The organism is Bibersteinia trehalosi (genome assembly GCF_004346205.1).
Taxonomy (GTDB): domain Bacteria; phylum Pseudomonadota; class Gammaproteobacteria; order Enterobacterales; family Pasteurellaceae; genus Bibersteinia; species Bibersteinia trehalosi.
This window is the reverse complement of record NZ_SMAM01000007.1, coordinates 1-115,343: the sequence shown is the minus strand read 5'-3', so window position 1 is coordinate 115,343 and position 115,343 is coordinate 1. Positions and strand designations below refer to the sequence as shown.

The 115,343-nt window shown below is 40.8% G+C and carries 105 protein-coding genes, 1 pseudogene and 1 other annotated feature (1 of these 107 running past the window's edge); of the genes and pseudogenes, 41 read left to right on the top strand and 65 right to left on the bottom strand.

All coding sequences use genetic code 11. From position 1 onward, the window contains the following. The 9 genes from EDC51_RS08525 to mdh form a co-directional block, all read right to left on the bottom strand. A protein-coding gene (locus tag EDC51_RS08525; protein ID WP_025289098.1) for an MBL fold metallo-hydrolase crosses the window boundary here: on the bottom strand, positions 1–370 show its 5' portion. Its footprint begins 260 nt before the window's first position; the window shows 370 of its 630 coding nt (coding positions 1–370); the start codon lies at positions 368–370; its stop codon lies off the left edge, out of view. Positions 371–387: 17 nt separating this feature from the next. Continuing rightward, on the bottom strand, positions 388–927 hold the full coding sequence (locus EDC51_RS08520; RefSeq protein ID WP_025289097.1) for a YcbK family protein: 540 nt from the start codon (positions 925–927) through the stop codon (positions 388–390). 186 nt (positions 928–1,113) lie between these two features. Beyond that, positions 1,114–2,712 (bottom strand): L,D-transpeptidase family protein, encoded by a 1,599-nt coding sequence (locus EDC51_RS08515; RefSeq protein ID WP_131928689.1) that lies wholly within the window; start codon positions 2,710–2,712, stop codon positions 1,114–1,116. 107 nt (positions 2,713–2,819) lie between these two features. Continuing rightward, positions 2,820–4,823: a carboxy terminal-processing peptidase gene (gene prc / locus EDC51_RS08510; protein WP_015432095.1), complete on the bottom strand. Its 2,004-nt coding sequence runs from the start codon at positions 4,821–4,823 to the stop codon at positions 2,820–2,822. A gap of 24 nt (positions 4,824–4,847) precedes the next feature. Next, positions 4,848–5,399: an RNA chaperone ProQ gene (gene proQ, locus EDC51_RS08505; RefSeq protein WP_064318166.1), complete on the bottom strand. Its 552-nt coding sequence runs from the start codon at positions 5,397–5,399 to the stop codon at positions 4,848–4,850. A 115-nt stretch (positions 5,400–5,514) separates the two neighbouring features. Then, positions 5,515–6,465 carry a thioredoxin-disulfide reductase gene (gene trxB / locus EDC51_RS08500; protein WP_015432093.1) on the bottom strand — a complete coding sequence of 317 codons (951 nt, stop codon included), beginning with the start codon at positions 6,463–6,465 and terminating at the stop codon, positions 5,515–5,517. Positions 6,466–6,500: 35 nt separating this feature from the next. Further along, a complete protein-coding gene (locus tag EDC51_RS08495) occupies positions 6,501–7,349 on the bottom strand; it encodes a co-chaperone YbbN (RefSeq protein ID WP_131928688.1) in 849 nt (282 codons plus the stop codon). Between the two features lie 61 nt (positions 7,350–7,410). After that, positions 7,411–7,680, bottom strand: coding sequence for a DUF3761 domain-containing protein (locus tag EDC51_RS08490; protein ID WP_025289093.1), 270 nt, complete (start codon positions 7,678–7,680; stop codon positions 7,411–7,413). Between the two features lie 85 nt (positions 7,681–7,765). Beyond that, entirely contained in the window at positions 7,766–8,710 is a 945-nt protein-coding gene (gene mdh, locus EDC51_RS08485) for a malate dehydrogenase (protein ID WP_015432090.1), read from the bottom strand. A gap of 193 nt (positions 8,711–8,903) precedes the next feature. On the opposite strand from mdh, the gene argR reads away from it, so the two are divergent. Together argR and EDC51_RS08475 are read left to right on the top strand one after the other, a co-directional pair. Next, the gene (gene argR, locus EDC51_RS08480) at positions 8,904–9,365 is read left to right on the top strand and encodes a transcriptional regulator ArgR (protein ID WP_015432089.1); all 462 of its coding nucleotides are present in this window, start codon (positions 8,904–8,906) and stop codon (positions 9,363–9,365) included. Beyond that, complete coding sequence (locus tag EDC51_RS08475) at positions 9,365–10,255, top strand: TIGR01777 family oxidoreductase (RefSeq protein WP_131928687.1); 891 nt, start codon at positions 9,365–9,367, stop codon at positions 10,253–10,255. The genes argR and EDC51_RS08475 overlap by 1 nt, the downstream gene beginning before the upstream one ends. 27 nt (positions 10,256–10,282) lie before the next feature. On the opposite strand, the gene rluD is transcribed toward EDC51_RS08475, so the two are convergent. Next, a complete protein-coding gene (gene rluD, locus EDC51_RS08470) occupies positions 10,283–11,260 on the bottom strand; it encodes a 23S rRNA pseudouridine(1911/1915/1917) synthase RluD (RefSeq protein ID WP_125134953.1) in 978 nt (325 codons plus the stop codon). Positions 11,261–11,390: 130 nt separating this feature from the next. On the opposite strand from rluD, the gene EDC51_RS08465 reads away from it, so the two are divergent. Next, entirely contained in the window at positions 11,391–12,170 is a 780-nt protein-coding gene (locus tag EDC51_RS08465; protein ID WP_025267235.1) for an outer membrane protein assembly factor BamD, read from the top strand. A gap of 78 nt (positions 12,171–12,248) precedes the next feature. Next, entirely contained in the window at positions 12,249–13,277 is a 1,029-nt protein-coding gene (gene tsaD / locus EDC51_RS08460) for a tRNA (adenosine(37)-N6)-threonylcarbamoyltransferase complex transferase subunit TsaD (protein WP_131928686.1), read from the top strand. Positions 13,278–13,685: 408 nt separating this feature from the next. Here tsaD and lpxM read toward each other — a convergent pair whose 3' ends face one another. The 9 genes from lpxM to rsxA all read right to left on the bottom strand — a co-directional run bounded on the left by lpxM (position 13,686) and on the right by rsxA (position 22,411). After that, complete coding sequence (lpxM, locus tag EDC51_RS08455; RefSeq protein ID WP_131928685.1) at positions 13,686–14,639, bottom strand: lauroyl-Kdo(2)-lipid IV(A) myristoyltransferase; 954 nt, start codon at positions 14,637–14,639, stop codon at positions 13,686–13,688. A 16-nt stretch (positions 14,640–14,655) separates the two neighbouring features. Next, positions 14,656–15,342, bottom strand: a complete 687-nt coding sequence (locus EDC51_RS08450; RefSeq protein WP_131928684.1) for an electron transport complex subunit E — start codon at positions 15,340–15,342, stop codon at positions 14,656–14,658. A 49-nt stretch (positions 15,343–15,391) separates the two neighbouring features. Beyond that, a complete protein-coding gene (gene rsxG, locus EDC51_RS08445; protein ID WP_131928683.1) occupies positions 15,392–16,024 on the bottom strand; it encodes an electron transport complex subunit RsxG in 633 nt (210 codons plus the stop codon). Next, on the bottom strand, positions 16,021–17,067 hold the full coding sequence (gene rsxD / locus EDC51_RS08440) for an electron transport complex subunit RsxD (protein WP_131928682.1): 1,047 nt from the start codon (positions 17,065–17,067) through the stop codon (positions 16,021–16,023). The genes rsxG and rsxD overlap by 4 nt, the downstream gene beginning before the upstream one ends. A gap of 46 nt (positions 17,068–17,113) precedes the next feature. Then, positions 17,114–17,749 carry a trimeric intracellular cation channel family protein gene (locus tag EDC51_RS08435; protein WP_015432080.1) on the bottom strand — a complete coding sequence of 212 codons (636 nt, stop codon included), beginning with the start codon at positions 17,747–17,749 and terminating at the stop codon, positions 17,114–17,116. Positions 17,750–17,758: 9 nt separating this feature from the next. Then, positions 17,759–18,250 (bottom strand): YbaK/prolyl-tRNA synthetase associated domain-containing protein, encoded by a 492-nt coding sequence (locus tag EDC51_RS08430; RefSeq protein ID WP_131928681.1) that lies wholly within the window; start codon positions 18,248–18,250, stop codon positions 17,759–17,761. Positions 18,251–18,865: 615 nt separating this feature from the next. After that, complete coding sequence (gene rsxC / locus EDC51_RS08420) at positions 18,866–20,905, bottom strand: electron transport complex subunit RsxC (RefSeq protein ID WP_131928679.1); 2,040 nt, start codon at positions 20,903–20,905, stop codon at positions 18,866–18,868. After that, a complete protein-coding gene (rsxB, locus tag EDC51_RS08415; RefSeq protein ID WP_064318181.1) occupies positions 20,895–21,482 on the bottom strand; it encodes an electron transport complex subunit RsxB in 588 nt (195 codons plus the stop codon). The genes rsxC and rsxB overlap by 11 nt, the downstream gene beginning before the upstream one ends. 347 nt (positions 21,483–21,829) lie before the next feature. Then, entirely contained in the window at positions 21,830–22,411 is a 582-nt protein-coding gene (gene rsxA / locus EDC51_RS08410; protein ID WP_015432075.1) for an electron transport complex subunit RsxA, read from the bottom strand. A 135-nt stretch (positions 22,412–22,546) separates the two neighbouring features. On the opposite strand from rsxA, the gene EDC51_RS08405 reads away from it, so the two are divergent. The 3 genes from EDC51_RS08405 to EDC51_RS08395 are packed head-to-tail and all read left to right on the top strand — an operon-like array spanning position 22,547 to position 24,534. Continuing rightward, complete coding sequence (locus EDC51_RS08405) at positions 22,547–22,819, top strand: acylphosphatase (RefSeq protein WP_131928678.1); 273 nt, start codon at positions 22,547–22,549, stop codon at positions 22,817–22,819. Further along, positions 22,819–23,787 carry a FecCD family ABC transporter permease gene (locus EDC51_RS08400; RefSeq protein ID WP_131928677.1) on the top strand — a complete coding sequence of 323 codons (969 nt, stop codon included), beginning with the start codon at positions 22,819–22,821 and terminating at the stop codon, positions 23,785–23,787. The genes EDC51_RS08405 and EDC51_RS08400 overlap by 1 nt, the downstream gene beginning before the upstream one ends. A gap of 15 nt (positions 23,788–23,802) precedes the next feature. Further along, the gene (locus EDC51_RS08395) at positions 23,803–24,534 is read left to right on the top strand and encodes an ABC transporter ATP-binding protein (RefSeq protein ID WP_131928699.1); all 732 of its coding nucleotides are present in this window, start codon (positions 23,803–23,805) and stop codon (positions 24,532–24,534) included. 49 nt (positions 24,535–24,583) lie between these two features. Here the strand turns inward: EDC51_RS08395 and mnmA are convergent, their stop codons facing one another. The 14 genes from mnmA to EDC51_RS08325 all read right to left on the bottom strand — a co-directional run bounded on the left by mnmA (position 24,584) and on the right by EDC51_RS08325 (position 34,814). Beyond that, positions 24,584–25,750: a tRNA 2-thiouridine(34) synthase MnmA gene (mnmA, locus tag EDC51_RS08390; protein ID WP_131928676.1), complete on the bottom strand. Its 1,167-nt coding sequence runs from the start codon at positions 25,748–25,750 to the stop codon at positions 24,584–24,586. Positions 25,751–25,854: 104 nt separating this feature from the next. Further along, complete coding sequence (locus EDC51_RS08385; RefSeq protein WP_125134965.1) at positions 25,855–26,166, bottom strand: nucleotidyltransferase domain-containing protein; 312 nt, start codon at positions 26,164–26,166, stop codon at positions 25,855–25,857. Next, positions 26,148–26,561 carry a nucleotidyltransferase substrate binding protein gene (locus EDC51_RS08380; protein ID WP_131928675.1) on the bottom strand — a complete coding sequence of 138 codons (414 nt, stop codon included), beginning with the start codon at positions 26,559–26,561 and terminating at the stop codon, positions 26,148–26,150. The genes EDC51_RS08385 and EDC51_RS08380 overlap by 19 nt, the downstream gene beginning before the upstream one ends. 13 nt (positions 26,562–26,574) lie before the next feature. Beyond that, on the bottom strand, positions 26,575–26,775 hold the full coding sequence (locus tag EDC51_RS08375) for a tautomerase family protein (protein WP_131928674.1): 201 nt from the start codon (positions 26,773–26,775) through the stop codon (positions 26,575–26,577). A 3-nt stretch (positions 26,776–26,778) separates the two neighbouring features. Next, positions 26,779–27,036 (bottom strand): (Na+)-NQR maturation NqrM, encoded by a 258-nt coding sequence (nqrM, locus tag EDC51_RS08370; protein ID WP_015432067.1) that lies wholly within the window; start codon positions 27,034–27,036, stop codon positions 26,779–26,781. Between the two features lie 14 nt (positions 27,037–27,050). Then, positions 27,051–28,079 (bottom strand): FAD:protein FMN transferase, encoded by a 1,029-nt coding sequence (locus tag EDC51_RS08365; protein ID WP_131928673.1) that lies wholly within the window; start codon positions 28,077–28,079, stop codon positions 27,051–27,053. Positions 28,080–28,112: 33 nt separating this feature from the next. Then, positions 28,113–28,409 (bottom strand): nucleotidyltransferase family protein, encoded by a 297-nt coding sequence (locus tag EDC51_RS08360; protein ID WP_015432065.1) that lies wholly within the window; start codon positions 28,407–28,409, stop codon positions 28,113–28,115. Then, a complete protein-coding gene (locus tag EDC51_RS08355) occupies positions 28,402–28,836 on the bottom strand; it encodes an HI0074 family nucleotidyltransferase substrate-binding subunit (protein ID WP_015432064.1) in 435 nt (144 codons plus the stop codon). The genes EDC51_RS08360 and EDC51_RS08355 overlap by 8 nt, the downstream gene beginning before the upstream one ends. A 162-nt stretch (positions 28,837–28,998) precedes the next feature. Beyond that, entirely contained in the window at positions 28,999–30,225 is a 1,227-nt protein-coding gene (gene nqrF / locus EDC51_RS08350) for an NADH:ubiquinone reductase (Na(+)-transporting) subunit F (protein ID WP_131928672.1), read from the bottom strand. 12 nt (positions 30,226–30,237) lie between these two features. Further along, positions 30,238–30,834, bottom strand: coding sequence for an NADH:ubiquinone reductase (Na(+)-transporting) subunit E (nqrE, locus tag EDC51_RS08345; RefSeq protein WP_025267242.1), 597 nt, complete (start codon positions 30,832–30,834; stop codon positions 30,238–30,240). 3 nt (positions 30,835–30,837) lie between these two features. Continuing rightward, positions 30,838–31,461 (bottom strand): NADH:ubiquinone reductase (Na(+)-transporting) subunit D, encoded by a 624-nt coding sequence (locus EDC51_RS08340; RefSeq protein ID WP_015432061.1) that lies wholly within the window; start codon positions 31,459–31,461, stop codon positions 30,838–30,840. After that, the gene (locus tag EDC51_RS08335) at positions 31,461–32,234 is read right to left on the bottom strand and encodes a Na(+)-translocating NADH-quinone reductase subunit C (RefSeq protein WP_015432060.1); all 774 of its coding nucleotides are present in this window, start codon (positions 32,232–32,234) and stop codon (positions 31,461–31,463) included. The genes EDC51_RS08340 and EDC51_RS08335 overlap by 1 nt, the downstream gene beginning before the upstream one ends. Continuing rightward, a complete protein-coding gene (locus tag EDC51_RS08330) occupies positions 32,227–33,453 on the bottom strand; it encodes an NADH:ubiquinone reductase (Na(+)-transporting) subunit B (protein ID WP_125134969.1) in 1,227 nt (408 codons plus the stop codon). Before EDC51_RS08330 ends, EDC51_RS08335 begins: the two co-directional genes overlap by 8 nt. A 2-nt stretch (positions 33,454–33,455) precedes the next feature. Beyond that, positions 33,456–34,814: a Na(+)-translocating NADH-quinone reductase subunit A gene (locus tag EDC51_RS08325; protein ID WP_131928671.1), complete on the bottom strand. Its 1,359-nt coding sequence runs from the start codon at positions 34,812–34,814 to the stop codon at positions 33,456–33,458. 317 nt (positions 34,815–35,131) lie between these two features. Here EDC51_RS08325 and nfuA point away from each other — a divergent pair, with 317 nt between their 5' ends. From nfuA to EDC51_RS08280, 9 genes are all read left to right on the top strand, one after another. Then, complete coding sequence (gene nfuA / locus EDC51_RS08320; protein ID WP_015432057.1) at positions 35,132–35,716, top strand: Fe-S biogenesis protein NfuA; 585 nt, start codon at positions 35,132–35,134, stop codon at positions 35,714–35,716. A 179-nt stretch (positions 35,717–35,895) separates the two neighbouring features. Next, positions 35,896–36,876, top strand: coding sequence for a tRNA dihydrouridine(20/20a) synthase DusA (gene dusA / locus EDC51_RS08315; RefSeq protein WP_131928670.1), 981 nt, complete (start codon positions 35,896–35,898; stop codon positions 36,874–36,876). 103 nt (positions 36,877–36,979) lie between these two features. Further along, positions 36,980–37,118, top strand: a sequence feature (His leader region). Between the two features lie 33 nt (positions 37,119–37,151). Next, positions 37,152–38,741: an ABC transporter substrate-binding protein gene (locus EDC51_RS08310; protein WP_015432055.1), complete on the top strand. Its 1,590-nt coding sequence runs from the start codon at positions 37,152–37,154 to the stop codon at positions 38,739–38,741. Positions 38,742–39,007: 266 nt separating this feature from the next. Then, positions 39,008–40,615 (top strand): ABC transporter substrate-binding protein, encoded by a 1,608-nt coding sequence (locus tag EDC51_RS08305; protein ID WP_131928669.1) that lies wholly within the window; start codon positions 39,008–39,010, stop codon positions 40,613–40,615. A 172-nt stretch (positions 40,616–40,787) separates the two neighbouring features. Beyond that, positions 40,788–41,792 carry an ABC transporter permease subunit gene (locus EDC51_RS08300; protein WP_015432052.1) on the top strand — a complete coding sequence of 335 codons (1,005 nt, stop codon included), beginning with the start codon at positions 40,788–40,790 and terminating at the stop codon, positions 41,790–41,792. 139 nt (positions 41,793–41,931) lie between these two features. Continuing rightward, entirely contained in the window at positions 41,932–42,825 is an 894-nt protein-coding gene (locus EDC51_RS08295; protein ID WP_131928668.1) for an ABC transporter permease subunit, read from the top strand. Between the two features lie 9 nt (positions 42,826–42,834). After that, a complete protein-coding gene (gene dppD / locus EDC51_RS08290) occupies positions 42,835–43,839 on the top strand; it encodes a dipeptide ABC transporter ATP-binding protein (protein ID WP_131928667.1) in 1,005 nt (334 codons plus the stop codon). A gap of 47 nt (positions 43,840–43,886) precedes the next feature. Beyond that, entirely contained in the window at positions 43,887–44,414 is a 528-nt protein-coding gene (locus EDC51_RS08285; protein ID WP_131928666.1) for a transposase, read from the top strand. A 92-nt stretch (positions 44,415–44,506) separates the two neighbouring features. Further along, a complete protein-coding gene (locus tag EDC51_RS08280) occupies positions 44,507–45,490 on the top strand; it encodes a peptide ABC transporter ATP-binding protein (protein ID WP_131928665.1) in 984 nt (327 codons plus the stop codon). Between the two features lie 67 nt (positions 45,491–45,557). Here EDC51_RS08280 and EDC51_RS08275 read toward each other — a convergent pair whose 3' ends face one another. Continuing rightward, on the bottom strand, positions 45,558–46,922 hold the full coding sequence (locus tag EDC51_RS08275) for a DASS family sodium-coupled anion symporter (RefSeq protein ID WP_015432047.1): 1,365 nt from the start codon (positions 46,920–46,922) through the stop codon (positions 45,558–45,560). Positions 46,923–47,121: 199 nt separating this feature from the next. Further along, positions 47,122–48,390: an isochorismate synthase gene (locus EDC51_RS08270; RefSeq protein WP_025267247.1), complete on the bottom strand. Its 1,269-nt coding sequence runs from the start codon at positions 48,388–48,390 to the stop codon at positions 47,122–47,124. Positions 48,391–48,523: 133 nt separating this feature from the next. Here EDC51_RS08270 and EDC51_RS08265 point away from each other — a divergent pair, with 133 nt between their 5' ends. The 7 genes from EDC51_RS08265 to EDC51_RS08235 all read left to right on the top strand — a co-directional run bounded on the left by EDC51_RS08265 (position 48,524) and on the right by EDC51_RS08235 (position 57,723). Next, a complete protein-coding gene (locus EDC51_RS08265) occupies positions 48,524–49,741 on the top strand; it encodes a pyridoxal phosphate-dependent aminotransferase (protein ID WP_015432045.1) in 1,218 nt (405 codons plus the stop codon). A gap of 57 nt (positions 49,742–49,798) precedes the next feature. Further along, a complete protein-coding gene (gene rarD / locus EDC51_RS08260; protein ID WP_015432044.1) occupies positions 49,799–50,692 on the top strand; it encodes an EamA family transporter RarD in 894 nt (297 codons plus the stop codon). Beyond that, entirely contained in the window at positions 50,685–51,551 is an 867-nt protein-coding gene (rarD, locus tag EDC51_RS08255; RefSeq protein ID WP_015432043.1) for an EamA family transporter RarD, read from the top strand. The genes rarD (EDC51_RS08260) and rarD (EDC51_RS08255) overlap by 8 nt, the downstream gene beginning before the upstream one ends. An 18-nt stretch (positions 51,552–51,569) precedes the next feature. Continuing rightward, positions 51,570–53,780: a primosomal protein N' gene (gene priA / locus EDC51_RS08250; protein WP_131928664.1), complete on the top strand. Its 2,211-nt coding sequence runs from the start codon at positions 51,570–51,572 to the stop codon at positions 53,778–53,780. 91 nt (positions 53,781–53,871) lie between these two features. After that, entirely contained in the window at positions 53,872–54,897 is a 1,026-nt protein-coding gene (locus EDC51_RS08245; protein WP_015432041.1) for a Fe(3+) ABC transporter substrate-binding protein, read from the top strand. Positions 54,898–54,992: 95 nt separating this feature from the next. After that, a complete protein-coding gene (locus EDC51_RS08240; protein WP_131928663.1) occupies positions 54,993–56,642 on the top strand; it encodes an ABC transporter permease in 1,650 nt (549 codons plus the stop codon). Positions 56,643–56,712: 70 nt separating this feature from the next. Further along, positions 56,713–57,723, top strand: a complete 1,011-nt coding sequence (locus EDC51_RS08235) for an ABC transporter ATP-binding protein (protein ID WP_015432039.1) — start codon at positions 56,713–56,715, stop codon at positions 57,721–57,723. 33 nt (positions 57,724–57,756) lie between these two features. On the opposite strand, the gene adk is transcribed toward EDC51_RS08235, so the two are convergent. Beyond that, positions 57,757–58,401, bottom strand: coding sequence for an adenylate kinase (gene adk, locus EDC51_RS08230; protein ID WP_131928662.1), 645 nt, complete (start codon positions 58,399–58,401; stop codon positions 57,757–57,759). Positions 58,402–58,513: 112 nt separating this feature from the next. Next, complete coding sequence (locus tag EDC51_RS08225) at positions 58,514–60,634, bottom strand: TonB-dependent receptor domain-containing protein (RefSeq protein WP_064318201.1); 2,121 nt, start codon at positions 60,632–60,634, stop codon at positions 58,514–58,516. A 169-nt stretch (positions 60,635–60,803) separates the two neighbouring features. Here EDC51_RS08225 and EDC51_RS08220 point away from each other — a divergent pair, with 169 nt between their 5' ends. The 4 genes from EDC51_RS08220 to EDC51_RS08205 all read left to right on the top strand — a co-directional run bounded on the left by EDC51_RS08220 (position 60,804) and on the right by EDC51_RS08205 (position 64,513). Then, the gene (locus EDC51_RS08220) at positions 60,804–61,700 is read left to right on the top strand and encodes a siderophore ABC transporter substrate-binding protein (RefSeq protein WP_131928661.1); all 897 of its coding nucleotides are present in this window, start codon (positions 60,804–60,806) and stop codon (positions 61,698–61,700) included. Positions 61,701–61,855: 155 nt separating this feature from the next. Beyond that, on the top strand, positions 61,856–62,812 hold the full coding sequence (locus EDC51_RS08215) for an ABC transporter permease (protein ID WP_131928660.1): 957 nt from the start codon (positions 61,856–61,858) through the stop codon (positions 62,810–62,812). Next, positions 62,802–63,758 (top strand): iron chelate uptake ABC transporter family permease subunit, encoded by a 957-nt coding sequence (locus EDC51_RS08210; RefSeq protein ID WP_015432034.1) that lies wholly within the window; start codon positions 62,802–62,804, stop codon positions 63,756–63,758. The genes EDC51_RS08215 and EDC51_RS08210 overlap by 11 nt, the downstream gene beginning before the upstream one ends. Continuing rightward, positions 63,755–64,513, top strand: a complete 759-nt coding sequence (locus EDC51_RS08205; protein ID WP_015432033.1) for an iron ABC transporter ATP-binding protein — start codon at positions 63,755–63,757, stop codon at positions 64,511–64,513. The genes EDC51_RS08210 and EDC51_RS08205 overlap by 4 nt, the downstream gene beginning before the upstream one ends. A gap of 96 nt (positions 64,514–64,609) precedes the next feature. Here the strand turns inward: EDC51_RS08205 and EDC51_RS08200 are convergent, their stop codons facing one another. From EDC51_RS08200 to prlC, 8 genes are all read right to left on the bottom strand, one after another. Next, positions 64,610–65,884: an AmpG family muropeptide MFS transporter gene (locus tag EDC51_RS08200; RefSeq protein ID WP_015432032.1), complete on the bottom strand. Its 1,275-nt coding sequence runs from the start codon at positions 65,882–65,884 to the stop codon at positions 64,610–64,612. A gap of 3 nt (positions 65,885–65,887) precedes the next feature. Next, complete coding sequence (gene galE, locus EDC51_RS08195) at positions 65,888–66,904, bottom strand: UDP-glucose 4-epimerase GalE (RefSeq protein WP_125134987.1); 1,017 nt, start codon at positions 66,902–66,904, stop codon at positions 65,888–65,890. 78 nt (positions 66,905–66,982) lie between these two features. Next, entirely contained in the window at positions 66,983–67,627 is a 645-nt protein-coding gene (locus tag EDC51_RS08190; protein ID WP_015432030.1) for a pseudouridine synthase, read from the bottom strand. A gap of 85 nt (positions 67,628–67,712) precedes the next feature. Beyond that, the gene (gene pheA, locus EDC51_RS08185; RefSeq protein ID WP_015432029.1) at positions 67,713–68,870 is read right to left on the bottom strand and encodes a prephenate dehydratase; all 1,158 of its coding nucleotides are present in this window, start codon (positions 68,868–68,870) and stop codon (positions 67,713–67,715) included. A gap of 155 nt (positions 68,871–69,025) precedes the next feature. Next, positions 69,026–69,979, bottom strand: a complete 954-nt coding sequence (locus tag EDC51_RS08180) for a glycosyltransferase (protein WP_131928659.1) — start codon at positions 69,977–69,979, stop codon at positions 69,026–69,028. Positions 69,980–70,041: 62 nt separating this feature from the next. Then, a complete protein-coding gene (gene sucD / locus EDC51_RS08175; RefSeq protein ID WP_131928658.1) occupies positions 70,042–70,911 on the bottom strand; it encodes a succinate--CoA ligase subunit alpha in 870 nt (289 codons plus the stop codon). Position 70,912: 1 nt separating this feature from the next. Further along, positions 70,913–72,079 carry an ADP-forming succinate--CoA ligase subunit beta gene (gene sucC, locus EDC51_RS08170; protein WP_064318209.1) on the bottom strand — a complete coding sequence of 389 codons (1,167 nt, stop codon included), beginning with the start codon at positions 72,077–72,079 and terminating at the stop codon, positions 70,913–70,915. Between the two features lie 147 nt (positions 72,080–72,226). Further along, complete coding sequence (prlC, locus tag EDC51_RS08165) at positions 72,227–74,257, bottom strand: oligopeptidase A (RefSeq protein WP_131928657.1); 2,031 nt, start codon at positions 74,255–74,257, stop codon at positions 72,227–72,229. A 299-nt stretch (positions 74,258–74,556) separates the two neighbouring features. Between prlC and adhE the strand changes: the two genes are divergently transcribed. Next, the gene (adhE, locus tag EDC51_RS08160) at positions 74,557–77,175 is read left to right on the top strand and encodes a bifunctional acetaldehyde-CoA/alcohol dehydrogenase (protein ID WP_131928656.1); all 2,619 of its coding nucleotides are present in this window, start codon (positions 74,557–74,559) and stop codon (positions 77,173–77,175) included. A gap of 125 nt (positions 77,176–77,300) precedes the next feature. Here the strand turns inward: adhE and pflA are convergent, their stop codons facing one another. The 4 genes and pseudogenes from pflA to focA all read right to left on the bottom strand — a co-directional run bounded on the left by pflA (position 77,301) and on the right by focA (position 82,894). After that, positions 77,301–78,038, bottom strand: coding sequence for a pyruvate formate lyase 1-activating protein (pflA, locus tag EDC51_RS08155; protein WP_015432023.1), 738 nt, complete (start codon positions 78,036–78,038; stop codon positions 77,301–77,303). 116 nt (positions 78,039–78,154) lie between these two features. After that, positions 78,155–79,426: pseudogene (gene hutW / locus EDC51_RS08150) on the bottom strand (heme anaerobic degradation radical SAM methyltransferase ChuW/HutW); the annotation flags it as partial. Between the two features lie 169 nt (positions 79,427–79,595). Continuing rightward, complete coding sequence (gene pflB / locus EDC51_RS08145; protein WP_025289050.1) at positions 79,596–81,920, bottom strand: formate C-acetyltransferase; 2,325 nt, start codon at positions 81,918–81,920, stop codon at positions 79,596–79,598. Positions 81,921–82,069: 149 nt separating this feature from the next. Further along, positions 82,070–82,894 carry a formate transporter FocA gene (gene focA / locus EDC51_RS08140; protein WP_131928654.1) on the bottom strand — a complete coding sequence of 275 codons (825 nt, stop codon included), beginning with the start codon at positions 82,892–82,894 and terminating at the stop codon, positions 82,070–82,072. Between the two features lie 309 nt (positions 82,895–83,203). Here focA and nudE point away from each other — a divergent pair, with 309 nt between their 5' ends. The 8 genes from nudE (at position 83,204) to EDC51_RS08100 (ending at position 89,643) form a co-directional block, all read left to right on the top strand. After that, positions 83,204–83,749, top strand: a complete 546-nt coding sequence (gene nudE, locus EDC51_RS08135; RefSeq protein ID WP_015432019.1) for an ADP compounds hydrolase NudE — start codon at positions 83,204–83,206, stop codon at positions 83,747–83,749. Beyond that, a complete protein-coding gene (locus tag EDC51_RS08130) occupies positions 83,739–84,128 on the top strand; it encodes a hypothetical protein (protein WP_025267252.1) in 390 nt (129 codons plus the stop codon). Before nudE ends, EDC51_RS08130 begins: the two co-directional genes overlap by 11 nt. Positions 84,129–84,180: 52 nt before the next feature. Then, positions 84,181–84,999, top strand: coding sequence for a 3'(2'),5'-bisphosphate nucleotidase CysQ (gene cysQ / locus EDC51_RS08125; RefSeq protein WP_015432017.1), 819 nt, complete (start codon positions 84,181–84,183; stop codon positions 84,997–84,999). A 22-nt stretch (positions 85,000–85,021) separates the two neighbouring features. Further along, positions 85,022–86,509, top strand: a complete 1,488-nt coding sequence (gene zwf, locus EDC51_RS08120) for a glucose-6-phosphate dehydrogenase (protein ID WP_015432016.1) — start codon at positions 85,022–85,024, stop codon at positions 86,507–86,509. Positions 86,510–86,587: 78 nt separating this feature from the next. Continuing rightward, the gene (pgl, locus tag EDC51_RS08115; RefSeq protein WP_131928653.1) at positions 86,588–87,286 is read left to right on the top strand and encodes a 6-phosphogluconolactonase; all 699 of its coding nucleotides are present in this window, start codon (positions 86,588–86,590) and stop codon (positions 87,284–87,286) included. Between the two features lie 15 nt (positions 87,287–87,301). Then, complete coding sequence (locus EDC51_RS08110) at positions 87,302–87,667, top strand: n-acetylglutamate synthase (protein WP_131928652.1); 366 nt, start codon at positions 87,302–87,304, stop codon at positions 87,665–87,667. A gap of 98 nt (positions 87,668–87,765) precedes the next feature. After that, entirely contained in the window at positions 87,766–89,220 is a 1,455-nt protein-coding gene (gnd, locus tag EDC51_RS08105) for a decarboxylating NADP(+)-dependent phosphogluconate dehydrogenase (RefSeq protein WP_131928651.1), read from the top strand. Positions 89,221–89,304: 84 nt separating this feature from the next. Continuing rightward, entirely contained in the window at positions 89,305–89,643 is a 339-nt protein-coding gene (locus EDC51_RS08100) for a hypothetical protein (protein WP_064318217.1), read from the top strand. Positions 89,644–89,674: 31 nt separating this feature from the next. On the opposite strand, the gene cysZ is transcribed toward EDC51_RS08100, so the two are convergent. Next, positions 89,675–90,505, bottom strand: a complete 831-nt coding sequence (gene cysZ / locus EDC51_RS08095) for a sulfate transporter CysZ (protein ID WP_131928650.1) — start codon at positions 90,503–90,505, stop codon at positions 89,675–89,677. Positions 90,506–90,614: 109 nt separating this feature from the next. Here cysZ and zipA point away from each other — a divergent pair, with 109 nt between their 5' ends. The 3 genes from zipA (at position 90,615) to EDC51_RS08080 (ending at position 94,089) form a co-directional block, all read left to right on the top strand. After that, positions 90,615–91,487: a cell division protein ZipA gene (zipA, locus tag EDC51_RS08090; protein WP_015432010.1), complete on the top strand. Its 873-nt coding sequence runs from the start codon at positions 90,615–90,617 to the stop codon at positions 91,485–91,487. A 65-nt stretch (positions 91,488–91,552) separates the two neighbouring features. Next, positions 91,553–93,565, top strand: coding sequence for an NAD-dependent DNA ligase LigA (gene ligA / locus EDC51_RS08085; protein WP_131928649.1), 2,013 nt, complete (start codon positions 91,553–91,555; stop codon positions 93,563–93,565). 17 nt (positions 93,566–93,582) lie between these two features. Beyond that, on the top strand, positions 93,583–94,089 hold the full coding sequence (locus EDC51_RS08080; protein WP_131928648.1) for a DUF2301 domain-containing membrane protein: 507 nt from the start codon (positions 93,583–93,585) through the stop codon (positions 94,087–94,089). Between the two features lie 83 nt (positions 94,090–94,172). Here the strand turns inward: EDC51_RS08080 and pyrG are convergent, their stop codons facing one another. The 6 genes from pyrG to pepQ all read right to left on the bottom strand — a co-directional run bounded on the left by pyrG (position 94,173) and on the right by pepQ (position 102,575). Beyond that, the gene (pyrG, locus tag EDC51_RS08075) at positions 94,173–95,807 is read right to left on the bottom strand and encodes a glutamine hydrolyzing CTP synthase (RefSeq protein WP_131928647.1); all 1,635 of its coding nucleotides are present in this window, start codon (positions 95,805–95,807) and stop codon (positions 94,173–94,175) included. A 102-nt stretch (positions 95,808–95,909) separates the two neighbouring features. Beyond that, entirely contained in the window at positions 95,910–96,689 is a 780-nt protein-coding gene (locus EDC51_RS08070) for a TroA family protein (RefSeq protein ID WP_131928646.1), read from the bottom strand. A gap of 80 nt (positions 96,690–96,769) precedes the next feature. After that, positions 96,770–97,225 carry an IS200/IS605 family transposase gene (gene tnpA, locus EDC51_RS08065; protein WP_131928645.1) on the bottom strand — a complete coding sequence of 152 codons (456 nt, stop codon included), beginning with the start codon at positions 97,223–97,225 and terminating at the stop codon, positions 96,770–96,772. Between the two features lie 453 nt (positions 97,226–97,678). After that, a complete protein-coding gene (locus EDC51_RS08060) occupies positions 97,679–99,643 on the bottom strand; it encodes a TonB-dependent receptor plug domain-containing protein (protein WP_131928644.1) in 1,965 nt (654 codons plus the stop codon). 159 nt (positions 99,644–99,802) lie between these two features. Beyond that, the gene (argH, locus tag EDC51_RS08055) at positions 99,803–101,179 is read right to left on the bottom strand and encodes an argininosuccinate lyase (RefSeq protein ID WP_131928643.1); all 1,377 of its coding nucleotides are present in this window, start codon (positions 101,177–101,179) and stop codon (positions 99,803–99,805) included. Between the two features lie 94 nt (positions 101,180–101,273). Beyond that, complete coding sequence (gene pepQ / locus EDC51_RS08050; protein ID WP_131928642.1) at positions 101,274–102,575, bottom strand: Xaa-Pro dipeptidase; 1,302 nt, start codon at positions 102,573–102,575, stop codon at positions 101,274–101,276. A 9-nt stretch (positions 102,576–102,584) separates the two neighbouring features. On the opposite strand from pepQ, the gene tusA reads away from it, so the two are divergent. After that, positions 102,585–102,824 (top strand): sulfurtransferase TusA, encoded by a 240-nt coding sequence (tusA, locus tag EDC51_RS08045; RefSeq protein WP_131928641.1) that lies wholly within the window; start codon positions 102,585–102,587, stop codon positions 102,822–102,824. Positions 102,825–102,857: 33 nt separating this feature from the next. Here the strand turns inward: tusA and rraB are convergent, their stop codons facing one another. The 6 genes from rraB to EDC51_RS08015 all read right to left on the bottom strand — a co-directional run bounded on the left by rraB (position 102,858) and on the right by EDC51_RS08015 (position 109,013). Beyond that, on the bottom strand, positions 102,858–103,277 hold the full coding sequence (gene rraB, locus EDC51_RS08040) for a ribonuclease E inhibitor RraB (RefSeq protein ID WP_025289035.1): 420 nt from the start codon (positions 103,275–103,277) through the stop codon (positions 102,858–102,860). A gap of 4 nt (positions 103,278–103,281) precedes the next feature. Beyond that, a complete protein-coding gene (locus tag EDC51_RS08035; protein WP_025267256.1) occupies positions 103,282–104,499 on the bottom strand; it encodes a polysialyltransferase family glycosyltransferase in 1,218 nt (405 codons plus the stop codon). Between the two features lie 14 nt (positions 104,500–104,513). After that, positions 104,514–105,149 carry a ribosome biogenesis GTP-binding protein YihA/YsxC gene (gene yihA, locus EDC51_RS08030; protein ID WP_131928640.1) on the bottom strand — a complete coding sequence of 212 codons (636 nt, stop codon included), beginning with the start codon at positions 105,147–105,149 and terminating at the stop codon, positions 104,514–104,516. A gap of 1 nt (position 105,150) precedes the next feature. Continuing rightward, on the bottom strand, positions 105,151–105,567 hold the full coding sequence (locus tag EDC51_RS08025; RefSeq protein ID WP_131928639.1) for a DUF805 domain-containing protein: 417 nt from the start codon (positions 105,565–105,567) through the stop codon (positions 105,151–105,153). Between the two features lie 61 nt (positions 105,568–105,628). After that, entirely contained in the window at positions 105,629–108,238 is a 2,610-nt protein-coding gene (gene pepN / locus EDC51_RS08020; protein ID WP_131928638.1) for an aminopeptidase N, read from the bottom strand. A 94-nt stretch (positions 108,239–108,332) separates the two neighbouring features. Continuing rightward, a complete protein-coding gene (locus EDC51_RS08015; protein WP_064318228.1) occupies positions 108,333–109,013 on the bottom strand; it encodes a YggS family pyridoxal phosphate-dependent enzyme in 681 nt (226 codons plus the stop codon). A 69-nt stretch (positions 109,014–109,082) separates the two neighbouring features. Here EDC51_RS08015 and EDC51_RS08010 point away from each other — a divergent pair, with 69 nt between their 5' ends. After that, a complete protein-coding gene (locus EDC51_RS08010) occupies positions 109,083–109,622 on the top strand; it encodes a KdsC family phosphatase (RefSeq protein WP_015431995.1) in 540 nt (179 codons plus the stop codon). A gap of 65 nt (positions 109,623–109,687) precedes the next feature. Here EDC51_RS08010 and pssA read toward each other — a convergent pair whose 3' ends face one another. From pssA to ribF, 3 genes are all read right to left on the bottom strand, one after another. Further along, on the bottom strand, positions 109,688–111,055 hold the full coding sequence (gene pssA, locus EDC51_RS08005) for a CDP-diacylglycerol--serine O-phosphatidyltransferase (RefSeq protein WP_131928637.1): 1,368 nt from the start codon (positions 111,053–111,055) through the stop codon (positions 109,688–109,690). Positions 111,056–111,270: 215 nt separating this feature from the next. Beyond that, positions 111,271–114,072, bottom strand: coding sequence for an isoleucine--tRNA ligase (gene ileS, locus EDC51_RS08000; RefSeq protein ID WP_131928636.1), 2,802 nt, complete (start codon positions 114,070–114,072; stop codon positions 111,271–111,273). Positions 114,073–114,122: 50 nt separating this feature from the next. Continuing rightward, on the bottom strand, positions 114,123–115,067 hold the full coding sequence (gene ribF / locus EDC51_RS07995) for a bifunctional riboflavin kinase/FAD synthetase (RefSeq protein ID WP_015431992.1): 945 nt from the start codon (positions 115,065–115,067) through the stop codon (positions 114,123–114,125). Positions 115,068–115,343 lie beyond the last annotated feature (276 nt).

Below are 115,343 nucleotides of genomic sequence, written 5' to 3'. Positions count from 1 at the left end.
AAGAAAGCGTACCGACTTCAATTTCATCCCCTTCATTTAACCAGTGATCAGGCAAAAAAGCAGGAACTCTAGGAAAACCATAGCTAGCACAGATTTCAGGTAGATTGTCGAATAAAGGCTTATCAGCTAATTGGGAACCATAAACCTCAACACCAAAGTGTTTCGATACCTTTTCAACCGCCATAATATGGTCAAGATGAGCATGCGTAATCAGTAATTTAGTTACGTTAAGCTGCTGCTCTTCAATAAATTTAATAATAATGTCGGCATTGTCACCAGCATCAATAATAGCTGCATTTTTGTTTTCATCCCACACAATGCTGCAATTTTGCTGAAATGCACTAACAGGAATAATTTGTAAATTAAGCATAAAAAACAACCGCTTACTTAACCTCGCCAGGTTCGTACAGGACCTGTATCAACATGTACAAAGTTACTCCGAGGATAGAACCCAACCCCGCCATTATTTAAACTTTGTGCCGCATTTCTAATTTTTGCTAATGGCACTCCTTGAATATAGAAATCAACCGCTTTACCTTGCATATGGAAACTGTTACCAGCACCACGCACTGCACGATTACTTCTTGGTGTACGATACCCGCTTAAAACCTGAATTTCTGAATTCCGCAATCCTAAACGAGCTTGTATTTGGATGAGCTTTAAATAAAGATTTGGGTCAATAGCACGAACCTTATTTTCACGTCTATCGCGCATTAAATAGTTCATACTTTGTAAACTTGCCGAATTAAAACGCCCACCTAGATGCTGACCTGTTGCCACATCTCCTGTATTGACATTACGCAAACGTAATACCATTGGCTTTGGCGTGGAAACAATTGCCGCTGCTTTATTAGAAAATAGTGTTGCACCAAGCATAATTCCACCAAGCGAAAGCCATCTACGGCGTTGTAAATTGGTTTGATCCATTAAATTCTCCTTCTTTGGATATTGGATATATCTCCGTTTTAAATGGGTATATCCTAACGATCTATCGTTAATCTCCGAAGCTCGGTAATTGACGATAAATCATTAGCAAGTCAGATTTAGTATTCACAATAAAAACAAAGTTCCGAGAAGATTATTATACTTCTCGGAAAATATCATTTATGCGATCTAGATCACATTTTTAACCTTCATCCAATCTATTGAGACTCGCGGAAGATTAACATCATATTTATAGATATCAGGCAAGGTATGCACTTTACCATTTTCTACCCACGCCGTGACATAATACAAATAAACAGGATTGTCTGAACGAATTGGCACCGAAGTTGTTTTACGGCTGGCTAATACACCTTGCTTCTTACTATCACTCCAACCCGCTTCTTTCAATAATAATGTCGCGAGTTCATCTGATTTTGCCACACGAACACACCCTGAGCTTAACGCACGATCATTTTTACCAAATAGACCTCGGTTAGGTGTATCATGCAAATAAATAGCATCAGAGCTTGGCATATTGAATTTATACAATCCCAATGCAGCATTGTCACCCGGTTTTTGGCGAATATGATAAGGGAAAGTATTCTCTTTACCTTTATATTGCGCCCAATTGATATTACTTGGGCTAATCTTATTACCACGCCCATCTAAAATCTCATAGCCTGAACGCTCTACCATGCCTGGATTACGGCTAAATTTAGGAATAAGATCTTTAGCTTTAATTGTCGGCGGTACATTCCAAGGCGGATTCACAACCACATTACTTAATTTGCTGTACATAACTGGTGTGCGGCGGTCATCTCGTCCAACAATTACTTTAGATTGTAAAACCTGCTTGCCATCACGCATATAGTAAAGCTGATAACTTGGAATATTAACGAAAATACCATTAGTAAAGCTTGGGATTAAACGTAAGCGTTGTGCATTCAATGCTAATTTCGCAAATGTCGTGCTTCCCCCTGCTACTGCAGACTCTTGAGCTTTCCCTTTTTGTCCTTTGGTATTTTTGCTGTTCGCAGCTTTTTTAGCGACACTCGCCGTGCTATTTGGAGACATTGTAAACAATCTATCTACCGTTTCACGGTAAATATGATTATTTGGTATAAGAGCAGAAATATATTGTACAGCAGAGCCATTTCTGACAGCCCGTAACCAAGCAGAAACATGACTTTCAGCCGGAGCTTTAGTTACGTAGCTACCTAACCGATATAGCCATTTATCTGCATTACGTCCCACATTTTTATTGTAATACAGATAATCTAAAAAACTGTCTGTTAATAAAACATCACGAGCGAAACTATCTTCTGGCGTATTTAGAATTTGTTGTAGTGCTTTCGTTGATTTTGCAGAAACCCCACTGGCTGCAAAAGCAGCATACTCTTTTAAAAATAGCTGTGTTGCCCGTTTATCAGACCATATTGAACTAAATTCGTTATCTAAATAAACCTTAGCTGTTGTAGATGCTAACAATAATTGATTTGGTGCAATTTCTTGATTAAGGCGATTTTTAGCTTGCGCAAGTTTTTCTGCTGCAATTCGCTCTTCTTCTGCACGTTGAATAAAACTTTCTGCTTGCCGAGCCATTGCTGCTGCTCTTGCTTGCTGAGCTTCAAAACTTAATTGCGGCAATACCGTATCAACAGTATTTAACGCATTTGGTGTGGCAACATTTATTTCTGCAACTTGAGTTGTCGCACTTGCTACTGCCGATGTTTCTGCAAAAACAGCAGAACTCAATATCGTAATAGGTAAAAACTTAAACGCTTTCATGTTTAATCCAAAAAATAATTTGCTCATTTGCAAAATGTTTAATAAAACAGACCGCTTACAACACAAGCGGCCTGGTAATTTTCGCACTAATTATATACGATATTTGACTATTTGTTAATTTTGAGCCAATCGATCATCATATTCTCCGTCTCTTTTAAGAAGAAATCTGGAGCCTCATAATCTTTTGGTAAAGCATCAAGATTCTTTAATGGCTTTTTGCCTTCTCGCTTAAAACGTGCATTCAGATCTTTCAAGCGTTTAGCTTCACTTGCTTCGTTCTCTTTTTTACGCTCATCTAAATTGAGTGAGGTAAATTGGCGAGCATCACGTTCTTTGCGCAAAGCAATATCTTCATTGACCACAATAAATTCAGGATCTTCTTTAATTCTAGCTTGGTGTTTTTCAATTAGCTGAGTAACAACCGCACGTGAATTTGCCGTTTCTTGATAACTTGCTGCTGGAATCTTATCCCATGCTAATGCATTATCTTCAAAACTTTCACCTGTCTTTTCAGCATTAATAATTTCTGGCAAACGAATATCAGCTTCTACCCCTTTAAGCTGTGTACTTCCACCATTAATCCGGTAAAACTTCTGAATAGTATATTGGATTGAACCTAACGGCTCACGATCTAAGTCATACACAAAATTTAATGAGCGGCTTTGCTGTACTGTACCTTTACCAAAACTTTGCTGACCAACAATGATCGCACGATTATAATCTTGCAATGCGGCAGCTAAAATTTCTGAAGCCGAAGCACTATGGCGGTTAATCATCACCATAATTTTGCCATCATACTCGACGCCTGCATTCGGATCTTCATGTACTTTGATACGATTAAACGCATCACGCACTTGAACCACCGGACCTTCATCAATAAATAAACCAGTTAATTCAACAACTTCAGTTAAAGAACCTCCGCCATTTTCACGTAAATCAATAATCAAGCCATCCACTTTTTTAGCTTTCATCTCTTTTAATAATTTACGCACATCTTTGGTTAAACCAATATAAAAGCTTGGGATCTTAATAACGGCAATATTTTTACCATCCACTTTATCTATTGTAAGCTTAGCTGCACTATCTTCTAAACGAATTTTATCGCGCACTAAAGTCACAATTTTTGATTTTCCCCCTTTTGCGGGTTCAATCTCTAGATAAACTTTCGAGCCCTTTTTCCCTTTAATTTTATCAACGACATCATCAATTCGCCAACCAACCACATCTTCAATTTTATTTTGTGATTGTCCTACCCCGATAATTTTATCCCCTACAGCTAAGCGCTTGCTACGAGCAGCAGGAGCACCAGGAACTAAAGATTTAATCGTAGTGACATCATCTTCCATCTCAAGCGTTGCACCAATTCCTTCTAATGAAAGGTTCATGCTCTCTTGAAAACGTTTTGCTGAGCGGGGAGAAAGATAACTAGTATGAGGATCAATCTCTCGTGCAAATGCATTCAAATAGGTTTGCAAAATATCATCCGCTTTGGTTTGTGTTAAACGGCGAATCGCTAAGTTATAACGCTTAGTGAGTGTTTTTTTAATTTCACCCCATTTTTTATCTTTCAAATATAAACCGATAATGTCATTTTTAACCCGTTGTAACCAAAGTTCATTAGCCTCTGCTTCGGTTTTAGGAAATGGAGCTTTATCGCGCTCATTTTCAATTTGGTCATTAGCTTTCAAATCAGGTTCTTTATCAAGCAACGACAGCGCATATTTATAACGCTCATAACGACGCTTACTCATCAGCTCATAGATTTCAAAAGCAATATCAAGCTCTCCGTCATAAAGAGCATCATCTAATTTGCTCGCATATTTGCTATGCAATTCATCAATATCTGATTGTAAAAAAGTATTATGAGCAGGATCAAGCCAATCAATATAGCGATTAAAGATCTTTTCTGAAAATGTATCATCAAGGGTAAACTTGTGATAATGCGACTGTGTTAAACGAGCAGCAACCCGCTTGGTCGAAGTTTGATGTTGCTCGCTTGGCTGTGGAATAACAATTTTATCTGCTTTTATTTCTGGCTCTGCGCTAAAAGTATTGGCTGATAACAACCCTAAACACAGCCCGATAAAGTAACTTAATTTGGTCGGTTGCATAATATTCCTAAGATAACACCAAAACTATTTACGAGAGAATTTGCTTTCTAAAGCAGCTAAACTTTCTAATGATGCTTTAGGTGCATTATGGCGTTCTGTACGTTTTTTAGCATTCTCTTCGCGTGCTTTTTGTTTAAAGAATTCTTTACGTTGAGCTTTGCGTTGCTCTTTTCTCTCTGCCGCACGGCGCTCTGCCACGACTGCTTTAGCTTGAGCTAAGGTTTGTGCTGCATGTTCTGCTTGTTGGCTATCTACCACACCAGCTTCTTCACCATTTAAGCCCACACGAACAGCACCATCACGACAAGCGTGAAGATAACGCCAACTCATGGTATAGCTACGTAATGCTTGGCGTAATAGTGTTTTACTCACTTTGTCATCGCCAGCTAGGGCTTCTGCTAATTCTTGAAATAAGCCCACTTTAAGTGGTTTGGCTTCGCCTTCAGCGATAAAACAGAGAGGAAATTTTTCACAAAGGTAGGCAATGACTTCTTTAATTGGCATTGCAGTTTTTTGATGAGTTTGAACCGCTTGTTCATCTTGTTCAGATAATTGTTCGTTTAATTGTTCAGACATAGTTTTTCCATGTTGTTAAGGGAGAAAATAAACGGGGCGTACTCTATTTTATTTGTCCGCCCTTGTCTATCAAATTTAATGCGTACTTAGACTCTAATTTCTTATGAAGTTCCAATTATGCTTGGCTTTCTAAAAAACGCTCAGCATCGAGTGCAGCCATACAGCCTGTTCCAGCAGAAGTGATCGCTTGACGATAATTATGATCCATCACATCGCCTGCTGCAAATACCCCCGCAACGCTGGTTGCAGTGGCATTACCCTCTAATCCCGATTTCACCACAATATAGCCATTGTTCAATTCAAGCTGATCTTTAAACATATCTGTATTCGGTGCGTGTCCAATTGCCACAAATACACCATCAAGCACTAGGCTTTGCTCAACACCATCTTTGACGCTCTTAATACGCACACCAGTCACACCAGCATCATCACCCAGAACTTCATCAAGTACACTATCAGTGTGCAAAATAATTTTGCCTTCTTCGACTTTTCTCATTAGACGATCAATCAAAATTTTCTCACTACGAAAAGTATCACGACGATGAATAAGATGCACTTCAGAGGCAATATTCGATAAATAGAGAGCTTCTTCAACCGCAGTATTCCCTCCACCAATCACTGCAACAGGTTTATTACGATAGAAAAAGCCATCACAAGTTGCACAAGCAGAAACACCACGACCTTTATAATTTTCTTCTGAAGGCAAGCCTAAGTATTTTGCGGAAGCCCCAGTTGCAATAATCAATGCATCACAAGTAAAGGTATTAAAATCACCTTTTAACGTGAATGGGCGTTGAGAAAAATCAACCGTATGAATATGGTCAAAAATGATTTCCGTGTTAAATTTTTCAGCATGCTTTTGCATTTTATTCATCAAATCTGTGCCGGTAATTTCACCAAATTCACCCGGCCAGTTTTCAATTTCAGAGGTAGTGGTCAATTGTCCACCTTGTTGCATACCTGTCACTAATACAGGATTTAAATTTGCACGAGCCGCATAGACTGCTGCAGTATAACCCGCAGGCCCCGAGCCTAAAATTAATAATTTTGCGTGTTTTACAGCCATTATAATTTCCTTTCTAATTTGTCTAAATTTATCAATTAATATAATAACGAATAAAGCTTACGTCTAAACTGACCGACCAGAGGATCGGTATTTCCCATTGCTGATAAAATAGCTAAAAATTGCGTTTTAACTTCGCCATCTCCTGCGCTCAAATCTTTTTGTAGCCATTCAAATAGTAATCCTAACGCCTCTTCATTCCGTTTTACTTGGTGAAGTTGGTTGGCCAATTTGATTGCAATTTCAGGCGTTTTGTTCATTCCATAGGCTTGCTGCAATTCTTGAATTTCAGGTGAATCCGCCGCTTGTTCTAGTAAATGAATTTGATCTTGCAAGCCCTGCCAACGGCTATCTCGATCTTGTAATGGAATCTGTGCCAAAATAGCTTTTGCAGGTTCAATCTCTTTCAAGGCAATATGCGTTTCAGCATACAATAAGCCAAAATCACTATTTTTCTTGTCTGTTTTCTCCCAAGCCGATTTTAACAGCGGTAACGCCATATCAAATTGTTCCGCCTCTAAAAATTCTATCGCTTGGGCATATTGTAGTTCCTCTTCTTTTGGCAAAATGTTGGCTAGCCGAATGCGTAATTCTTGCTCACTGATCACACCTTGAATCGCATCAACAGGCTGGCCATTTGCAAAAAAATAGCTAGTTGGCACCGCTTGTATACGAAACTGCTGAGCAATTACCATTTGCTCATCACAATTGACGATTGCAAGTAAAAATTGCTTTGGATATTCATCAAGCAATCGACGAAATAATGCCTCCATTTCAATAGATGCAGGTTCTCGAGATGAAATAAAATGAAAAACCACAGGCACTTCGGCTGTGGCACTGATCACTTCACTAAAATTTTGTTCATTAATATTAATTAAATAATCCATATCTTCATCACATTAAAAGCAGTGTGATAATACACACTGCCTTTTATTAAAACTTTTAGCCTTACTCAGAGTGATAACGCCCAATAATTGTTTTTACACCGCCATTACCAATACAGACAGAGTTATCAGTTGCTTTAGAGTACGAACCATCCTGACAAATCGCTGTTACACCAGCAGGTACTTGGATTTGTTCAATCACTGGAGGCTTTGCGATAGTACTTGAAACTGTATTGTCAGTTTGAGCTTTTACTACCTCCACTGGAGTACGTTGTACACAAGCGCTTAATCCACAAAGCAAGACCAATGCTGTAACAAATTTGAGTTTTTGCATAATCACCTCGCATAATCATTATAATAAAGGCTGAAAATTACTTTTCAGCCTAACTATGATGAAGAGTTTTATAGCAAATAGCAAGTTAGCCGTTAATGAATTTTTCGCCTAATTCAATATCTGCTTTTAAAGTTGGAATCATTGCTTCAATCGCCGCTTGCTCATAAGCGCTAATTTCACCAATTGGTAGCAATTCTTCTACGCCATCTTTACCTAAACGCACAGGCTGAGCAAAGAAACGGGCATATTTACCGTCTCCCTCTACATAAGCAAATTCAACAACATGCTCACCACTTAAGCCTTTTAATACTGAGCGAGCAAAACGTGCTGCAGCTTGAGCCATAGAGAGGGTTGCTGAGCCGCCTCCCGCTTTAGCTTCTACCACTTCAGTACCTGCGTTTTGAATGCGCTTAGTTAAAGCTTCAACTTCTTCTGCAGTGAAGGCAATTTTGTCGGTTTCTGTCGCTTGAGAAAGTAATGGTAAAATCGTTACCCCAGAATGCCCACCAATCACTGGTACTCGCACATTATTCACATCCTTACCTTTTAGTTCTGCCACAAATGTTTCAGAACGCAACACATCTAGCGAAGTCACGCCAAATAATTTACGTTTGTCATACACACCTGCTTTTTTCAATACCTCAGCAGCAATCGCAACGGTAGTATTAACAGGATTTGTGATAATCCCCACGCAAGCTTTCGGGCAAACCGCTGCGACTTTTTCAATTAAGTTACGTACAATTCCCGCATTAATATTAAATAAATCAGAACGATCCATACCAGGCTTACGCGCAACACCTGCTGAAATTAAAACAAGATCTGCGCCCTGCAAAGCTGAAGCAGGATCTTCCCCGGCAAAACCTTTTACCTTAACCGCGGTTGGGATATGGCTCACATCAACAGCGACCCCAGGAGTCACAGGCGCAATATCATATAAAGATAATTCCGTCCCTGCAGGGAGCTGTAATTTCAACAAGAGCGCTAACGCTTGGCCGATACCACCTGCTGCACCTAAAACTGCAACTTTCATAAACTTCTCCTATTATCAGAATAAATAAATCTTATTGAATTGTAGAAAAAAGCGAATACGCTTTCAAATAGCGATGTTAAATTTTGCGATCTAGTGCAAATTTTAGAAAAAAATTTTAGATATCAATTGATTTATTTGCATAAATAAGCAAAAATTTTGCATATTTTTAAATAAAAATGCATAACCTTGTATAATGGAAAAAAACGATTCTCTCTCTGATGCGTTCAAATCATTGTTACGCGAAGAAAAATTTGGCTCACAAAGTGAAATTGTAGCCGCTTTGCAAGAAATGGGCTTCAGCCAAATTAACCAATCTAAAGTGTCACGTATGCTTTCAAAATTTGGTGCAGTACGTACACGTAATACAAAAATGGAGATGGTTTATCAGCTTCCCGCGGAATTAAGTGTGCCAACAACCTCTAGCCCACTGAAAAACTTGGTCATGGATATTGATCATAATGATGTATTAATTGTTATCCATACCAGCCCAGGCGCGGCACAATTGATTGCTCGTCTATTAGATTCCATAGGCAAAGCGGAAGGGATTCTTGGCACAATTGCAGGAGATGATACGATTTTTGTCACCCCAACACGAGAGACACCAATTCACCAATTAATGGAAACTATTCACGAATTATTTGAAAACTCGCTGTAATGAATATTCTTATCACCGGTGGCACAGGCTTTATTGGCAGAGCTTTATCCCAAGCCCTTATTGCGCAAGGGCATCAGCTAACTATCCTTTCTCGCCAACCCAAAATAGATACACACGCGCTCAAATTTATTCAAAATTTTGCTCATATCAAAAATCTAGATGCATTTGATGCTGTTATCAATCTGGCTGGTGAGCCTATTTTTGCGAAAAAATGGACAGGAATACAAAAAAGTAAACTTCGTCAAAGTCGGCTTGAATTGACACAAAAACTCGTTGAATTATGCCAAAAAAGCTCAAATCCGCCACACACCTTTCTTTCTGCATCCGCAACGGGCTACTATGGTAATTTAGCGCAATTTGCAAAAAATTGTACAGAACAAACCGCTTGTGGTAATGGCTTTGCTGCGCAGCTTTGCCAAGAATGGGAAGCCTGTGCATTACAAGCACAAAATAAAAAAACACGGGTTTGTTTACTTAGAACAGGGATAGTATTAGATACAGCTGGCGGTGCATTAAAACAGATGTTAGCGCTCTACCGATTAGGCCTTGGGGGAAAATTAGGTCACGGTAAACAGCACTGGGCTTGGATTTCCCTTGAAGATCATATTCAAGCAATGCTATTTTTATTGGAAAATCCCGATGCTCAGGGAGCATTTAATTTCGTTGCTCCGCAATCTATCAGAAATACTGATTTTAATTATTTATTAGCTAAAGCGATTCACCGCCCAGCATTTTTTTCTGTTCCTGCATTTGTGTTAAAGCTTATTCTTGGCGAGCGTTCGCAACTTTTGCTGGATAATCAACCGCTTGTACCACACCATCTAACTCAATTAGGCTTTAAATTTAAGTTCAATAACTTAGAACAGTGGTTAGCGAGTTGTTTTAAATAAAAAATAGGGCGATTAAGCCCTATCTTTTTAATAATCTAACTCATCTTTATACAAGTTATAATCCGCCTTTAATGCTTGGATTAATGCTATAAAATCATCAGGCAGTGGTGCATGCCACTCCATCAATTCGCCGGTAATTGGATGTTCTAAACGCAACATTGCTGCATGTAAAGCTTGGCGTTTGAAATTACGTAACACTTCCAAAAATTCTTCACTGGCACCCTTGGGAGGGCGAGGTCTTCCACCGTAAAGCTGATCACCAAGTAATGGATGAGCAATATGTGCCATATGCACACGAATTTGGTGCGTACGCCCTGTTTCTAAGCGTAAACGTAAACGTGTGTAATTGCGAAAACGCTCCATAATACGGTAATGCGTAACGGCAGGCTTACCCATTGGATGAACAGCCATTGCAGTACGTTTGGTAGGATGGCGAGCCATGGGTTCATCCACTTTCCCTCCTTGAGTCATAATACCACTGGCGACCGCCTCATACTCACGGGTAATTTGACGTTTTTGTAGCGCGGAGACTAAATGCGTTTGTGCTGGTAACGTTTTTGCGACCACCATTAAGCCAGTGGTATCTTTATCTAAACGATGCACAATCCCTGCACGTGGCACCTCAACAATTTGTGGGTAGTGATGCAATAAAGCGTTTAGCAATGTGCCATCTGGATTACCCGCCCCCGGATGAACCACAAGATCTTTTGGTTTATTGATCACTAAAATATCATCGTCTTCATAAACAATATTGAGTGGAATATCCTGGGGTTCAAAGCGGATTTCTTCTTCTGTTTCCGCCTGCACTTCAATTAATTCACCACCAAAGACTTTTTCTCGCGCTTTATTGACGATTTTGCCATTCACTGTAACCAGATCATTTTCAATCCACACTTTCAAACGCGAACGTGAATAATCAGGAAAAAGTTGTGCTAATGCCTGATCAAGTCTGGCACCTAGTAAATCCGAAGTTACTTCGGCTGTTAAAGTAATTTGTTGAGCCATTAAAAATATAATTCCAAATATGCTTTTCGTATTGAATGATGTAGAATAGCGCTATTTTCCGTCTGAACTTTGCGGATAATAGCCAGTCGAACCGCATTGTACATTAAACATATTTTTATAGGTAATATTTATGCGCAAATTTACAACTCTTGCATCAGTTATGCTAGCAGGTTTGCTACTTGCAGGCTGTTCTAGCGACAAAAGCAAAGAATTCGAAGGTATCCCTGCCCAAGAACTTTATAGTAAAGGTCAGCAATATCTTGAAAATGGCGACTACAACAATGCAATCCGTTATTTAGATGCCGTGGATGTCCGAGCGATGCAAGGCGCATATGGTGAACAGATACTACTCAGCACAATTTACGCACAATATAAATTAGGTGAATACCACAAAGCATTAGTGCTTGCTGAACAGTTTGGTCGCAGCTATCCACATAGTAGTTCAATGGATTATGCACATTACCTTGCGGCATTAAGTAATGCTCGTCTAGGCGACAATTTTATCCAAGACTTCTTCCGCGTAAACCGTTCTTCTCGCGCAGTAGAAAGCATTAATAACGCTTATGGTAATTTCCAAGCTATTGTCCAACGTTACCCTCACAGCCAATATGTTCAAGATTCTTTAAATTGGATGGCATACTTAAAACATCGTCTTGCCGAACACGAGCTTAAAATCGCACAATTCTACATGGAACGAGATGCCTATGTCGCCGTAGTCAATCGGGTATCCGATATGCTCCGTGCTTATCCAGATAGCAAACCGACAGCGGATGCTCTACCGCTAATGCAAAAATCGTTTGAAGCAATGGGCATTCAAGATTCCGCTCAAAAAGTTGCCGCAATGATTGAAGAAAATAAAGGTAAAGAATATCCAAGTATTAAAAAACCTGAGTACTCGCCTCAATTCTAACAAGCGGTTAAAAATTTCAAAAATTTTACAAAAGGGGCGCAAGCCCCTTTCCCATTTCTATAATTTCTACAGATAAAAATGAAAATTCTCGGTATTGAAACTTCCTGCGATGAAACTGGTGTTGCCATCTATGATGAACACCAAGGTTTAATCGCAAACCAACTTTACAGCCAAATTGAAATGCATGCAGACTATGGTGGCGTTGTACCCGAGCTTGCTTCGCGTGATCATATCCGTAAAACACTCCCCCTTATCCAAGCTGCACTTAAAGAAGCAAATATTACAGCTCAAGATATTGATGGTATTGCCTATACTTCAGGGCCTGGGCTAGTCGGGGCGTTATTAGTAGGATCCACTATTGCTCGCTCCCTTGCCTATGCATGGAATGTGCCAGCTCTCGGTGTCCATCATATGGAGGGCCATTTGCTGGCTCCTATGCTAGAAGAAAATCCTCCTCCATTCCCCTTTGTCGCACTGCTTGTTTCAGGTGGACATACACAGCTGGTTAAAGTTGAAAATATCGGCAAATATGAGCTACTGGGAGAAAGTATTGATGATGCTGCAGGCGAGGCTTTCGATAAAACAGGAAAATTGCTGGGCTTAGATTACCCTGCTGGTGTTGCAGTTTCTCAATTAGCTGAAAAAGGCACACCAAATCGCTTTGTTTTCCCACGCCCAATGACAGATCGCCCAGGACTCGATTTTAGCTTTTCAGGCTTAAAAACCTTTGCGGCTAACACAATTCATGCGCACTTGGATGAAAATGGTCAGTTAGATCAACAAACCAAATGCGATATTGCACACGCCTTCCAACAAGCAGTGGTAGATACCATTATTATCAAATGCAAGCGGGCGTTGCAACAAACAGGCTATAAATGCCTAGTCATGGCAGGAGGCGTAAGTGCAAATAAGCAATTGCGCCAGGATTTAGCTACATTTATGCAAAGCTATGGCGGCGAGGTATTCTATCCGCGCCCACAATTCTGTACGGATAATGGTGCAATGATCGCTTATGCTGGGTTTGTTCGCTTAAAAAAAGGTGAACGTAGTGATCTTGCTGTCAGCGTTAAACCTCGCTGGCCGATGACAGAATTGACCGCAATATAAACTCAACGTTAAAGATTCACAAAGCATCCAAATTAAATGGTGGCTTCCTCCAGAGGTAAGCCACCATTTAGTCGGAAAGTTTCCATCAAGAAAAGTTGTACACAGTTTCTGCTGTCAAGAGAAAAAGAGCAAAAAATTCTAATTTTTTTTGAAAAGAATCTATAGACACAATATAACTTATTGATTTTAAAGAATAAGTTATTTTGCATTCAATTATAGGGTAAAAATTTAAAGCCTTGTTCTACAAAGGCTTACGTGACTTTTCAAAAAGTTACCCCCAAAGTTATCCACAGGCACTGTGAATAAAAAAACGAGCATTTTGATACTGTTTTTTAATCCAGAAATACTCGTTTTATTAGAGTGAGTTGATATTTCAGATGGAATATCAGCACACCTCACATTTAAGTCTTATCTACGATAAATATCTTCTCCATCTCGGCGAGTTTTTAACAAACGTAAGATCCAAACATACTGCTCTGGGTTTTTAGTCACAAAATACTCAATCACCTCATTCATTGCCCGAGCAGACTGCTCTGCCGTACCATCAAATTCAATTTGAGGTAGGATCTCAATCTGATATTTACCTTTTTCAGCGTTATAAATTGGGAACATAGGGATCACCACTGCATTTGCTACTTTCGCCATTTTATTTAAACCTGGTAAGGTGGCTTTCTCTGTAGCAAAAAACGGCACATAAACACTATTTTCTTCACCAAAATCTTCATCAGGTAAGAAATAGCCTAGTTCTCCTTTACGCACATCCGCTAAAAATGGCTTAATTCCATTCTGGCGCGCATGCATTTTGCCACCAAAACGCTCACGGGTTGCATTCCAAAGCCAATCTACTAGTGGATTATGATGAGGGTGATACATCGAAGTCATCGGCATGCCAAAAGTGTGCATTGCGATCCCTGAAGCATCTATCGACCAGGTGTGCGGTACAAGCAAAATTACATTTTTTCCGCTATTTTTAGCCGCTTGCACAATCGCTAAATCCGGAAACTCACAACGGCTTTGTAAATGCTTTGGTGAACGCAAAGCAATCTCACCAATCCCTAACATCGTTTGTCCTACCGTGACAAACATTTTCTCAATCACGTTTTCACGTTGCTGAGAACTCCATTTGGGAAAACAGTAACGTAAATTTGTCTCGGCTCGATGATACTGTTTATTACCTTTTTGTTTAATGATTTTATACGCTTGACGCCCTACCCAAGCAGCAAATTTATCTCGCAGCCGATAAGGAATAAAGGCAAGTAACACTAGCCCTAATACCCCAAGCCAAATCCCCCAATATTTGGGGTGAAGATATTCTTTACGAAATTGATGTTGATAACCATCTCGATAGGTTAAACGTTCCATTTTTTCTATTTCCTTTTTATTTTTTCTTTCTATCCACAATGTTCTTCAATGCTAAAATCACCCCTAGCCCAATAAATGCCCCTGGTGGCAAAATGGCCAGCAATAAACCATGATCAAATGCAAAAATATCTAACCGTAAGCTCTTCGCCCAATCCCCCAATAGCAAATCCAACCCATCAAATAGCGTACCATTACCAATTAACTCACGCATAGCCCCGAGTACAACCAACGCTAGCGTCATTCCAAGCCCCATAGCAAAGCCATCAAAGGCAGATTGCAACACACCATTTTTAGAGGCAAAGGCTTCTGCTCGTCCAATTACAATACAATTAGTTACGATCAAGGGAATAAAAATCCCTAGTGATTGATATACTGGATAAGCAAAGGCATTCATCAATAGCTGAATAGTCGTTACTGCGGTGGCGATAATCATCACATAAATCGGAATGCGAATATCGTGAGGGGTAATATGACGAAACACCGACACTACCGTATTCGTTGCAGTTAGCACCAACAAAGTCGCCAGCCCTAGCCCCAAAGCATTAGTCACATTATTTGATACCGCCAATAATGGGCAAAGCCCCAAAAGCTGTACCAATGCCCCGTTATTACTCCAAACCCCCTGAGTAAAAAGCTGTTTCCAGTTGGTAGGTTCGACTTTTGGTGTATCGTCAATTTGTGTGATTTCTATTTTTTCTGTCATTTTTTTCCCTTTAGCTATGTGGGCGAGTGCAACACGCCCCTACACAATCCTATTTACAATCTCCAAAACGTTCGGTTATCTGCGGATTTTTCGCTAATTCATTTATCGTCCATTTTGCCGATTGACGAACATTATTCACCACCGCTCTTGGGGTAATCGTTGCTCCCGTAAACTGATCAAAACTCCCCCCATCTTTTTTTACCGCCCATTCGCTTTCGTTTTCTAATCTGAAAATGCGGTTACTGAATGATTTGATCCAGTCGGATACACGAGTTTCAATTTTATCGCCTAATCCTGGGGTTTCTTTATGTTCAAGGGTTCGCACACCTAATACATTGCCATTAGGTTCAATTGCCATTAACAACACGATGTTGCCCGAATAGCCGTCTGGAGCCGTTGTTTGTAGAATGTAAGCGGTCGTTTCAGTACCTTTTTTTGCAAAATAGATCTTATTTATCATCGCTTGTTCAGGCTCATTAACTATTTTACAAGTAGCAGTTGGATCGTTATCAAATAGCTCCTGAGGCAAAATTTCACGAAATAAAATCCGCTGTTGCTCTGCGGTAACTTGCTCAATTCTGCCTTTAGTGAGCCCAAAAATGAGCGTAGAAATCAGCGTACAAGCCAATGCTACCGCCCCCAAAATCAGGGCATAACGCAGGGTGATTTGACGAGTCATTATTTTCTTCCCCCTAATTTTGTGCCATATAAACGTGGCTGCGTATAATGATCAATCAACGGCACGCAGATATTGGCAAGCAATACACCAAATGCGACACCATCAGGGTAATTACCGTAGTAGCGGATTAAATACACCAACAATCCAACCAATGCGCCATAAATCAATTTACCTTTGGGAGTAATACTGGCAGACACAGGATCGGTTGCAATAAAAAATGCCCCGAACATCATCGCACCACTGAAAAGTTGCATTGGCATTGCCCATGCAGATTGTCCGAATAGATCTGTGATGCCCGCAAATACCGCAAAGCTAATCAACATTGCCACTGGGATTTGCCAGTGGATAATTCGCTTATAAATCAATATCATACCGCCAAGCAGGAAGGCTAAATTGATTTGTCCCCAGCCCCGTAAGAAAACATCATTGAGCAGCAGCTCAAACTCTATACGACTCAACGTCTTAGCCGTTTTTGAAGCATCTAACACTGTTGCTGATGAAATACCATCTACGCTCTCTTTTAGTTGATGTAGGCTAAAACCATCAGTAGTAAAACCTGAAAAAATCAGTGAAAAGCTATCTGCAAAAGTCGGTGGCTCGCTTAGTAGAGCGATTGGTGGAATCCATGTTGTCATCTGTACAGGAAAAGAAACCAATAGCAAAGCGTAGCCAATCATCGCAGGGTTAAACGGATTTTGCCCCAAACCGCCATAAACATGCTTTGCCAGCAATAATGCGGTGGCAACACCAATCAAAATCACCCAATAAGGGGCATAAGGCGGAATTGCCACCGCCAAAATCAGTGCAGTGAGAATGCCCGAGAGATCAGCCAGATAGAAAGCAGTCGGTTTACGGCGTAATTTTGCAATAATCATTTCAATCGCAGTGGCAAGACTTAACGCAAGGGCAATCTGCCAAAGCACTCCATAGCCAAAAAACCACCACATGACTCCAATCGCTGGCAACATTGCCCCAATCACCCACAACATAAAATTCGCCGTGAGGTTGGTGGAATGGGTATGGGGGGAACTCACTAGTTTGAACATTTTATAATAAACCTTTTGTAAAAAATCCAAGAAATTTAACCGCTTGTTAAACCTTCGGCAAATTCAAATTATATTTTATCGCCAATAAACGGATCACAATCACAGTGCTGGCAGTGACAAAATAGATCCAATCACTTGCTAATCCTGCTGAATAGGCAAGAACGAAAATCACGCCACCAATCAGGCTTGCGGTCACATAAATCTCTTTTTGCAGAATAATCGGCACTTCGTTGCGTAAAATATCCCGGATTAAGCCACCAAAACAGCCTGTCATGCCGCCCAGTGCGATGCAAATTAATGGGTGCAAGCCAAAATCTAAACCTTTTTGCACGCCAATCACGGTAAACACCCCAAGCCCTATCGCATCAAATACCAGCAAGCCAATTTGCCAACTTTTGCGGGAAATTTGGTTGCGGAAAATCGCTGTGATGATAACGGCGATGGAAATCATCACCAGATAAATCGGTTGTTTCATCCAAAACACAGGGGTTGAGCCAATCAACATATCTCGTAATGTGCCACCGCCTACGCCTGTCACCAATGCCAAAATAAACATACCGAATATGTCCATTTTGTGCTGGCGTGCGGCAATTGCCCCAGAAATGGCGAAAACGATAGTGCCGATTAGGTCTTGGATAAATAAGAATGACCACGCCTGTGGTAGAAATAAATCAGCTAACATAACAATACATTACTCAGCTTGCTTCGCAAATTTTACCAATTCAGGTTGAATAATCCGTGCATAATCTTCCGCATTCAGTATGATTGAACGCTCTAATGTGCCAGCGTTGAACGCTAATTCTTCATAACGCCCAAATAAACTCGGTTCAACAATCAATTTGAGATCCGTGTGAAAACTGACGGGGGGAATTGCCCCAAAAACACAATCTGTTAATTCAGATACTTCCGCTGGGCTTGCAAGAGAGGCTTTCCCTGCGCCAAAATGCTGGGCAATTAAAGCTAAATCTGCCTGATAATCGGCTGGGAGTACCGCTAACACCACCTGTTTTATGCCATTGCCTTTTACTTTACAAACCAGTGCTTTCGCCCCTTGCCCAATTTCCGTGCCACGAATTTTTGCCACTTCTTCAGATTTCCCTGCACTTGAGTGAGAAACAACACGGTAGCGTGCGTTGTGTTGCTCAAAAAGTGCGGTAAGTTGGATAAAAGTATTTTCTGACATTATTTCTCCTGATTCTGTTTTCGTGCTTTGGCTCGGGCAATTGCTGCTGCAACCGCTGCTTTTCTTGGATCGTTTTCATCCGTATTTGCTGTTTTTGCAGAATTTTCTGCATTTTCTAGCGCTTGATTTACGTTAGCTGACGCAAGCGTTGCGTCCCTACTGGCGGCTTTTTTCGCTTTTGCTCGGGCAAGGGCTGCTGCAACCGCAGCCTTTCTTGGATCCGTTTCCGATGAATTTAAATTCTCCGTAGGGGCGGACCGGTGTGTCCGCCCTTGTTCTTCTGCCTCATTTTCGGGCGAACACATCGGTTCGCCCCTACTAGCGGCTTTTTTTGCTTTCGCTCGGGCAAGGGCTGCCGCAACCGCGGCTTTTCTTGGATCGGTGTCGTTCGTATTTGCTGATTTTGCAGAATTTTCTGCATTTTCTACCGCTTGATCTGCGTTGGCGGACGCAAGCGTTGCGTCCCTACTGGCGGCTTTTTTTGCTTTCGCTCGGGCAAGGGCTGCTGCAACCGCAGCCTTTCTTGGATCGGTGTCGTTCGTATTTGCTGATTTTGCAGAATTTTCTGCATTTTCTACCGCTTGATCTGCGTTGGCGGACGCAAGCGTTGCGTCCCTACTGGCGGCTTTTTTGCTGTNNNNTCGTATTTGCTGATTTTGCAGAATTTTCTGCATTTTCTACCGCTTGATCTGCGTTGGCGGACGCAAGCGTTGCGTCCCTACTGGCGGCTTTTTTCGCTCTCGCTCGGGCAAGGGCAGCGGCAACAGCGGCTTTTCTTGGATCGGTTTCGTGCGTATTTGCTGATTTTGCAGAATTTTCTGCATTTTCTACCGCTTGATCTGCGTTGGCGGACGCAAGCGTTGCGTCCCTACTGGCGGCTTTTTTCGCTTTCGCTCGGGCAAGGGCAGCGGCAACAGCGGCTTTTCTTGGATCGGTGTCGTGCGTATTTGCTGGTTTTGCAGAATTTTCTGCATTTTCTACCGCTTGATTTACGTTAGAGGACGCAAGCGTTGCGTCCCTACTTTCGGCTTGTTTTGCTAATCGTCTTGCTTTGCGTTGTGCCATCAGGTCGCTATTATCAGGTTCACCTGTCTCCGTGATTTTCTGTGCTGTTGTTTCTGCTTTTTTCGCTTTTAAACGTTCAAGAGCAGCTTTAACTGGGTCTATACCATCTGCATTTGCCACTTCTTCACGGCGTTTTTCAGCCGCTTTTTGAATGCGTGCATTGCGTGCTTCTTTTTCTTTTTGCATTCGGGCTTCACGCGCTTCAAAACGCTGTTTAGCTTCTTCCGCTTTGCGGGCTTTGTCGTCTGCTTCCGCAATTTTGGCTTTTTCTTGGCGGAAGTATTGGATCAGTGGAATGTAGCTCGGGCAGACGTAGGCACACACACCACATTCTATGCAAGCATCAATGTGGTATTGTTTCGCTTTGTCGTGATCGTCAGATCGTGCAAACCAGTAAAGCTGTTGAGGTAAAAGCCCAACTGGGCACGCATCGGAACAGCTAGAACAGCGAATGCAATTTCGCTCAGGCTGTGGTGGAGCATATTCAAAATGATCAGGCGCAATAATGCAGTTCGCTGTTTTGGTAATTGGTGATTGCAACGATGGCAAAATAAAGCCCATCATTGGGCCGCCTAAAAAGACAGGGAAACGCTCGTCTGCTTGATAATCCACTTGTTCCAACAGGTGAATAATCGGCGTGCCAAGTCTTGCCCACACATTGCCTTTATTGCGAATTTTATCCCCTGTGAGCGTTACCACTCGCTCAATTAAGGGTTCATCATTGATAATGGCCCGTTTAACCGCATAAGCCGTACCCACATTTTGCATCACAATGCCCATTTCAATGGTGCGACTGCCCTGCGGAATTTCTAAGCCTGTGAGAATTTGCACAAGCTGATCACTTGCCCCACTTGGATATTTGGTTGGAATCACACGAAGCTGAATATCGTTTGAACCGTCAAGTGCTTTTTGCACCGCTTTGATGGCTTTAGGTTTGTTATCTTCAATCGCAATCACCACTTCTTCGGGACGAAGGAGATAACGTAAAATGCGAATCCCTTCAATCATATCAAGGGTGTAATCTTGCATAAGACGATCATCACAAGTGATGTATGGCTCGCACTCTGCACCGTTGATAATCAAGAGTTTACAACGTTTGTCCGCATAGCTTAATTTGCTAGAAGTCGGGAACACTGCACCGCCTAAACCTGCGATCCCTGCTTGGTAAATTTTCTGCAAAATCTGATCGCTTGTCAGGCTAAAAAAATCATCAATCGGATTGCGTTCACACCACTCATCTTTGCCGTCTGTTTCAATCACAATGGTTAATTCAGGCAAGCCAGAGGGGTGCGAGGAAACGTAAGGCTCAATCGCTTTAACAACACCCGATGTTGGGCTATGCACAGGGAGCTGGCGATAATGATCGCCTTTGGTTAATGGTTGCCCCTTTAAAACGTGCTCACCCGCTTTCACCAACAATTCTCCCGCTGTACCACTGTGTTGTAATACGGGCACATAGAAAAATTTCGGCAAATGTAGTGTGCGAATGGGCTTTTGGTTAGACTGCTTTTTATTCTCTTGAGGATGAATACCACCAGGGAAATCCCACAATTTCCCTGAGCGAATGCGACTTAATACATCAATTTGCATTTTTGCCTCCTTCAGTCACATTCACAGTTGGGATCACTAAATTGGGATCAAATTTCCAGTTCCAGTTTTGCGTGGTGGTTTTAATCGGGATCATTTTGATACAGTCGGTTGGGCAAGGGGCAACACAGAGCTCACACCCCGTGCAAAAATCTGCAATGACCGTGTGCATGGCTTTGTTTGTGCCAATAATGGCATCAACAGGACAAGCGGCAATACATTTAGTACAGCCAATGCAATCCTGCTCAATAATATAAGCCACCATTGGTACAGGGGCTTCGCCATCTGTTTCAGGCACGTCCACGCCCATTAAATCAGCGATTTTTTCAATCGTTTCACGCCCACCTGGAATACATTTAGTAATCTCATCGCCATTGGCTACCGCTTGCGCATAAGGTTTACACCCCGGATAACCACACTGCCCACATTGGCTTTGTGGCAAAATCGCATCAATTTGCTCGACAATGGGATCGGCTTCTACTTTAAGTTTAATCGATGAATAGCCCAGCACTGCCCCGAAAATCAGCGCGATAACGGCAATTATGGCAATTGCAAGGTAAAGGATTTGGTCGGTCATCATTAGCTTGCCAACCTCACAAAAATATGGCTCATTGTTCCCACAGTTTGGATAGAAATCGGTTTACACAAAGGGGCATATTATCCGTGTTTTTGCAAGATTGAGCAAATACAAGCGGGCAGATTAGGGGAGAAAATTGCAAGAGGCAATGTAATTATCAAGCTCAACAAAAAAACTTGCTCTATATTAGATTTAGAGAGGCATTTCTTGATTGTATGAATAGAGAACTTGCAAGAAATTACAGCGAAAAATAGCTCGCCTGATGTTGCAAGCGCTTGATATTGAGCTAAAAAATGCAAATAAAAGCCTTTTAAATTCATGAGCATCACGCCTAAAAGGCTTTGCCTGATTTATATTCTCACCATGCCACTAAACCCCATAAAGGCAAGCGACATTAAACCAGCGGTAATCAACGCAATACTTGCCCCCTGAAAAGGCTGTGGTACGTCAGCACTGGCGAGACGCTCACGCAAGGCTGCAAATAACACAAGCACTAGCGAGAAACCTACAGCTGCGCCAAAACCATAAAGTACAGATTCCACTAAATTATTGGCAAGATTCACGTTCAATAACGCGACCCCTAGCACAGCGCAGTTCGTGGTGATTAAAGGCAAATAAATACCTAACAAACGATATAAAGTCGGACTAGTTTTATGCACGATCATTTCGGTTAATTGCACAATCACTGCGATCACTAAAATAAATACTAAAGTGCGAAGAAAAGTAGCATTGAATGGCACAAGAATATAGCTTTCTACCAGATAAGCAATGAGGCTTGCAACCGTGAGTACAAAAGTTGTGGCAAACCCCATGCCAATGGCTGTTTCTACCTTCTTAGAAACGCCCATAAAAGGACAAAGCCCTAAGAATTTTACCAACACAAAATTGTTAATTAGGGCTGTGCCGATAACTAATAAAATATAATCCGTCATAATACTGCAGTTACTGCTTTAAGAAATCACTCAAAAAAACAGCGGTTATTATCCGTTTTTTTAATGGGAAATGCTACCTTATTTGTGAAACAAGCGGTATCATTTCAACAAAACTCTGCAAAGGAGGAGCTAACAATGCAAACAAAGCAATTTCTCATTTTTGGGCGTGTCCAAGGCGTTGGTTTTCGCTTTTTTACTTGGCAGCAAGCCCAAAAAATTGGCTTATCTGGTACAGTAAGAAATCGAGAGGATGGCAGTGTTGAAGTCATTGCACAAGGGAGTGAGAAACAGCTTACTCAACTCAAACAATGGCTGTTACAGGGCTCAAGATTTGCTCGAGTTGAAAATATCCTTGAGCAAGAATATCTGACAGACAGCCTCTACCAGCAATTTCGTGTTATTCAATAATGACAAAAAAACTCAACTTCACCCTTTTATTCCTACTGCTTACAATTAGCTTGGTATCAAGTTTGTATCGTCTTGGTGATTTTGCACATTTAATGGCAGAAGGCGTTCCTATTGATATGCGTTGGCAAGTTTTAATCGATATCCGCCTCCCTCGCCTACTACTGGCAATGTTAGCAGGTGCTTGCTTAGCTTTAGCGGGCAATGCAATGCAAGGAATCTTTCAAAACCCATTAGCAAGCCCTGGCTTACTTGGCAGTAGTGCTGGAGCAACGACAGCAAGTGTTTTTGTGCTTTATTATTTCTCTGCACCCATCGGTTGGTTACTCTTTTCTGGTGTCGGTGGTGCTTTAAGTGCATTTCTATTAGTATGGCTAATTGCACGTTACCAAGGCACAACGATGATGATTCTTGCTGGCGTAGTAATTAACGTATTACTTGGTGCAACTATTACTCTCTTACTCTCAAATGCGGAAAGCCCTTGGGCATTAGCTGAGCTTTATCGCTGGTTACAAGGATCGTTAATTTGGGCAAGAATGGATAATTTGGCTATGGCAACACCTATTATTTTGTTAGGTGGTATATGTTTATTCAGCCAGCGCCGCTATTTAGATTTACTCACCTTTGGCGAAGAAACTGCTGCAACCATGGGCATTCATCTTAAACGCAGCTTTTTTATTGTCAGTATTGGTGTTGCGTTGTTACTTGGGGCTACGATTCCACAAACAGGTACTATCGGCTTTATTGGCTTAATCGCCCCTCATCTTGCCAGAATGTTATTGCATAAGCCTCCTTCACAACTCTATATCACTTCGGCATTATTTGGTGCATTACTCCTACTTATCGCCGATCTCTCAGTGCAATATTTAGCTCTTTTCAACCGCATTTATATTGGTACATTAACCGCTATTTTAGGCGCACCATTTTTACTTTGGATTTTACTCACAGAGCGCAAACAACTCGCGCAATAAAACGTAAAGCGAATGATGATTCACATTGATAATATTACTCTACCCTATGGCTTAAATCAGATAACCTGCCGTATTCCACAAGGTAAATTAATCGGCATTATGGGCGCAAATGGTGCGGGTAAGTCCACCTTGCTTAAGGCTCTCGCAGGTATTTTACCCCTTACAAGCGGTGAAATTTGGCTAGAAAATTGCAAAATGACGGCACTTTCCCCGCAGCAACGTAGCCAAAAAATTGCTTATCTTGCTCAAAAACTCAATCTTGCGTGGCAACTTTCGGTATTCGATGTGATTGCATTGGGCTTGCCATGTCCTCTTTCTTCCTCGCAAGAACGTTTAAGAATTCAGCAAGTTGCAGAAAAATTTCATATTACCTCACTATTAGATAAAAACTATCAGCAACTTTCTGGCGGAGAACAGATTAGAGTTCAATTGGCTCGCTGCTGCATAAAGCAAGCCCCTATTTTGCTTGCTGATGAGCCAATCGCACCACTCGATCCCTATTACCAAATCGATATAATGCAGCAATTAAAATCTCTAACACCAGTGCAAACTTGTGTTGTCGTTATCCACCATCTACCGCTCGCCTATCGTTTTTGTGATGAAATTATTCTCTTAAAAGAGGGAAACTTACTTGCTTTTGGTCAAACACAAGCGGTGTTAAATGCAGAAAATCTTGCAAAAGCATTTGGCGTGAAAGCTGAAATTGATCTTGAAAGAAAGGAAATTGGGCGAATTGAAAAATTATAAAGCAACTTTGCCGTTAAAACTCAAGGAAAAGTTGCTTTATTCATAAAGATTATGGTTTGATTTGCTCTTCGATCACTCCTCCACCTAAGCAAATTTCGCCTTGGTAGAATACCGCAGATTGTCCTGGGGTAACAGCAATTTGGGGCTCATCGAAAATCACGCGGATGGTTTCATCGTCAATCGGCTCAATTACGCAATCAATGTCCGCTTGACGATAACGGGTTTTCACTGTGCAACGCAGATTTTCTCGGATTGGCTGACGATCAACCCAATGAAGCTGGCTGGCGATTAAGCCTTTGGAGAGCAATGCAGAATTATCTTGCCCCTGCGCCACAATCAAGACATTGTTGATCAGATCTTTTTCCACCACATACCACGCATTTTCTTTCGCCCCTTTCACACCGCCAATGCCTAAGCCTTTGCGTTGCCCAAGAGTGTGATACATCAACCCATCATGGCGACCAATCACTTGCCCATCAACAGTTTTAATCTCACCAGCCTGTGCAGGCAAATAGCGCGCTAAGAAATCTTTAAATTTGCGTTCACCGATAAAGCAGATCCCAGTGGAATCTTTTTTCTTCGCGGTAGCTAAGCCAAGATCTTCGGCTATCGCACGCACAATCGGCTTTTCAATATCGCCCACTGGGAACAGGCTTTGCCCTACTTGTTGCTCGCTGAGAGTGTAAAGGAAATAGCTTTGGTCTTTATTGCTATCCAAGCCGCGCAATAATTTTGGCGTTTCAGATAAAGCAGGGCGGCGGACATAATGCCCTGTTGCGATAAAATCAGCCCCTAAATCTTCTGCGGCATATTCTAAAAACGCTTTAAATTTAATCTCTTTGTTACACAAAATATCAGGATTTGGTGTACGTCCTGCTTTATATTCTGCAAGAAAATGCTCAAACACGTTATCCCAGTATTCCGCCGCAAAGTTAATTTTGTGCAATTTGATTCCTAATTTATCGCAAACCGCTTGTGCATCGGCGAGATCGGCTGCAGCGGTACAGTAGTCGGTATCATCGTCTTCTTCCCAGTTTTTCATAAACAAGCCTTCAACGATATAGCCTTGTTGTTGCAGAATAAAAGCAGAAACTGATGAATCAACCCCACCAGACATACCGCAAATCACTTTTTTCTTAGCATTTTCGGCAAGTTGTTCAGAGGAAAGTTTAGGAAAGTGTTGTTCGTAAGTATTTGAAGTTAATTGATTTGACATAATTTCTCCCGTAACTTCGGTTAAGGCGAAGCACTTGGTTTGTTAAAAATAACAAGCGGTTGAATTTGCAAGATTTTTTGCAAAATTGACCGCTTGCAACGTTATCAGCTTATTCGCTGATAGAAAATTTTTCCGACTCTATCAATATGCTCAATAAAATTCGGATTGCTGAGTTGATGATAAATAGAAAGGTCGAATAAATAAGGCGAGTCGGAATCATCTAAATCACCCCAAATTCGTTTAACAATATCGTAAGTGAGCTTTTCACCTTTAAAGGTTAAATCAATATCCGAACCTTCACGATAATTCCCTTTTGCCCTTGAACCATAGATAATGGCTTGCTCAACTTCGGGATATTTTGCCAGAATGTCGGTAATAGTTTTCGTCGCTCGCTCGCTTAATCCAAAGTCTGACATAACGCATTTACTCGTTGTTCAAAAGCAATGAAAAGTGGCAAGTAATCGTGAATAATTTTATTAAATTCGTTGGTTAATACCGCTACATCATAAGTATGCACGATTAAGTTGCGGCTTTTTATCATTTCTTGCCAAACTTCACCGTGAGTAATAAGGCCTCGATTAAATGCCAAACGAGAAGCGGATTTAGAGCCTAAAATTTCGGTTTCGCCTTCCCATTTCAAAATATCTTGCATTAACTTCCACGCAAGTTCGTGGGTGATTTCAAAGCTCTGAATTATCCCCTTTTTGATTACATCAACATCAGTATCAGCATATTTTTCGCTTTCACTTTTTAAATAGCCTACTGCTTTTTGATAGTTATCAAATCGTTGTTTCCAGCGAATATCTGTCATTGGTTATCCTTGATTATTTACGCCTTTCCGTTACCGTTTTACCGCCAATCCCCCAACTATCCATTGGAATTTCATCAATCACAACAACGGTTGTTTCAGGATTTTTATTTAAAATACGCTGCAACAAATCCGTAACACCGGCAATAAGCTCGGCTTTTTGTTTAGCAGTTGGGGCTTCTGTTCCACCTGTAATTTTAATATTGACGTAAGGCATAACTTACTTCACTTCATAAAACTGTGGTTCTGCTTTTTTGCCAAATTTTTCGTTATATTCGGCAATTGCCGCTTCATCACCAGCGGCAACTTTGGCTTGTAAGTTATCGCATGCTTCTTCGCAATCGCACATCTTTTTCATACCTAATGCAGTAATACCACCGCAGCTCCCTTTAATCGTTTTTTTGCTGATAATAAATCCAATCGACATCATAAAAATGATTGCCACAAAAAAACCGAAAGTCAGTAAAATCGTTTCCATTTTATTCTCCTAAATTAGTGAATTAACTTCTCAAATGCTTTTGACGCTTTTGTTTCAAAATGCTGACCATTTTTGATAATCATAAAAATAGCTAGATTCTCTTTTTCCGCGATTTCTAAAGCTTTGTCTGCACCAAGCACAAATAAACCGGTTGATAATCCATCAGCAGTCATTGTCGTTGGAGCAAAAACTGTAATAGATGCAAGATTATGGTTAATCGGGCGAAGCTGTTTTGGATCAATAATATGTGAAAAACGGTTGCCCTGTTCATCTTCAAAATAGTTGCGATAATCACCCGAGGTTGCCATCGCTAAATTATCTAATGGCACGATAATTTGTGTTGCCACTCCCTGTGCTAAGGCAGGTTGCTCGATCGCAATTCGCCAAGCCTGACCTTGTAAATTTTTACCTTTACCACGCAGCTCACCACCAATTTCCACCAAATAGTTTTCTACCCCGAGTTGTTCAAGCTGTTCCGCAAGTTTATCTACACCAAAACCTTTAGCTATCGAAGAGAGATCTAAATAAAGATCAGCCTCTTTTTTAGTTAATTGATTATTTTCGAGCAGCAATTTATCAATCCCAACTGACCGAGATTTTTCCGCAATCTGCTCAGCACTTGGCACTTTATTTAAACGCTTATCAGGTCCGAATCCCCATAAATTAACTAAAGGTCCGACTGTAACATCTAAAGCTTGCTCAGTAATAGTGTTTAAGCGGATTGCTTCCTGAACTACTGTGGCAAAGTCTTGGCTAATCACAAAAGGTTTATTCGCCTCTTTCATTTGGTTAAATTGTGAAATTTGCGAATCTTTTTGATAAGTGGACATTTCATCATTCACCGTTTTTAGCAAACGATCTAATTTTGCTTGCACATCACTTGATTTAGGCAAACTTGCCACTTTGCCATCATCAATATATTTTATGCTATACGTTGTGCCCATTGTTTTACCCGTTAAGGTAATTTGTTCAGGGGCTTTATCACAAGCGGTAAGAAATAGGGAAAAAAATGCAAAAAAGAGAAATTTTTTCATAGCTTTCATTCAGTTAAAAATTTGCGGAAAATTGTAACATATTTATGGAATAAGCACTTCATAACGTTGCAAAATGATCTGTTTGAATGCTTCACTGCAACTTGCCCAATCCACTAAATCAACCGTAAAAGGTAAATCTGAGTCGGTAAAAGCAAGTTCTAATTCAGTTTGCTGACGAATGCTAAGCGGCTGTTCAGTCATTAAGGCTAAATCTAAATCAGAATAGGTTTTCGCTGTGCCTTTAACACGAGAACCGAATACCCAAACCGTTGTGTTGGGCAACTGCTTGGTTAGAATATCTCGTACTTGCTGAATTTGTAATTCGGTTAAATCAATCATTGGCATTGCGTTTTTGAAGCTGTGTGACTAAAAATCGGGTGCTTTCCAAAAAAGCAGCGATCCCATTATAAACTTGCAGGGCTTTATTTTGATCGTAAGTATGTGAGGTAATGTTTCGCATTTTACGATAATCAAACCAACTTTCAGGGGATTCAATCAAACCTGCCTGTGCCGACATTCTTAGAATATCCCGAAAATCGCTACTATCAATATCACTATCATTTGACTCTATGGTTTTAAGCTGACGCTTTAACATTTTGATCGAAAGCTCATATACAAATTCAAACTTTTGGATACTCCCTGCAATCAGCGTATCTTGCACAATCTCTTCTTGTTGATTAAACCATTCTTGATTTTCTAATTTTGAGATCGTTTTTTCTAACGAAGTAAATGCATCTTGTAATGCGGTAATATTGAGTTTTTCCATATCTGACTTTAACAATTTGTTTTAGGCGAATGACATTCGCCCCTACAATTCATATTACTAAATCCCCCAAAGAGATTTAAGAATATAAACTAAATCAAGCGGTGGGTTTTGCAAAAATTTTTACAAAACTCACCGCTTGTTTTTATTTGAAGTTAAGGTTTATCAACCACCGAAGTCATCTAATAAGATGTTCTCGTCTTCAACACCTAAGCTCTTCAGCATACCGATTACGGCAGCATTCATCACTGGTGGACCACACATATAGTATTCACAATCTTCAGGTGCTTCGTGATTTTTCAGATAGTTTTCATAAAGCACATTGTGAATAAAGCCACGGTAGTAGTCTTCATTATCACCCGGTAATGGATCTGAAAGTGCAACATACCATTTGAAATTATCATTCTCTGCTTGAAGCATATTGAAGTCTTCAACATAGAACATTTCACGTTCAGAACGAGCACCGTACCAGAAGGTCATTTTACGTTTTGATTTCAGACGTTTTAATTGGTCAAAAATATGTGAACGCATTGGTGCCATACCTGCACCACCACCGATAAAGACCATTTCTGCATCGGTATCTTTCGCAAAGAATTCACCGAACGGACCAGAAATTGTTACTTTATCACCTGGTTTTAATGACCAAATGTAAGAAGACATTTGACCCGGTGGCGCATCAGGCTGACGTGGTGGAGGCGTTGCAATACGCACGTTTAGCATAATAATGCCTTTCTCTTCTGGGTATGAAGCCATTGAGTAAGCACGCACGATATGCTCGTCCACTTTTGACACATAACGCCATAAATCAAATTTGTTCCAGTCTTCGTGATATTCTTCAGGAATATCAAAGTCTTTATAATTTACCACGTGTGGATCAGCTTCAATTTGAATATAGCCACCAGCACGGAATGGTACTTCTTCGCCTTCTGGAATTTGTAATTTAAGCTCTTTGATGAAGGTTGCTTTGTTATCATTAGAAATAACAGTACATTCCCATTTTTTTACACCAAAGATCTCTTCAGGCAATTCAATATCCATTGAAGATTTTACGTTTACCTGACACGCTAAACGATAGCCTTCTTTTGCTTCACGTTTGGTAATGTGTGAAAGCTCGGTTGGTAAAATCTCACCACCACCGCTTTTCACTTTCACAACACACTGACCACAAGAGCCACCGCCACCACAAGCACTCGATACGAAAATACCTTTGCTAGCTAATGCACCAAGTAATTTACCACCAGCTGGCAGAGTAATTGCTTTTTCTGGATCATCATTGATAGAGATCGTGATGTCGCCAGAATCCACTAATTTTGATTTAGCAAATAGGATAATTACCGCAAGTAACAATACAAGGGCGGTAAATACCACAATACCGAAAATAAAATCACTCATTCGATACGCTCCTTATAATTGAATACCTGAGAACGACATAAAGCCTAATGCCATTAAGCCTACAGTGATAAAAGTGATACCTAAACCACGTAAGCCTGCTGGAATATCAGAGTATTTCATTTTCTCTGTTAAGCCTGCAAGAGCAACAATCGCTAACATCCAACCTGTACCGGCACCGATACCATATACCACAGACTCTGCGAAGTTATATTCACGTTGTACCATAAATGATACCCCACCAAAAATCGCACAGTTTACGGTGATAAGTGGTAAGAAGATACCTAATGCACTGTAAAGCGCTGGGAAGAATTTGTCCAAAATCATTTCTAGAATTTGAACTAACGCTGCAATTACACCGATAAAAGTAATGAAGTTAAGGAATGAAAGATCCACTCCTTCAACAAGTGCATTTGGTTTTAATACATACGAGTACACAAGTTGGTTCGCAGGCACAGCAATACCAAGTACCACAATTACCGCAATCCCTAAACCGAATGAGGTTGAAACTTTCTTAGATACCGCAAGGAATGTACACATACCAAGGAAGAAAGAAAGTGCCATATTCTCAATGAAGATGGATTTTACAAAGAGACTAATATAGTGTTCCATTGATTATTTCTCCACCTGTTCTGGTTTCCAAGTTCTGATTGCCCAGATTACGAAACCGATAATAAAGAACGCACTTGGAGCAAGTAGGAACAAGCCGTTTGCTTGATACCAACCGCCATCTTGTACAGTTTGGAATACGGTCATACCGAAAAGTTTACCTGAACCGATCAGCTCACGGAAGAACGCTACAACGATTAACATTGCACCATAACCTAAACCGTTACCGATACCGTCCACAAAGCTTTCCATCGGGCCTGATTTCATCGCAAATGCTTCTGCACGACCCATTACGATACAGTTGGTAATAATTAAGCCAACGAATACCGATAACTGTTTAGATAAGCCGTAAGCATACGCACGTAAAATTTGGTCAACCAAAATTACCAATGATGCGATAATTGCCATTTGCACAATAATACGAATGCTGTTTGGCACATAATTACGAATCAAAGAAATGAACAAGTTTGATAATGACACCACGAAAGTTACTGCGATTGCCATTACAAAGGCTGTTTCTAATTTGGTCGTTACCGCAAGTGCAGAACAGATACCTAAAATCTGTAATGCGATTGGGTTGTTATCCACAATTGGTGATAACAATAATTTTTTCAAATTTGAGCCTGCCATTAGTTAGCTCCTGCTTTCAATTTGGTTAAATATGGACCAAAGGCGTTTTTGCCGAACCAGTATTTGAAAGTACCGTCCACACCGTTTGAAGTTAGTGTTGCACCAGATAAACCATCAATACCGTGATCTTTATCGGCAGAAGCACCTTTTCCAATAGTGATTGCTGATTCGCCTTGTTCGTTTTGTAATTTCTTACCAACGAAGTTAGCCTGCCAACGTGGGTTTTCAATTTCACCACCAAGACCCGGAGTTTCACCGTGATCATAGAAAGTGATACCTTTAATGGTATTACCATCTGGCTCAACTGAAACAAAACCATACATCACAGACCATAAACCTGTACCGTACATTGGTAGTACGATTTGGTTTACTTCACCTTGTGCATTTTTAACCAAATATACTTCTGCATATTTCGCACGAGCACGTAAGCCCGCTTTATCGTCGGCTGGCGCAATCGAAACGCTTTGTGCAGGATCTTTTGCCGCTGCTTTTGCGTCAAAATTGGTTACGCCTTCTACATAGTCGCCAGTTGCTAAATCAACAATTTTAGCTTCAATGTTTTTTGCATAAGTCTCTTTGATATCGCTTGCTTTATCCGATTTTAATAAACCAGCAACGCTTAAAATATTTTTCTGTTTATCAAGCACTTTCTGCTCTTCTTGAGTAGGCTTAAGCAGCACTGCTGCACCAGCTACGATTAAAGAACAGATTAAACTCAATAACACAACGACAGTAATAGTACCGCCAACACTATCTTTATTGAATTTAGACATTGCGAATTCTCCGACGTTTGATGTTAGCTTGAACCACTAGGTAGTCAAAGATTGGCGCAAACAAGTTAGCAAATAAGATCGCTAACATCATACCTTCAGGGTATGCTGGGTTTGCTACACGGATAATCACAGCCATTGCACCGATTAATGCGCCATACCACCATTTACCTTTGTTAGTAAATGCCGCAGATACAGGGTCTGTTGCCATAAAGAACATACCCAGTGCAAAGCCACCTAATACTAAGTGCCAATGCCAAGGCATTGAGAACATAGGATTAGTGTCAGAGCCAATGAGATTGAATAAAGTTGCAGTTGCTGCCATACCAATCATTACACCGGCAATAATTCGCCAAGATGCAATACGTGCAAAAACAATAATTGCTGCACCGATCATAAGCATTAAGGTAGATGTTTCACCGATAGAACCTGGAATGTTGCCTAAGAATGCGTCCATCCAAGTAATATCTGCGCCAGTTGCAACGTGTTTTAAGCCTGCTTCGCCACCTGCTGCCCATTGAGAAAGTGCAGTTGCACCTGAGAAACCATCAGCCGCAACCCATACGGTATCACCCGAAATTTGAGCAGGGTAAGCAAAGAAGAGGAAAGCACGACCTGCTAACGCTGGGTTCATAAAGTTTCTACCCACGCCACCAAAGACTTCTTTTGCAACCACCACACCGAAAGTAGTTGCAAGGGCTGCTTGCCATAGTGGTAATGTTGGCGGCACGATAAGTGCTAAAAGAATAGAGGTAACAAAGAAACCTTCATTGATTTCGTGTTTACGCACCATTGCAAATAATACTTCCCAGAAACCACCTACTAAGAAAACGGTTAAGTAAAGCGGTAGGAAGTAAGTTGCACCTAGCAACATTTTGCTACCCCAACCTGCATTAGCCACAGAGCCTAAGGTATCCGCAAAACCATAGTGCCAGTTATTTGCCACTAAATCTGCTAATGTCCCCATTTGGGTTGCAGCAAGAATTGCTTGATGACCTACGTTATACATACCGTAGAACATTGCAGGGAATAATGCGAACCATACGAATAACATCATACGTTTAGAGTCAATCGCATCACGTACGTGGGCATCTTTTTGCGTTACTGTACCTTGAACGAAAAGCACAGTCGCAACGGCTTCATACAAGATATACCATTTCTCATATTTACCGCCCGGCAAAAACGCAGGTTCCATTTTTTCTAATAAATGTTTCAAACCCATTTTTAACCTTCCTTCTCGATTTTCTCTAACGCTTGGCGTAACAATGGCCCCCAGTTATTTTTACCTGAGCACACAAAGGTACATAACGCTAAATCTTCTTCATCTAACTCTAAACAGCCTAATGCTTGAGCTGAATCAGTATCGCCAGCTTCTAAATCACGCAACAATAATGTTGGGATAATATCTAATGGCATTACACGCTCATATGCACCTGTTGGTACCATTGCACGGTGTCCACCGTGAACAGCTGTGGTAAAGTTAAATAATTTCTTCGCAAAGTGTCCAAGCGTTGTACGAGTAATTGAGTATTTATCACCGTAAGGTGCAATCATACCGAATAACACTTTTTCACGCCCTTCAAGCAATACAGAAACCTGCAACGCATAACGACCTAAATAATCGTGTGGACCACTTGCTTTCGCACCGCTTAATACAGAACCTGAAATCACACGATTTTCACCGTCATTTAACTCATTTGCGGTTAATTGAGAAAGGTTTGCACCTAAACGGGTACGGATCAAACGAGGATTTTTCACCTGCGGGCCTGCAAGCGAAATGACACGTTCAACATTTAATTCACCAGTCGTAAATAATTGACCGATAGCAATCACATCTTGATAGTTCAAATACCACACTTGTTTTGTGATACTAACAGGATCAATAAAATGAATGTGCGTACCAGCAAGACCCGCTGGGTGTGGACCTTTAAAGCGGTTAGTTTGCACATTTGCAATTTGCTTACTCTGTGCCGCATTTAAGATATTAGAATCAGCTGCGCCACATAAATGTACGGTTTTGCTGCCATCAAATAAACGACTTAATACCGTTAAACCATTGAAAAATGCTTGATTATTTTCAGCAATGATCACTTCTGGATCCGCACTCAATGGATTTGTATCCATTGCATTCACGAAAATAGAAGACGGTTCAGCATCTAATGCTGGCACTTTGCTAAATGGACGAGTACGGAATGCAGTCCAAAGACCTGATTCCACAAGATTTTGTTTTACTTGGTCTGCAGTTAAAGAAGCCAACTGTGCTTCTTCATAGCAGTTAAAGGTAATTTGCTCATCACCCTCAACACGAATAACGACTGACTGAAGAACACGTTTTTCGCCACGATTAATCGCAACAACAGTACCGCTGGCAGGCGCGGTGAAAACCACACCAGGATTCTTTTTGTCTTCAAAAAGCACCTGACCTTTTTTCACAATATCGCCTTCGCGAACCTTCATAGAAGGACGCATACCCACAAATTCTTCGCCAAGCACAGCAACTTCAGTAACAGCATTGCCATTACGGATTACTTGCTCAGGTTTTCCGTTAATCGGAAGATCCAAGCCTTGTTTAATTGTAATCATATTGTTTGCACTACTTTTGGTTGGGTTAAAAAAAATGGTTGTTTAGGAAACTCCTAATCACAACCGCTGCTATTGAGCCGCAATCAAATTTGATAAACGTAGAATTCCCCCACTTATCAATAAGACCGCATTAAGTTCTCAAATCGGTTACTTCGCATACAGCGAACAAAATAGTGCGCTATTTTAGCTAAAATCATCTTAAATTTCTACTTTAGAAACATTTTTTTAACCTACAGCCTTGGAAAATTTGACCCTAGTCAAAAATCAGAGATGGCGCTAAAATAGCTGGCAATTTTTAGATTTAATCAGGATAGATTATGACCAACATTACAATTTCAGATGCAGCACAAGTACACTTCCGCCGTTTACTTGATCAACAAGAAGAAGGCACGAATATTCGTATTTTCGTGGTCAATCCAGGGACACCTAATGCTGAATGTGGGGTTTCTTACTGCCCTGCAAATGCAGTAGAAACAACGGATACTGAAATCAAATTCAACACGTTCTCCGCTTTTATTGATGATATTAGCCTGCCATTTTTAGACGATGCCGAAATCGATTACGTGACCGATCCAATGGGTTCACAGCTCACGTTAAAAGCGCCCAATGCCAAAATGCGTAAAGTCGCAGACGATGCACCATTTATTGAGCGTTTAGATTATGTGATTCAAACCCAAATCAACCCGCAGCTTGCCAGCCATGGCGGTCGCATTACCTTGATTGAAGTCACCGAAGATAAAATTGCGGTATTACAATTCGGTGGTGGCTGTAATGGCTGCTCGATGGTTGATGTCACCTTGAAAGATGGTATTGAAAAACAACTTCTCGCTCAATTCCCTGATGAATTAAATGGCGTGAAAGATGTAACCGAACACCAACGTGGTGAGCATTCTTATTACTAACAGGTTGAATTTTTGTAGGAGCGGATCAGTGTGTCTGCCCAAATCATTTCATCGACATAACGGGCGAACACATCGGTTCGCCCCTACACGAAATTATTATCACAAGCGGTCATTTTCCCTCAAGTTTTTGCAAATTTTTATTAAAATTCAACCGCTTGAATATTCAAATGGAACAGCCAATGCAAACTAGTTTCTACCGTGGTCGTTTTTCCGTTGCCCCAATGCTTGACTGGACTACTCGCCACTGCCGTTATTTTCATCGCCAATTTTCTCAGCACTCACTGCTTTATACTGAAATGATTACTGCCCCAGCAATCTTGCACGCCAAATATGATCTACTTGCTTATGATCCATCAGAAAACCCCGTTGCACTGCAATTAGGTGGCAGTGATCCGAAACAATTAGCCGAATGTGCCAAACGAGTTGAAGAACGAGGGTACTCAGAGATTAACTTAAATGTCGGCTGCCCATCGGATCGTGTGCAAAATGGAATGTTTGGTGCTTGTTTAATGGGTAAAGCAGATTTGGTGGCTGAGTGTGTGGATGCAATGAAAAATGCGGTTAGCATTCCCGTTACCGTCAAGCATCGTATCGGTATTGACGAACTAGATAGCTATGAATTTCTATGCGATTTTATTGAAAAAATCCAACCATATTGCGAAGATTTTATTGTTCACGCTCGCAAAGCGTGGCTTTCAGGTTTAAGCCCAAAGGAGAACCGTGAAATTCCACCACTAGATTATGAACGGGTTTATCAGCTCAAACGAGATTTTCCTCATCTTAAAATCAGCATTAACGGCGGAATAAAAACAATTGATGAAATCAAACATCATTTGCAATTTGTGGATGGGGTTATGGTTGGGCGTGAGGCATATCAAAACCCAAGTTTATTGGGGCAAATCGATCAGGCTCTTTTTGACCCAAATGCCAAAATCATCACTCCGCGCCAAGCCGTTGAAAAAATGCTGCCTTATGTTGAGCAACAATTAAGCAAAGGAGTTTACCTCAACCACATTGTTCGCCATATGCTAGGCAGTTTCCAAAATTGTAAAGGGGCGAGACAGTGGCGCAGGCATCTCAGTGAAAATGCGTGTAAACAAGGTGCTGGCATTGAAATTATTGAACAAGCGTTAGCATTTATTCCAACAGATATTCGCTAACCGCTAAATAAAATGAAAAAATATTTGCAATTTTTCGATTAAAAGCGTAGATTTAGATGCATGCAATTTTGGAGTAAATTATGAACTACAGCGTTAAAAACCATCACCACCATCATTTGACCGATTAATCTTTCGGGCATTTGTTGCGTGTTCGGAAGATAACTTCCGAAATGAAATGGCTTAACGCACCAAAATAACCAATTTCAACCCTTTCGGAAGGTAACTTTCGAAAGGGTTTTTTAATTTCTGCATTTAATAAATTTAAGGATATAACAATGACAAAGCTAAGCAAATTCACTACTTTACTTGCCCTTTCAATTTCAGCCAATGTATTTGCTGAAAATAAAACATTCACTTACTGCCTCGAAGCTTCGCCTGCCGGCTTAAATCCGCAGCTAGTCACAGACGGGGCAAGTTTAGATGTTGGGCAAGCCGTATATAACCGCCTCGTTGATTTTGAGCAAGGTAGCACTAATCTCATACCTTCACTTGCCGAGCGTTGGGAAATTAGTGATGATGGTAAAACTTACACTTTCTTTCTACGCCAAAATGTCCAATTTCACAGCAATAAAAACTTTACCCCAAGCCGTAATTTCAACGCAGATGATGTTATTTTTTCAATTAATCGCCAACGAGATACAAATAACCCATATAACCAAGTTTCTGGGGGAAATTATGAATTCTTCTTAGGTATGGATATGCAAAATATCATTGATAACCTAGAAAAAGTTGATGATTACACGCTTAAAATTCAGCTAAAAAAGCCCAATGCTCCGTTCTTAGCTAATCTTGCCATGGATTTTATGGCTATGTTCTCCGCCGAATATGCCGACAAAATGCTTGCTGCCGGCACCCCAGAAAAACTAGATACCGCCCCGATTGGCACTGGAGCTTTCCAATTCCACTCCTATCAAAAAGATGCGACTGTACGCTTCACTGCCTTCGACAATTATTGGCAAGGTAGAGCAAAACTAGATCGTCTAGTTTTCTCTATTACACCAGATGCCAGCGTACGTTTAGCAAAACTAGAGAAAAACGAATGTCAAGCAATGCCATACCCAAATCCAGCAGATCTTGAGGCATTGAAAAACAATCCAAACATACAATTGCTTGAACAATCAGGCTTAAATATTGGCTATATCACATTTAACTTACGCAAAGCGCCCTTTGATAATCAAAAAGTACGCCAAGCGCTAAATTATGCGGTAAATAAAGATGAAATTTTAACTTCAGTCTATCAGGGCTCTGGCATTAAAGCGAAAAACCCAATGCCAGCAACCATTTGGGGTTATAACAATGAGGTAGAAGATTATGATTACAACCCTGAAAAAGCGAAAACCCTATTAAAAGAAGCTGGGCTTGAGAATGGCTTTAAAACCGAAATCTGGGCAATGCCAGTCGCGCGACCATATAACCCAAATGCACGTCGTATGGCAGAGATGGTACAAGAAGATTGGCGTAAAATTGGTGTAGAAGCCAAAATTGTCAGCTATGAATGGGGCGAATATCTTAAACGAATGGCAGCAGGCGAACACACAGCAGGCATGATGGGCTGGACAGGCGATAATGGCGATCCTGATAATTTCTTAAATACGTTATTAAGCTGTAATGCCGTCGAACAAGGCTCAAACTACGCTGGGTTCTGTAATCCCGAGTACGATCAATTAGTGACTGAAGCTGCAACAATCAGCGAGCAAAACAAGCGGTCAGAATTATACAAAAAAGCGCAAAATATCGTAAAAGAACAAGCTGCTTGGTTACCAATTGCCCACTCAACGGTCTATTTTCCGATGCGTAAAGAAGTGAAGGGGTATGTCTTAAGTCCGTTTTTAGCTCACAACTTTTATACGGTTGATTTGCCTTAATCTCATATCTACAAGCTCAGGAAACTGAGCTTGTTTTTATACTCTATAACGACTTTTTAGCACATGTTAATGTTGCAAATAAGGCATCTAAATTTAAGCCATTTGGGTGATATATCCACGCATTCTGTAAATTTTTTCTAAAACCCAACCGCTTGCATAAGAAAAATTGATTGCAATCCATAAAAAAATTTGTATATTCGATATATTCCGTTTTATCCAAATCATGAAACAACTTTTTAACAACACAACATTATCTGGAGTGAAACATGAAAAAGAAAAACTTCGCTAAACTCTCTCTTATAACATTAGCTATGACCGTCGCCGGTGCCGCTCTCGCAGCTCCCAAAACCTTCGTTTACTGTTTAGAAGCCTCGCCTTCTGCAATGAGCCCAGTGCTCGTGACAGATGGGGCGAGTTTAGATAGTAATGGCCGTACAATTTACAACAAACTCACTGACTTTAAAGAAGGTACTACCGATGTAGTACCATCCCTTGCTGAAAGTTGGGAGATTAGTGAAGATGGTAAAATCTACACGTTTCATTTACGCAAAGGAGTAAAATTTCACGAAAATAAAGCATTCAAACCAAGTCGTGAATTTAATGCCGATGATGTTGTATTCTCATTTAATCGTCAATTTGATGAAAACCACCCATTCCATAAAGTATCTGGAGGAAATTATGAATACTTTATTGGCATGGACATGCAAAATATTATTGATAAAGTCGAAAAAGTGGATGATTACACGGTAAAATTTACCTTGAAGGTGCCAAACGCCCCTTTCTTAGCCAATTTAGGCATGGATTTTGCCGCTATTTTCTCTGCTGAGTATGCTGAGAAAATGCTAAAAGCTGGCACACCGGAGAAAATTGATACCCAGCCAATCGGCACAGGCCCATTCCAATTTGTTGATTACCAAAAAGATGCAACTATCCGTTTCAAAGCCTTTGAGAATTATTGGCAAGGTAAAGCAAAACTTGACCGCTTAGTATTTGCCATTACCCCAGATGCTTCTGTTCGCTTAGCAAAATTGCAAAAAGGCGAATGCCATGCAATGCCGTATCCAAACCCAGCTGATATTGAAAATCTGAAAAAAGACGATAACATCAATTTAATGACTCAGGCAGGAATGAATGTGGGTTATTTAGCTCTGAATAACAAAATCAAGCCACTAGATAACCAAAAAGTTCGCCAAGCATTAAATCACGCGGTGAATAAACAAGCGATTGTTGATGCGGTGTATCAAGGTGCAGGGCAAGTGGCAAAAAATCCAATTCCACCAACAATGTGGAGCTATAACGATGATGTGCAAGATTATGAATATAACCCAGAAAAAGCTAAAGCATTATTGAAAGAAGCTGGTTTTGAAAAGGGATTTGATACCGAGCTTTGGGCTATGCCGGTTTCACGCCCATATAATCCAAATGCACGTCGTATGGCTGAACTTATTCAAGCCGATTGGAAAGCTGTCGGTATAAATGCTAAAATCGTCAGCTACGAGTGGGGCGAATACCTAAAACGCTTGCGCGCAGGTGAAGCAGCAACTTCTATGATCGGCTGGACCGGCGACAATGGTGATCCGGACAACTTCTTAAACACTCTATTAAGCTGTGCGGCTGTCACTTCCGGTTCAAACTATGCTAATTTCTGTCATAAACAATTTGAAGATGTGGTGGTGAATGCAGCACAAGAAAGTGATCACGCTAAACGTGTTGAACTTTACAAACAGGCGCAAGCCATCTTTAAAGAACAAGCACCTTGGATTACCATTGCACACTCAACCGTCTATTTCCCTGTGCGCAAAGAAGTGCAAGGCTATGTGATGAGTCCATTTGGTTTACATAACTTCTACAATGTAGATTTAGCAGAAAAATAATTGGGTATATAAAATATGCCTTTACAAGCGGTTGAAATTTGCAATGTTTTTGCAAAAATTAACCGCTTGTAATATCAATGAATGTAGGGGCGTACTGTGTACGCCCACCTAGATTTAGGGCACAGGTAGTACGCCCCTATGTTTATTAAAATATCTAACAAAGAGATTTTGAATGTTTCAATTTATTCTTAAACGTATTTTAATGGTGATTCCAACCTTTATCGCCATTACTTTGATTACCTTTGCGCTTGTGCATTTGATTCCTGGCGATCCAATTGAGATCCGAATGGGTGAACGTGGGCTTTCGCCTGAAATTCATCAACAAATGATGGAGCAGTTAGGCTTAAATCGTCCACTTTTTGAGCAATACATCAGCTACATTGGCGGTGTACTGCAAGGGGATTTAGGCAATTCATTCCGTAATAATGAACCTGTATTAAAAGAGTTTTTTACCCTTTTTCCAGCAACTGTTGAGCTCGCTTTTTTTGCTTTGCTTTGGTCGTTGATCTTTGGTATTACGCTTGGCGTAATTGCGGCAGTGAAAAAAGATAGCTGGATTTCACATACCGTGAGCACCCTTTCTCTAACGGGTTATTCCATGCCGATTTTCTGGTGGGGCTTAATTTTAATTCTCTATTTTTCCACGCCACTCGGTTTGCCAGCCTCTGGACGTTTACCCTCACAGTATTGGATTGAAGCCGAAACCGGTTTTATGCTGATAGATACTTGGCGCTCAAATGAGCCAGGAGCATTTCTGGCTGCAATCAAATCACTGATCTTACCTTCTATTGTGCTAGGCACAATACCACTTGCTGTGATTACTCGTATGACTCGCTCATCCATGCTAGAAGTGCTAGGCGAAGACTATATTCGCACCGCAAAAGCTAAAGGATTAAATACCACTCGTATTGTGATTGTGCACGCTTTGCGTAATGCGTTAATTCCAGTGGTAACGGTTGTTGGCTTGATTGTTGGGCAACTGCTTTCTGGAGCGGTATTAACCGAGAACATCTTCTCTTGGCCGGGCATCGGCAAATGGATTATTGATGCCATCAACAGCCGTGACTACCCTGTGTTACAAGGCTCAGTGTTGATTATTGCCACGATCATTATCCTTGTAAATTTAACGGTGGATTTATTGTACGGGATTGTGAATCCTCGTATTCGTCATTCGTAATATAAATGGACGTATGTAATACGCCCCTACCACTATCAAGATCTTAATTAAACATTTGTAGGGGCGTATTGCATACGCCCAATTAAGCGGTTAAATTTCCGCAATTTTTTGCAAAATTATTTTTAGTTGGAGTTTCATAATGTCTCAAATAACGGTGGCAAATCCTCCCGCCCCGAAAACCCCATTACAAGAATTTTGGTACTATTTCAAACAGAATAAAGGCGCAGTCATTGGGCTTAGCTTTATTGCTGTGGTCTTTTTTGTGGCAGTTTTTGCCGATTTTATCGCTCCTTTTGATCCAATAGCTCAAAATCGTGCAGATTTACTTTTACCCCCTGCGTGGTTTGAAGGCGGTAAAGTGGCTCACCTGCTTGGTACGGACGATATTGGGCGGGATATTCTTTCTCGCATTATTTATGGTGCAAGATTATCGGTCTTTATCGGCTTGATTATTGTGGTGATGTCGTGCGTATTGGGCGTAGTGCTTGGTTTATTGGCAGGTTACTACGGCAGTACATTAGACATTATCATTATGCGTTTTGTGGATATTATGCTGGCGATTCCGAGCCTACTTTTAACCATTGGCGTAGTGACGATTTTAGGGCCGTCTTTGATAAATGCAGCGATTGCGATAGCGGTGGTATCTATTCCAAGCTATGTGCGTTTAACTCGTGCGGCGGTGATGAGCGAGAAAAACCGAGATTATGTGACCGCTTCTCGTGTCGCAGGGGCAGGTGTATGGCGTTTGATGTTTATTGTGATTTTGCCAAACTGTCTTGCACCGCTGATCGTGCAAATGACAATGGGGATTTCTAATGCGATTTTAGAACTTGCTGCACTCGGTTTTTTAGGCATTGGTGCACAACCACCAACGCCTGAACTCGGCACAATGCTGGCCGAATCTCGTGGTTTTATGCAGGCAGCAAACTGGCTTGTTACCATTCCAGGCTTAGCAATTTTATCGTTGGTATTAGCGTTTAACTTAATGGGCGATGGCTTGCGTGATGCCCTTGATCCAAAATTAAAACAGTAGGAGAGCAAAATGGCATTATTAGAAGTAAACGAACTCTCCGTCCATTTCGGGGAAGAAAAAGCCCCATTCAAAGCGGTAGATCGCATTAGCTATACGGTAAATGAAGGTGAAGTGTTAGGGATTGTGGGGGAATCCGGCTCGGGCAAATCGGTCAGTTCCCTTGCGATTATGGGCTTGATTGATTATCCAGGGCGAGTCTCAGCTAACGCTCTGAATTTTGACGGTCACGATCTGCTAAAACTTAGCCCAAAAGAAAAACGAGAAATCGTTGGGGCAGATGTTTCAATGATTTTCCAAGACGCGATGACCAGCCTCAACCCAAGCTATACGGTTGGTTTCCAAATTATGGAAGCTTTAAAAGTGCATCAAGGTGGCAGCAAAAAATGGCGAAAAGAGCGTGCCATTGAGCTTTTAACGATGGTGGGGATTCCTGATCCTGTTTCACGACTTGAGGTGTATCCCCATCAACTTTCAGGCGGTATGAGCCAACGGGTGATGATTGCGATGGCGATTGCTTGCAATCCAAAATTATTAATTGCAGACGAACCTACCACCGCATTGGACGTAACGATTCAAGCGCAAATTATTGATTTATTGCTAGAATTACAACGCAAAGAAAATATGGCGTTGATTTTGATTACTCACGATTTAGCATTGGTCGCAGAATCGGCACACCGAATTATTGTGATGTATGCAGGACAGGTCGTAGAAGAAGGCAAAGCGGAACAGATTTTCAACGCACCGCTCCACCCTTACACCGAAGCATTATTAAAAGCCTTGCCCGAATTTGCCGAAGGGAAATCTCGCTTGCAATCGCTTTCAGGCGTTGTACCGGGTAAATATGACCGCCCACAAGGCTGTTTGCTCAATCCTCGTTGCCCTTATGCAACCGATAAATGCCGAAGCATTGAACCAGAAATGCAAACCATCAACGGCAGACAGGTGAAGTGTCATTTTCCGTTGGGTGTAAATGAACAACAGAGCGTTAATTTGCAAAAAAATTCATCATTTTAACCGCTTGTAGGGGCGAATTATATTCGCCCTAAACATAGAAAAGAATAATGAAATTTGACCCAAATAGGCACCGTAGAAAATCGTTGCGGTTAAGGCATTATGATTATCGTCAAAATGGCTTATATTTTATTACTTTATGCTGTAAAAATAGAGAATGTTTATTTGGAGAGATTTATTCTAATAAAGTTGTATTAAATCGTTTAGGAAAAATCGCTGTTCAATTTTGGCAAGAAATTCCAAAATACTATCCACAAGTAAAATTACATCAATTTGTCATAATGCCAAATCATATACACGGTATTATTGAAATTCATTCTGTGGAGCATTGGGGCGAATGTAATTCGCCCCTACATAAAGGATTTAACGGAACATCACAAACAGTGGGTGCTATCATTCGAGGATTTAAGTCAGCAGTAACGTCATGGGCTAGAAAAAATACAATGCATTGGGATATATGGCAAAGAAATTATTATGAACATATTATTAGGAATGAAAAATCGTACCACGAAATTTCAGAATATGTTACGAATAATCCCATTTTATGGATACAAGATAGATTTTATATAGAAAAGTAAAATTAACGTTATGATGAATTGTAGGGGCGAATTACATTCGCCCATAATGATTTCAGGGTGAATATAATTCGCCTCTACAATGGTAAAAAAGAATGAACGAAAATAATCAATCCTCACTGCTTAAAGCAGTGAATCTTAAAAAATACTACCCTGTCAAACAAGGGCTGTTTGCTAAGCCAAAGCAAGTAAAAGCGGTTGATGGCGTGTCGTTTACGCTGGAACGAGGCAAAACCCTTGCGGTGGTTGGCGAGTCAGGCTGTGGTAAATCTACGCTTGGGCGAATGCTCACAATGATTGAACCCCCTACCGAAGGCGAACTTTTTTATAACGGACAAAACTTTTTGGAAAATGATAAAGAAACGGTGCAACTTCGCCGTAAAAAAATCCAAATCGTGTTTCAAAATCCGTACGCATCACTGAATCCACGCAAAAAAGTCGGTACGATTTTAGAAGAACCACTGTTGATTAACACCAACCTCTCGGCAAAAGAGCGGAAAGAACAAGTGCTAGAAATGATGGCAAAAGTGGGGCTAAAACCTGAATTTTACGATCGCTATCCGCATATGTTTTCTGGCGGACAACGCCAACGGATTGCCATCGCGCGTGGTTTAATGTTGCACCCTGATATTGTAGTGGCAGATGAGCCTGTGTCCGCTCTAGACGTTTCCGTGCGTGCACAGGTGCTGAATTTGATGATGGATCTACAAGAAGAGATGGGGCTATCTTATGTGTTTATTTCCCACGATCTTTCAGTGGTAGAACATATTGCCGATGAAGTGATGGTGATGTACTTAGGACGCTGTGTGGAAAAAGGCGATACCAAAACGATTTTTGGTAATCCGCGTCACCCTTATACCCAAGCACTGCTTTCCGCAACGCCACGTTTAGATCCGAGCCAACGTAGAGAGCGAATTAAACTTACAGGTGAGCTACCAAGCCCACTTAACCCACCACAAGGTTGTGCGTTTCATGCACGTTGTCGTTTAGCTACCGAAAAATGTAAACAACAACGACCAGAATTAAAAACCTACCAAGATGGTACGCAAATAGCCTGTTTTGTGGTAGAAGAACATTAAGAGAAGAAAAGGGAACCATTGATGTTCCCTTTCTTTTTGCAAAAAATTAGGCGATTTTAACCGCTTGCTATAGCCAGAAGAGGTATCCTATAGTGGCAATCATTACAATGCAAAGTAAATCTAATTTGTAGGAACGTAGCATATCTTTCTGCTTAACCATCCCCGTCCCAAAAACAATAGCATTCGGCGGAGTACCAACTGGCAGCATAAAGGCACAACTTGCCCCCAATGCAATAATTAAGGCAAATCCAAATGGCGACATACCCAATACACTCGCAATTGAGATAAAAATTGGCACTAGCAACGCTGCACTCGCCGTATTTGAAGTAAATTCTGTCAAAACTACGATAAAAGCAGCAATGATTAAGCAAATTAAAGCGTAGTGTTTGCCTTCAATCAGGCTCACAATAGCGTCCGCCATAATTTTGCTCGCCCCTGTTTGCCCCAATACAGCACTCAGCGTTAAGCCTCCACCGAATAAAAAGAGCACGCCCCATTCTGTGTTATCCTGAATCTGTTGCCAATTGACAACTTTACTCATACAAAGTAACAATGCCCCAATAAGCGCCATCACACTGTCGAAACTTTCAATCTTGTGACCCAAACCAATCAGGTTTGCAAGCCAAGGGTTAATAAAGCTGCTTCCCACCCAACAGAGCGCAACAAATAAGAAAATAATTAAGGTGATCCAACGCTCTGAATTCATCTTAATTTTTTCAAAATGATATTCAAATTCGCGATTAAATTTAGGTTTAAAGGTTAAATATAATACGCCAATCATCAAAGGTAGAAGCAGAGTCATCACAGGCAAGCCATACATCATCCATTCTGCAAAGCCAATTCCTAGCTGGCTCGCTGCAATTGCATTTGGAGGGCTCCCCACAAGTGTTCCCATACCGCCAATACTGGCACTATAAGCAATCCCAAGCAATACAAATACATAAGTATTATGCTCTTTTTCTCGATCCATATTACTTAAAATACCCATTGCCAATGGCAACATCATTGCCGCTGTGGCGGTATTACTCATCCACATGGATAAAAATGCCGTCACTAAAAAGAGATAAATCACGGCAGTAAATAATTTTCCCTTGGCTAACGACATAATTCTATTGGCGATCATTTTATCCAATTGTTGAATATGCAATGCCGTTGCAAGTGCAAAACCGCCAAAAAAGAGAAAAATTGTTGGATCGGCAAAAGCAGTTAATGCTTGTTTAGAAGGCATGATACCTAATGCAATCGTGAGCACAGGCACACATAATGCAGTTATCGTGACATGTACTGTCTCTGTGAGCCATAAGATGGCAACAAATGCTAACAATGCTAGGCCTTTAGTCGGCTCGGGCTCAAAAGGAAGCGTATGGAGTAGTGTAAAGAAGAGAATCACATCGATGAAAAAAATCATCGTCTTACGAGAGAATGTTTTCATAGGAATTATTATAAGAGTTAACGGATCGCTATTATAAAAAACCCAAAATTTGCCGAATTATTCTGGATCAAATTTCTTGATTATCAGTGGCGACTTTATCGCCAAATAGTATTTGGTAAAAAAATGGGATTTTTTGACCGCTTGCTCAAAAGCGTTAGGCATATCATAGAAGAATAGATGGATGATCGCCCTCGAAGAACTAATCTGAGCTCACAAGATTTGTCATTGCCAACGCTTTACGTTCAATCTCCAACCATTCTGATTCAGGTTCAGACTCGGCAACAATGCCTGCTCCCGCATATACCAGCATCTCTTTTGCCCTCACTAATGCAGAACGCAAGGTCACGCAGAACTCCGCCTGTGCAGGCGAAAAATAGCCTAATGTCCCTGCATACCATCCACGCGTAAAAGGTTCATGCTGTTGTATAAACTGTTTAGCCTCTGTGCGTGGCAACCCTGCTACAGCTGCAGTCGGATGAATGCGCGCAAGACACTGGCTATCCCCAATATCAGGTGCTAATTCCGTTTGAATAAAACGGCGTAAATGCTGCACATTCTTTAATGCCTTGATATGCGCATCGCCCACCTGAATATCACCAGCACAATCCGCCAAATTGGTGCAAATATCATCGACCACCAACCAATTTTCATACAAATTTTTGTGATCGTTTAATAGCCACAAGGCATTTTGTGCAGTTTCAGTAATATCGTGGCTTACTGCAACCGTTCCGGCGAGCGCTTCGGTAAGTAGCTGCTTATTTTGTCGCTGATATAAACGCTCAGGGCTTGAGCCAATAAAACATTCATGGAGATTCTCAGCCCATAAAAAATGGTAGCAACCTTGATTCAAATGCCGACTTTTCGCCAATAAATCATAACCAGAAAGAGGCGAAGAAAGCTGCCAACTCGTTGCATTTGCCAATACCACTTTATCAAAGGCATCTGTTTTAATCGCACTGATTGCTTGCTGAATGTTGGTTTGCCATTGCTCAAAGCTACAGAGTTGTTTTTTAGCAATCACCTGATTTTTCGTTGAACCAAAAGTACGAGGCTCATCAAGTTGCGCTAAAAACGCGACTAAATTTGCTTGCTCATCTGCATAGCCAAAGAGCTCTGCTCGCAGTTGTTCTTCCGTTTGCCAGAGCAATAAGCGCGGTAAAATAAAATGAATCTGCCCCTCAAACTGAATGCCGCCCACCAAATGCACTTGATGTTGATGACAAAATGCTTCTGCTGCCGCTAATTGCTGAAAACGCAAGACTTGTCCAAGCGCAACGAAAGTATCGCGTTGTGCACGCTGTTGCCAAAACATTTGAGGAAAGCAGGCTTGCCCTTTTAGCCAACTAAGCAAATCAGCATCGTTAGGCTGGCATTTTACCGTTGCACTAAAACGGAGTAATCCTGCGCTTACTTCGTTTTGTGCAAGCTGTTGGCTAAGTGCTTGCGTAAGTTGGGTAAAAACAGACATTAGAAAATAGAGAGCATAAAATAATTAACCACAAAAAAGGTTCGCATTTTAACGTATTTCTGCTTTTTTTTCTGCACAAATCGGAGTAGAGTAAATCATTTTTTTCATAAAAGTAAAACAATACAGGAAACCTATGGAACGCTTTAGCAAAACCGACAAACTCGCGAATGTCCGCTATGATATTCGCGGTCCTATTCATAAAGAAGCAACTCGCCTTGAAGAAGAAGGACACAAAATTTTAAAACTCAATATTGGAAATCCTGCCCCTTTTGGTTTTGATGCGCCTGCTGAAATTATCGTGGATATTATGCGCAACTTGCCAACCGCACAAGGCTATTGTGATTCAAAAGGGCTATTCCAAGCACGTAAAGCTATTGTGCAATATTACCAGCTAAAAGGGATTCATCAGGTAGATGTTAATGATGTCTATATCGGCAACGGCGTGTCAGAACTGATTACCATGTCAATGCAAGCCTTATTAAACGAAGGCGATGAAATTTTAATCCCTTCACCAGACTATCCGCTTTGGACCGCCGCCGCTACGCTTGCTGGCGGTAAAGCCGTGCACTACCTATGTGACGAAGAAAATGAGTGGTATCCAGATATTAACGATATCCGCGCTAAAATCACGCCTAATACGAAGGCGATTTTGGTCATTAACCCGAATAACCCAACAGGAGCAGTATATAGCCGTGAAATTTTGCTCGAAGTAGCACAAGTTGCACGTGAGCATAACTTGATGCTATTTGCAGACGAAATTTACGAAAAAATTCTTTATGATGGTGCCGTGCATCATCACCTTGCGGCTCTCGCCCCTGATCTTTTAACCGTCACCTATAACGGCTTATCAAAAGCCTATCGTGCGGCGGGTTTCCGTCAAGGTTGGATGGTATTAAGCGGCCCAAAAACACAAGCAAAAGGCTTTGTTGAAGGATTAGATATGCTTGCTTCCATGCGTTTATGTGCTAATACGCCAATGCAACATGCAATTCAAACTGCGCTGGGGGGCTATCAAAGTATTAATGAATTTATCCTACCTGGTGGGCGTTTATTAGAGCAACGCAACCGTGCTTATGAACTACTTACACAAATTCCAGGAATCAGTTGCGTTAAGCCAAAAGGTGCAATGTATATGTTCCCGAAAATTGATACGGAAATGTATGGTATTAAAGATGATGCGCAATTTGTCTATGATTTGCTGCAAAAAGAGAAAGTATTACTCGTACAAGGCAGCGGATTTAATTGGCATAAACCGGATCACTTCCGTGTGGTCACCTTGCCTTATGTCTATCAGCTAGAAGATGCCATTGGGCGTTTGGCAAGATTCTTAAAAACCTATCGCCAATCTTAATCAATTTAAACCCGTCAAATTGGCGGGTTTACTCTTTCCTCTATCACGCAGGTTTTTATGCTCGGTATTTTTTATTCGCTACTTGCTTCAGCTCTTTTTGGTGGACTCTATTATCTCTCAACCTTATTACGTCCACTTGCTGGAGTAGAGGTTTTTGGTTTTAGAATGTTGTTAATGTTCCCGTTTATGTTGATACTACTGTTTGTAGTGCTGCGTAAGCGCGCGGAATTTGTCAATTTTTTGCAAAGAATCCAACGTGAACCTTATTTAATTTTCGTCCTGATGCTCACCGCAACCCTCTGTGGTGTGCAAATGTGGCTTTTTTTATGGGCACCAAACAGTGGCAAAGCCATTGATGTATCTATTGGCTATTTATTAATGCCGATTACAATGGTGATTGTCGGTAAATTTGCTTATAAAGAGCAACTTTCAAAACTCAAAATCTTAGCCATTATCTTAGCTTTTGTTGGTGTAATGAGCAGCGTGGTGGCAAGCGCTTCACTTTCATGGGCAAGCGCCTTAGTTTTCTTGGGCTATCCAGCTTATTTTATGGTGCGCAAAAAATACCAAATTAGCCATATCTATAGCTTTGTCTGTGAAATTGCACTGCTTTTGCCTGTGGCAGTGTGGTTTATTAGCCAAATTGAGCTTGCTCCGATTTTAGAGGTAAATCCTCGTCTCTATTTTTATCTCTTTTTACTCGGCCTATTTAGCGGAGTGGCTTTAATGTCTTATACCCTTGCTAGCACACTTTTACCTTTTAATATGCTTGGGCTGTTGGGTTATGTGGAACCTTGTGTGATGATGCTAGTTTCTTTCTTAATTGGTGAGCGGCTTGATCCTAGCGCTTATACCTTGTTACTCTGTTTAAGTTTTGCCATCAGTTGTTTGATTTTAGACGGCATCGCCTTGATGAGAAGGAAAAAACGTCTGGAGAGAGCAAATGCTTAAAGGGATTCTTGCGGCATTGACGGCCAACATTCTATTTGGTTTAGGCTATTATTTTGCTATTTTACTGCAACCTCTTAGCGACCAACAGATGCTCGGTTTTCGAATTATTATTCTTATGCCAATCATACTATTTGCAATTTTTGCTTTCCGCCAGCAATATGCATTTCGTGAACTTTGGCAAAAAATCTGTCAAAAGCCAGCGCTTGTTATTGTGATGGTATTGCTGACATTGAACACCGGCGTGCAACTTTGGCTCTTCTTATGGGCACCAAATAATGGGCAAGCACTGCAAGTCTCAATTGGCTATTTGCTATTACCCATTGTAGCGGTGCTCTTTGGTAAAATCCTCTTTAAAGAACACTTTTCACCTTTAAAATGGTGGGCGGTGAGTTTTGCCATATTAGGTGTAGGAAGCAATATTTTAATGAGCAGTGCAATTTCGTGGGCAACGTTTGTAGCAGGATTTGGTTACCCCATTTACATTGCTCTACGGCGTTATTTCCAGATTAATCACCTCGCTACTTTTTGGCTAGAACTGGCATTACTGCTACCTTTTGCGCTCTATTTTATCAGCACAACTGAGCTTGAAATCGTGTTAAGGCAAAATACGTATTTTTATCTTTATCTTGCGCTGCTTGGCATTGTCAATGGCGCAGCATTTATTCTGTATATTTCAGCAAGCAACTGGTTGCCGATTAATGTGCTAGGTTTAATTGGTTACGCCGAGCCCTTAGTGATGTTACTGATTTCCTTTGCCATTGGCGAAGTGCTGGAGGCAAAATCCTATTTATTAATGTTTTGTTTACTCTGTGCAATTGCTTTGTTGAGTGTAGATAGCTTTAAGGAAAATCGAGATTAAATAATGACGCCACCAGCAATGAAACTTATCCGTCTTGCTTTAAATGTACCTCTTGCCCGTTTTTTTGATTACCTCTTGCCAGAGGAAATATCTACGGAGATCGGCGCAAGAGCCGTTGTACCTTTTGGACGGCAAACGAAAATAGGTATTGTGGTGGACTTGCCAATCCAAAGTAATATTCCCAGCGATAAATTGAAGCCAATCACCGCGGTATTAGATCAACAATCCTTATTTGACGACGAAATTTGGCAACTTTTAAACTGGGCGGCAAATTATTATCACGCGCCGCTGGGAGAAGTGCTAATGAGTGCTTTGCCTGTTAAATTACGCAATGGTGAAAGTAGCAAACGTACACAGCCAGACTATTTTGTTGTTACCGACATTGGGCGAAACGCATTATTAAGTGGTGAATTAGCAAGAGCCAAAAAACAGCAACTATTACTGGAAACCCTAGCGCAATTTGCTCATTTTTTTGAAAAACCAACCGCTTGCGCTCCATCCGTTTGGAAGGGGTTAATGGAAAAAGGCTATATCAAAAAAATCGAAATCCCTTATCAAGCGGTGAGTTGGCAACAGAAATTAGCGAATCAACCTATTTGCAATCGTCAAAATCGACTGACGTTAAATAAACAACAAAGTTTAGTGGTAGGACGTTTAAATTACCATGAAGGTTTTGGGGCATTTCTACTAAATGGGGTGACAGGCTCAGGCAAGACAGAAGTCTACCTTCAGGTGATTGAAGAGATATTAAACCAGGGCAAACAAGTATTAGTGCTTGTACCTGAAATTGGTCTAACACCACAAACAATTCACCGCTTTAAAGCCCGCTTTAATGTCGAAATTGATGCTTTACATTCTAATCTAAACGACAATCAGCGGTTAAATGCGTGGCTGCGGGCGAAAAATGGAGAAAGTGCGATTGTAATCGGCACGCGTTCCGCTCTATTCACGCAATTTCACAAGCTCGGACTAATTATCATCGATGAAGAGCACGATAGCTCGTTCAAACAGCAAGACGGTTGGCGTTATCACGCACGTGATTTAGCCGTATTGCGAGCAAGAAATGCAAACATTCCGATTATTTTAGGCTCAGCAACGCCAAGTTTAGAAAGCGTGCAAAATGTACAGAATGGTAAATTCATTGAATTACAACTGAGCCAACGCGCAGGTGGTGCAAACAATGTCAAACAGCAGGTCATCGATCTGAAAACACAGCGTATCTATTCTGGGCTTTCTGAACAGCTTTTAGCCAAAATGCAACACCACCTAGAAAAAGGCAACCAAGTGATGTTGTTCTTAAATCGACGAGGCTTTGCTCCTGTGCTACTTTGCCATGAATGCGGTTGGATCTGCCAGTGTGAAGCCTGTGATAAACCCTACACCTACCATCAAAAAAGCCGTATTTTACGTTGCCATCACTGCGCATCTCAACGTGTCATCCCGAGACAATGTGGCCATTGCGGTTCTACCCATTTAATCACAACAGGCATGGGGACTGAACAGCTGGAACACGTGCTTACAGAGCGTTTTCCACAGTTTACGATCTCTCGTATTGACCGAGATAGTACCGCTCGTAAAGGTTCACTAGAACAGCATTTAACGGATATTCAAGCTGGTAAAAGCCAGATTTTGATCGGTACTCAAATGCTGGCTAAAGGGCATCACTTCCCAAATGTAACCTTGGTTGCGATTGTCAATGTGGATAGCAGTCTATTTTCCACCGATTTCCGCGCTGAAGAACGTCTTGCTCAACTCTATTTGCAAGTGGCTGGGCGTGCAGGACGTGCTGAAAAACAAGGGGAAGTGGTGTTACAAACCCATTATCCCGAACACCCTTTGCTCAAAACCCTGTTAAACGAAGGCTACTTGGCATTTTCAAGGGAAGCATTAAAAATGCGGAAAGTGATGAACTTACCACCATTTTCGGCCCAAGTACTTATCCGAGCAACGGGGCGAGATAACGATAAAGTAGCAGAATTTCTACATAATCTGACCGCTTGTTTACAGACGATGATTCAAGATAACCAATGGCAAGGATTTCAAATTTTAGGGGCTTTTTCTGCGCCAATGGCAAAAAAGGCGGGACATTATCGTTGGCAGTCAATTATTCAGCATTCACAGCGAACAATGCTGCAAAAATTGCTTTCACTATTTGATGAGGTTAAAACACAATTCTTACGTAATGATATTCGCTTAACAGTGGATATTGATCCACAAGATGTAACATAATTACAAATAAGAATAATTATTGATAAAAACATAAAAAACACGTAGACTTCACGCGTTTTTGTTCATTAACAAACATTAAAAGGAGACCTCCATGAAAAAATCCCTTTCTACTTTGGCTCTCGCCTGTTCAACCCTCTTCTCTACGAATGCATTTGCTGCAGAAGAGATTAATATCTACTCTTACCGCCAACCTTATCTCATTGAGCCTATGCTCAAAAATTTTGAGAAAGATACCGGTATTAAAGTAAACATTATCTTTGCTGACAAAGGCTTGGTTGAACGTGTGAAAAAAGAAGGTGAGCTTAGCCCTGCTGATGTATTACTCACTGTAGATATTGCACGTGTTATGGAAATTGTAAACGCAGGTTTAGCACAAAAAGCGGAATCACACGTTTTGCAAGAAAATATTCCCGCTCAATATCGTGATTCAAATAACGAATGGTTTGGATTAACGACTCGTGCTAGAGCGATTTACACCTCGAAAGAACGCGTAGGCAAATTGCCAGTAGGCTTTGACTATTTAGACTTAGCCAAACCAGAATATAAAGGCAAAGTATGTGTGCGTTCAGGTAAAAACTCTTACAATGTGTCATTATTTGCCTCAATGATTGCTCACTATGGCGAAGAAAAAACTAAAGCATTCTTACAAGGTTTAAAAGCTAACCTTGCCCAAAAACCACAAGGTGGCGATCGAGATCAAATCAAAGCAATCAAAGAAGGCGTATGTGATTATGCGCTAGGTAACAGCTACTATTACGGTAAATTGTTAGACGACGAAAAACGTCGTGCTTGGGCTGAAGCCGCAGAAATCAACTTCCCGACAGGTCAATTTGGCACACATGTAAATATTAGTGGTGTAGTCATTGCGAAACACGCGCCACATAAAGAAAATGCGATCAAATTGATTGAATATCTCAGTGGCGATAAAGCACAAGCTCTCTATGCAAAACTTAATCACGAATACCCAGTAAAAGTTGGCGTAGAGCCATCAGCAATTGTGAAAGGCTGGGGCTCATTCACTGCAGACACCATCAAATTAGAAGAAATTGCAGCTAATTACGAAAAAGCATTGAAATTAGTTGATGAAGTTAAATTTGATGAGTTTGATGCAAAATAATACCTCATCAGTGCAGTAAACTTAAGTTTGTGCAATTCCAACTCCCCTCTCCCTGCTTTGCCAAAGAGGGGAATTTGATCAAACATTATTAAATAATGAAACTGAGTTACCTTAGCTGGAAAATCATTGCTTTACTGATTACTTTAATTACCCTACTTCCCTTATTAGCGATTGGCTATCATGCCGTTGATGGGCAGTGGCAAAATTTATCACATTTGTGGCAAACAATGCTTGGCACTTATTTGATAAACTCTACACTGCTTGTATTTGGCACGGTGCTTCTTGCACTTTTTTTTGCATTACCAAGCGCTTGGATCGTGGCAAATTACCGCTTTTACGGACAAAAAACCTTACAATGGCTGCTCTGTTTACCTTTAGCAATGCCGGCTTATTTAGTCGCCTATCTTTATACCGACTTATTAGATTATTCAGGCAATTTCCAAATACTATTGCGATCACTATTTGGCTGGAGTACACCGCAAGATTACTGGTTTCCGCAAATTCGCACTCTTTATGGAGCCTGCTTCGTTCTTGCCTTAGTGCTTTATCCTTATATTTTCCTGCTGGTGCGAGTTGCTTTATTAGAACAATCTGAAAACTTAGTCCAAAGTGCCCAAATACTAGGTGCAAAACCTTACCAAATTTTTCAGCGTATCACCCTTCCGCTGATTCACCCTGCGATTGCTATTGGGATTGCCTTAGTCGCCATGGAAACATTGAGTGATTTTGGCACAGTTGCCTATTTTGCTATCCCAACACTCACCACTGCCATTTATGATTCATGGCTTGGCTATCATGATTTAGGTACAGCAAGCCAAATTGCAATTTTTATGTTATTAATGGTGCTAGTTTTTTTACTGTTGGAACAATACAGTCGCCACCGTCAAAAAAGCTATCAACGAGGTTATGAGAAAAAAAACTCTTTCAAAACCCTCACAGGCTGGAAATTGAGGCTGGCGCTGGTATGGTGCTGGGGCTTACTTGCTCTTGCCTTTTTCTTACCGCTTGGCCGGTTACTTTATTGGTCTTATGAATACTTTGAAGAATCCTGGAATTTGGATTTTGTACAATATGCGCTAAATAGTTTGAAAGTCTCTATTCTTGCAGCGATATGTAGCGTATTTGTTGCGATCTTATTGCATCTAGCTCACCGTTTATCTTTTGGTAAATTTTCGTCTAAATTGACCCGCTTGTCGCTTTCACTTTCATCGTTAGGTTATGCGATTCCAGGCACAGTGCTGGCAATTGGCTTACTTTCTCCTTTAACCTTTGCTGATCATCAACTACACGCTTGGCTTAAAGCATTACATTTATCACCTGTTGGTTTGATTTTCTCGGGTTCACTTTTTGCCTTAGTCTTTGCCTATACAATTCGCTTCTCGGCAATGGCGATTGGCAGCCTCGAAACCTCACTCGGTAAAATTTCACCATCATTAGATATGGCAAGCCAAACATTGGGCAAAAGTGGCATTTCAATGTTCCTGAATATACATGTTCCTTTGATTTATAAAGGAATTATTACCGGAGGATTAATGGTTTTTATTGAAGGGATGAAAGAACTAAACGCCTCTTTGCTACTACGTCCATTTAATTTTGACACCCTTGCGACACACGTTTTTGCGTTTACTTCTGATGAGCAATTAGAGCAAGCAGCAATGCCTGCTATCGTGTTAGTTTTAGTCGGATTATTGCCCGTAATTTGGCTCACTAGGGCATTAGTCTCACAATCGGAAAAAGAACGCTAAAAATATAGAGATAACTTATTGCATCATTGATATCATTTTTACGCAACAAGTTGTACACGATGAGGAAAATATGTCTGTATTAACCATTCAAAACCTTAATCTCAGCTTTGGCTCAACGAATGTGCTTAAAGAGTTGTATCTAAACGTGAATGAAAATGAAATCATCTGCCTACTTGGTGCAAGTGGCTGTGGAAAAACAACCTTACTGAAAGCCATTGCAGGCTTGTTGCCGATCGAGCAAGGTGAAATTCAGCTTGCCGGCTGTTGCTTAAAAAGCAAAGCAGTGGAAGATCGTAAAATCGGGCTGATTTTCCAAGATTATGCGCTGTTTCCACATTTAACTGTTGCCGAGAACATTCAATTTGGATTAAGTAAATTACCCCGTTCAGAACAACAACAAATCACCGTGCAAATGCTATCAGTCGTAAAATTACAAGGCTTTGAACAGCGTTTCCCCCACGAATTATCAGGCGGTCAGCAGCAACGTGTTGCAATAGCAAGAGCATTAGCCTGTAACCCCGAATTGTTATTGCTTGATGAGCCTTTCTCTAACATTGATAGCCAAACTCGCTATGCTATGATTCAAGAGATTAAGCAAATTCTCAAAAGCCAAAATGTCCCTGCGATTTTTGTTACCCACAGTAAAGAAGAGGCCTTTGCTTTTGCTGATAAAATTGCGGTAATGGCTCAAGGTAAAATTGTGCAGTTTGGTACGGCAAGCGAGCTTTACCATACTCCTATCAATTCATTTGTGGCGGATTTCCTTGGTGGTACAAACTATTTGGCATGCTTTGTCAGTGATAAGAAAATACTACACAGCCCTATCGGTGAATATCGTCTTTTCCCTGAAATGCAAATTACCAAAGGGCATTATCAATGGTTGCTTCGCCCAGAACAATTGCACCTCAAAAGCAGCGAACAGGGCGTTGGAGAGATCTGCAGTAAATTGTTTTTAGGTTTATATTATCGTTATCAGGTGAAAGTCAATGAAGTAGAATTGACCGTTTATCAAAACCAAGAATTTAATCTCGCACAGCGAGTTGAAATTAGCTTTAAAATCCGAGAATTTATTCTATATTAAAAAGGCAGAGAATCCTCTCTGCCTCTGTGTAGATTAGCCTAAAATCTTGGCGAGCTCTGCGCTCACTTGTTCAACAGGCAGTGTGCCATCTAAGCGATGATAAACAGTATTGCCCGCTTCAGCCTCTGCGCTATAGTAGGCAATTAATGGTTTAGTCTGTTTGTGATAAATTGCCAAACGCTCTAATACTGTTTCTGGTTTGTCGTCTTGGCGAATAATTAAATCTTCGCCCGTCACATCATCTTTACCTTCTACTTTTGGTGGGTTATACACCACGTGGTAAGTACGACCTGATGGCTGATGCACACGACGTCCGCTCATACGTTCCACAATCACCTCATCTGCAACATCAAACTCTAAAACAAAATCAATTTTCACACCAGCTTCTTTTAATGCATCCGCTTGCGGAATAGTGCGAGGGAAGCCGTCTAATAAGAAACCGTTGGCACAATCTGGCTGAGCAATACGATCTTTTACTAATGCAACTGTCAGTTCATCTGGCACCAATTTGCCTTCGTCCATAAGTGCTTTTGCTTGTTTACCTAGTTCTGTGCCTTCTTTAATTGCTGCACGGAACATATCCCCCGTAGAAATTTGTGGAATGCCAAATTTTTGCATCATAAATTGTGCTTGCGTGCCTTTACCTGCACCAGGTGCACCTAACAAAATAATTTTCATAGAACCTCTATAACAGTGAAACAAAGAAATAGGCGGTAACCTTACCGATTACCGCCCCAAATTGCAAATTTTTTCAAGATTTTGACCGCTTGTTATGCGTTTACTCAAATTCTTAGAAAGTGTAGTCCGCTTTTAGACGGAAATCACGACCTGCACCCGCTAAACTACTTGCGCCAGCACGTTGGCTATGGCTCTTATAATTTTTATTGAATGCATTATTCACAGCAAAGTTAAGCGTTAAGTTTTTATTTGCTTCCCAGCTTGCGTAGAAATCATTCACGCCATAACCTGCTTGTTTAACATTGGTGCTAGCTGCATTTGAACCACGGCTAGGTGTGCCTGTTTCACCTTCCACAAAGCGACCTTTCCAACCAATTTCAAGACTTGGTTGTTCAAATTTATAAGAAATTGCAGCAGTCCATGTACGACCGGTTGCCACTGCATATACCGTGCTATCTAAACTTGCACCATTGAAGGTGTAAGTTTCTGGTTTGCTATCTGCCACGCCTAAACGGAATTTGAAACCGCCTTGTTTATAGGCTGCACCTAATTCATAGCCGTGGTTACGTACTAATGCAGAATTCACGATGGTATTATTCAATACAGCGTGAGCATCTTTCACTTTTTGCCAGAAGTAGCTACCATTTAATGAAATTTGGTCATTGTAATCATAGTTGAAACCAATTTCTGTGTTACGCGCTTTTTCTGCTTTTAAGTTATCCGCTACGCTACGCACACCAGAACCACTTAATGCCACTTCATACAAACGAGGACTACGTGTTGCATAGTTTAAATTGGTATTTAAGCTAAATCCTGTTGCCACCTCCCAAATTAAACCTACACTTGGATTAAATTCACCATCACTCGCTTTTTTGCCGTTATTCGCTTTAAAATCGAAATGATCATAGCGTAAACCTGTTGTCATTGTGACAGGCCCGAATCCCCAGATACCTTCTGCATAAACACCGATATCTTCTTTTTCTTGACGATTCGTTACCCCTGTCGCTTCAAGCGCACCAGTTCTACGATTTTTCGCAAAAGCTTCGATCGAATTTGGTTTCCCTTCTTGATGGCGGTAATTTACCCCATATTTCACTAAATGATTGCTACCAATTTCAGAATCAAAGTTAATATTTGCACCTTTAGTCGTCACTTTAGTTTTAGAATGGCTATCTGTTTCTTCACGAGATTTCTCCATCACATAAGCATTTGCCTTTAATTCTGTGATAAAACCTAAGTTTTTGCTAATCCATTCAAGATTCGTGGTATTTTGCGTAGTAATACGATAACGCGGTTGGTTATTTTCATCATTAGCAACCGTAGCCCCATTCTTATCTAATAAGTAATAAGTCGGCTTACCACTGCGACCAACACCTGCTCGTGCACCTAAGGTATAACCTTGTTTTTCTTTCTCTTTTGTTAGCGTTTCAGCAGTTGCCCAATCTTGTGAAAAATCAAACTCTTCACGTAATGCACGTTCACCATGATAACGTTCTTGGCGATGGCTTAACACTAAACGGTTATTTTCATTAATATCAAAACCTAATTTTGCTAATAAACCACGCTGGCCTAACGCACTATTTTTAACTGTATCGCTGCCCTCTTTATTCGTGTAGCCTTTACCGCCTTTATAATTTTCGGCGGTTTCCCAGTTACCACTTAAAAGTGCATCAAATGCTCCAGATTTTCCGTAAACGCTAGCTCCTTGTGAATGACCTTTATTACTGCTTACGCCTGCATTTAATTTAAAGCCAAATTCCTGCCCTTCGCGTAATAAATCTTGTGCATCAACGGTTGTTGCCTCAATTGAGCCACTTGTTGCACCAATACCTGCACTCGCAGAGCCTGCACCTTTACGCACATCAATACGTTTGATTAGGCTCGGATCTAACATAAAACGGCTTTGGTGATGGAAAAGCTGTGTATCGCTATATGTGTTATCAACTTTGATATCAATTTGGTCTTGCCCCATCCCGCGGATAGTCGTCCATTGAGATGTGCCACCTGTACCACCACCAAAGTTGATTGCGGGTTCTGCGCTTAACACGCCTCGCAAATCTTCTTTCGTTCCTTTATTTAAATCTTGCAATGTCACGACATTTGTTCTGCTTTTTGCCCCTGCGTTTTCAGCAACTACAGAAACAACACCAAGATGAGCCACTTCTTCTGCATAGGCAAGAGAAGAAACAGCAACAAAAACAGCCGCAGCCAGTTGTGTTTTAACGAATCGCATAAAAGTTCCTTATGTAAGTGTAAAAATTTGTAACTTTTGGCATTCTAGCAATCATTTAATAAAAATCAATATCACTTGTAAAAAAATTGTAATGTTTTTAATTTCTATTTACAAAAATCAAAATATGCTTAGAATTGAGAAGTTTTTTCATTTAATAAGGACCTTTATTATGTTAAAAAAAACCTTAGTTGCTCTTTCTCTCTCAGTATTCGCACTTTCTGCGTTTGCTAAAGATGTCACGATCCCAACTGCACGTGGTGAAGTCGCGCTTTCTACACCTAGCAAAATCGCCGTTTTTGATACCGGCAGTATTGATACATTACACGCGTTAGGAGTCAAAATGGATGGCGTGGCAGAGGTAAGCAAAGTGTTACCTTATGTCAAACCCTCTATTGAACAAGCTAAAAATGTTGGCACGGTTTTTGAGCCAAATTTAGAGGCATTAAATGAATTAAAACCAGATCTCATTATTGTTGGTACTCGCACTGCAAAAAAATTTGATGATGTCAGCGCCATTGCGAAAACGATTGATATGACCGACAACGGTGATAAGTTAATTGAAAGTGGCTTAACTCGTATCGATAGTTTCGGTAAACTTTTTGATAAAGAGGCTGAAGCTGAAAAATTAAAAGCTGAAATTGAATCCCTGTTTAACGAAACGAAAGCCGCCGTTAAAGATAAGGGCAATGGCCTAATCATCTTAGTAAATGGTGGCAAAATTGCCGCATTCGGTTCAGGCTATCGCTTAAGCTGGATTCATAACGATCTTGGTGTACCAATGGCAGATCCGAACTTAAAAGCACAAGGACATGGTCAGCCAGTAAGCTTTGAATTTATCCAAAAACTTAACCCAGATTGGTTATTTGTACTCGATCGTATTGCGGCTATCGGTCAAGAAGGTCAAACCGCACAACAAGTACTTGATAATGAACTTGTACGCCAAACAAATGCGTGGAAAAATGGTCATGTGATCTACCTAAGCTCTGCCTCTTACCTCGCTCCAGGTGGTGTTGAGCAGATCAAAACCGACTTAACTAACATCAAACAAGCATTTGAGAAAAAATAATCGTCATTAACAAGCGGTTGATTTTGCAGAATTTTTTGCAAAATCAACCGCTTGGTATTTTCTTCCCAACACTAGGGAAATAATAAGCGAAGTAAATAAACGGCATATGCTTGTTCGCTTTAGCAAGCTCTCAGGATGAGAAAAATAATACCATTATGCTTACCTTAAACCGAATAAACCTACTTATTCTGATTATTCTTATCCCATTTAGCCTCACTATTGGTGTGGCGGATTTTCATTGGTCGCAACTGTTCAGCGCCCCAGAACAATTACAACTCCTGCTCATTAGTCGCCTACCACGAACACTTGCTGTCTTGCTAGTTGGCGCAACCTTAGCCGTGGCGGGCATGGTGCTTCAGATTGTGTTGAAAAACCGTTTCATTGAACCCAACATGATTGGAGCCACACAAAGTGCAGGAATAGGAATCTTAGCAGCCAGTCTGCTGTTTCCCACTTCGGCATTAATCATCAAAATGTCGTTGGCGGCGCTGAGTGCCTTAATCGGTATTGGTATTTTTTCTCTGTTGTTACAACGCTTACCACCACAGCAGCAGTTACTTGTCCCATTAGTTGGCATTGTCTTTGGCAATATTATTGAAGCTATTGGAACTTTTATTGCTTATGAAACCGATAGTATGCAAATGATGAGTATCTGGACCTCTGGTGATTTTTCTGGCGTTTTAGCAGGGCGTTATGAGCTATTATGGCTCACGGCCATTTTAGCTTTAGTTGTCTATTTTCTTGCTGATCAACTCAGCATTGCGGGGCTTGGGCAAAATCTTTGCACTAGCTTAGGTATTAATTACCGCCAAATGACTTGGCTTGCACTCATTATTGTCGCGATGATTACTGCCGTTGTTGTCGTTACGGTAGGGCAAATTCCTTTTATCGGCTTAGTTGTGCCGAATATTATTTCACGTTTAGCCGGCGATCGTTTACGCCAAAATCTCCCCTCTGTCGTATTACTAGGCGCAAATTTAGTCCTCTTTTGCGATATTTTAGGACGGGTGATTAACATGCCGTATGAAATCCCAATTTCAACCGTATTCGGTATTCTCGGTACAGTAATTTTCCTATATTTATTGTTTAAGGGGAAACGCCGTGCAAGCTAATATTAAAACTCTTTTTTCATTACTCTGCCTGCTGCTTTTCGCTTCGCTAGCTTTATTTCTCACTTACAATGCGAACGGTAACTGGGATTTCGTGCTACCATTTCGTGGCAAAAAATTAATCATGTTGATTATTATCGGCTATGCTATTGGCGTTTCTACATTACTGTTTCAAACGCTAACACACAATCCGATTTTAACACCAAGTATTTTGGGCTTTGATCATCTCTATCTGCTTACCCAAACCACACTCGTCTTTTTCGTTGGTGGCTTAGGTTTTACTCAACTAGATGCGAACTATAAATTTCTATTTGAGAGTTTAATGATGTTAGGTGGCTCATTATTGCTCTTTAGCTTGTTAAATAAAAATAGCCAAGATATTGCCCGTATGATTTTAGTTGGCGTTATCTTTGGTGTTTTATTCCGCAATTTAAATAACTTACTACAGCGCCTTATCGATCCAAATGAATTTGCCATTGCTCAAGGTTCCTCCTTTGCTGATTTTAATAGTGTTAAACCTGATTTACTTTGGATTGGCTCATCCATTCTATTGCTAACGCTTATCTGGATTTGGCAACAACGGCATAAATTGGATGTTCTACTACTCGGTAAAGAATACGCGATTGGACTCGGCTTAGATTACACTCGTTTTAGTCGCCAATTACTTATTTGCTGCGCAGTATTAGTCTCTATTTCAACCGCGTTAGTCGGCCCAATTTTATTCCTCGGCTTGTTAGTCTGTGCTATCGTAAACGCTATTAGCCCGAAGGTGCAGCATAGTATTCGCATTCCTATGACTATTGCAATTTCAGTGATAACGCTTGTCCTTGGGCAAACTATCTTTGAACAAATGCTTAAAATGCAGGGTGTATTAAGTGTCGTCATTGAATTTCTTGGTGGCTTAGTCTTTATCTATTTAATTTTACGAAAACGGAAGGCATCTCGATGATCAAAATTCAGAATGTCTGCCATAAAATTGGACAGACAACGATTTTAAATAATATTAATTTAAATATCGAAAATGGCGGGATTACCGCATTAATTGGGGCAAATGGTGCAGGAAAATCAACCTTACTTTCCTTAATGGCACGCTTGCAACCCTTGCAACAAGGACAAATCTGGCTTGATGAATTTAATATTAGTCAAACGCCTTCGCGTACTATCGCGAAGAATCTCGCAATTTTGACCCAAGATAACCATATTCATAGCCGCATCACGGTACAAGATTTATTGATGTTTGGACGCTATCCTCACCACCAAGGCAGAATATGTGATGAAGATAAAGCCATAGTAAAACAAGCGTTAGAACGTTTCGAATTAAGTACGTTTGCTGATCGTTTTTTAAGTGAGCTTTCTGGAGGGCAACGCCAACGGGCCCTAATCGCCATGACTTTTTGCCAACAAACTCAGCATATCTTGCTTGATGAGCCGCTCAATAATTTAGATATGTTTCATGCTCGTGAATTAATGCGTTTACTGCGTAAATTAACAGATGAATTGCACCTCACAACTGTGATGGTTGTGCATGATATCAATATGGCAGCTGCCTATGCGGATACTATTGTGGCAATGAAAAATGGTGAGATTATAAAAGTCGGCTGCGCAGGGGAAATTATTACGCCCAAAATGCTGAAAGAGATCTTCAATTTGGAGGCAGAAGTACTAGAGCACCAAGCCACACCGCTTGTAATACATCATATTTAGCCTAAAGGAAAAAATCAACCGCCCTATATTCCTCATATTTATAGGGCTGGCTGCAAACTCATTGAAGCCAGCCCAATGATAAATCAGGCTACTTACTTAGTTAGTAAGCTTCTCATTCCAAGGGGCAACTTTGCATAACATGAGCATTCCTGGAATGCCGACAAAAAAGCAGATCCAGAAAAACATGTAATAGCCGTAGTTTTCCACCAATACACCTGAAAATGCGCCAAAGACTTTACTTGGAATTGCCGCAAGGCTGGTAAAAATAGCAAGCTGTGTTGCCGTGTAAAGCGGGTTTGTTTCCTTTGCCATAAAAGCAACAAATGCTGCTGTTCCTAGACCGACGCCAATATATTCCGCAATAATCACGACACTCAGCATAAAGTGTTCATAGGCGCCGATGGTTTCAAATTTACCGTAGCTTGCCATCCACGCAAAACAGAGAATCGTACCAAGTTGAACCGCACCAAACAGCCAGAGTGAGCGATTTATACCTAATTTAATCATCATTACTCCTCCAATCATACCTGAAATAATTGAAGCCCATAATGAGTTAATTTTTACCACTGTCCCAATATGGGTCATCGTAAATCCCATATCTAAAATGAAAGCGGTCTGTAACGAGGTAGCAAGCGAATCGCCAAATTTATACAGAAAGATAAATAGAATCAGCCCCACGCCACTAGCAATACCTTTACGTTCAAAAAACTCTTTAAACGGTAAAGTAAAAGTGCGATAAAAGGGTTGTGAACGATCAATTTCTGGCACGTTGGGCTCTGTACTTAAAAAGAGCGACATCACCAAGCCCGGTAGCATAAATAAAGCTGTAATCAAAAATACGCTATCCCACGGCAAACTATCGGCAAGAATAAGCGATAATCCCCCTGGCACTAATCCTGCAATACGATAGGCATTCACGTGAATGGAGTTACCTAAGCCAAGTTCCGCATCGCTTAAAATCTCACGGCGATAAGCGTCCACCGCAATATCCTGCACTGCCGAAACAACTGCCACCGCGGTCGCTATTGCGGCAATCATTTTAATATCTAATACTGGATTAAATTGTCCAAGCAGTGCCAGCAAACCTAGTAGCACAATTTGAGTCATAAACATCCAGCTACGACGACGACCTAGAACATTGGGATAATAGCGGTCAAGCAAAGGGGCAACAATAAATTTCCAACCATAAGGAAAACCGACTAAAGTCATAAAGCCGATGGTTTTTAAATCTACCTCACTTGAACGCAACCATGCAGGCACAAGCTGAAATAGTACATAAAGTGGCAAACCAGAAGTGAAGCCCGTAAAAATACAAAGCATCATATTACGGCTAAAAATCTGTTGCCAAAGCGAGGGCTTCACTTGTTCCATAGTCTACCCCTGATAACCATTTGGATTATTTTTTTGCCAGTTCCATGTCTCTTTCATCATTTGCTCTAAACCACGTTCAGTTTTCCAACCGAGCTGTTCCAACGCTTTTTGTGGATTAGAATAGCAAGTAGCAATATCACCTGGACGACGTTCCACTAATTTATACGGCACTTGAATACCATTGGCTTGTTCAAAAGCTTTGACCATATCCAATACGGAATACCCCATCCCAGTGCCAAGATTGTAAACATGAAAACCGGCATCATTTTGATGTTTTTCTAAGGCCTTCAAATGCCCAATGGCTAAATCCACGACGTGAATATAATCACGTACGCCTGTGCCATCATGGGTGTCGTAGTCACTACCAAATACTGATAATTCTGAGCGTTTACCTACTGCTACTTGGCTAATAAACGGCATTAAATTATTTGGAATCCCATTCGGATCTTCACCAATTAAACCGCTCTCGTGTGCGCCAACTGGATTAAAATAACGCAGTATCACTGCACTAAATTGCGGAAAAGCTTTGGTGGTATCTTCTAAAATGCGTTCCACCATATATTTTGATGTGCCGTAAGGGTTGGTTGTGCCACCCACTGGGCAATTTTCGGTGATTGGAATCTCTTGCGGATCGCCATATACGGTTGCTGACGAACTAAATACAATGGTATTCACCCCTGCATTTAACATCTCTTCAACCAGCGTAATAGAGCCTGTCACATTATTTTGATAATACCAAAGCGGTTTTGCGACACTTTCACCCACCGCTTTTAAACCCGCAAAATGAATAACCGATTCAATCGGATTTTCCGCAAAAATTTGACGCAAAATTTCACGATCTAAAATATCGCCTTGATAAAATTTCACACTTTTACCTGTGATTTGTTTAACACGATTAAGTGATTCTTTTGAAGAATTACACAGATTATCCAACACCACAATCTCACGGTTCTGTTTTAATAATTCTACAACGGTATGTGAGCCGATATAACCTGCCCCACCTGTCACTAATACTGCCATTTGATTTTCCTCTCAGTTAAAAGATAGCTATAGTTTACCCTGTTCTTGGTAAAAAATCCGCAGAAATTGACCGCTTGTTTATAAACCAAGTTGCTTAAATAATTGTGATTTTTCCCTCTCAGTTAGTATCCGATACTGTCCCGCATCCAAATTTCCCAGTTTAAATTTACCGATACCAACTCGGATTAAACGCAGTGTCGGAAAACCAATATGTGCAGTCATTCGCCGCACTTGGCGATTTTTACCTTCACTTATTTTCAGCTCGAGCCAGCTAGTAGGAATCGTTTTACGTTCTCGAATTTTTGGTGCACTTGCCCAACTAAATGCCGGAGCCTCAATTTGACGCACTTTAGCCGGCTTAGTCAGCCCATCTTTTAGTTCAACCCCTCTACGTAATTTATCTAGATCGACTTCTGTAGGAATTCCTTCCACCTGTACCCAGTAAGTTTTTTCTTTCTCAAATTTAGGGTTGGCTAGGCGATGCTGAATTTCACCGTTATTGGTTAAAAGCAATAACCCTTCACTATCTCGATCTAATCGCCCAACGGGGTAGATATGAGGAATACTGATAAACGCTTTTAACGTTTGACGATTTTGATCATCACTGAACTGCGTAAGCACATCGTAAGGTTTATTGAATAGAACAAGAATGGTTTGCTCGAAAGAAAGTTTAGGCTTTTTCGGACGAGAATATGTTAGTTTAGGGCGAAATGAGAATGTCATTTTAAAAATAGAATAGAAAAAAACGATAGGGCGTACGACATACGCCCTCAGATGCAAGCATTGCGTTCTGCACTGGAGTCAACACTTATAACTTCACGGGTTCAATAATTTCACTGGGATAACAGCCTAGCACTTTTAAGAAACTGGTGACCTGTTCCAGTTCTTGTAACGCTTTTTGGGTATTTTCAGCATGAATATTTGCTTCTAATTCGACATAGAACATCTCTTCCCAAGGTTTGTTATAAATCGGACGAGACTCCAGTTTTACCATGCGAATATCATGTTGTTTAAATACCAATAGCGCATCAACTAATGCCCCTGCCTGTTGGGTTGTTGTCATCATTAAAAGCGTTTTCGTTTGCACTTGTGGTGAAACTTTTACCGGCTCTCGAGCCACAACAATAAAACGAGTGATATTATTTTTTTGGTTGGCAATCGCTGTTTCGATCATCTCTAAGCCGTAGAGCTTACCACCATCTTCATTACCAATCGCCGCGCAATTCGGTTTATTTAAACGTGCCACCATCTGCAAAGCGTGGGAACTACTTTCACAGTATTTGATATGGACTTTATCCAAACCTTGCAAGAATTGACTACATTGCTGTGCAGGCTGTGGATGCGTATAAATCGTATCAATTTGACTTAATTCGACTGGTTCTGCTGCCAGTAAGCAGTGTTTAATCGGGTACGCTAATTCGCCGACAATAGCAAGTTCGGTATGTTGTAACAAATCATATACTTCATTAATTGAACCTGACGTTGTATTTTCCAATGGCAACACACCATAATCGGCTTCACCACGCATGACTTTTTCAAATACCGCATCAAAAGAATCACAATTTAACTCAATCAACGGATTTGGATAATGTTTGGCAAATTGACGAGAAGCAAGATGAGAGTAAGAACCACGCACGCCTAAAAAAGCCACCGCAATGCTCTGTTCTCTTTGAGCATTCAGTTTATCTTGCAGGTAATTTTGCTGAGTACGCACAGAATCTTCAATGATACGTTGGAAAATTTGCGTAATGTAATCGGCATCTAACTGATAATTTTCAGACTCGGCAAAACTCACTAACTCTTGTAATAACTGTTTTTCACGTTCTACATCACGTAATGGCTTTTGGGTAATTTCTTTACTACGTACAACATCAAATGCGAGACGATGACGCTCTGAAAGGAGTTTTAATAAATGACGATCTACATCTGTGATACGCTGGCGAATTTCGGATAAATCAAGAGACATTTTTTTTCCTATAACAAGCGGTCAAAAATTTTATCTTTTTTGCAAAAAAATTTGACCAATCTAACCGCTTGCCTCATTTATAACATTATTTGGATGAGAGCATAATATGCTCCGAGTAGAATAATTAGAACGTCTTTTTACACTCTTGGCAAGCCTTATTCTTTTCGGGATGTAAAGTGCAGTGCTTGTTGTGATAAAAGCAGCGCTATAATGCGTTTATCTTCGGCAGAAAGTTCCTCAATAGAGGATAATGCCACCAGCAATTCTGTTGCTTGGCGACGTTTTATCTCAAATTCTTGCACATCGTGCTGATAAATATGCGGCAATGATTCTAATAAATACAGCCAAGCACGGCGACAAACTAGCGATTTAGTAGCCTGTTTATCAACTAAATCTCTTAGTGCAAAAATTTCTAATGCAATACGATAATAGTGCTGATAACGCACAATTTTAGCTGTTGATTTAGTAATACTACTTTCGCGTTGAAAATAAAAGTAAAAAGGGAGATCGAAGTATCTGATACGTTGGGCAAGTAACATCGTATGAATATGAAATACTTCATCTTCAAAGAGTAGCCCAGGAATAAATGAGATAGCATTATCAATAAGAAAAGCGCGCCGGAAGACTTTTATCCATACCTCGACGCGTAAAAAATCGAATGCCTCAATCCCCGCAACGACATTACGCTGAAAAAAAGCCTCATGCATTGTGCCTTGGCCCTGTTGTTCACCCGTACCAAAGTAGGTAAATTTGCCAATAGCAATATCTAAGCTATCCGCTACAGCTTGCCGAATAAACATCGAAAAATTAACAGGATCAACAAAGTCATCACTATCAATGAATGCAACATACTGCCCCTTAGCTAGCGATAAACCAAGATTTCTTGCCTGTGATAACCCTTGGTTTGTTTGAGAAACAATGCGCACCATTTTATCTGAAAAACGTTGTTGAAAGGCCTCCGCCACAGCTAAGCTGCTATCAGTTGAGCCATCGTTGACAATAATTATTTCATATTCAAGATTGAGTCCACTCAAGGAAAGTAGGCAGCGGTTAAGATAACACTCTACATTGTAAACAGGTACAATCAGGCTAATGATAGGTTGATGCATATTAAGTCTTTAAGATAAAAATCAGCCCTTAAAACTAAGGGCTGAAAAAGTTAAAGTTTGGATTATTTTAATACTTTCTGTAGTGCTTCGCTAATATCTGCTAGGCTTCTCACCGTGGTTACACCGGCAGCTTCAAGCGCAGCAAATTTTTCCGCTGCCGTGCCTTTTCCACCACTGATAATCGCTCCTGCATGCCCCATTCGCTTACCTTTTGGGGCAGTGACACCTGCAATATAACTCACGACGGGTTTAGTTACATTAGCTTTAATAAAAGCAGCTGCTTCTTCTTCGGCAGAACCACCAATTTCACCAATCATCACTATTGCTTCGGTTTCAGGATCATCTTGGAATAATTTCAGGATATCAATAAAGCTAGATCCCGGAATAGGATCTCCACCAATACCCACACAGGTTGATTGTCCAAAGCCATAATCCGTCGTCTGTTTTACCGCTTCATAGGTTAATGTCCCCGAACGCGACACAATACCTATTTTACCTTTTTTATGAATATGTCCAGGCATAATACCGATTTTGCACTCATCTGGTGTAATAATCCCTGGGCAATTTGGCCCAATCATACGCACACCAGTTTGATTCAAGCGTTGTTTTACTTCCAGCATATCAAGCGTAGGAATGCCTTCTGTAATACAGACGACTAATTGGATTCCAGCATCAATAGCTTCTAAGATAGCATCTTTACATCCAGCGGCAGGAACATAAATCACTGTTGCAGTTGCGCCAGTAGCTTCAACGGCTTCTTTTACGGTGTTAAATACAGGAAGTCCTAAATGTGTTGTTCCGCCTTTATTCGGTGAAATACCACCAACTAACTGCGTGCCATAAGCGAGAGCTTGTTCCGAATGGAAAGTCCCTTGCCCGCCAGTGAAACCTTGGCAAATCACTTTGGTATCTTTATTAATTAAAATTGACATTTTATTTGCCCTCCGCTGCTTTTACTGCGAATACGGCTGCATCCGTTAAACTTTCCGCTGCGATAATATTTAAACCACTTTGGGCTAAAATTTCTCGTCCAAGTGGTGCATTATTACCTTCTAAGCGTACAATGACCGGCACCTCCACTCCTACTTCATTTACCGCAGCTATCACGCCTTCGGCAATTAAATCGCAGCGCACAATACCACCAAAAATATTCACTAAAATCGCTTTGACTGCTTTATCGGAAAGAATAATCTTAAAGGCCTCAGCAACACGCTCTTTAGTTGCGCCTCCCCCTACATCAAGGAAGTTAGCAGGCTGCCCTCCATGCAATTTAACAATATCCATTGTTCCCATTGCTAGCCCTGCGCCATTGACCATACAACCAATATTTCCTTCCAATGCAACATAATTCAGCTGAAAACTCTCTGCAAGCGCTTCGCGAGCATCAGTTTGGCTTGGATCATTCATTGCCGCTAATTCTGGCTGACGATACAATGCATTACCATCAACAATCATTTTGGCATCTAAGCAAAGCAAATTACCAGCTTTAGTCACCACAAGTGGATTAATCTCTAAAAGTGCAAGATCTTTTTCTACAAATAGCTTACCAAGCTGTGTGAAAAGATGAACAAACTGTTTAATTTGATCACCACTTAATCCAAGCTTAAAAGCAAGCTCTCTACCTTGGTAAGGCATTGCACCGACTAATGGATCTAGGGTTGCTTTAAAAATCAGTTCTGGCGTTTTAGCTGCAACATCCTCAATATTCATACCACCGGCACTTGATGCCATAAATACAATTTTCTGCGATGAACGATCAATCACCGCGCTCAAATACAGCTCTCGTTCAATATCACTTGGCTCTTCTACATAAATCGCACTAACAGGCTGACCTTCTGCGGTAGTCTGAAATGTCACCAAATGTTTCCCCAGCCACTGCTCGGCAAAAGCTTGAGCTTCTGTTACGCTGTTTACCAGCTTAACTCCCCCTGCTTTTCCACGTCCACCCGCATGAACTTGGCATTTGACTACCCATGCTTCACCGCCTAAGGTTTCAATTGCTTTTTCGATTTCATCGGCAGAAAAGCAAGCAATTCCCTTACTCACAGGGAGTTGATATTGCGCAAAGACTTGCTTTGCTTGATACTCATGTAGATTCATACAATCCCCTTGGTTGCTGTATCAAAAAACGTTGGCATTATAATCCGATTTGTTAATCAGATGTTAAATCAATTTTCAGAAGTTTTAAGCAGATCACAAAAAATAAAAAAATCTTCCTAAAGATATTAGGAAGATTTTATTTTAAATTTACGCAATACCTTTATGTCTTAACAATGCATCTAAGGTCGGTTTACGTCCACGGAAGCGTTCAAACAAGACCATAGGTTCTTCTGAACCACCACGAGTTAAAATGTTATCAAGGAAAGATTGCCCCACTTCACGGTTAAAGATCCCTTCTTCTTCAAAACGAGAGTAAGCGTCAGCGGAAAGTACCTCAGCCCATAAATAGCTATAATAGCCTGCTGCATAGCCCCCAGCGAAAATATGGCTGAAACTGTGTGGGGTGCGAACCCATTCTGGCGTAGGGAAAACCGCCACTTCATCACGCACCTTGTTTAAGGTTGCAAGTACAATGCCCTCACTTGGTTTTGCCATATGTAGGCGGAAATCAAACAAGCCGAATTGTAGCTGACGAAGGACAAACATTGCCGCTTGGAAGTTTTTCGCTTTTAGTAATTGGGTGAGCTTTTCTTTTGGCAAAGGTTCGCCCGTTTCATAATGCCCTGAAATAAAGGCTAATGCGTCTTCTTCCCAGCACCAGTTTTCTAAGAATTGGCTTGGTAATTCCACTGCGTCCCAAGGCACACCGTTAATGCCGGCAACATCGCCCACATCAATTTCAGTAAGCATATGGTGAATGCCGTGTCCAAATTCGTGGAAAAGGGTCGTTACTTCATCGTGGGTAAATAACGCAGGTTTGTCGCCAATCGGTTTATTAAAGTTGCAGGTTAAATACGCCACGGGTTTTTGCAATGAACCATCAGCAAGGCGTTTTTGGTTGATACAATCGTCCATCCACGCACCGCCACGCTTATGCTCACGAGCGTATAAATCTAAATAGAATGAACCACGCAAGCGGTCGGTTTCGTCAAAAATATGGAAAAAACGCACATCAGGGTGATAAACGTCCACATCAAATTGCTCTTCCACACGCATACCGAAAATGCGGTTAATCAGCTCAAATAAACCGCTTAACACACGATTTTCAGGGAAATAAGGGCGAAGCTCTTCATCATTGATCGCATATAACGCTTGTTTTTGTTTTTCGCTATAAAACGCAATGTCCCAAGGGGCTAGCTCAGTCACACCAAATTCTTTTTCGGCAAAAGCTTTGAGTTCAGCAAACTCTTTTTCACCTTGTGCTTTTGAACGTTTTGCCAAATCTTCTAAGAACTCTACCACTTGTTGTGGATTTTCCGCCATTTTAGTGGCAAGGGAATAATCTGCATAAGTTTCAAAGCCAAGTAAATTTGCTAATTCTAAACGCAGTTTAATTTTTTCATCAATGTTCGCTGAGTTATCCCATTTACCCGCATTTTCTCCCTGATCGGACGCTCGAGTATTAAATGCCGCATACATTTTCTCACGCAGTTCACGGTTCTCGCAGTAGGTCATTACTGGCAGATAACTTGGAAATTCAAGGGTAAAACGATAGCCTGATTTTTCTTTGCTTTCAGCACTCGCTTTTGCTGCTTCTAAGGCGGATTCTGGCAAGCCTTTTAATTCATCCGCATTTTCTACAATGATTTCCCAGCCCATTGTGGCATCAAGTACATTATTAGAAAATTGCGAGCTTAATTCAGATAAGCGAGCGACAATTTCGCCATAGCGTTGTTGTTTCTCTGCGGGCAAGCCAATGCCTGAAAGCTCAAAATCACGCAAGCTATTTTCTACCGCTTTTTTCTGAGCGATTGAATAAGTTTCAAACTCGGGGCTGTTTTTGAGTTTTAACCAACCTTGATATAAACCTTGATGTTGCCCTGCCCAAGTGCCAAATTCAGAGAGCAACGGTAAACACGCTTGATAAGCTTCACGTAACTCCGGGGAATTTTTCACCGAGTTCAAATGCCCTACAGGCGACCACGCACGGGAGAGTTTATCCCCTGCCATTACTTGCGGCAGATAAAAATTCTCCCAAGTTGGGTTTTCAATTTGGGCAACTTGCTCAATGATTTCACGATTTTCTTGAATTAACTGCTCAACGGCAGGTTGAATATGCTCTGGCTTAATTTCAGAGAATTTGGGTAAGCCAGTTACGTGTAAAAGTGGATTAGTCATTGTTATTCCTTTTTTCAAACAAAAACGGGCAATAGTTTGGGGGATTTTATGGAAATTTCAAGAGGAATAATAGAATTTCAAGCGGTCACTTTCAGCCAGTTTTTTGCAAAACGCTAATAATTTGTAACAACTGGGTTAGCAAAATATCTCGTTTTTCTTACCGCTTAGTTACAGTTTTTTCCAAATTTGATCCAACGCAAAAGAATAAAAAACAATCAGCGAAATCAGTGGGATTTTTACTCCAAAAGCGTATTATTTTTACCAGTAAAATAATTTTAAAACTTTATGGAGAAACTAAAATGACAGCAAAAAAAGTGGTTGAAGCTCAACCGTATGATGCTCAAGTCGAAGTTAATGAACTGGTTGAACGCGGGCTTAAAGCATTGGATGCTTTCCGTCTACTTGACCAAGCCCAAGTCGATTACATTGTGGCGAAAGCCTCTGTTGCCGCTCTTGATCAGCATGGTGTGCTCGCCCAACATGCGGTAGAAGAAACAGGACGTGGGGTATTTGAGGATAAAGCCACTAAAAACCTCTTCGCTTGTGAATATGTCGTCAATAATATGCGGCATCTTAAAACCGCAGGTGTAATTAGTGAAGACGATGTCACTGGTATCACTGAAATAGCCGATCCTGTCGGGGTCGTTTGTGGTATCACTCCAACAACCAATCCAACCTCTACCACTATCTTCAAAGCACTCATCGCTCTCAAAACTCGTAACCCTATCGTTTTTGCCTTCCACCCTTCTGCACAACAATGCTCTGCACACGCAGCACAAATTGTCTATGATGCAGCTGTTGCGGCAGGTGCACCAAAAGATTGTATCCAATGGATTAAAACACCATCAATGGAAGGCACATCTTTATTAATGAAACACAAAGGCATTGCGACTATTCTTGCCACTGGCGGAAATGCTATGGTTGAAGCAGCTTACTCTTGTGGTAAACCAGCACTGGGCGTGGGGGCAGGCAATGTGCCAGCCTATGTAGAGAAAAGTGCTAAACTTAAACAAGCGGTGTATGACATTGTAATGTCAAAATCATTTGATAACGGTATGATTTGTGCCTCTGAGCAAGCCGCTATTGTAGATAAAGAGATCTACAATGAGTTTGTACAAGAGATGCAATCTTATGGCGTATATTTAGTTAATAAAAAAGAGAAAGCCCTGCTTGAACAATTTATTTTCGGGGTTGATAAAGCCGATAAAGCAAGCTGTGCAGGCGCAAAATTAAATTCGGCAGTAGTGGGAAAATCTGCCTTTTGGATTGCAGAACAAGCGGGCTTTTCTGTGCCGAAAAATACCAATATTTTATTGGCTGAGTGTAAAGAGGTGGGCGAACTTGAACCACTTACCCGTGAAAAACTTTCGCCTGTTTTAGCATTGTTAAAAGCCGATAATACCGAACACGGTTTACAACTTGCTGAAGCAATGGTGAATTTCCATGGCTTAGGACATTCGGCGGCAATCCATACCCAAAATAGCGAACTTGCTAAAACGTTTGGGGAACGTGTAAAAGCCATTCGTGTCATTTGGAACTCGCCTTCTACCTTTGGTGGTATTGGTGATGTTTATAACTCATTCTTGCCATCACTCACATTAGGTTGTGGCTCTTACGGTAAAAACTCTGTGGGCAACAATGTAAGTGCAGTGAACTTATTAAATATTAAACGGGTTGGCAGACGGAGAAATAATATGCAGTGGTTTAAAGTGCCATCAAAAATCTACTTTGAGCGCGATTCTATTCAATATTTAAAATCAATGAAAGATGCGGAAAAAGTCATGATCGTCACCGACCGAGCAATGGTCGATCTCGGTTTTGTCGATAGAATTACCGAACAATTACGCCAACGCCGTAATAAAGTTACCTACCAGCTGTTCTGCGATGTAGAGCCAAACCCAAGTATTGAAACCGTGCGTAAAGGCACAGAACTTATGCGTAGCTTCCAACCAGATACTATCATCGCATTAGGCGGTGGTTCACCAATGGATGCCGCCAAAGTGATGTGGCTTTTCTATGAACAACCAGAAGTCGATTTCCGTGATTTAGTGCAAAAATTTATGGATATTCGCAAACGCGCCTTTAAATTCCCACAATTAGGACGCAAAGCCAAATTTGTTGGGATCCCAACCACTTCGGGTACAGGTTCTGAAGTGACTCCATTTGCAGTGATTACCGATGGTGACATTAAATATCCTCTTGCGGATTATTCTTTAACGCCAACAGTCGCGATTGTCGATCCTGCATTAGTGATGTCTGTCCCACCCGCAGTTGCTGCTGATACCGGTTTAGATGTGCTCACACATGCAACAGAGGCTTACGTTTCTGTGCTTGCAAATGACTATACTGATGGCTTGGCATTACAAGCGATTAAATTGGTCTTTGAAAATCTTGAAAAATCGGTCAAAGAATTTGATGAAGTTGCACGTGAAAAAATGCACAACGCTTCAACCATGGCAGGTATGGCATTTGCTAATGCATTCCTTGGTATTTGCCACTCAATGGCACACAAAATTGGCGGTAAATTCCATACTATTCACGGTCGTACCAATGCTATCTTATTGCCACACGTTATCCGTTATAACGGTACTCGCCCAACCAAAGTGGCAACTTGGCCGAAATATACTGATTATGTGGCTGATCGCCGCTATCAAGATATTGCCCGCATGCTTGGCTTACCAGCAAGCACACCTGCTGAAGGGGTGGAATCTTACGCGAAAGCAGTGCACGATCTTTCTGTACGCTGTGGCGTGAAAATGTCATTAAAAGAGCAAGGTATTGATGAAAAAGCGTTCTTAGAAGCCCGTCGAGAACTGGCATTCAACGCCTTTGAAGACCAATGTACCCCTGCTAACCCACGTCTTGCGATGGTTGCGGATATGGAGGAGTTAATGACCAAAGCCTACTATGGCAAATAAGGCTTAGTACAATACAAGCACGGCATTATGTAGCCAATGCACCAAATGCCGTACAAGCGGGTATTTCTACCCGCTTTTTTGCAAAAAATTAAGGGAAAACAAGCGATTGTTTTCCCTTAATTTTCTTAAAACTTCACTTTATGCCCGTAACTTTCAATGATCAATTTAATATGCTCAAGACTCTCTTTTGTCGGAGGACGCACATCTTCTAGCTCATATTCTTCGCCTAATGTTTTCCACTTATGCGCGCCTAAACGGTGGTAAGGAAGCAATTCAACTTGTTCAATATTATCCATACCTTGAATAAATTGCCCAAGTAAATGTACATCGGCATCGGCATCAGTATATCCAGGTACAACCACATAACGAATCCATGTACGTTGATTGCGTTTTTGTAAATACCTTGCAAAATCTAGCGTCCGTTTATTCGATACCCCAATGAGATCTTTATGAACCTCTTCATTGAGCTGTTTGAGATCAAGCATGACTAAGTCTGTTACATCTAGCATTTCATCAACTAACTCACTGTAATGGCGTACAAAACCATTCGTATCTAAGCAAGTGTTGATCCCTTCGGCTTTACAGGCTCGAAACCAATCTCTAACAAATTCCATTTGTAGCACAGCCTCACCACCTGATGCTGTCACACCACCACCAGTAGCCCGCATAAAATGCTTATAGGTCACAACCTCTTTCATTAGCTCTTCAACAGAGATTTCTTTTCCCCCTTCTAAATCCCAAGTATCGCGATTGTGACAATATTTACAACGCATTAAGCAGCCTTGTAAAAAGAGAATGAAACGAATCCCCGGTCCATCAACTGTACCGCAAGATTCATAGGAGTGATAACGTGCAATAGCCATAAATATCCTTTTTATACTTCAACTAGCGCTATTATACGTTATTTTATGAGAGAAGGCGCGGAACTATTACACTTACCGACAAATCATTAACGTTAATGATGTGTATGATCTGAAAATGTCAGCATAAGTTGGCGTACCAGTGTAGGTGACCAGTAACGCCCACTAGTATTGAGTTTCGCAACTCCGTCTGAAGTGATTTTTAATAATGACAAAGACTGCCATTCATCCAGTAATTGCATTGCTTGTAGATTGCCTTGAAAAAGTGAGGTGTCTATCATACCCAGTTCCATATTATGCTGTACCTCACTCAATAACGATTTATTTACACCATGCTTACTCAAATAAGAAATGGCTTTCTGTTGAGGTTCTGTAGCCAAATATTCTGGCAAAGATGCCTGTACTTGAAAACTATAACCGCCAAAATTACCACCAGCACCAGCACCAAAAGCTAAGCAATCCATATTTGACTTAACTAGCGTATTATACCAATTTCGCTCTCCTCGCCCAGGATAAGCAAAGTGGTTATTGCTCACCTGTTGCCAATTTGCTTGTATTAACTTCTCTACCGCATAAGCATAGTGCTGAGATTGTATTTCAGCGCTAGCAGGCTGTGGCAAAGTACCATGCTGAATTAGGCGGTTAATTGGCAAAAATGGATAATTATTAAAAGCATAAATATCCAAGCCTGCAATAGGAAGCTGGCTTGCAAGCTCAATATCCTTCGCCCAAATTTCATCATTTTGGTTAGGTAAACCAAAAATAAAATCTGCAATAATCACAGCATTTAATTGACATAAGGCTTCCAGATAATGATAAGCCTGCTCACCACTATGCTTACGTCCTAAGCGTTTCCGCAACGCCGAATTAAATGTCTGCACGCCAATGGAAATCCGATTGACTCCAGCTTCTACACAAGCTGCTGCTTTTTCTAAATCAAAATGGCTAATACGTCCTTCTAAGGTAAATTCACAATCATCAGCCAAGGGCAAATAGTGATAACAAGCTTGAATTAAACGTACCAAATCTTCTTTATGTAATGCTGTTGGTGTGCCGCCACCAAAATAAACGGCTTTAATTTTGCCTTTCCCTTGGGATAGTGAGCGATCAAAGGCAAGTTCTTCTATCAATTTATCTGTATAAATCTTGCTGTAATCATCTTTCCAAGCATTCCGATAAAAACCACAAAAAACACAGTGGCTTGCACAAAATGGAATATGAATATAGGCAAGCGCATCTTCATTTAACGCACGACTACGCGCATTTAGCCATACTTGTTGCCACAATTCTGGTGTGACTGCTTCGCCTCCCCAAATTGGCATAAGTGCTTTTCGCTCAGGAAAAGCCGTTGGTGCAGCTTGGCATGGCTGCCAAGTTTGAGTTGTAATCATACTTTGAGTCCTCAATAACACGAATGAAAGTGAGCTTTATACCCGAACACAATATAAATGATATTGATTTCTATCAATGATTATCTATTTTGCTAACAATCGACATAAAAAACCGCTTGTAACCTTGGGCTACAAGCGGTTGAATACCATTCAGATTTTACAAAATGGATTACATACTCTCAGTGAAAGTACGGGTAATTACGTCCATTTGTTGCTCTTTGGTTAAAGAGTTGAAACGTACCGCATAACCTGATACACGAATGGTTAATTGCGGATATTTTTCCGGATTTTCCATTGCGTCTAACAACATTTCACGGTTAAGCACGTTTACATTTAAGTGCTGACCACCTTCCACTTCCGCTTCGTGGTGGAAATAACCGTCCATTAAGCCTGCAAGGTTGCGTTTTTGCGCTTCTAAATCTTTACCTAACGCATTTGGTACGATAGAGAAGGTGTAAGAAATACCATCTTTCGCATAAGCAAATGGTAATTTCGCCACAGAAGTTAATGAGGCTACCGCACCTTTTTGGTCACGTCCGTGCATTGGGTTTGCACCTGGGCCGAATGGTGCACCTGCACGACGACCATCTGGGGTGTTACCTGTTTTCTTACCGTAAACCACGTTTGATGTGATAGTTAAAACAGATTGAGTTGGGGTTGCATTGCGGTATGTACCCAATTTTTGAATTTTCTTCATAAAGCGCTCAACTAAGTCGCACGCAATATCGTCCACACGGTTATCATTGTTACCAAATTGTGGATATTCACCTTCAATCTCAAAATCGGTTGCCACGTTTTTCGCCACACCAATCACTTCGCCTGCTTTATTTTTGATTTCAATATCACTGCGAATTGGTTTTACTTTCGCATATTTGATTGCAGAAAGTGAGTCTGCCGCAACAGAAAGACCTGCGATACCACATGCCATTGTGCGGAATACATCACGGTCGTGTAATGCCATCAATGCGGCTTCATACGCATATTTATCGTGCATAAAGTGAATGATGTTTAACGCCGTCACATATTGGGTTGCAAGCCAGTCCATAAAGCCGTCTAAGCGTTGCATTACATCATCGTAATCCAAGTATTCGCTAGTGATTGCCTCTGTTTTCGGGCCAACTTGGTCGCCTGATTTCTCGTCCACACCACCATTGATTGCGTAAAGCAAGGTTTTCGCTAAGTTCGCACGCGCACCGAAGAACTGCATCTGTTTACCCACCACCATTGGGCTTACGCAGCACGCAATCGCATAGTCATCGTTGTTGAAGTCTGGGCGCATTAAATCATCGTTTTCGTATTGTACAGATGATGTTTCAATAGACACTTTCGCCGCATAACGTTTGAAACCGTCTGGTAGGCTTTCAGACCAAAGAATAGTTAAGTTTGGCTCTGGTGATGGCCCCATGGTGTAAAGGGTATGCAATAAACGGAAGCTGTTTTTGGTGACCAACGTACGACCGTCTAAGCCCATACCTGCGAAGGTTTCGGTTGCCCACATTGGGTCACCAGAGAATAATTGATCGTATTCAGGGGTACGTAAGAAACGCACCATACGTAATTTCATCACCAAGTGATCCATTAACTCTTGAGCTTCTTGCTCAGTAATTTTGCCGGCTTTTAAGTCACGTTCAATGTAGATATCTAAGAAAGTTGAAACACGACCAAACGACATTGCTGCACCATTTTGTGATTTCACCGCCGCCAAGTATGCGAAATAAACCCATTGTACCGCTTCTTGAGCGTTGGTTGCTGGTTTAGAAATGTCATAGCCGTAACTTGCTGCCATCTCTTTCATTTTGCCTAATGCACGGTGTTGCTCAGCGATTTCCTCACGTAATTGAATTGTCGCTTGGATATCTTGACCAGCTTCAAGACGAGCTTGAAGTGAATCGAATTGGCGTTTTTTGTCTGCCATTAAGAAGTCTGCACCGTAAAGTGCCATACGGCGATAATCCCCGATGATACGGCCACGACCGTAAGCATCTGGTAAGCCAGTAATTACGCCTGATTTACGGCAGCGTAAAATATCTGGGGTGTAAACATCAAATACCCCTTGGTTATGGGTTTTACGGTATTCAGTAAAGATATGTTCAATTTCTGGTTTAAGCTCACGACGATAAACTTTACAAGAGCCTTTCACCATATTGATCCCACCAAATGGCATAATTGCACGTTTTAATGGGGCATCCGTTTGTAAACCAACGATTTTTTCTAAATCTTTATTGATATAACCCGGTGCGTGTGAAGTAATGGTTGATGGCGTATCCGTATCAATGTCGTACGGCTCGTGGGTTTTGTTTTCCACTTTGATCATTTCCATCACATCATTCCAAAGTTTGGTTGTCGCTTCGGTAGCGTCTGCTAGGAATGATTCATCACCTTCATATGGCGTATAGTTTTTTTGAATAAAGTCACGTACATTGACTTCGGTTTGCCAATCGCCACCAGCAAAACCTGCCCACGCTTGTTGTTGAGCTTCATTTAATTGAGTCATTTTAAGTCCTCGTTAAATAAAAATAAGTGTTGATAATTATGAATGACAAGCGGTATGTTTTTGTCAAAAATCTACAAAATTTGACCGCTTGTTGGAAATTTTTATTCCACCTTGCCCTGATCCCTCTCTTTAGCAAAGAGGGGAGATTTCTAATGCTTTCTCAAATGCAAAAACCACTGCACCATTGCAATAAAGAATGCACCACCGACAATGTTACCCAGTGTCGCCCAAATTAGGTTTTTACTAATAAAATTCGCTACGGTTAAATCGGCAAACTGAGCTGGATCCATACCAATCATTGCCCAAAATTCAGGGCCCGCTGCACTATGAATCAAAATCCCCATTGGAATCATAAACATATTTGCCACACAGTGTTCAAAACCGCCCGAAACAAACATTGCAATCGGTAATACCATAATAAAGGCTTTATCGGTTAATGACTTGCCCGCATAAGCCATCCATACCGCAATACAGACCATTAAATTACAAAAAATCCCCAGATTGAAAGCTTCAAACGCAGTGTGATGGATTTTATGTTGAGCGGTGTTTAAAATGACCAATCCCCATTGCCCTTTTGCCGCCATTATTTCACCGCTAAACCACGTGAGTAGTACGATTAAAATCGCCCCAATAAAGTTGCCTAGATAAACCACTCCCCAGTTTTTCAACATTTGAGCAAGGGTAATACGTTTGCTTGCTTTGGCAATCACTGTCATTGTGCTTGACGTAAAAAGCTCTGCACCAAACACCACGCACATTGTGACACCTAATGAAAACACCACACCACCTAAAACCTTTGCCACACCCCACGGTAATTCGCTGGCTCCTACTTGGCTAGTCGCATAAAAGACAAACGCAATGGCAATAAATGCCCCTGCAGTAATCGCAGAAATAAAAGAATAGAATTGATGTTTGGTGGCTTTAGCAACTGCTGCATCTTCAGCAATTTTTGCCATTTCGGTAGGAGAATACATTTATTTTAAGTAATGAAAAAATAATTAAAACTGGTGGAATTATAATGAGGGCACATTTTACGCTCAAATGAAATGTGAACTTCATCACATTTTTTCTTGATCCATATCAAACCATGCCCAAAACCAAGCAAACGATTACTTTTTGGATACAAAAAAACAACATTTAGTTCACAAACAAATCGCTCAAGAAATCACAATTCCCATCAACCCGAAGAATTATGCAATTTAATTGGAATTATCAATAGCCCTAGAGCATCTAAGCATTTTTAAGCTAAAATGTGTATCGAATACACTTAACAAGGACAATAAATGAAGCAAGTGCCAGAAATTCTTGATGTAAAAGTTATCGCTAAAACCGCTATTTTCGAAGTGCAATCTGTTGAACTACGTTTTTCTAATGGTGCTGAGCGCACCTATGAACGTTTAACTCCGCAGCGACGGAGTTCGGTGATGATTGTCCCGATCCACAATAACCACATTATCTTTGTAAAAGAGTATGCAGTTGGTCCTGAACGTTATGAATTGACCTTTCCCAAGGGAATTGTAGATCAAGGTGAAGCGCCCATTGAAAGTGCTAATCGTGAGTTACAAGAAGAGATCGGATTTGCTGCTCGGAAAATTGAACCTCTCCGCCCACTTTATAGCGGCCCAAGCCATATGTATGGGCTAATGCATCTCTTTGTTGCCCAAGATCTCTATCCTTCTCAACTAGAAGGAGATGAACCAGAACCACTTGAGATTATTCATTATCCGCTAGAAAAAATAGATGAGCTACTTGCCGATCCAAATTTTGGAGAGTCGCGTAATCTTTCCGCATTATTTTTATTAAAAGAGTACCTAAAAAATGCACAATAAGGCAATTCTCTGGATTTTTCCCCTTCTTAGCCAACTCACATTTTTCTTACTGACTGGTGTTTTTGGCCATTTTTCGCTGACTAATTTTGCGATAGTTTTTTGCAGTGTTGCTATACCAGCTTTTTTCTTTGCTCTTATTTGCGTTAAATTTAATTATCATCGCCAGCATCTCTTTCCTATCGCATTTTTTAGCGGCTTAATCTTTTTTCTTTATGGCTTAATCATCATTCCTTTTGCCATTAGCAAGCCTGAAACAGATATTTCATTGATTGAACATAGTTTAATGCTCTTACTCTATACTTTCAGCTACGCCTTGGCAGCCATGATGTATGCATTGTTATGCTTACGCTTATTCCTACGCAAACGTTCAAGTCATTAACGACATTTCACTAAATTTACGGTATGATATGCCGTTTCTTTCCGGGGGTTTTATGCAGCAATTAAATCAAACACTTCTTGATCAGGTTCTCCACATTGCACAACAAGCAGGTGAGCACTTAAAGCGTTTCTATGCTTGCGCGGTTGAAGTACAAATTAAAGCCGATCACACCCCCGTTACAGAAGCAGATCTTTTTGTTAGCCAGTTTGTTATCGAACAACTGCAACAATTAACGCCAAATATTCCTATTCTTTCTGAAGAAGGGCAAAAAATTCCTCTGAGTGAACGCAGTCAATGGCAAGAATACTGGCTAATTGATCCCCTTGATGGCACACAACAATTTATCGATCGCACTGATCAATTTTCAGTCGTAATTGGCCTAGTGCAACACAATCGACCAGTGCTTGGCGTTATCCATTCCCCAATTCTAAATAAAACCTATTTTGCCTTAAAAGGACAAGGGGCTTTTCTATTGGAAAATGGTATCCGCACTCACTTATCCGGTATTTGCAAAAAATTACCAGAAAAGCACCGCTTACAAATTACTATTGGGAGCGTAAATATCCAAAAAATTGAGCCCGCAATTTTGCCCCCTTACCAAGCTAACTTCACTCGCTTTGGCTCCTGTAGTCTCAAGGCAGGCTTAGTCGCAGAAGGCAAAGCTGATTGCTATATCCGCTTAGGAGCAACTGGAGAATGGGATACGGCTGTGCCCGAAATTTTACTAGCAGAATGTGGTGGTGAAATTTTTGATTTAAACTTTCTACCGCTAACTTATAACCAGCGTGAGACCTTTATTAACCCACCGTTTATTATGGTTGGGAACAAACAATATAACTGGCAACAAGTATTCGCTTTTCATCGCCAGTAAATCTATTTTTAGGAGAGCTTTTATGAACGCAGATAATACCTGCATTGTGATTTTTGGTGCGTCAGGCGATCTGACTTACCGCAAGTTAATTCCCGCCCTTTTTCATCTTTACCGTATTGGCAGACTATCCGAAAACTTTTCTGTACTCGGCGTTGCTCGTTCGGAATTAAATGACATCAGTTTTCGTGAAAAAATGTTCAATGCCCTGCAAAAATCAGAAAATGCAAGCGGTGAAATTTTAGAAAAATTTTGCGAACATCTTTACTATCAAGCAGTAAATACTGCTGATGCTGCAGACTATGCCAAATTACTCCCACGCTTAAGCGAACTGCACGAAATCTACCAAACTCAAGGTAATACCCTTTACTATCTTTCTACCCCACCAAGCCTCTATGGTGTAATTCCAGAGTGTCTTGCAGCTCACGGCTTAACTACCGAAGAGAATGGCTGGAAACGCATTATTGTGGAAAAACCATTTGGCTATGACATTGAAACAGCCAAAGCACTCGACATTCAAATTCATAAATATTTTGCTGAACACCAAATCTATCGTATTGACCACTATCTTGGCAAAGAGACAGTGCAAAACTTATTAGTGCTACGTTTTTCTAACGGTTTGTTTGAACCGCTTTGGAACCGTAACTTTATTGATTATGTAGAAATTACGGGAGCGGAGAGTATCGGCGTTGAAGAGCGTGGCGGTTACTACGATGGCTCAGGTGCAATGCGTGATATGTTCCAAAATCATTTACTACAAGTTTTAGCAATGGTGGCAATGGAACCGCCGGCAATTATCAATGCTGATTCAATGCGTGATGAAGTCGCAAAAGTACTACACTGCTTACACCCGCTTTCAAGTGATGATATCAAAAATAACCTTGTGTTAGGGCAATATGCTCGTGGTAAGGTTGATGGGGAAGAAGTCCTTGCATACTTAGAAGAGAAAGGCGTACCGGCTGATTCAAATACCGAAACCTATATGGCATTACGTTGTGAAATCGACAACTGGCGCTGGGCTGGCGTACCGTTCTATGTTCGTACAGGTAAGCGTTTACCGGCCCGAGTCACCGAAGTGGTGATTCACTTTAAAACTACGCCACACCCTGTATTTAGTCAAAATGCACCCGATAATAAATTGATTATCCGTATTCAACCCGATGAAGGGATCTCAATGCGTTTCGGCTTGAAAAAACCAGGAGCAGGTTTCGAAGCAAAAGAAGTCTCAATGGACTTCCGTTATGCAGATCTCAGCTCGGCTTCTAGTTTATTAACGGCTTACGAACGCTTACTACTTGATGCAATTAAAGGGGATGCGACCTTATTTGCCCGAACAGATGCAGTACACGCTTGCTGGCGTTTTGTGCAACCTATTTTGGATTACAAAGCTAAAAGTGGCAGGGTCTATGAATATGAAGCTGGCACCTGGGGGCCCTCTGAAGCAGATAAATTAATCGCTAAACACGGTAAAGTATGGCGTAAACCGTCAGGATTAATGAAGAAAAAAGTTTAAATGGTTGTAGGGGCGTACATCGTACGCCCATAATCACAAAAGAACGTATGACATACGCCCTCACAAATGGAACATCAAATGAATACCCAAATTTTCCCCACCGCCCAAGCAGCGGTAGAACAAATTGCTAAAGAGTTTATCGAATACAGTCATCAAAACCGTCCTGTACATATTTCCCTTTCTGGTGGTTCAACCCCCAAATTATTATTCAAAACCTTAGCTCAAGCCCCGTTTAATACCGAAATTCAATGGCAAAATCTACACTTTTGGTGGGGCGATGATCGAATGGTTGCCCCAACCGATCCCGAAAGTAACTACGGCGAAGTGCAGAAATTACTGTTCGATCACATCGACATTCCAAGCGAAAATATTCACCGCATTCGTGGTGAAGAAAATGCGGAACAAGAACTTGCAAGATTTTCGCAAGAATTGACCGCTTGTGTGCCTAACTTGGCGTTTGATTGGATTATTTTAGGCATGGGAACCGACGGACACACCGCTTCACTTTTCCCACATCAAACCGATTTCAACGATCAAAATGTTGCTGTCATTGCCAAACATCCTGAAACTGGGCAAATCCGCATTTCCAAAACCGCTTCACTCATTGAAAAAGCAAAACGCATTACTTATTTGGTTACAGGAGCAAGCAAAGCAGAAATTTTAAAAGAAATCCAAACCACACAGGCAGAAAATCTACCTTATCCAGCAGCCAAAATTCAGGCGAAAGAGGGAGTAACGGAATGGTATTTGGATAGTGAGGCTGCGAAAGATCTTTAACAACAAGTTTTAGCTATGTTCAACCTTAACAATAAAATCTTTACAGCTTTGCAAAATAGTGAAAATGGAGAAGTGAGTAATCAAACCCATTTCTTCTATTTTCAGCAAGACAACGTAATTTGGGCTGAATATCACGGTGGGGAAATTTTAAAGGGATTTTTAATTGGTAAATGGATTTCAGATAGCCAAATTAAGTTTAGTTACCAACATTTAAATCATCAATTAGAAAATCGTCTCGGGCATTGTGTAACAACATTTTCTGTGGAAAATGGAAAATTAGTTGGCTATGAACATTGGCAATGGCTTGATACATTGGAAACGGGGCAATCCCAAATTATTGAAATAGATACAGCGGCATTACACAGCCAAATGGCAGTGTAATTTATTTTAGGTCAATAAATATTAACAAGCGGTCAAATTTGCAAAAAATGTTACCAATTTGACCGCTTGCATAGAATCAAAAACAATAGGAGCAAACAATGTCACAAAAAGGCGATATCGGCGTTATCGGTTTAGCGGTAATGGGCCAAAATTTAATTTTAAATATGAACGACAACGGCTTTAAAGTGGTAGCGTATAACCGTACTACTTCAAAAGTGGATGAGTTCTTAGCAGGTGCGGCGAAAGGCACAAATATTATCGGTGCTTATTCGTTAGAAGATTTAGCGGCGAAATTAGAAAAACCGCGTAAAGTGATGTTAATGGTGCGTGCCGGTGAAGTAGTGGATCAATTTATTGATGCATTACTACCGCACTTAGAAGAAGGCGACATCATTATTGATGGTGGTAACTCAAACTACCCTGATTCAAACCGTCGTGTTAAAGATTTAGCGGCGAAAGGTATTCGTTTTATCGGTACCGGTGTTTCAGGCGGTGAAGAAGGTGCACGTCACGGGCCTTCTATTATGCCGGGCGGTAACATTGAAGCGTGGGAACACGTTAAACCGATTTTACAAGCAATTTCAGCGAAAACCGACAAAGGCGAGCCTTGCTGTGACTGGGTGGGTAAAGAAGGTGCGGGTCACTTTGTGAAAATGGTTCACAACGGTATCGAATACGGTGATATGCAGTTAATTTGCGAAGCTTACCAATTCTTAAAAGACGGTTTAGGTTTAAGCTACGATGAAATGCAAGCGATTTTCCAAGAGTGGAAAAAAACTGAATTAGACAGCTACTTAATCGACATCACCACCGATATCTTAGGTTACAAAGACGAAGACGGCACACCGTTAGTTGAGAAAATCTTAGATACCGCTGGTCAAAAAGGCACAGGTAAATGGACTGGTATCAATGCGTTAGATTTCGGTATCCCATTAACCCTAATCACTGAATCAGTATTTGCTCGTTGCGTCTCTTCATTTAAAGATCAACGTGTGGCGGCTTCTAAATTATTCAACAAAACGATCAGCCCTGTTGAAGGCGATAAAAAAGTGTGGATTGAAGCGGTACGTCGTGCGTTACTTGCTTCAAAAATCATTTCTTACGCACAAGGCTTTATGCTCATTCGTGAAGCGTCAGAAAACTTTGGTTGGGATATTAACTATGGTGCAACCGCACTTTTATGGCGTGAAGGTTGTATCATTCGTAGCCGTTTCTTAGGCAACATTCGTGATGCGTATGAAGCGAATCCAGACTTAGTATTCTTAGGTTCAGATGACTACTTTAAAGGCATTTTAGAAAATGCGATGGCAGACTGGCGTAAAGTGGTAGCGAAGTCTATCGAAGTGGGTATCCCAATGCCATGTATGGCGTCTGCGATCACGTTCTTAGATGGTTATACTTCAGAGCGTGTGCCAGCAAACTTACTGCAAGCACAACGTGACTACTTCGGTGCGCACACTTATGAGCGTACTGACAAACCACGCGGCGAGTTCTTCCATACTAACTGGACAGGTCGTGGCGGTAACACAGCATCAACCACATACGATGTGTAATTAATACAATAGCTAAGAGGGGAATTTATTTTCCCCTCTTTTTTCATTAAAATTTCATTTTCTTTCTATATTTGGAGTTTATCTATGAAAAAATTATTTGCACTATCAAGCATTATTTTTGCTTTAACCGCTTGCTCTCAGGAGCCAGCAAACCCACACCACAATCAAGCATTAGAAACAGCGATTCAAGAGTGCCACAAAGCACACCAAGGACACGAGGCTGTGCATAATTGCTTGGCACAACGTGGTTTTGAAATGCCTAAAAACCATCCGCCAATGCATCATCACTCAAACCCTGAATTAGCAAAAGCAATGAAAGAGTGCCATCAAGGCTTAACGAGTAAAGACGATATGGCAAAATTTGAAGCTTGTTTAAAAGCAAAAGGCTTTGAAAAACCTGCCAATCACGCCAAAACACATTGATTAACTAAAAGGCGGTATTTTCCGCCTTTATTTATGCTTTTGGCACAATACCGCGTTGCCGTTTATCTTGTAAAGATGGCTTTTGGTAGGCTAATCCATCATTTGTTTTATCAAGAAAGAAATTTCGATACTCCCCCACCCACATTGCTGTTGCCCCACAAACCGCCACAGGCATGACAACCAAATTAATAAATGGAATTACCATAAACAAACTAACCAATGCCCCAAAAGTAAAATTCATTACTCGCTGTTCCTTCAATGCGTTTCGCATTCTGGCAAAACTAATTTTGTGATTATCAAACGGGTAGTCGCAATACTGAATAGCCAGTAACCACGCGCTAAAAATAAAAGCCAGCACAGGCACAACAGTTTGCCCCAATACAGGAATAAACCCAAGAATAAACAGAGCAAGCAGCCGTGGTAAGCTATAGAGCATTTTGCGCCATTCCCGAGCTAACATTCTTGGCACATCTTTAAGTAATTCAGTAAAACGCATTTCTGCTAAATTTTCCCCTGTGAGCTGTTGCTCAACTTTTTCGGCTAATAATGCATTAAAGGGGGCTGCAATAAAATTAGCTAACGTGGTAAAAGCAAAGTAAAAGCCAACTAAAATCAGCAAAAAGATAAGTGGAATAAGGACAACACTAAGCCACTCCAACCACGAAGGCAGAAGACTTTCCAGTAATCCACCGATGTTGGCAAAGAAAAGCCAAATTAAACCTGCCATCAAAAGCGCATTAATCAATATAGGAAAAATAACAAATGGCAGTAATTGGCGTTGGAAAATCAATTTCCAGCCATGTATAAAATATTGTAACCCTAAGCCTGCTTGGCTTTCTGGTGTATTAAATACAGAAGACATATTCAACCTTTTGTTCTCAAAATTTGCAGAGAAGTATGGTAAGCTATGCAACGTTTTTCGCAAAGTGTGAAAATCTTATTCTGATGATTATTTGAGCTATGAGGACAAAATGGAAACATCAACGCTTTTCTTTATTCTAGCTGGGTTACTAATTGCGTTTTTAGTGGGCTACAGTCTATGGTCTGCACGTCGTGAAAAATCACGGGTTTTCTCCAATACTTTTTCGACTCGCCCCGTATCAGCCCCTGTCGGCTCACAAAGCAATGCGGAAATTCCTAGCACATTAAAACCGGAGGGCTTTAGCCAGCAAACTCAAGCCAATGAATTTGATAGTCCTGAGCGTTGGCAAGCTGAGCAGCAAGAAATTGATAATCAGGTTCGTGAAATCAATATTAAACTACCAAATCAAGCTGAAAATAATATTGCCCAGCCACAAGCAAATATTTTTACCCAGCAAGTTGAAGTACAACCTGTTGCACAAGCAGAATATGTGGAAGAAACCCAAATTCGCCTTCAGAGTGAAAATGAAAACAGCGTAACTGAGCCTGTGCAAGAACCGAATAGCACAGAAAATACGTCTGAAAATAATATGCTAACCCTCTATGTTGTCGCACCAGAAGGTGGCTATTTCAACGGCTTAAATGTGGTACAACATTTAGAAAATTTAGGCTTGCAATATGGCGAATACCATATTTTCCATCGTCATATTGATAACACTGATAGTCCAATACTCTTTAGCGTTGCCAATATGATGCAACCAGGTGTGTTCGATTTAAATAACATCGAAAACTTTGCAACCGTTGGCTTAGTCTTCTTTATGCACTTACCATCACCAACTAACGATTTGGCTAATTTACGCATTATGATCAATACAGCTGATAGCCTCGCACAATCACTCGGGGGATTTGTATTAAACGATCAACAACAGATCTTTGATGAACGTTCTCGCCAAGAGTATGTGCAGCGTATTCGTGCCCAATAATTTGTAAAAAAATCTATTTTCCTGACCGCTTGAACAAGCGGTCTTTTTTATCAAGTATTTTACCAATGAGCATTCAAACCCAATTAGAGCAACTGCGTAAAACCTTACGCAACTATGAGTATCACTACCACGTTTTAGATAACCCTCTCGTTCCCGATGCGGAGTACGACCGTTTAATGAATGAGCTGAAAAATCTAGAATGGCAACACCCTGAATTCATTACGCCAGATTCACCTACTCAGCGTGTCGGAGCCAAACCACTCGATGGCTTTGCCCAAATTCAGCATGAATTACCAATGCTTTCTCTCGACAACGCTTTTAACGAGGAAGATTTAGATGGTTTCCTAAAAAGGATTGAAGATCGTATTGGGGTTAATGCCAATAAATTGGAATTTTGTTGCGAACCAAAATTAGACGGTTTGGCCGTGAGTATTCTCTATGTGGACGGTATTCTGACCCAAGCGGCAACTCGTGGCGATGGCACAACAGGCGAAGATATTACGGCAAATATCCGCACTATTCGTAACATTCCGCTTAAGCTCAACACACCAAACCCGCCACATCGTTTAGAGGTGCGTGGTGAAGTCTTTATGCCGCATAATGGTTTTGAAAAACTCAATCAAACCGCACTAGAAAAAGGCGAAAAAACCTTTGCCAACCCACGCAATGCAGCAGCAGGATCGCTACGTCAGCTCGACCCTAAAATCACTCGCCAACGTTTGCTTATGCTTAATGCTTACAGTATCGGTATTTTTGAAAGTGATGATGAATTACCAAGCACCCATCATGCCCGTTTACAATGGCTGAAAGAGCTAGGCTTAGCAGTAAACAATGAAATTCGCCTTGCTAAAGGTAAACAAGCATTACTTGATTTCTATCACACTATCGGGCAAAAGCGCAGCTCACTCGACTATGATATTGACGGCACCGTTTTAAAAGTGAACGATATTGCTCTACAAGAACAGCTTGGCTTTATTTCTCGCGCCCCACGCTGGGCAATTGCCTACAAATTCCCCGCGCAAGAAGAGATGACGGTGCTAAACGATGTGGAATTTCAGGTGGGCAGAACAGGGGCTATTACCCCAGTGGCAAAATTAGAACCCGTATTTGTCGCAGGCGTAACGGTGAGCAATGCCACACTACACAATGGCGATGAAATTGAACGCCTCGGCATTTCGATTGGCGATACGGTGATTATTCGCCGTGCAGGTGATGTGATTCCACAAATTGTCGGCGTGGTCTTAGAACGACGCCCTGATTTTGCAAAAAAAATCGAATTTCCAACCGCTTGTCCCGTGTGTAATTCTGCGGTGGTTCGGGTGGAAGGCGAGGCTGTGGCACGTTGTACCGGTGGTTTATTCTGCGAAGCCCAACGCAAAGAAGCCTTAAAACATTTTGTTTCCCGTAAAGCGATGGATATTGATGGCGTAGGCGAAAAACTGATCGAACAGCTAATGGAACGCGAGTTAGTGCATACCCCTGCAGATCTGTTTAAACTCGATCACACGACACTCATGCGTTTAGAACGAATGGGCGAAAAATCGGCACAAAATGCACTAAACAGTATCCAAAATGCCAAAAATACGACCCTTGCCCGTTTCTTATTCGCACTGGGGATTCGTGATGTCGGCGAAGCAACCGCACAAAATCTGGCTAACCATTTCGGTACACTAAATAAAATCCGCCAAGCTACTTTTGATGATTTGCAAGCCGTGCAAGATGTGGGCGAAGTGGTGGCAAACCGCATTGTACGTTTCTGGCAAGAGCCTCATAATGTAGAAGTGGTTGAAGACTTAATTGCTCAAGGGGTAAATTGGGCAGATGTGGTAAAACAAGAAATTGCAGATAACCCTTTAAAAGATAAAACAGTCGTGCTAACAGGTACACTCACTCAACTTACCCGAGATCAAGCTAAAGCTATTTTACAAGGCTTGGGCTGTAAGGTATCTGGTAGTGTTTCTAGCAAAACGGCTTATCTCATTGCAGGGGAAAAAGCAGGCTCAAAACTTGCTAAAGCACAAGAGTTAGGAGTGCCAGTACTCAGCGAGCAAGATTTAATCCAACTTGCGGAGCTTTAATTTTAGGAGAAAGATAAATGGCAGATCCACATATTAAATCACCCATGGATTTTTGGGATTATCTTACAGTAATCATCTACCGTAATGGCTTTGTGCTAGCCGCAATAATGTTATTACTTCTGCCTTTTCAATCTTCTATGGCTCAGGTTGGATTACTCATCGCTGGCACAATGCTCGCCTCTTCATTACATCTGTATCTGAAAAATTTCCGCTATTTATTTCAATTTGTGATGTGGATAGGCTTGCTTTGCCAAGTTTTTAGCGTAGAAAATTTGGCTTTGGGGGCGAGTTTTTTTGTACTAGGTGGGTTATGCTATAAAGAGTATTTTTGCTTCCGAGTGTGGGGATTGAATTTCCAGCCGATTTTGCTTGCCATTTTATGGTTTGCTATCGTTTTGCAAATTTATTGGTTATTTTTACCGCTTGCTATTTTGTGTAGTATTTTAACCTTATTTTTAAGTGTACAGAAATGGCGAATGCCGTTGCATTTTGATATTGGGGACAAAGGAAAATATCAGGTTTAATTTCCCCCTACTACGCAAGATACTTCCCTCAGAGAAGAAAGAAATGAAAAATAAAGGGGCGTTAAACGCCCCTTTATTTTTACTTATTTTTGACTATCCTGATGAGTCTTTGCTGCTTTTACAAAGCCTTCAAACAGTTTGTGTCCATCCCGAGGTGTTGAGTTGAACTCTGGGTGAAATTGTGCGGCAATAAACCATGGGTGATTTGGCACTTCGATAATTTCAACCAGTTTACGGTCTGCGGATAAACCACTGACTTTTAACCCCGCTTTTTCAATTTGCGGTAAAAGTAAGTTATTCACTTCATAACGGTGGCGGTGACGCTCATAAATGGTTTCCGCACCATAGACTTCTCTTGCTTTTGAGCCTTCCACTAAATGGCAAGCTTGTGAGCCTAAACGCATTGTGCCGCCTAAATCTGAATCATCAGAACGCTGTTCAACATTACCTTCAGCATCTTTCCATTCGGTAATTAAGCCGACTACTGGATATTTGCAATCTTTATCGAACTCAGTGGAGTTTGCACCTTCTAAGCCAGCGACGTTACGCGCATATTCAATTAAGGCAATCTGCATACCTAAACAGATCCCTAAATATGGCACTTTGTTTTCACGGGCATATTGGGCGGTCATAATTTTACCTTCTACCCCACGATAACCAAAACCACCCGGCACTAAAATTGCATCTACCCCTTTTAATACATCAACACCTTTGGTTTCCACATCTTGCGAATCAATGTACTTGATATTCACCGTTAAACGATTTTTTAAGCCCGCGTGTTTTAAGGCTTCGTTTACCGATTTATACGCATCTGGCAATTCCACATATTTGCCCACCATACCGATAGTGACTTCGCCTGTTGGGTTGGCTTGTTGGTAAAGCACTTGTTCCCATTCAGATAGATCCGCTTCTTTTGCTTTTAAGTGGAAACGATCACACACAAATTGATCTAAGCCTTGTGATTTGAGTAATGCTGGAATTTGATAAATAGAGCCTACGTCTTTTAAAGAGATGACAGCACGCTCAGGCACATTACAGAACAAAGCAATTTTTGAACGTTCGTTCGGTGGAATCATACGATCTGAACGACAGATCAATACATCGGGTTGAATACCGATAGAAAGCAACTCTTTCACTGAATGCTGAGTTGGCTTGGTTTTTACTTCGCCTGCAGTTGGGATATATGGCACAAGCGTTAAATGCATAAATAAGGTTTTTTCACGACCAACATCAACCGCCAATTGACGCAATGCTTCAAGGAATGGTAAGGATTCAATATCGCCCACAGTACCACCCACTTCAATAATCGCCACATCAAAGCCTTGTGAGCCTTCGATGACACGGTCTTTAATTTCATTGGTAATGTGTGGGATAACTTGAATGGTCGCACCAAGGTAGTCGCCACGACGCTCTTTACGTAATACTTCTGAGTAGATTTTACCACTAGTAAAGCTGTTCGCTTTGGTCATTTTAGTGCGGATAAAACGCTCATAGTGACCTAAATCTAAGTCGGTTTCTGCACCGTCTTCAGTCACATACACTTCACCATGCTGGGTTGGGCTCATTGTACCCGGATCGACATTGATATAAGGGTCTAATTTCATCATCGTGACTTTTAAGCCACGCGCTTCAAGAATAGATGCAAGAGACGCTGCCGCAATGCCCTTCCCTAAAGAAGAAACCACACCGCCCGTCACAAAAATATAATTCGTTGTCATTTTGGCTGCCTTTTATTGGGATAATCAGAATTGAATGAAGAATGGTTTTGTACCATCAAGACGGGAGCATAGTTTACAGGATTTTTCAGCTTAAGGCTATGTCTATTTCCGTAACTGCTGCCAGACTTGCTCAGCCCCTTGCCACACACCATGATCAAAACAGTAGGTATATTTCATCGGCAAGGTTGCAAGCGGTTTATTTTGATACATTTTTTGCAAAATAGGGTGTTTGAGTAACTCTGCTCGTTCATTATACCCTTGCCGATCCGCAAGTTTAATCAGCACATTCGGTTGAGCGAGAATGAGTTTTTCCAATGAGAAATTTTGTTCGGTTAAATCACTTTTTAATGGCGTTAAGCCTAACAATTTCAATAGTGTTTGATATTGAGGTAAATGGGCATACACCATACCCGTCTCAGAAAGAAAAAGTGTATCTGTAAGCGGTTGATTTAGCTGAAAATTTTGCAAACGCAAATGGGAAACGATCTTTTCTGCATAGGCTTGATTATTAGTGAGCTTGCCTAACTGCAACATCAACTCAAATAGCTCTTCCGCCGTTTGAGGATTATCATTTAGCGGAAAAAGTTTAAATCCATAGGCTTTAAGCTGATTCACTAACTGGGGATAAAAGGTTTCATTAAGCAAAATCGTTTTGTCTCGATAAGGCAGCAGATCCAGCAGTTGTGGCTCAACGACAGGCTTATCAATATTGACCTTATCTAACATCATCAACGGCTTTTTAGAATAGGGTGACATTGCGGCTATTTGTTCAGAGCGAGCAAATTCCGCTAATAAACGGTCGCTACATAGATTGAGCGAGACGAATTGTTCTGAATAAGCAAATGTGGATAAAAAAGAGAGAAGTAATGAGAGCTTTTTCATTGCTTTTATTATATTACCGACAACGCCTTCGGCATAATCGGTTATCTAAATTCGGCGGTGTCTTATATCGCTGATATAAATCATATATTTCGATCAAAAAAATTATTATCTATCGTTATACCACTGTCTTTCAATAAAAATTTCATTTCATCTTCAAATGATTGAAATTGGTGATGTTGTTTTTGATTTTTTATGTAACGACTGATCATATCTTTATCTTTTTCAGCATAAGTTAATGCACAATAACCTTTTGCCCAAGCATAAAAATCAGGAAAATACGCTTTATTGCGTTCCATAAAAAGGTGTGTTGCATTTTTTAGCTGTTGTATGAAATCAGCGATAGAAATTGTAGAGTGTAGACCAACGAGCAAATGAATATGGTCAGGCATACCATTGATTTGATATAGCTTACAATTTCGTTGTTTTATGTATCCCCAAATATACTGATAGAGTAATTTCTCATTTTCAACATTGATTGCCCAAGTACTGTATTTAGTTCTAAATACAATATGATAAATTAGGTTGATGTAACTCATCTCGCTTTTTCTCTATATACAATAAAGAGGCAACGCCCCTGAATTATGGTAACCGATTGCGGTTTACCGCTGTCGGTACTTTATAGAAGAACGAAAAGAAAAACGATATTGGTCATTTTATTTTGGGATCAAGATCACAAAACTTGCTTATACCGACAACGCCTTCGGCGTAATCGGTTACTAAAATTCGGCGGTGCTACCGCCTGAGTTACATCACAGGGGCAACGCCCCTGAATCATGGTAACCGATTGCGGTTTACCGCTGTCGGTACTTTTATACCAACAACGCCTTCGGCGTAATCGGTTACTAAAATTCGGCGGTGCTACCGCCTGAGTTACATCACAGGGGCAACGCCCCTGAATGATGGTAACCGATTGTGGTTTACCGCTGTCGGTACTTTTATACCGACAACGACTTCAGCTTAGTCATTGTCGGCACGATTACAGCTATCGGTTAGAAGCTTCCTTTCAACCCAACATAAACAGTACGTCCATATTGTCCGTAGCCTAAGATATTTTCGTATTTTTTATTTGCGACATTATTTAGGTTCACATAAGCATTTAAGTTGGCATTTAGCTGATAGTCAGCACCTAAATTCACTAACGTGTATGATGGCATTTTTGTGAGGTATGGATAGTTATCAATACGTTTACCTACATAACTTAAACCTGCTTGAGTACCGAATTTATCCGTTACTTGGAAATGGATACCAGCGTTTGCTTGGTGTTTTGGGCGGCGATAGAGTTCTACACCTAAGTTATTTTTCGCACGAGTATAGGTGTAGTTGGCAAAACCTGTGAGGCTATCGGTAAATCTACCGTTGTAGGCGATTTCAGCGCCTTTGATTTTTGTGGTGCCATCGTTATTGATTGAACGGTAAGTGGTGCAGCTTGTTCCCCAAGCAGAGGTTATTGTTGCTAAACATTCACTACCGATATAATCGGTTACATTACGTGCAAAATAGGTTAAGTCTAAGCTATGATGTTTATTGGTGCTTTCAATTAACAAGCCTACATCGCCACCACGACTTTTCTCTGGTTTAAGGTTTGGGTTGCCTACAAATGAACCGCTCCAACCATAAAATTCTGTGGTGGCTGGATTTTGAATTGCTTTACCGTAGCTACCGTGTAAACGGAAATTTTGCGCTAAACGGATTCCTGCTGAAATTCTACCTGTAAAAGAATTATCAAATTGTGAGCTGTCAGTATAACGGCCACTCACACTTAAACTGTGATCATTCTCGTGGAAATAACGATATTCCGCCGCCACACTTTTCTCAGAAAGCTGTTTATTTTCAAAGGTTGCCCAACTTGAAACCGCATCATAATGTGTTTTTTGATAATCGGCCAATAAACTCACCGCCTGTATTACAGGGCCTTCACGGTCAAAGTTCACATCTAGTTGATAATTGGCATTGAGTTTTTTTGCATCAACAGTACTTAATCCTACACTGCCATAACTATACTCAAATGTATCACTATCTGTTTTAACATGGCTAATGGCAGCAGAATGTTTGAATAATTCGTGATCGCTACCAACATAACCGCCTAAACGAAATAATGTTTCACGGCTACGAGTACGGTCATTGAAATTGGTTTCAGTGGCAATACTACCGTCATAAGCAGCAGTTTGGGTTGAATGAGAAGCAAGAAGTTCAACACCCTTATGACCATCATCATAACCTACTTTTAATGAGGCTTTATCGCTGTGGAATTTATCTTTTTCTATCGCCCCGCCTGTTGTAAATTCCGTACCATCAACAGCGGTATAACGGAATGTATCACGGCTTTGAGCGGAAATAGAGCGGGTATGATGGCTACTGCCGTGTAACGCATAATAGAAACCATTGTCATGACCTGAAATAGTTACAGAGCCATCAGAGGTTTTATTTGTGCCACCGCCAAAGTCAAAATCAATGTTAAACGCTTTATCTTGATACAAGCCGCTTTTCGTCGTGATATAGATCACGCCGCCCATCGCATCAGAGCCCCAAAGTGCAGATTGCTCACCACGCAATACTTCAATGCGCTCAACATTGCTTAGGCTTAATCCGCCAAAATCATAGCCATTACCATTGACAGGATTGACTTTAACTCCATCAATGATAACCGCAGTATGATTTGCATCAGCACCACGCAAGAACATATTGGTTAGTGTACCACGTCCCCCGCTTGCAACAATCGCGACACCCGGTACAGTTTTTAGCACATCAGAAACATAAGTCGCATTACGCTGCTTAAAATCTTTTTCAGTTAAAACTGTTACTGATGAAGCGGTTTTATCTTGGTTTACAGGCGCAGCATAAGCTGAGTAAACCTTAACCTCATCGAGTAGAACCACTTGCTGAGTTTGTTCATTGGCAAAAACAGTGCCAGATAATGACAATAAAATTGTCGTTGTAATCAGATTTTTTTTCATAAAGAGCCCTTAGGTAATCACAATTTTTATATTCTATTGACACAGAATGGGGAAACATAATGAAAGAATTTTATGCAAATCATGAAACAAATTCATAAAAAATCCACACCATTTAAATAGTGTGGATTTGCAAAATTTTGTCAAAAATGCTCCGCTTACTTACATCTGCAAAGCAGCTTTTGCAGCAGCAATTGCCTCCGCAACACGTTCTAAGCTTACGCCACCTTTGGCACAACGTTTCGCCAAACAAGATTCCAACGAAAGAATTGGATAAACATCATCACCAATCACACTGTGGAATTGATTAAACTCGGCAATAGATAGCTCTTCTAACGCTTTATTTTGGCTAATCGCATACACCACCGATTCGCCTACGATGTGGTGAGCTTCACGGAATGGAATGCCTTTGGCAACCAAGTAATCGGCTAATTCGGTTGCGTTTGCGTAGCCTTGTTTTGCTGCTTCAGTGGTGCTTTCTACATCTACTTTAATATCTTCAAGCACTAATGCTGAGATATTTACGCACGCTTGCCACGTTTCAATCGCATCGAAAATGCCTTCTTTGTCTTCTTGCATATCTTTGTTATAGGCAAGCGGTAAGCCTTTCAGTGTTGCCAATAAACCATTTAACGCTCCAAATACTCGCCCTGTTTTACCACGCACAAGTTCACACGCATCTGGGTTTTTCTTCTGTGGCATTAAAGAAGAACCTGAGGTAACACGATCTGAAAGCTCCACAAAATGGCATTCGCCACTGTTAAAGATGATTAAATCTTCAGCAAAACGAGAAAGGTGCATCATACTGATACTTGCCGCAGAAAGTAGCTCTAACACGTGGTCGCGGTCAGATACACTATCTAAGCTATTACGGGTAGCTGTTTCAAAACCGAGATCTTGTGCCAATTTATCACGATCAATCGCGTAGGCTGTACCCGCTAATGCCCCAGAACCTAATGGACAAGTATTCATACGGCGATAAGCATCTGTTAAACGGCTATGATCACGTTCAAGCATTTCATAATATGCCATACACCAGTGAGCAAAAGTGATCGGCTGTGCACGCTGTAAGTGAGTGTAACCCGGCATGATTGAGAGCTGATTATTTTCGGCAGTTTCCACCAATTTCGCTTGTAAATTTCGGATAGATTCTTGCAATGAAAGTACTTGTGCTTTACACCACAATTTCATATCCACCGCCACTTGGTCATTACGGCTACGCCCTGTGTGCAGTTTTTTACCTAAATCACCCACACGTTTAATCAGCTGCTGTTCCACCCAGCTATGAATATCTTCTGCATCTTCTTGCAGTACAATCGCTAAATTTGGATAGACTTCTGCACGCAATTGCTTGAGAGCTTCAATTAATTGCACTAATTCGTCCGCGCTAATGATCCCAACCGAATGAATTGCTTTTGCCCAACCGATTGAGCCATCAATATCTTGCAGGGCAAGACGGTAGTCAAAACGTAGAGAATCGTTAAAGTATTTGAATTGTTGATCTGCCGCTTGTGTAAAGCGACCACCCCAAAGTGCCATAATAAATTCCTTTATTTGTAAAAAAATGAGCGGTTTGCACCGCTTGTTATACGTGCGATTATTGCATAATTATGCATTTTATTTCAATAATTATTTAATCTAGCGTTAAATTCTCTGCTCCATGAGATCGCATTACCACATTATCTTCTGAACGAATTCCACCAAATTGCTTGAGATATGCGATTTTCTGCCAATCAAAGAAACGTGCAAGCGGTGTGTTTTGCCAAGAATTTAGCAACATATCAATCAAGTAAAAGCCAGGCTCAATCGTCAAGACCATTCCTTCAGCGAGCTCTCGAGTACAACGTAAACTTGGGTAAATCGTAGGTGGTGCTTTATGCGTACCTCGAGCGTTTTGTTGAAAGCCTGCGACATCATGTACTTGTAACCCAAGCTGATGCCCTAAACCGTGTGGGAAAAAGGTGCGTGAAATCCCCTCTTCAAAAATTTGTTCAGCGGGCAGTTTTACCAAATCGTGTTCATAGAGTAGCTGAGAAATCCATTGGTGCATTTGGGTATGGTAACTTAAATAATTTACCCCAATTTGCAAATTGGCTATGGTGGCTAACTTAAATTGATCTATTTTAGTAACGAGTTCTGCAAACTCACTATGCTGCTCAGCAGCATAAGTTCTTGTAATATCAGAAGCATAACCAAGATAAGTCGAACCCGCATCTAATAAGAAACTATGTCGATTTTGTGGGCAGGTTTTATCTAAGTGGGTATAGTGCAAAATGGCACTATTTTGATTAATTGCAACAATATTCGCATAAGGCACATTAGTATCTGATTGCCCTGTTGCCTGTAAGTAAGCAAGATTAATTTCGTACTCACTTTTCCCTTCAAAAAAGGCTTCTTTTGCCACTTGATGTCCATGCAATGCGGTTTTTTGTGCCTGTCGAATACAGGCAATTTCAAATTCACTTTTGATCGAACGTTCAAAATGGAGTACATTTAGCACCTTTTTTGGATTAACCTGCGTAAATCCCAGCTCATAAGCCATTGTCTCTTGCTCGCCAATAAAGGCATAGAATGGCAAATTTGCAAAAAATTGGGGCATTTCATCCGCTTGTTTAAGGATATGCCACTCAAATTCATCAGCAAAAAAACTATCAATGGGTGGATTAGGGCTCACGTGCCAATAATCCTGTGGCGCATAAAAATAGACTTTGGGTTTATTTTTACCATCTAAATAGAGCCAGCTCTGTTCGGCTGTAGGATCAGGAAAAATCCAATTAAAATGTGGATTTATTTTAAATGGTGCGCTTTGATCATCTAAAAAATGTAATTTAGGCTGTCCTGCATAAATCCATAATCCATCTAAACGAGCTAATTCTAAGGCAGATTGAACAATGCCTTGAATGCGTAAAATATGCTGTGCAAATAACTGTTTCATAGAAATAAAATGACTAAATTAACCATAAATCAAACTTTAGATACTCTAGGGCTACGTTGCCCAGAACCTGTTATGCTGACCCGTAAAACCATTCGTCATATGAATGATGGGGAGGTGTTATTGATTATTGCTGATGATCCTGCCACCACGCGAGATATTCCAAGCTTTTGTCAGTTTATGGATCATCAATTACTCAAAAGTGAAACGACACAAACGCCTTACCGCTATTGGGTAAAAAAAGGATTATAAAACGCAACAAGGGGCTTAAGCCCCTTGTTATGCCTAGCGTTCGTCTTCATCAAACTCTTCGTCATCAAAAAACTCACCGTCATTGCCGTATTCATCTTCATCGCTGTTTGGATCTTCAAAATAAGTTCCCCAGCCTTCGTAAATCGCGGCATGCTTCTCAATTAACGGCAGTAGCTCTTTTTGCTGGGCAGCAATTAAAGCTGCATCTAGCTTAATTTCGCTGACAATGTCGCACACAAACAGCACATCACCGTTTTCTTCTTCCACCTCTTCGGCTTCTGAAATTTCATAGCCAAGTTTGAAAGCATCTACTACCAGCTTCTCTAACTTATCAAAATCATGGTGAGCAACATGGTGCTCAATAATATAAAGGGCATCAGGATCTGAGCCATCAGCAAGTAAAGATGAAATAATTTCATCCGTTGTTTGGTTCAATTGGTTTACATCGTACATACGTCTATTCCTTTGTTAGTAACTGCATTATTTCAAAATGGGTGACACTTTTTTCTGCATCAAGATAACCTAACTCAATCAACCCTTGCATTAAACGGTATTGTGTTGCATGCAGGCGATTATCTTTTTCAAAGTATCTTGGCGTAAAAAAGATAATATTCTCAATCTGAGCTGGAGTAAAATTAAACAAGGCAGAGCTCGCAAAGCCTCCCACTTTGCTTGGAATAACTCCTAAGAGCAATAAAATTTCTAATGGAATGTCATCCGGTAACGCTATCAAATTTTTAAACTGGCTTAAAATCATTTGATTCATCTCTTTTTCATTCGGATGCCCCTTATAAAAGCAGAGGTAGCCAGCTTTATTATTAAAAAATTGTCCTGACGGTAGGCAATACTGTTGAATTAAATCAACGTGCATTTGCATAAGCCAAGTTTTTGTCTCTTGCGTAATATTAAATAATGTTGTGCCAAGAAAGAGAAAACTCGGTTGGTTTTCCATTAATTGCTTTAAATACGCAACCTTATTCAAATCAATATTGAGGATTTCTAACACCAACTGTTTTTGCTCATCACTCATTTGCTGATAAATAGCAAAATCCATTTGTCGAGAAGATGAGATTTCTTGTTTAAGGATTTGTAATTCCGCTTTTTGTAAAATAGCTTGATTAAACCAGATATATTCTGACTCAAACAATTTTCCCCAAAAATAGCGGCTCAATAAACTTAGCTTAAATGATTTTTTTACCACTAGCTCATCGAATTGCTGCTTTTCAAACTGAATTTGTGCCGCAAGATCGGGAGCTAATGCTAACTCTTGTAACGCAGAAATAGCCTCAGAACCATCATCATAAAATTTTAGTGTCAAATGACAATAATCTTGCGTATCAAGATAAAGTGATAAAAACGGTAATAGCAGTAGCTGATAATGAAAAAGATTTAAATGCAGCTCAATTTCACATTTTCGCTGTTGCTGTTTCACTTCAATCAAAATATTTTTTAGCGCCAATAACAGTGCCGAAAAATCTTTTTCTTGGTTTGGGTAAAATTGCACTACGCCTTTCGGATAGCGCTGAATCACACTTTCAGGAATATGAAAACGGCTCAGCCCAAACAAACGAATGGTTTCTTGATCTTCAAAATGTTGGGCAAAATGTAAAATATAATTAAGCGAAGGAATCGTCGCATAATCTAAATAAACACAAATTTTCTGAGTCGTTGCCATTTTGCAAAATTCCACTACATTTCAACCGCTTGTACAGCGTGCAACATTTCGGCAAACCAACCATCTAATTTACACGCCAGCTTATCAATTCCGATGCGATTTTGAGCAGAAAATGCTTCTACTTGAATATCACCTTGGAAAGGTAAAATCGCTTCACGTACCATTTTGACTTGTTTGCTACGTGCAGATTGGCTAAGTTTATCTGCTTTGGTTAAAAGCAGTAATACGGGTAAATCCGAAGCAACCGCCCATTCAATCATCTGCTGATCAAGATCTTTTAAGGGGTGACGAATGTCCATCAAAATTACCACACCACGGAGAGACTCCCTTTTTTGGAGATATTCACCTAAGGCTCGCTGCCACTGCAATTTCATTTGCTCTGGCACTGCCGCATAACCATAGCCTGGTAAATCGACCAATTTACAATTTAGTTCAACTTCAAACAGATTAATCAGTTGAGTACGCCCTGGTGTTTTAGATGTTCTTGCTAAACTTTTTTGGTTAGTTAATGCATTTAATGCGGTTGATTTCCCTGCATTAGAACGTCCAGCAAAAGCAATTTCTACCCCTGAATCTTCAGGTAAATGGCGAATATCGGGAGCTGATGTCAAAAAATGTGTTTTGTGATAATTGAGTTTAATCTCAGTCATATTATTTCCATTGCAGTGATAAGCCTTGCTTACCATATTGATTTTCTTCAGGGAAACTTTTAAATACGCCCCATTCAATAAATAAAATAGTACCAATAAATACCGGCATTGCCACACCAAGTAAAAATTGCATAATCCCCTGTGCACTCAGCGAAATGCCGTAACAAAAAACTGGGACTAATACCATAAATAAAGCCTTCGCGGAACGATTACGATCATGTAATCGTTTAGTAACAACTGCTGCCAAACTGTAGCCTACAAACAGTAATGGCAGTAAACTTAATGCATCGGAAGCGCTTGGCATTTTCCAAAAATTTGCCAAAAAAAATAGCAGCAGAAAATTTATACCAAAGCCAATCCAAAAGCCTTGGCGATTTAGTCTGCCATTGAAAGAAAAAAGTAAGCGGAATATATTCATAGATAATTACGTCTTGTTTGAACGCTAGTGTAAAGGGACGCATTATTGCGTCCCAACTTGTTTACTGTAGTGCCTTTTCGATTTTCTCAAATAAATCTCTTGCGAGATTATCCAGCCCTTTTAAGCGCTCTAAGCCTCGGCGCATTAATGTTTGACGCTGAGCCTCATAACGCCCCAACTTAATTAATGGCTCAATTAACCGCGCAGCAACTTGTGGATTAGTTTCATTTAATTTAATCAGAATATCAACTAAGAAACGATAGCCTGAACCATCCACCGCATGGAAAGCTCTTGGATTTTGATTTGCAAATGCACCGATCAGCGAACGAATTCGGTTTGGATTTTTAAAGTCAAAACTGCGGTGCTCCAAGAGTTTTTGTACTAATTCAAGCACATTTTCATCTGGGCGAGTCGCTTGTAGCGCAAACCATTTATCCATTACCAAGCCATCTTGATGCCATTTTTGTTCAAAATCACTGAGTAGCCCATCACGACAAGCCAGTTGAGCTTTGGTAGCCGCTGTTAATGCTGCCAAGGTATCGGTCATATTATCCGCTTGTTGATAATGCTGATACACTAAACTGTTACCCTGCTCGGTGAAAGCAAGATAATTCAAACAGACATTACGCAATGCTCGTTTTGCCATATCCTCTGCCACAACACGATATGCCGGCGCTCTATTTTGCTGATACAGCTCCAATAAACGCTCTTTCAGGCCTTCAGCAATCGTTTTTTGCATAAAATCACGCACAATAGCAATGCCTGCTGGATCAATAACTTTAAACAGCTCTGCAAATTCAGTCTCTTTCGGCAACATTAACGCAAGCGCAGTAAGCTCTGGATCTTCATTCGCTCTTTCTAAAACGAGTGTTAAAGCATTCAACAACGCTTCCGAAAACTGCATTGGTTCATCCTGTTGATAACGCTCTAAATTCGCTTTAAGCTCATTACCCAAAAGCATCTGTGCCGCATCCCATCGTATAAATTCATTTTCTGCATACTGCAGTAATGTAATCAATTGCCGATTACTATAGTTATAATCTAAACGCACAGGCGCAGAAAAATCACATAGCAAAGCAGGCACAGGACGTTGATTAACATTATGAAATTCAAATGTTTGATGCTCATGCTGAATATCTAAAATATCACTCACACTTGCCAACTCTTGCTGTAAGCGGATTTTTAATCCATTTTCACTATATAACGCGATTTTCAGCGGGATATGTAAATTCACTTTTTCCAGCTGATCCGCGGTGGCAGGTGTCGATTGTGAAACATGCAAGCGATAGGTTTTATGCTCTTCATCATATTCATCTGTAACTAACAATTCCGGCGTTCCAGATTGACTATACCAACGCCGAAATTGGTTTAAATCAATACCACTTGCTCGTTCCATTGCAGAGACAAAATCCTCGCAAGTTGCAGCTTTACCATCGTTTTCAGCCACGTAGAGCTGCATACCTTTTTGGAACTTTTCTTCGCCAAGCAAGGTGTGGATCATCCGGATAACTTCCGCGCCTTTTTCATATACCGTTACAGTATAGAAATTATTCATTTCAATCACTTTTTCTGGACGAATTGGATGTGCCATTGGACCGGCATCTTCCGCAAATTGGAATGCACGTAAAAAACGCACATCCTCAATTCGTTTTGCAGCTCGGGACCAAAGATCAGAAGTAAATTCCTGATCTCGGAATACTGTCAATCCCTCTTTTAAACTCAGCTGAAACCAATCTCGACATGTAATGCGATTACCCGTCCAGTTATGGAAATACTCGTGAGCAATCACGCTTTCTACACCCATATAATCATCATCGGTCGCGGTTTGTGGGTTAGCAAGCACAAATTTAGAATTAAAGACATTCAACCCTTTATTCTCCATCGCGCCCATATTAAAGAAATCTACTGCCACAATCATGTAGATATCAAGATCATACTCTAAGCCAAAGCGTTCTTCGTCCCATTTCATTGCGCGTTTTAAGCTTTCCATCGCCCAGCCTGCACGGTTGAGATTGCCTTTATCTACATAGATTTCAAGAGCGACTTCCCGCCCACTTTTGGTGGTAAATTTATCTTGTAATAAATCAAAATCACCCGCTACCACAGCAAATAGATAGCTCGGTTTAAGGAATGGATCTTCCCATTCCACCCAATGCTTACCCCCATCAAGTTCACCCTGTGCAATACGATTACCGTTAGAAAGTAAGAAAGGGTATTTTTCCTTACAAGCGGTCAATTTTGTGCGATATTTTGCAAGCACATCAGGGCGGTCAAGCATATAAGTAATTTGACGGAAACCTTCTGCTTCACACTGCGTGCAAAGCCCATCCCCCGATTGATATAAGCCTTGTAGAGACGTATTTTTTGCGGGAATAAGGCGGGTTTGAATTTCTAACTCAAATTGCGCGGCAGGCAAGTTTGCCAAATTCAGGGTTAAACTTTCATTGTCTTGTTGATAATCGGAAAATGATTCTCCGTTAAATTTAACCCCAAGCAGTTCAAAGCTATGTCCATCTAATTTAAGCTGTGTCGCGTCATCGTTTTGGCGTTTTACACTTAAACGTGAGGTCACAAGTGTCTCATTTGGATCAAGTAGAAAATCAAGATAGATATCAGTAATCGTAAAATCAGGAGCTCGGTAATCTTTTCTGAATTTGGCTTTTGGTTGCATAGTTTATCCTTGAAAAGAGACGGAAAAGTATGGCTTAGTATAGTGCAGATTAGCATGAAAGTCTTTGCAAAATTTTTGCAAAAAATACCGCTTGTTATCTTGCTCCAAAAATAGCCGTGCCAATACGCACCATGGTTGAACCACACTCAATTGCAGCCGACATATCGTCACTCATTCCCATTGAAAGGGTATCAATTCCTTTAAATTTAGCTTGCAGCTGTTGAAAGAGCTGCTGCATTGCACATAGCGCAATTTTTTGCTGCGTAGGATCACTTTCTGGCTTAGGAATAGCCATCAAACCACGTAATTTTAAATTGGGCAATTGAGCAATTTCTGTCGCTAATGACAGCATTTCATCTGGTTGAATCCCTGATTTTGAACCTTCATCGCTAATATTGATTTGAATGAGTACATTCAAGGGAGCTAAATTCGTAGGACGCTGCTCATTTAATCGCTGCGCAATTTTGAGTCGATCTATTGTTTGAACCCAATCAAAATGTTCTGCTACAACACGTGTTTTATTTGATTGTAAGTGTCCAATGAAATGCCATTCTAATTGACGGTTTTGGGAAAAATGCTGAATTTTCTCCACGCCTTCTTGTACATAATTTTCGCCAAATACGGTTTGCCCTGCATCAATCGCCTGCTGAATATCTGTAATCGGCTTTGTTTTACTTACCGCCAGCAGTTTTACCTCACTGACTGGGCGCTGGCAATTCTCCGCGATTTGTTGAATACGTTGTTTAATTTGAGAAAGGTTTTGAGAAATCGACATGACTTACTCCAAAAAGCTATAATAGCGCAGAATAATAAATCTCAACCTATTGAAAAGCAAGGAAACCTAATGGAAAGACTGGCAAAAATTAAATTAGTAATCACAGATGTCGATGGTGTTTTAACCGACAATAGCCTCTACTATTCTGCAAATGGTGAGGAGTTAAAATTTTTTCACGTTAAAGATGGCTTAGGTATTAAAATGCTATTGGCTTGTGGTATCCAAGTTGCAATACTTTCTGGTGGAGATACCCCTATTTTACGCCGCCGCATCAAAGACTTAGGTATTCCTCTTTTTCAACTAGGTAAAATGGCAAAACGCGATGCTTGTTTAGAATTAATGCAACAAGCAGGCGTTAGCGCAGAAGAGACCGCATTCCTTGGTGATGACACGCTAGATTTACCTGCATTTGAAGTATGCGGTTTAGCCGTTGCAGTCGGTGATGCTTATGATTATATGCAAGCGCAAGCCGATTTAGTGCTTACCCGTGCAGGTGGACAGGGAGCATTCAGAGAACTCTCTGACATGATTTTAAAAGCGCAAGGTAAAGAAGAAGTTTATGCCAGCGCAGATGGCTTTATGAAAGTTGTGCACCAAATGGCACAATAAATAAACAAGCGGTTGTTCTTTGTAAAAATTTTACCAAAAACAACCGCTTGCTACAGGAAGGCATACTACAATAACATTTTCACAATCTTATCTAGTTTCACCCGCCCAAATTTTTTCAATAATTTTTGTACCGCTGCTGGATAATCTCGCAATATTTCTAAATCACTATAATGACTCAAAATTACCGTATGCTGACGAATGTGGCTCAATTCGGCTTGAGCTTTCTCACTAAGTTCAGCATTTGGATCAGAAATTAGCACTGCATTTTCTGCATCTAATGCCCAAGCTCGCGGGTTAAGATTATTGCCTGTAAGTAAAATATAGCGATTATCAACCCAAACACCTTTTAAGTGGTAACTGTTATTGCCGTTCTTCCATAAACGAATGGTTAATTGTTGATTTTGAATATAGCGATCAAAACTTTTGGCAAAAGCACGTAAATTTTTCTCATAGAGATATGGTAATGCCGATGCCATGGTGAATTTCTCTTCCGGTGGCGTATAGAAATCGTTCGCCGTTTTATCACCAACAATAATTTCAATCTGTCTGCCATTTTCTAATAGCCACTTAATACGATTACGTAATGAACGTGGGAAGTTGAAATAAGGCGTGCAAATAGTGAGCTTTTGATCAACTTGATAGAATAAGGCTTCAATCGTTTTATTCAGTTTATTCTTCCGCCCTAATCCGATTAATGGGCTTAGTTGTAATCGTTCTTGGCTAAATAATTTGCCATTAAAGCTATATTGTTGTTGGCTTAATTGCTTACGAAATGCTTTGATCAATGGGCGAATCTCTGCCGTTTTAGGACGATAAGCTTGATCTAAACGATAAATAGCTGGATTGCTCAGTATATGCTGTTCAATAAAGCTAACAAAACTCTCGGCTAACGCTGGGTTAGTAATAATATGATAGCGGTCATAACGATAGCGTTCATGCTGTTGTAAATACACGTTATTGATACTCGCACCGCTGTAAAGCAACGTATCATCAAATACAAAACCTTTTAAATGAAGCACCCCGAATAGCTCTCGCCCATTAATTGGCACTCCATAAATTGCAATTTCTTGCTCATCAGGTAACGAATATGCCGCTTTCATTTCTGCATACCAATCAGCATTAGAAAGACTTTCCGCCTCACCAATCCGCCCACGCTGAGCGCGATGCCAATCAACCAAAATTTTAATGTCAAGTGCCGGATTTGCCTGCTTTGCTTGATAAAGTGCTGCTAAAATTTCCTGCCCTGCTTCATCTTTTTCGAAGTAGAGCGCAGTAAGATAAATCCGGCGCTTAGCCGATTGGATAAGCTGCAAAATTTTTTGTTTAAAATCGGCACTAGAAAAAAGAAAATCAACCTGATCTGCTTGCTGAGGCAGATAGTTCAATTTCTCTAAAAAACGTTCAGCTCGGCGCTGTTTATTCAGAATGAGCATAATTAATTCCCGATTTTCAATCTCTTAACTACGCATATTTTACACCGAAATGACAGATAAAGCGATTTGCTAAATGCTGGTCTGATGTTAGACATGGTTAAGACTACGTATAATCTAAGTAAAACCGTGTTATCGCGAATAAATAAGCAATAGCCCTAGACAAACAAGAAGATAGTAAAAAAGCGTTGTGAATAAACCACAACGCTTTTACTTAGTTACGCAAATTGACGACTTTCGCCTTTGCCTTCCACATTTTCTACACAACGAGAGCAAAGAGACTCTTCGTCACGACTATCGGAATAGTGCCAACAACGAGGGCATTTGTGGTTTGCAGATTTGATCACTTTCACTGCAAAGCCTTTAAGTTCGCCTTCTTCTACGTCTTTTTGTGCCAGCGGTTTAATCTCTGCTTTTGAGGTTAATAGCACAAAACGCAATTCATCACCTAATTCAGCCAATTTTGACAATAACGCCTCATCAGCATAAAGCGTCACTTCTGCTTCTAAACTTGAACCAATGGTTTTCTCTTTACGAGCTTGCTCTAAAATGCGGTTCACTTCGGCACGCACTTTGAGCAGTTGTTGCCAGTAGTTGTCGTCTAATTTGTCGTTTTCGTTTAAGCCGAATAAACCTTCATAAAATTCTTCGGTAAACACAAATTCTGCACGATTTTCAACAACTGGTAGATGTCCCCAAATTTCATCAGCGGTGAAGGATAAAATCGGTGCAATCCAGCGTACTAATGCCTCAGAAATGTGCCACAGTGCGGTTTGGCAGCTACGGCGAGCAAGACTGTCCGCTTTGGTGGTGTATTGACGATCTTTAATAATGTCTAGATAGAACGACCCCATTTCAATTGAGCAGAAACGCATTAAACGTTGTACCACCGTGTGGAATTGATAATTATCATACGCTTCAATAATTTCTTTTTGTGCATCTAAGGCACAGCTAACCGCCCAACGGTCTAAGGCAATCATTTCATCTGGTTGCACTAAATCACGTTTTGGATCAAAGCCGTTTAAGTTCGCTAATAAGAAACGCGCGGTGTTACGAATACGGCGGTAAGCATCACCTGCACTGTTTAAAATACCGTGAGAAACCGCAATTTCCCCTGTATAGTCGGTGCTTGCGACCCATAAACGCAGAATATCTGCCCCGTTTTTATTCCAAACTTCACTTGGTACGATCACATTACCGATAGATTTAGACATTTTTCTGCCTTTTTCATCGACAGTAAAGCCGTGTGTTAGTACTTGTTTATATGGTGCTTTGTTATCTGTCGCCGTAGAAAGCATCAGTGAAGACATAAACCAGCCACGATGTTGGTCAGAGCCTTCCAAATACATATCTGTTTCATTGCCGTTAAATTCTGGACGAGCTTGTACCACTGAAGCGTAGGTTGATCCTGAGTCAAACCACACGTCTAAGGTATCAGGCACCTTACGGTAAAGTTTTGCGTCCGCTTCACCCAGCACTTCAACAGGATCAAGATCCCACCACGCTTGAATCCCCACTTTTTCTACTCGTTTTGCCACGTCTTCCAAAATTTCAAGGGTACGAGGATGTAGCTCTTCGGTTTCATTATGCACAAACATCGTCATTGGCACGCCCCAAGTACGCTGACGAGAGATACACCAGTCTGGGCGGTTCGCTACCATCGTATCAATACGCGCTTCACCCCAAGATGGAATCCAACGCACTTTTTTGATTTCACCTAAGGCTTGTTGGCGTAAACCTTGCGTTTCCATACCGATAAACCATTGTGGTGTCGCACGGAAAATAATCGGGGTTTTGTGTCGCCAGCAGTGCGGATAGCTGTGGCGAATTTTCTCTAATTTGAGTAACGCCCCTACTTCTTTGAGTTTTTCTAGCACTTTATCGTTACTTTCAAACACGCCAAGCCCTGCAAAGAATGGCACATCGGCTTTGAATTTACCGTCATTTGCCACAAGCCCTGCCATTTCAACGCCATATTTGCGAGAAACAATATAGTCGTCTTGACCGTGATCAGGTGCAGTATGCACTAAACCTGTACCGCCGTCGGTCGTTACGTGATCGCCTAAAATAAATGGCACGCTGTAATCGTAGAATGGGTGTTGGAATTGCAATAGTTCCAACTCAGCCCCTTTTGCTTCACCTAATACTTCAACGCTTTCCACGCCTACGGCTTTTTGCACGCTTTCCACTAATTCTTTGGCAAGAATTAAACGTTCATCACCAAATTGTACAAGCTGATAATCTAATTCCGCATTGAGAGAAATCGCTTTATTTGACGGCAATGTCCAAGGGGTGGTGGTCCAAATCACGGCTGAAATGGTGCCAGTACCTTTTGCAGAAAATTTGCTTTCTACGACCGCTTGATCAACGGCTTTGAATTTCACATAGATAGATGGCGAGGTTTTGTCTTCATATTCCACTTCCGCTTCTGCAAGCGATGAACCGCAATCCAAACACCAGTGAACTGGTTTAGAACCTTTGTAAAGATGACCGTTTTTAATCACCTTACCTAGCGTGCGGATAATTTCTGCTTCGGTATCAAAATTCATGGTCAGATACGGATTATCCCAATCTGCCACCACGCCTAGGCGGATCATATCCGCTTTCTGTCCTTCTACTTGCTCTTTCGCATACTCACGGCATTTTTGACGAAATTCCGCTGCCGAAATTTTCTCATTCGGTTTACCCACTAAGCCTTCTACTTTCAACTCAATCGGCAAGCCATGACAATCCCAACCTGGTACATAAGGCGTATCAAAGCCCATAGCAGTTTTAGACTTGTTGATAATATCTTTCAGAATTTTATTAACAGAATGGCCTAAGTGAATACTGCCATTTGCATAGGGAGGGCCATCGTGCAAAATAAAGGTTTTTCTCCCCTTTCTTGCTTGACGAATTTTTTGGTAAAGATCTTTGTCATACCAATTTTTCAACATATCAGGTTCACGCTTAGCAAGATCGCCACGCATAGGAAAGCCTGTTTCAGGTAGGTTTAGGGTGTTTTTGTAATCAACTGTCATTGTTATATACCAACTTTAATCAAAATTAATTTTGTAAAATTTACTTAAAATCAAAGCGCTTTAAAATAGGCTCTGACTGTAGCCACATCTTGTTTAATTTGTTCGCTCAAAGCTTGAAAACTCTCAAATTTAATTTCATTGCGAATTTTTTTACAAAAATGCACATTAAGCGCATTACCATACAGATCCTTATTGAAATCAAAAATATGCACTTCTAACAACGGCTTAGTGCCGTTAATTGTTGGTCGGTTACCAACATTAGCAATGCCGTTAAATCTGCCTTGTGGAGTTTCTACCTGCACCGCATATACACCTTGAATCGGAGTAACTAAACGGTTAAGCATAATGTTTGCTGTGGGAAAGCCAATGGTTCTACCAAGCTTATTACCGTGTGCCACTCGCCCACGAATATGGTATTTACTCCCAAGTAACTTTTCTACAAGGGCTAAATCATCCTCTAATAATGCTGCGCGAATTCGAGAACTACTAATTCGTTCAATACCTAATTTATAACTATGGCTATTTTCAACCACAAAACCAAAATTACGCCCTGCATCCTGCAATATTTGGAAATTACCACTCCGCTTTGCACCAAAATGGAAATCATCCCCAACACTTACGTATTTCACATTGAGCTTTTCTACGAGAAGCTGCAAGATAAATTCTTGAGCAGAAAGAGCAGAAAAAGTCTGGTTAAAACGCACGCAAAGCACATAATCGACACCAGCATTTTGTAGAGCGAATAGCTTATCTCGCAAACGCATTAAACGAGCAGGAGCAGCAGGTTCATCCTTTTTTGCAAAAAACTCTCTAGGCTGAGGCTCAAAAAGCATCACGACACTAGGTAAACTTAATTCACGTGCTTTTTCTAATAACCGCGCAAGAATTTGCTGATGTCCGAGATGTACTCCATCAAAATTACCAATAGTCAGTGCACAGCCATTTTTAAGTTCAGAAAAGGATTTTAAATTATGAACACCACGAATTAATTGCATAAGGAATTTATGAGAAAAAATAACGGTTGATTGTACAAGGAAAAGGAAGGAATTGAAAGAAAAAGGGGGATTTAAACCCCAGCAATTTAATCATTGTATCAACAAAATGAATTGCTACGTCATAAATACATTATATAAGATAAGGGAAACAAGAAATTTATCGCCATAATCACACATAAATCATAAGCAAAAACCCCAAGCCTTGCGACTTGGGGTTCCTTAAATTAAACCCTGATGTTGCCCTACTCTCACATGGGGAAACCCCACACTACCATC

Excerpts from the sequence above, each read along its gene's own strand:
- EDC51_RS08520 (WP_025289097.1), bottom strand. The coding sequence starts at position 927 with ATGGATCAAACCAATTTACAACGCCGTAGATGGCTTTCGCTTGGTGGA.
- EDC51_RS08515 (WP_131928689.1), bottom strand. The coding sequence starts at position 2,712 with ATGAAAGCGTTTAAGTTTTTACCTATTACGATATTGAGTTCTGCTGTT.
- prc (WP_015432095.1), bottom strand. The coding sequence starts at position 4,823 with ATGCAACCGACCAAATTAAGTTACTTTATCGGGCTGTGTTTAGGGTTG.
- proQ (WP_064318166.1), bottom strand. The coding sequence starts at position 5,399 with ATGTCTGAACAATTAAACGAACAATTATCTGAACAAGATGAACAAGCG.
- trxB (WP_015432093.1), bottom strand. The coding sequence starts at position 6,465 with ATGGCTGTAAAACACGCAAAATTATTAATTTTAGGCTCGGGGCCTGCG.
- EDC51_RS08495 (WP_131928688.1), bottom strand. The coding sequence starts at position 7,349 with ATGGATTATTTAATTAATATTAATGAACAAAATTTTAGTGAAGTGATC.
- EDC51_RS08490 (WP_025289093.1), bottom strand. The coding sequence starts at position 7,680 with ATGCAAAAACTCAAATTTGTTACAGCATTGGTCTTGCTTTGTGGATTA.
- mdh (WP_015432090.1), bottom strand. The coding sequence starts at position 8,710 with ATGAAAGTTGCAGTTTTAGGTGCAGCAGGTGGTATCGGCCAAGCGTTA.
- argR (WP_015432089.1), top strand. The coding sequence starts at position 8,904 with ATGGAAAAAAACGATTCTCTCTCTGATGCGTTCAAATCATTGTTACGC.
- EDC51_RS08475 (WP_131928687.1), top strand. The coding sequence starts at position 9,365 with ATGAATATTCTTATCACCGGTGGCACAGGCTTTATTGGCAGAGCTTTA.
- rluD (WP_125134953.1), bottom strand. The coding sequence starts at position 11,260 with ATGGCTCAACAAATTACTTTAACAGCCGAAGTAACTTCGGATTTACTA.
- EDC51_RS08465 (WP_025267235.1), top strand. The coding sequence starts at position 11,391 with ATGCGCAAATTTACAACTCTTGCATCAGTTATGCTAGCAGGTTTGCTA.
- tsaD (WP_131928686.1), top strand. The coding sequence starts at position 12,249 with ATGAAAATTCTCGGTATTGAAACTTCCTGCGATGAAACTGGTGTTGCC.
- lpxM (WP_131928685.1), bottom strand. The coding sequence starts at position 14,639 with ATGGAACGTTTAACCTATCGAGATGGTTATCAACATCAATTTCGTAAA.
- EDC51_RS08450 (WP_131928684.1), bottom strand. The coding sequence starts at position 15,342 with ATGACAGAAAAAATAGAAATCACACAAATTGACGATACACCAAAAGTC.
- rsxD (WP_131928682.1), bottom strand. The coding sequence starts at position 17,067 with ATGTTCAAACTAGTGAGTTCCCCCCATACCCATTCCACCAACCTCACG.
- EDC51_RS08435 (WP_015432080.1), bottom strand. The coding sequence starts at position 17,749 with ATGTTAGCTGATTTATTTCTACCACAGGCGTGGTCATTCTTATTTATC.
- EDC51_RS08430 (WP_131928681.1), bottom strand. The coding sequence starts at position 18,250 with ATGTCAGAAAATACTTTTATCCAACTTACCGCACTTTTTGAGCAACAC.
- rsxB (WP_064318181.1), bottom strand. The coding sequence starts at position 21,482 with ATGATGACCGACCAAATCCTTTACCTTGCAATTGCCATAATTGCCGTT.
- rsxA (WP_015432075.1), bottom strand. The coding sequence starts at position 22,411 with ATGACGGATTATATTTTATTAGTTATCGGCACAGCCCTAATTAACAAT.
- EDC51_RS08405 (WP_131928678.1), top strand. The coding sequence starts at position 22,547 with ATGCAAACAAAGCAATTTCTCATTTTTGGGCGTGTCCAAGGCGTTGGT.
- EDC51_RS08400 (WP_131928677.1), top strand. The coding sequence starts at position 22,819 with ATGACAAAAAAACTCAACTTCACCCTTTTATTCCTACTGCTTACAATT.
- EDC51_RS08395 (WP_131928699.1), top strand. The coding sequence starts at position 23,803 with ATGATTCACATTGATAATATTACTCTACCCTATGGCTTAAATCAGATA.
- mnmA (WP_131928676.1), bottom strand. The coding sequence starts at position 25,750 with ATGTCAAATCAATTAACTTCAAATACTTACGAACAACACTTTCCTAAA.
- EDC51_RS08385 (WP_125134965.1), bottom strand. The coding sequence starts at position 26,166 with ATGTCAGACTTTGGATTAAGCGAGCGAGCGACGAAAACTATTACCGAC.
- EDC51_RS08380 (WP_131928675.1), bottom strand. The coding sequence starts at position 26,561 with ATGACAGATATTCGCTGGAAACAACGATTTGATAACTATCAAAAAGCA.
- EDC51_RS08375 (WP_131928674.1), bottom strand. The coding sequence starts at position 26,775 with ATGCCTTACGTCAATATTAAAATTACAGGTGGAACAGAAGCCCCAACT.
- nqrM (WP_015432067.1), bottom strand. The coding sequence starts at position 27,036 with ATGGAAACGATTTTACTGACTTTCGGTTTTTTTGTGGCAATCATTTTT.
- EDC51_RS08365 (WP_131928673.1), bottom strand. The coding sequence starts at position 28,079 with ATGAAAGCTATGAAAAAATTTCTCTTTTTTGCATTTTTTTCCCTATTT.
- EDC51_RS08360 (WP_015432065.1), bottom strand. The coding sequence starts at position 28,409 with ATGATTGATTTAACCGAATTACAAATTCAGCAAGTACGAGATATTCTA.
- EDC51_RS08355 (WP_015432064.1), bottom strand. The coding sequence starts at position 28,836 with ATGGAAAAACTCAATATTACCGCATTACAAGATGCATTTACTTCGTTA.
- nqrF (WP_131928672.1), bottom strand. The coding sequence starts at position 30,225 with ATGAGTGATTTTATTTTCGGTATTGTGGTATTTACCGCCCTTGTATTG.
- nqrE (WP_025267242.1), bottom strand. The coding sequence starts at position 30,834 with ATGGAACACTATATTAGTCTCTTTGTAAAATCCATCTTCATTGAGAAT.
- EDC51_RS08340 (WP_015432061.1), bottom strand. The coding sequence starts at position 31,461 with ATGGCAGGCTCAAATTTGAAAAAATTATTGTTATCACCAATTGTGGAT.
- EDC51_RS08335 (WP_015432060.1), bottom strand. The coding sequence starts at position 32,234 with ATGTCTAAATTCAATAAAGATAGTGTTGGCGGTACTATTACTGTCGTT.
- EDC51_RS08330 (WP_125134969.1), bottom strand. The coding sequence starts at position 33,453 with ATGGGTTTGAAACATTTATTAGAAAAAATGGAACCTGCGTTTTTGCCG.
- EDC51_RS08325 (WP_131928671.1), bottom strand. The coding sequence starts at position 34,814 with ATGATTACAATTAAACAAGGCTTGGATCTTCCGATTAACGGAAAACCT.
- nfuA (WP_015432057.1), top strand. The coding sequence starts at position 35,132 with ATGACCAACATTACAATTTCAGATGCAGCACAAGTACACTTCCGCCGT.
- dusA (WP_131928670.1), top strand. The coding sequence starts at position 35,896 with ATGCAAACTAGTTTCTACCGTGGTCGTTTTTCCGTTGCCCCAATGCTT.
- EDC51_RS08310 (WP_015432055.1), top strand. The coding sequence starts at position 37,152 with ATGACAAAGCTAAGCAAATTCACTACTTTACTTGCCCTTTCAATTTCA.
- EDC51_RS08305 (WP_131928669.1), top strand. The coding sequence starts at position 39,008 with ATGAAAAAGAAAAACTTCGCTAAACTCTCTCTTATAACATTAGCTATG.
- EDC51_RS08300 (WP_015432052.1), top strand. The coding sequence starts at position 40,788 with ATGTTTCAATTTATTCTTAAACGTATTTTAATGGTGATTCCAACCTTT.
- EDC51_RS08295 (WP_131928668.1), top strand. The coding sequence starts at position 41,932 with ATGTCTCAAATAACGGTGGCAAATCCTCCCGCCCCGAAAACCCCATTA.
- dppD (WP_131928667.1), top strand. The coding sequence starts at position 42,835 with ATGGCATTATTAGAAGTAAACGAACTCTCCGTCCATTTCGGGGAAGAA.
- EDC51_RS08285 (WP_131928666.1), top strand. The coding sequence starts at position 43,887 with ATGAAATTTGACCCAAATAGGCACCGTAGAAAATCGTTGCGGTTAAGG.
- EDC51_RS08280 (WP_131928665.1), top strand. The coding sequence starts at position 44,507 with ATGAACGAAAATAATCAATCCTCACTGCTTAAAGCAGTGAATCTTAAA.
- EDC51_RS08275 (WP_015432047.1), bottom strand. The coding sequence starts at position 46,922 with ATGAAAACATTCTCTCGTAAGACGATGATTTTTTTCATCGATGTGATT.
- EDC51_RS08270 (WP_025267247.1), bottom strand. The coding sequence starts at position 48,390 with ATGTCTGTTTTTACCCAACTTACGCAAGCACTTAGCCAACAGCTTGCA.
- EDC51_RS08265 (WP_015432045.1), top strand. The coding sequence starts at position 48,524 with ATGGAACGCTTTAGCAAAACCGACAAACTCGCGAATGTCCGCTATGAT.
- rarD (WP_015432044.1), top strand. The coding sequence starts at position 49,799 with ATGCTCGGTATTTTTTATTCGCTACTTGCTTCAGCTCTTTTTGGTGGA.
- rarD (WP_015432043.1), top strand. The coding sequence starts at position 50,685 with ATGCTTAAAGGGATTCTTGCGGCATTGACGGCCAACATTCTATTTGGT.
- priA (WP_131928664.1), top strand. The coding sequence starts at position 51,570 with ATGAAACTTATCCGTCTTGCTTTAAATGTACCTCTTGCCCGTTTTTTT.
- EDC51_RS08245 (WP_015432041.1), top strand. The coding sequence starts at position 53,872 with ATGAAAAAATCCCTTTCTACTTTGGCTCTCGCCTGTTCAACCCTCTTC.
- EDC51_RS08240 (WP_131928663.1), top strand. The coding sequence starts at position 54,993 with ATGAAACTGAGTTACCTTAGCTGGAAAATCATTGCTTTACTGATTACT.
- EDC51_RS08235 (WP_015432039.1), top strand. The coding sequence starts at position 56,713 with ATGTCTGTATTAACCATTCAAAACCTTAATCTCAGCTTTGGCTCAACG.
- adk (WP_131928662.1), bottom strand. The coding sequence starts at position 58,401 with ATGAAAATTATTTTGTTAGGTGCACCTGGTGCAGGTAAAGGCACGCAA.
- EDC51_RS08225 (WP_064318201.1), bottom strand. The coding sequence starts at position 60,634 with ATGCGATTCGTTAAAACACAACTGGCTGCGGCTGTTTTTGTTGCTGTT.
- EDC51_RS08220 (WP_131928661.1), top strand. The coding sequence starts at position 60,804 with ATGTTAAAAAAAACCTTAGTTGCTCTTTCTCTCTCAGTATTCGCACTT.
- EDC51_RS08215 (WP_131928660.1), top strand. The coding sequence starts at position 61,856 with ATGCTTACCTTAAACCGAATAAACCTACTTATTCTGATTATTCTTATC.
- EDC51_RS08205 (WP_015432033.1), top strand. The coding sequence starts at position 63,755 with ATGATCAAAATTCAGAATGTCTGCCATAAAATTGGACAGACAACGATT.
- EDC51_RS08200 (WP_015432032.1), bottom strand. The coding sequence starts at position 65,884 with ATGGAACAAGTGAAGCCCTCGCTTTGGCAACAGATTTTTAGCCGTAAT.
- galE (WP_125134987.1), bottom strand. The coding sequence starts at position 66,904 with ATGGCAGTATTAGTGACAGGTGGGGCAGGTTATATCGGCTCACATACC.
- EDC51_RS08190 (WP_015432030.1), bottom strand. The coding sequence starts at position 67,627 with ATGACATTCTCATTTCGCCCTAAACTAACATATTCTCGTCCGAAAAAG.
- pheA (WP_015432029.1), bottom strand. The coding sequence starts at position 68,870 with ATGTCTCTTGATTTATCCGAAATTCGCCAGCGTATCACAGATGTAGAT.
- EDC51_RS08180 (WP_131928659.1), bottom strand. The coding sequence starts at position 69,979 with ATGCATCAACCTATCATTAGCCTGATTGTACCTGTTTACAATGTAGAG.
- sucD (WP_131928658.1), bottom strand. The coding sequence starts at position 70,911 with ATGTCAATTTTAATTAATAAAGATACCAAAGTGATTTGCCAAGGTTTC.
- sucC (WP_064318209.1), bottom strand. The coding sequence starts at position 72,079 with ATGAATCTACATGAGTATCAAGCAAAGCAAGTCTTTGCGCAATATCAA.
- prlC (WP_131928657.1), bottom strand. The coding sequence starts at position 74,257 with ATGACTAATCCACTTTTACACGTAACTGGCTTACCCAAATTCTCTGAA.
- adhE (WP_131928656.1), top strand. The coding sequence starts at position 74,557 with ATGACAGCAAAAAAAGTGGTTGAAGCTCAACCGTATGATGCTCAAGTC.
- pflA (WP_015432023.1), bottom strand. The coding sequence starts at position 78,038 with ATGGCTATTGCACGTTATCACTCCTATGAATCTTGCGGTACAGTTGAT.
- pflB (WP_025289050.1), bottom strand. The coding sequence starts at position 81,920 with ATGACTCAATTAAATGAAGCTCAACAACAAGCGTGGGCAGGTTTTGCT.
- focA (WP_131928654.1), bottom strand. The coding sequence starts at position 82,894 with ATGTATTCTCCTACCGAAATGGCAAAAATTGCTGAAGATGCAGCAGTT.
- nudE (WP_015432019.1), top strand. The coding sequence starts at position 83,204 with ATGAAGCAAGTGCCAGAAATTCTTGATGTAAAAGTTATCGCTAAAACC.
- EDC51_RS08130 (WP_025267252.1), top strand. The coding sequence starts at position 83,739 with ATGCACAATAAGGCAATTCTCTGGATTTTTCCCCTTCTTAGCCAACTC.
- cysQ (WP_015432017.1), top strand. The coding sequence starts at position 84,181 with ATGCAGCAATTAAATCAAACACTTCTTGATCAGGTTCTCCACATTGCA.
- zwf (WP_015432016.1), top strand. The coding sequence starts at position 85,022 with ATGAACGCAGATAATACCTGCATTGTGATTTTTGGTGCGTCAGGCGAT.
- pgl (WP_131928653.1), top strand. The coding sequence starts at position 86,588 with ATGAATACCCAAATTTTCCCCACCGCCCAAGCAGCGGTAGAACAAATT.
- EDC51_RS08110 (WP_131928652.1), top strand. The coding sequence starts at position 87,302 with ATGTTCAACCTTAACAATAAAATCTTTACAGCTTTGCAAAATAGTGAA.
- gnd (WP_131928651.1), top strand. The coding sequence starts at position 87,766 with ATGTCACAAAAAGGCGATATCGGCGTTATCGGTTTAGCGGTAATGGGC.
- EDC51_RS08100 (WP_064318217.1), top strand. The coding sequence starts at position 89,305 with ATGAAAAAATTATTTGCACTATCAAGCATTATTTTTGCTTTAACCGCT.
- cysZ (WP_131928650.1), bottom strand. The coding sequence starts at position 90,505 with ATGTCTTCTGTATTTAATACACCAGAAAGCCAAGCAGGCTTAGGGTTA.
- zipA (WP_015432010.1), top strand. The coding sequence starts at position 90,615 with ATGGAAACATCAACGCTTTTCTTTATTCTAGCTGGGTTACTAATTGCG.
- ligA (WP_131928649.1), top strand. The coding sequence starts at position 91,553 with ATGAGCATTCAAACCCAATTAGAGCAACTGCGTAAAACCTTACGCAAC.
- EDC51_RS08080 (WP_131928648.1), top strand. The coding sequence starts at position 93,583 with ATGGCAGATCCACATATTAAATCACCCATGGATTTTTGGGATTATCTT.
- pyrG (WP_131928647.1), bottom strand. The coding sequence starts at position 95,807 with ATGACAACGAATTATATTTTTGTGACGGGCGGTGTGGTTTCTTCTTTA.
- EDC51_RS08070 (WP_131928646.1), bottom strand. The coding sequence starts at position 96,689 with ATGAAAAAGCTCTCATTACTTCTCTCTTTTTTATCCACATTTGCTTAT.
- tnpA (WP_131928645.1), bottom strand. The coding sequence starts at position 97,225 with ATGAGTTACATCAACCTAATTTATCATATTGTATTTAGAACTAAATAC.
- EDC51_RS08060 (WP_131928644.1), bottom strand. The coding sequence starts at position 99,643 with ATGAAAAAAAATCTGATTACAACGACAATTTTATTGTCATTATCTGGC.
- argH (WP_131928643.1), bottom strand. The coding sequence starts at position 101,179 with ATGGCACTTTGGGGTGGTCGCTTTACACAAGCGGCAGATCAACAATTC.
- pepQ (WP_131928642.1), bottom strand. The coding sequence starts at position 102,575 with ATGAAACAGTTATTTGCACAGCATATTTTACGCATTCAAGGCATTGTT.
- tusA (WP_131928641.1), top strand. The coding sequence starts at position 102,585 with ATGACTAAATTAACCATAAATCAAACTTTAGATACTCTAGGGCTACGT.
- rraB (WP_025289035.1), bottom strand. The coding sequence starts at position 103,277 with ATGTACGATGTAAACCAATTGAACCAAACAACGGATGAAATTATTTCA.
- EDC51_RS08035 (WP_025267256.1), bottom strand. The coding sequence starts at position 104,499 with ATGGCAACGACTCAGAAAATTTGTGTTTATTTAGATTATGCGACGATT.
- yihA (WP_131928640.1), bottom strand. The coding sequence starts at position 105,149 with ATGACTGAGATTAAACTCAATTATCACAAAACACATTTTTTGACATCA.
- EDC51_RS08025 (WP_131928639.1), bottom strand. The coding sequence starts at position 105,567 with ATGAATATATTCCGCTTACTTTTTTCTTTCAATGGCAGACTAAATCGC.
- pepN (WP_131928638.1), bottom strand. The coding sequence starts at position 108,238 with ATGCAACCAAAAGCCAAATTCAGAAAAGATTACCGAGCTCCTGATTTT.
- EDC51_RS08015 (WP_064318228.1), bottom strand. The coding sequence starts at position 109,013 with ATGTCGATTTCTCAAAACCTTTCTCAAATTAAACAACGTATTCAACAA.
- EDC51_RS08010 (WP_015431995.1), top strand. The coding sequence starts at position 109,083 with ATGGAAAGACTGGCAAAAATTAAATTAGTAATCACAGATGTCGATGGT.
- pssA (WP_131928637.1), bottom strand. The coding sequence starts at position 111,055 with ATGCTCATTCTGAATAAACAGCGCCGAGCTGAACGTTTTTTAGAGAAA.
- ileS (WP_131928636.1), bottom strand. The coding sequence starts at position 114,072 with ATGACAGTTGATTACAAAAACACCCTAAACCTACCTGAAACAGGCTTT.
- ribF (WP_015431992.1), bottom strand. The coding sequence starts at position 115,067 with ATGCAATTAATTCGTGGTGTTCATAATTTAAAATCCTTTTCTGAACTT.